Origin of the sequence: Nitratiruptor sp. YY08-10 (genome assembly GCF_016629565.1) — a bacterium.
Taxonomy (GTDB): Bacteria; Campylobacterota; Campylobacteria; order Campylobacterales; family Nitratiruptoraceae; genus Nitratiruptor.
This window is the reverse complement of record NZ_AP023057.1, coordinates 57,068-172,410: the sequence shown is the minus strand read 5'-3', so window position 1 is coordinate 172,410 and position 115,343 is coordinate 57,068. Positions and strand designations below refer to the sequence as shown.

Annotated in this window: 117 protein-coding genes, 6 tRNA genes, 1 other RNA gene and 4 pseudogenes (1 of these 128 cut by a window edge); 42 read left to right on the top strand and 86 right to left on the bottom strand. The window is 38.8% G+C overall.

The genetic code is table 11. From position 1 onward, the window contains the following. A protein-coding gene (locus JG735_RS00935; protein WP_201335003.1) for an HAD-IC family P-type ATPase crosses the window boundary here: on the top strand, positions 1 to 2,098 show its 3' portion. It extends 1,838 nt beyond the left edge of the window; only the last 2,098 of its 3,936 coding nucleotides appear in the window; its start codon lies beyond the left edge, outside the window; its stop codon occupies positions 2,096 to 2,098. A gap of 1 nt (position 2,099) precedes the next feature. Then, positions 2,100 to 3,365 carry an MgtC/SapB family protein gene (locus JG735_RS00930; RefSeq protein WP_201335002.1) on the top strand — a complete coding sequence of 422 codons (1,266 nt, stop codon included), beginning with the start codon at positions 2,100 to 2,102 and terminating at the stop codon, positions 3,363 to 3,365. Here JG735_RS00930 and purN read toward each other — a convergent pair. From purN to JG735_RS00915, 3 genes are read right to left on the bottom strand one after another with little or no spacing between them, the layout of a single operon-like run. Continuing rightward, a complete protein-coding gene (purN, locus tag JG735_RS00925; protein WP_201335001.1) occupies positions 3,322 to 3,894 on the bottom strand; it encodes a phosphoribosylglycinamide formyltransferase in 573 nt (190 codons plus the stop codon). The two genes, JG735_RS00930 and purN, sit on opposite strands and share 44 nt — an antisense overlap. Further along, positions 3,891 to 5,285, bottom strand: a complete 1,395-nt coding sequence (locus JG735_RS00920) for an NAD(P)H-hydrate dehydratase (protein ID WP_201335000.1) — start codon at positions 5,283 to 5,285, stop codon at positions 3,891 to 3,893. The genes purN and JG735_RS00920 overlap by 4 nt, the downstream gene beginning before the upstream one ends. Further along, positions 5,269 to 6,186 (bottom strand): LysR family transcriptional regulator, encoded by a 918-nt coding sequence (locus JG735_RS00915; RefSeq protein ID WP_201334999.1) that lies wholly within the window; start codon positions 6,184 to 6,186, stop codon positions 5,269 to 5,271. The genes JG735_RS00920 and JG735_RS00915 overlap by 17 nt, the downstream gene beginning before the upstream one ends. Before the next feature lie 107 nt (positions 6,187 to 6,293). On the opposite strand from JG735_RS00915, the gene JG735_RS00910 reads away from it, so the two are divergent. Further along, positions 6,294 to 7,349, top strand: coding sequence for a YeiH family protein (locus JG735_RS00910; protein ID WP_201334998.1), 1,056 nt, complete (start codon positions 6,294 to 6,296; stop codon positions 7,347 to 7,349). 16 nt (positions 7,350 to 7,365) lie between these two features. Here the strand turns inward: JG735_RS00910 and JG735_RS00905 are convergent. Next, positions 7,366 to 8,004 (bottom strand): annotated as a pseudogene (locus tag JG735_RS00905) (ATP-binding protein); the annotation flags it as partial. A gap of 282 nt (positions 8,005 to 8,286) precedes the next feature. Between JG735_RS00905 and JG735_RS00900 the strand changes: the two are divergent. Genes JG735_RS00900 through JG735_RS00885 form a run of 4 tightly spaced genes read left to right on the top strand, consistent with a single transcriptional unit; the run spans position 8,287 to position 12,681 of the window. Beyond that, positions 8,287 to 8,751 carry a TnsA endonuclease N-terminal domain-containing protein gene (locus JG735_RS00900; protein WP_201334996.1) on the top strand — a complete coding sequence of 155 codons (465 nt, stop codon included), beginning with the start codon at positions 8,287 to 8,289 and terminating at the stop codon, positions 8,749 to 8,751. Then, entirely contained in the window at positions 8,744 to 10,570 is a 1,827-nt protein-coding gene (locus tag JG735_RS00895) for a Mu transposase C-terminal domain-containing protein (protein ID WP_201334995.1), read from the top strand. The genes JG735_RS00900 and JG735_RS00895 overlap by 8 nt, the downstream gene beginning before the upstream one ends. A 10-nt stretch (positions 10,571 to 10,580) precedes the next feature. Then, a complete protein-coding gene (locus tag JG735_RS00890; protein ID WP_201334994.1) occupies positions 10,581 to 11,489 on the top strand; it encodes a TniB family NTP-binding protein in 909 nt (302 codons plus the stop codon). Continuing rightward, positions 11,473 to 12,681, top strand: coding sequence for a TniQ family protein (locus JG735_RS00885; RefSeq protein WP_201334993.1), 1,209 nt, complete (start codon positions 11,473 to 11,475; stop codon positions 12,679 to 12,681). Before JG735_RS00890 ends, JG735_RS00885 begins: the two co-directional genes overlap by 17 nt. Before the next feature lie 98 nt (positions 12,682 to 12,779). On the opposite strand, the gene JG735_RS00880 is transcribed toward JG735_RS00885, so the two are convergent. After that, complete coding sequence (locus JG735_RS00880; protein WP_201334992.1) at positions 12,780 to 13,007, bottom strand: DUF6471 domain-containing protein; 228 nt, start codon at positions 13,005 to 13,007, stop codon at positions 12,780 to 12,782. A 168-nt stretch (positions 13,008 to 13,175) separates the two neighbouring features. Between JG735_RS00880 and JG735_RS00875 the strand changes: the two genes are divergently transcribed. Next, positions 13,176 to 14,279 carry a DNA cytosine methyltransferase gene (locus JG735_RS00875; protein ID WP_201334991.1) on the top strand — a complete coding sequence of 368 codons (1,104 nt, stop codon included), beginning with the start codon at positions 13,176 to 13,178 and terminating at the stop codon, positions 14,277 to 14,279. Here the strand turns inward: JG735_RS00875 and JG735_RS00870 are convergent. The 9 genes from JG735_RS00870 to tig form a co-directional block, all read right to left on the bottom strand. Continuing rightward, positions 14,271 to 14,684: a very short patch repair endonuclease gene (locus JG735_RS00870; RefSeq protein ID WP_201334990.1), complete on the bottom strand. Its 414-nt coding sequence runs from the start codon at positions 14,682 to 14,684 to the stop codon at positions 14,271 to 14,273. The genes JG735_RS00875 and JG735_RS00870 overlap by 9 nt on opposite strands. Then, complete coding sequence (locus tag JG735_RS00865; RefSeq protein ID WP_201334989.1) at positions 14,677 to 15,399, bottom strand: hypothetical protein; 723 nt, start codon at positions 15,397 to 15,399, stop codon at positions 14,677 to 14,679. Before JG735_RS00865 ends, JG735_RS00870 begins: the two co-directional genes overlap by 8 nt. Then, positions 15,396 to 16,547: a hypothetical protein gene (locus JG735_RS00860; protein WP_201334988.1), complete on the bottom strand. Its 1,152-nt coding sequence runs from the start codon at positions 16,545 to 16,547 to the stop codon at positions 15,396 to 15,398. The genes JG735_RS00865 and JG735_RS00860 overlap by 4 nt, the downstream gene beginning before the upstream one ends. Positions 16,548 to 16,608: 61 nt before the next feature. Further along, entirely contained in the window at positions 16,609 to 18,003 is a 1,395-nt protein-coding gene (locus tag JG735_RS00855; protein ID WP_201334987.1) for a deoxyguanosinetriphosphate triphosphohydrolase, read from the bottom strand. A 38-nt stretch (positions 18,004 to 18,041) separates the two neighbouring features. Next, complete coding sequence (locus tag JG735_RS00850) at positions 18,042 to 19,586, bottom strand: hypothetical protein (RefSeq protein WP_201334986.1); 1,545 nt, start codon at positions 19,584 to 19,586, stop codon at positions 18,042 to 18,044. A 2-nt stretch (positions 19,587 to 19,588) separates the two neighbouring features. Then, positions 19,589 to 20,581 (bottom strand): magnesium chelatase domain-containing protein, encoded by a 993-nt coding sequence (locus tag JG735_RS00845; protein ID WP_201334985.1) that lies wholly within the window; start codon positions 20,579 to 20,581, stop codon positions 19,589 to 19,591. 1 nt (position 20,582) lies between these two features. Then, positions 20,583 to 21,113 carry a peptide deformylase gene (def, locus tag JG735_RS00840; protein WP_201334984.1) on the bottom strand — a complete coding sequence of 177 codons (531 nt, stop codon included), beginning with the start codon at positions 21,111 to 21,113 and terminating at the stop codon, positions 20,583 to 20,585. Then, positions 21,110 to 21,700, bottom strand: coding sequence for an ATP-dependent Clp endopeptidase proteolytic subunit ClpP (gene clpP / locus JG735_RS00835; RefSeq protein ID WP_201334983.1), 591 nt, complete (start codon positions 21,698 to 21,700; stop codon positions 21,110 to 21,112). Before clpP ends, def begins: the two co-directional genes overlap by 4 nt. Further along, the gene (gene tig, locus JG735_RS00830) at positions 21,697 to 23,010 is read right to left on the bottom strand and encodes a trigger factor (protein ID WP_201334982.1); all 1,314 of its coding nucleotides are present in this window, start codon (positions 23,008 to 23,010) and stop codon (positions 21,697 to 21,699) included. The genes clpP and tig overlap by 4 nt, the downstream gene beginning before the upstream one ends. A 98-nt stretch (positions 23,011 to 23,108) precedes the next feature. Between tig and folE the strand changes: the two genes are divergently transcribed. After that, on the top strand, positions 23,109 to 23,687 hold the full coding sequence (folE, locus tag JG735_RS00825; RefSeq protein ID WP_201334981.1) for a GTP cyclohydrolase I FolE: 579 nt from the start codon (positions 23,109 to 23,111) through the stop codon (positions 23,685 to 23,687). Here the strand turns inward: folE and JG735_RS00820 are convergent. After that, on the bottom strand, positions 23,659 to 25,926 hold the full coding sequence (locus tag JG735_RS00820; RefSeq protein ID WP_201334980.1) for a bifunctional diguanylate cyclase/phosphodiesterase: 2,268 nt from the start codon (positions 25,924 to 25,926) through the stop codon (positions 23,659 to 23,661). The genes folE and JG735_RS00820 overlap by 29 nt on opposite strands. Positions 25,927 to 26,123: 197 nt before the next feature. On the opposite strand from JG735_RS00820, the pseudogene JG735_RS00815 reads away from it, so the two are divergent. Together JG735_RS00815 and JG735_RS00810 are read left to right on the top strand one after the other, a co-directional pair. Further along, positions 26,124 to 26,345, top strand: a pseudogene (locus JG735_RS00815) (NifU family protein); the annotation flags it as partial. A gap of 18 nt (positions 26,346 to 26,363) precedes the next feature. Then, on the top strand, positions 26,364 to 27,107 hold the full coding sequence (locus JG735_RS00810) for an arginyltransferase (RefSeq protein WP_201334978.1): 744 nt from the start codon (positions 26,364 to 26,366) through the stop codon (positions 27,105 to 27,107). Here JG735_RS00810 and JG735_RS00805 read toward each other — a convergent pair. The 4 genes from JG735_RS00805 to JG735_RS00790 all read right to left on the bottom strand — a co-directional run bounded on the left by JG735_RS00805 (position 27,104) and on the right by JG735_RS00790 (position 32,119). Beyond that, positions 27,104 to 27,334 (bottom strand): hypothetical protein, encoded by a 231-nt coding sequence (locus tag JG735_RS00805; protein ID WP_201334977.1) that lies wholly within the window; start codon positions 27,332 to 27,334, stop codon positions 27,104 to 27,106. The genes JG735_RS00810 and JG735_RS00805 overlap by 4 nt on opposite strands. Positions 27,335 to 27,350: 16 nt before the next feature. Continuing rightward, positions 27,351 to 28,844, bottom strand: coding sequence for an NAD(P)/FAD-dependent oxidoreductase (locus JG735_RS00800; RefSeq protein WP_201334976.1), 1,494 nt, complete (start codon positions 28,842 to 28,844; stop codon positions 27,351 to 27,353). A gap of 87 nt (positions 28,845 to 28,931) precedes the next feature. Next, positions 28,932 to 30,500, bottom strand: a complete 1,569-nt coding sequence (recJ, locus tag JG735_RS00795) for a single-stranded-DNA-specific exonuclease RecJ (RefSeq protein WP_201334975.1) — start codon at positions 30,498 to 30,500, stop codon at positions 28,932 to 28,934. Further along, a complete protein-coding gene (locus JG735_RS00790; protein ID WP_201334974.1) occupies positions 30,497 to 32,119 on the bottom strand; it encodes a CTP synthase in 1,623 nt (540 codons plus the stop codon). Before JG735_RS00790 ends, recJ begins: the two co-directional genes overlap by 4 nt. Positions 32,120 to 32,205: 86 nt before the next feature. Between JG735_RS00790 and JG735_RS00785 the strand changes: the two genes are divergently transcribed. Continuing rightward, the gene (locus JG735_RS00785; RefSeq protein WP_201334973.1) at positions 32,206 to 32,901 is read left to right on the top strand and encodes a DUF481 domain-containing protein; all 696 of its coding nucleotides are present in this window, start codon (positions 32,206 to 32,208) and stop codon (positions 32,899 to 32,901) included. Here JG735_RS00785 and JG735_RS00780 read toward each other — a convergent pair. The 15 genes from JG735_RS00780 to JG735_RS00710 form a co-directional block, all read right to left on the bottom strand. Further along, positions 32,898 to 33,521: a M48 family metallopeptidase gene (locus JG735_RS00780; protein WP_201334972.1), complete on the bottom strand. Its 624-nt coding sequence runs from the start codon at positions 33,519 to 33,521 to the stop codon at positions 32,898 to 32,900. The genes JG735_RS00785 and JG735_RS00780 overlap by 4 nt on opposite strands. Next, positions 33,506 to 34,219 carry a TOBE domain-containing protein gene (locus JG735_RS00775; RefSeq protein WP_201334971.1) on the bottom strand — a complete coding sequence of 238 codons (714 nt, stop codon included), beginning with the start codon at positions 34,217 to 34,219 and terminating at the stop codon, positions 33,506 to 33,508. Before JG735_RS00775 ends, JG735_RS00780 begins: the two co-directional genes overlap by 16 nt. Before the next feature lie 14 nt (positions 34,220 to 34,233). After that, positions 34,234 to 34,653, bottom strand: a complete 420-nt coding sequence (locus JG735_RS00770) for a hypothetical protein (protein ID WP_201334970.1) — start codon at positions 34,651 to 34,653, stop codon at positions 34,234 to 34,236. After that, positions 34,643 to 35,059, bottom strand: coding sequence for a rhodanese-like domain-containing protein (locus tag JG735_RS00765; RefSeq protein WP_201334969.1), 417 nt, complete (start codon positions 35,057 to 35,059; stop codon positions 34,643 to 34,645). Before JG735_RS00765 ends, JG735_RS00770 begins: the two co-directional genes overlap by 11 nt. A 59-nt stretch (positions 35,060 to 35,118) precedes the next feature. Continuing rightward, positions 35,119 to 36,975: an EAL domain-containing protein gene (locus tag JG735_RS00760; protein WP_201334968.1), complete on the bottom strand. Its 1,857-nt coding sequence runs from the start codon at positions 36,973 to 36,975 to the stop codon at positions 35,119 to 35,121. A gap of 179 nt (positions 36,976 to 37,154) precedes the next feature. Continuing rightward, entirely contained in the window at positions 37,155 to 38,273 is a 1,119-nt protein-coding gene (locus JG735_RS00755) for a cytochrome d ubiquinol oxidase subunit II (RefSeq protein ID WP_201334967.1), read from the bottom strand. After that, a complete protein-coding gene (locus JG735_RS00750; RefSeq protein WP_201334966.1) occupies positions 38,266 to 39,798 on the bottom strand; it encodes a cytochrome ubiquinol oxidase subunit I in 1,533 nt (510 codons plus the stop codon). Before JG735_RS00750 ends, JG735_RS00755 begins: the two co-directional genes overlap by 8 nt. Beyond that, on the bottom strand, positions 39,795 to 40,016 hold the full coding sequence (locus tag JG735_RS00745; RefSeq protein ID WP_201334965.1) for a DUF4492 domain-containing protein: 222 nt from the start codon (positions 40,014 to 40,016) through the stop codon (positions 39,795 to 39,797). The genes JG735_RS00750 and JG735_RS00745 overlap by 4 nt, the downstream gene beginning before the upstream one ends. Positions 40,017 to 40,042: 26 nt before the next feature. Beyond that, positions 40,043 to 41,209 carry an NAD(P)/FAD-dependent oxidoreductase gene (locus JG735_RS00740; RefSeq protein WP_201334964.1) on the bottom strand — a complete coding sequence of 389 codons (1,167 nt, stop codon included), beginning with the start codon at positions 41,207 to 41,209 and terminating at the stop codon, positions 40,043 to 40,045. Positions 41,210 to 41,218: 9 nt separating this feature from the next. Further along, a complete protein-coding gene (locus JG735_RS00735) occupies positions 41,219 to 41,437 on the bottom strand; it encodes a hypothetical protein (protein WP_201334963.1) in 219 nt (72 codons plus the stop codon). A 9-nt stretch (positions 41,438 to 41,446) separates the two neighbouring features. Then, positions 41,447 to 41,800 (bottom strand): NifB/NifX family molybdenum-iron cluster-binding protein, encoded by a 354-nt coding sequence (locus JG735_RS00730; protein WP_201334962.1) that lies wholly within the window; start codon positions 41,798 to 41,800, stop codon positions 41,447 to 41,449. A 39-nt stretch (positions 41,801 to 41,839) separates the two neighbouring features. Then, entirely contained in the window at positions 41,840 to 43,273 is a 1,434-nt protein-coding gene (gene ccoG, locus JG735_RS00725) for a cytochrome c oxidase accessory protein CcoG (protein ID WP_201334961.1), read from the bottom strand. Between the two features lie 2 nt (positions 43,274 to 43,275). After that, on the bottom strand, positions 43,276 to 43,899 hold the full coding sequence (locus JG735_RS00720) for a recombinase family protein (protein WP_201334960.1): 624 nt from the start codon (positions 43,897 to 43,899) through the stop codon (positions 43,276 to 43,278). Positions 43,900 to 44,081: 182 nt separating this feature from the next. Then, complete coding sequence (locus tag JG735_RS00715; RefSeq protein ID WP_201334959.1) at positions 44,082 to 45,101, bottom strand: aldo/keto reductase; 1,020 nt, start codon at positions 45,099 to 45,101, stop codon at positions 44,082 to 44,084. Between the two features lie 55 nt (positions 45,102 to 45,156). Then, positions 45,157 to 46,182 carry a cytochrome-c peroxidase gene (locus tag JG735_RS00710; protein ID WP_201334958.1) on the bottom strand — a complete coding sequence of 342 codons (1,026 nt, stop codon included), beginning with the start codon at positions 46,180 to 46,182 and terminating at the stop codon, positions 45,157 to 45,159. 286 nt (positions 46,183 to 46,468) lie between these two features. On the opposite strand from JG735_RS00710, the gene JG735_RS00705 reads away from it, so the two are divergent. Both JG735_RS00705 and rpsU read left to right on the top strand, forming a co-directional pair. Then, on the top strand, positions 46,469 to 46,675 hold the full coding sequence (locus JG735_RS00705; protein ID WP_201334957.1) for a hypothetical protein: 207 nt from the start codon (positions 46,469 to 46,471) through the stop codon (positions 46,673 to 46,675). Positions 46,676 to 46,726: 51 nt separating this feature from the next. Beyond that, positions 46,727 to 46,939 carry a 30S ribosomal protein S21 gene (gene rpsU / locus JG735_RS00700; protein ID WP_011979679.1) on the top strand — a complete coding sequence of 71 codons (213 nt, stop codon included), beginning with the start codon at positions 46,727 to 46,729 and terminating at the stop codon, positions 46,937 to 46,939. Positions 46,940 to 46,961: 22 nt separating this feature from the next. On the opposite strand, the gene JG735_RS00695 is transcribed toward rpsU, so the two are convergent. The 3 genes from JG735_RS00695 to JG735_RS00685 all read right to left on the bottom strand — a co-directional run bounded on the left by JG735_RS00695 (position 46,962) and on the right by JG735_RS00685 (position 54,663). Continuing rightward, complete coding sequence (locus JG735_RS00695; RefSeq protein WP_201334956.1) at positions 46,962 to 50,126, bottom strand: EAL domain-containing protein; 3,165 nt, start codon at positions 50,124 to 50,126, stop codon at positions 46,962 to 46,964. 94 nt (positions 50,127 to 50,220) lie between these two features. After that, positions 50,221 to 52,089: a sensor domain-containing diguanylate cyclase gene (locus JG735_RS00690; protein WP_201334955.1), complete on the bottom strand. Its 1,869-nt coding sequence runs from the start codon at positions 52,087 to 52,089 to the stop codon at positions 50,221 to 50,223. 228 nt (positions 52,090 to 52,317) lie between these two features. Next, entirely contained in the window at positions 52,318 to 54,663 is a 2,346-nt protein-coding gene (locus JG735_RS00685; protein ID WP_201334954.1) for a cytochrome C, read from the bottom strand. 78 nt (positions 54,664 to 54,741) lie between these two features. Between JG735_RS00685 and JG735_RS00680 the strand changes: the two genes are divergently transcribed. The 6 genes from JG735_RS00680 to JG735_RS00655 are packed head-to-tail and all read left to right on the top strand — an operon-like array spanning position 54,742 to position 58,984. Next, positions 54,742 to 55,374, top strand: a complete 633-nt coding sequence (locus JG735_RS00680; RefSeq protein WP_201334953.1) for a class I SAM-dependent methyltransferase — start codon at positions 54,742 to 54,744, stop codon at positions 55,372 to 55,374. Beyond that, positions 55,374 to 56,027, top strand: a complete 654-nt coding sequence (locus JG735_RS00675; RefSeq protein WP_201334952.1) for a class I SAM-dependent methyltransferase — start codon at positions 55,374 to 55,376, stop codon at positions 56,025 to 56,027. Before JG735_RS00680 ends, JG735_RS00675 begins: the two co-directional genes overlap by 1 nt. Then, on the top strand, positions 56,018 to 56,494 hold the full coding sequence (locus JG735_RS00670; protein ID WP_201334951.1) for a hypothetical protein: 477 nt from the start codon (positions 56,018 to 56,020) through the stop codon (positions 56,492 to 56,494). Before JG735_RS00675 ends, JG735_RS00670 begins: the two co-directional genes overlap by 10 nt. After that, on the top strand, positions 56,472 to 57,638 hold the full coding sequence (purT, locus tag JG735_RS00665; RefSeq protein ID WP_201334950.1) for a formate-dependent phosphoribosylglycinamide formyltransferase: 1,167 nt from the start codon (positions 56,472 to 56,474) through the stop codon (positions 57,636 to 57,638). Before JG735_RS00670 ends, purT begins: the two co-directional genes overlap by 23 nt. A gap of 14 nt (positions 57,639 to 57,652) precedes the next feature. Next, positions 57,653 to 58,054 carry a secondary thiamine-phosphate synthase enzyme YjbQ gene (locus JG735_RS00660; protein WP_370583460.1) on the top strand — a complete coding sequence of 134 codons (402 nt, stop codon included), beginning with the start codon at positions 57,653 to 57,655 and terminating at the stop codon, positions 58,052 to 58,054. Continuing rightward, on the top strand, positions 58,055 to 58,984 hold the full coding sequence (locus JG735_RS00655) for a D-2-hydroxyacid dehydrogenase (RefSeq protein WP_201334948.1): 930 nt from the start codon (positions 58,055 to 58,057) through the stop codon (positions 58,982 to 58,984). It abuts the gene before it with no gap. Here JG735_RS00655 and JG735_RS00650 read toward each other — a convergent pair. From JG735_RS00650 to JG735_RS00620, 7 genes are all read right to left on the bottom strand, one after another. Continuing rightward, positions 58,974 to 59,795, bottom strand: coding sequence for a metallophosphoesterase (locus JG735_RS00650; RefSeq protein ID WP_201334947.1), 822 nt, complete (start codon positions 59,793 to 59,795; stop codon positions 58,974 to 58,976). The genes JG735_RS00655 and JG735_RS00650 overlap by 11 nt on opposite strands. Positions 59,796 to 59,830: 35 nt before the next feature. Continuing rightward, positions 59,831 to 59,928, bottom strand: an RNA gene (ffs, locus tag JG735_RS00645) — signal recognition particle sRNA small type. Positions 59,929 to 59,967: 39 nt separating this feature from the next. Next, positions 59,968 to 60,058, bottom strand: a tRNA-Ser gene (locus JG735_RS00640). 46 nt (positions 60,059 to 60,104) lie between these two features. After that, a tRNA-Ser gene (locus JG735_RS00635) sits at positions 60,105 to 60,196 on the bottom strand. A gap of 14 nt (positions 60,197 to 60,210) precedes the next feature. Further along, a tRNA-Cys gene (locus tag JG735_RS00630) sits at positions 60,211 to 60,285 on the bottom strand. A 12-nt stretch (positions 60,286 to 60,297) separates the two neighbouring features. After that, a tRNA-Leu gene (locus tag JG735_RS00625) sits at positions 60,298 to 60,385 on the bottom strand. 155 nt (positions 60,386 to 60,540) lie between these two features. Next, a tRNA-Gly gene (locus JG735_RS00620) sits at positions 60,541 to 60,616 on the bottom strand. An 84-nt stretch (positions 60,617 to 60,700) separates the two neighbouring features. On the opposite strand from JG735_RS00620, the gene ilvD reads away from it, so the two are divergent. After that, a complete protein-coding gene (gene ilvD / locus JG735_RS00615; protein WP_201334946.1) occupies positions 60,701 to 62,395 on the top strand; it encodes a dihydroxy-acid dehydratase in 1,695 nt (564 codons plus the stop codon). Then, the gene (gene rsgA / locus JG735_RS00610) at positions 62,370 to 63,257 is read left to right on the top strand and encodes a ribosome small subunit-dependent GTPase A (RefSeq protein ID WP_236584095.1); all 888 of its coding nucleotides are present in this window, start codon (positions 62,370 to 62,372) and stop codon (positions 63,255 to 63,257) included. The genes ilvD and rsgA overlap by 26 nt, the downstream gene beginning before the upstream one ends. On the opposite strand, the gene JG735_RS00605 is transcribed toward rsgA, so the two are convergent. From JG735_RS00605 to JG735_RS00585, 5 genes are all read right to left on the bottom strand, one after another. After that, positions 63,254 to 64,441: an NnrS family protein gene (locus tag JG735_RS00605; protein ID WP_201334945.1), complete on the bottom strand. Its 1,188-nt coding sequence runs from the start codon at positions 64,439 to 64,441 to the stop codon at positions 63,254 to 63,256. The genes rsgA and JG735_RS00605 overlap by 4 nt on opposite strands. Positions 64,442 to 64,503: 62 nt before the next feature. Next, positions 64,504 to 65,361: a VIT1/CCC1 transporter family protein gene (locus JG735_RS00600; protein WP_201334944.1), complete on the bottom strand. Its 858-nt coding sequence runs from the start codon at positions 65,359 to 65,361 to the stop codon at positions 64,504 to 64,506. After that, positions 65,361 to 66,047 (bottom strand): Sir2 family NAD-dependent protein deacetylase, encoded by a 687-nt coding sequence (locus JG735_RS00595; RefSeq protein ID WP_201334943.1) that lies wholly within the window; start codon positions 66,045 to 66,047, stop codon positions 65,361 to 65,363. Before JG735_RS00595 ends, JG735_RS00600 begins: the two co-directional genes overlap by 1 nt. A 297-nt stretch (positions 66,048 to 66,344) precedes the next feature. After that, positions 66,345 to 66,566, bottom strand: coding sequence for a hypothetical protein (locus JG735_RS00590; protein WP_201334942.1), 222 nt, complete (start codon positions 66,564 to 66,566; stop codon positions 66,345 to 66,347). A 9-nt stretch (positions 66,567 to 66,575) separates the two neighbouring features. Continuing rightward, on the bottom strand, positions 66,576 to 68,789 hold the full coding sequence (locus tag JG735_RS00585) for a bifunctional diguanylate cyclase/phosphodiesterase (protein ID WP_201334941.1): 2,214 nt from the start codon (positions 68,787 to 68,789) through the stop codon (positions 66,576 to 66,578). A gap of 192 nt (positions 68,790 to 68,981) precedes the next feature. On the opposite strand from JG735_RS00585, the gene JG735_RS00580 reads away from it, so the two are divergent. Beyond that, positions 68,982 to 69,404, top strand: coding sequence for a SufE family protein (locus JG735_RS00580; protein WP_201334940.1), 423 nt, complete (start codon positions 68,982 to 68,984; stop codon positions 69,402 to 69,404). 37 nt (positions 69,405 to 69,441) lie between these two features. Here JG735_RS00580 and rplT read toward each other — a convergent pair whose 3' ends face one another. The 7 genes from rplT to glmM form a co-directional block, all read right to left on the bottom strand. Then, positions 69,442 to 69,792, bottom strand: coding sequence for a 50S ribosomal protein L20 (gene rplT / locus JG735_RS00575; RefSeq protein WP_201334939.1), 351 nt, complete (start codon positions 69,790 to 69,792; stop codon positions 69,442 to 69,444). Between the two features lie 81 nt (positions 69,793 to 69,873). Next, positions 69,874 to 70,068: a 50S ribosomal protein L35 gene (gene rpmI / locus JG735_RS00570; protein ID WP_201334938.1), complete on the bottom strand. Its 195-nt coding sequence runs from the start codon at positions 70,066 to 70,068 to the stop codon at positions 69,874 to 69,876. Between the two features lie 96 nt (positions 70,069 to 70,164). Beyond that, positions 70,165 to 70,701 (bottom strand): translation initiation factor IF-3, encoded by a 537-nt coding sequence (infC, locus tag JG735_RS00565; RefSeq protein ID WP_201334937.1) that lies wholly within the window; start codon positions 70,699 to 70,701, stop codon positions 70,165 to 70,167. After that, positions 70,698 to 72,536, bottom strand: a complete 1,839-nt coding sequence (gene thrS / locus JG735_RS00560) for a threonine--tRNA ligase (RefSeq protein ID WP_201334936.1) — start codon at positions 72,534 to 72,536, stop codon at positions 70,698 to 70,700. The genes infC and thrS overlap by 4 nt, the downstream gene beginning before the upstream one ends. A gap of 59 nt (positions 72,537 to 72,595) precedes the next feature. Then, positions 72,596 to 72,670 (bottom strand) — tRNA-Val (locus tag JG735_RS00555). 19 nt (positions 72,671 to 72,689) lie between these two features. Beyond that, positions 72,690 to 73,121, bottom strand: coding sequence for a signal peptidase II (gene lspA / locus JG735_RS00550; protein ID WP_201334935.1), 432 nt, complete (start codon positions 73,119 to 73,121; stop codon positions 72,690 to 72,692). Continuing rightward, on the bottom strand, positions 73,121 to 74,458 hold the full coding sequence (gene glmM / locus JG735_RS00545) for a phosphoglucosamine mutase (protein ID WP_201334934.1): 1,338 nt from the start codon (positions 74,456 to 74,458) through the stop codon (positions 73,121 to 73,123). Before glmM ends, lspA begins: the two co-directional genes overlap by 1 nt. A gap of 103 nt (positions 74,459 to 74,561) precedes the next feature. Between glmM and rpsT the strand changes: the two genes are divergently transcribed. Then, positions 74,562 to 74,834 carry a 30S ribosomal protein S20 gene (rpsT, locus tag JG735_RS00540; protein ID WP_201334933.1) on the top strand — a complete coding sequence of 91 codons (273 nt, stop codon included), beginning with the start codon at positions 74,562 to 74,564 and terminating at the stop codon, positions 74,832 to 74,834. Between the two features lie 12 nt (positions 74,835 to 74,846). Next, entirely contained in the window at positions 74,847 to 75,911 is a 1,065-nt protein-coding gene (gene prfA / locus JG735_RS00535) for a peptide chain release factor 1 (RefSeq protein WP_201334932.1), read from the top strand. Positions 75,912 to 75,923: 12 nt separating this feature from the next. Here prfA and JG735_RS09880 read toward each other — a convergent pair whose 3' ends face one another. The 4 genes from JG735_RS09880 to speE are packed head-to-tail and all read right to left on the bottom strand — an operon-like array spanning position 75,924 to position 78,820. Further along, positions 75,924 to 76,649: a glucosaminidase domain-containing protein gene (locus JG735_RS09880; RefSeq protein WP_201334931.1), complete on the bottom strand. Its 726-nt coding sequence runs from the start codon at positions 76,647 to 76,649 to the stop codon at positions 75,924 to 75,926. After that, entirely contained in the window at positions 76,643 to 77,395 is a 753-nt protein-coding gene (gene dapF, locus JG735_RS00525; RefSeq protein ID WP_201334930.1) for a diaminopimelate epimerase, read from the bottom strand. Before dapF ends, JG735_RS09880 begins: the two co-directional genes overlap by 7 nt. After that, positions 77,382 to 77,987 carry a dephospho-CoA kinase gene (coaE, locus tag JG735_RS00520; RefSeq protein WP_201334929.1) on the bottom strand — a complete coding sequence of 202 codons (606 nt, stop codon included), beginning with the start codon at positions 77,985 to 77,987 and terminating at the stop codon, positions 77,382 to 77,384. The genes dapF and coaE overlap by 14 nt, the downstream gene beginning before the upstream one ends. Further along, positions 77,981 to 78,820 (bottom strand): polyamine aminopropyltransferase, encoded by an 840-nt coding sequence (gene speE / locus JG735_RS00515; protein WP_201334928.1) that lies wholly within the window; start codon positions 78,818 to 78,820, stop codon positions 77,981 to 77,983. The genes coaE and speE overlap by 7 nt, the downstream gene beginning before the upstream one ends. A gap of 114 nt (positions 78,821 to 78,934) precedes the next feature. On the opposite strand from speE, the gene JG735_RS00510 reads away from it, so the two are divergent. From JG735_RS00510 to JG735_RS00490, 5 genes are read left to right on the top strand one after another with little or no spacing between them, the layout of a single operon-like run. Then, entirely contained in the window at positions 78,935 to 79,159 is a 225-nt protein-coding gene (locus JG735_RS00510; RefSeq protein WP_041353944.1) for a hypothetical protein, read from the top strand. Continuing rightward, positions 79,156 to 80,148 (top strand): phosphoribosylformylglycinamidine cyclo-ligase, encoded by a 993-nt coding sequence (gene purM / locus JG735_RS00505; protein ID WP_201334927.1) that lies wholly within the window; start codon positions 79,156 to 79,158, stop codon positions 80,146 to 80,148. Before JG735_RS00510 ends, purM begins: the two co-directional genes overlap by 4 nt. Continuing rightward, positions 80,145 to 80,846: a YdcF family protein gene (locus JG735_RS00500; RefSeq protein ID WP_201334926.1), complete on the top strand. Its 702-nt coding sequence runs from the start codon at positions 80,145 to 80,147 to the stop codon at positions 80,844 to 80,846. The genes purM and JG735_RS00500 overlap by 4 nt, the downstream gene beginning before the upstream one ends. Then, positions 80,839 to 81,417 carry a DedA family protein gene (locus tag JG735_RS00495; protein WP_201334925.1) on the top strand — a complete coding sequence of 193 codons (579 nt, stop codon included), beginning with the start codon at positions 80,839 to 80,841 and terminating at the stop codon, positions 81,415 to 81,417. The genes JG735_RS00500 and JG735_RS00495 overlap by 8 nt, the downstream gene beginning before the upstream one ends. A gap of 48 nt (positions 81,418 to 81,465) precedes the next feature. Further along, a complete protein-coding gene (locus JG735_RS00490) occupies positions 81,466 to 82,683 on the top strand; it encodes a nitrous oxide reductase family maturation protein NosD (RefSeq protein WP_236584076.1) in 1,218 nt (405 codons plus the stop codon). On the opposite strand, the gene feoB is transcribed toward JG735_RS00490, so the two are convergent. The 24 genes from feoB to JG735_RS00370 all read right to left on the bottom strand — a co-directional run bounded on the left by feoB (position 82,680) and on the right by JG735_RS00370 (position 102,003). Then, a complete protein-coding gene (gene feoB / locus JG735_RS00485) occupies positions 82,680 to 84,800 on the bottom strand; it encodes a ferrous iron transport protein B (protein ID WP_201334924.1) in 2,121 nt (706 codons plus the stop codon). The genes JG735_RS00490 and feoB overlap by 4 nt on opposite strands. Continuing rightward, positions 84,797 to 85,042, bottom strand: a complete 246-nt coding sequence (locus tag JG735_RS00480) for a FeoA family protein (protein WP_236584074.1) — start codon at positions 85,040 to 85,042, stop codon at positions 84,797 to 84,799. The genes feoB and JG735_RS00480 overlap by 4 nt, the downstream gene beginning before the upstream one ends. Further along, the gene (locus tag JG735_RS00475; protein ID WP_201334923.1) at positions 85,035 to 85,352 is read right to left on the bottom strand and encodes a hypothetical protein; all 318 of its coding nucleotides are present in this window, start codon (positions 85,350 to 85,352) and stop codon (positions 85,035 to 85,037) included. Before JG735_RS00475 ends, JG735_RS00480 begins: the two co-directional genes overlap by 8 nt. Position 85,353: 1 nt before the next feature. Continuing rightward, entirely contained in the window at positions 85,354 to 86,448 is a 1,095-nt protein-coding gene (locus JG735_RS00470) for a protoglobin domain-containing protein (protein WP_201334922.1), read from the bottom strand. Further along, on the bottom strand, positions 86,448 to 86,894 hold the full coding sequence (locus tag JG735_RS00465) for a Crp/Fnr family transcriptional regulator (RefSeq protein ID WP_201334921.1): 447 nt from the start codon (positions 86,892 to 86,894) through the stop codon (positions 86,448 to 86,450). The genes JG735_RS00470 and JG735_RS00465 overlap by 1 nt, the downstream gene beginning before the upstream one ends. Continuing rightward, on the bottom strand, positions 86,875 to 87,981 hold the full coding sequence (locus tag JG735_RS00460) for a potassium channel family protein (RefSeq protein WP_236584072.1): 1,107 nt from the start codon (positions 87,979 to 87,981) through the stop codon (positions 86,875 to 86,877). The genes JG735_RS00465 and JG735_RS00460 overlap by 20 nt, the downstream gene beginning before the upstream one ends. A gap of 56 nt (positions 87,982 to 88,037) precedes the next feature. Beyond that, positions 88,038 to 88,934: a cation diffusion facilitator family transporter gene (locus tag JG735_RS00455; RefSeq protein ID WP_201334919.1), complete on the bottom strand. Its 897-nt coding sequence runs from the start codon at positions 88,932 to 88,934 to the stop codon at positions 88,038 to 88,040. Between the two features lie 9 nt (positions 88,935 to 88,943). Continuing rightward, positions 88,944 to 89,186, bottom strand: a complete 243-nt coding sequence (locus JG735_RS00450; protein WP_201334918.1) for a hypothetical protein — start codon at positions 89,184 to 89,186, stop codon at positions 88,944 to 88,946. Positions 89,187 to 89,195: 9 nt separating this feature from the next. Then, entirely contained in the window at positions 89,196 to 89,954 is a 759-nt protein-coding gene (locus JG735_RS00445) for a sulfite exporter TauE/SafE family protein (protein WP_201334917.1), read from the bottom strand. Between the two features lie 3 nt (positions 89,955 to 89,957). Continuing rightward, positions 89,958 to 90,128, bottom strand: a complete 171-nt coding sequence (locus JG735_RS00440) for a hypothetical protein (RefSeq protein ID WP_201334916.1) — start codon at positions 90,126 to 90,128, stop codon at positions 89,958 to 89,960. Between the two features lie 124 nt (positions 90,129 to 90,252). Then, a complete protein-coding gene (locus JG735_RS00435) occupies positions 90,253 to 90,591 on the bottom strand; it encodes a DUF4282 domain-containing protein (RefSeq protein ID WP_201334915.1) in 339 nt (112 codons plus the stop codon). Further along, positions 90,584 to 90,967, bottom strand: a complete 384-nt coding sequence (locus JG735_RS00430; protein WP_201333109.1) for a rhodanese-like domain-containing protein — start codon at positions 90,965 to 90,967, stop codon at positions 90,584 to 90,586. Before JG735_RS00430 ends, JG735_RS00435 begins: the two co-directional genes overlap by 8 nt. 106 nt (positions 90,968 to 91,073) lie before the next feature. After that, complete coding sequence (chrA, locus tag JG735_RS00425; protein ID WP_201334914.1) at positions 91,074 to 92,276, bottom strand: chromate efflux transporter; 1,203 nt, start codon at positions 92,274 to 92,276, stop codon at positions 91,074 to 91,076. Further along, positions 92,269 to 92,748, bottom strand: coding sequence for a permease (locus tag JG735_RS00420; protein ID WP_201333111.1), 480 nt, complete (start codon positions 92,746 to 92,748; stop codon positions 92,269 to 92,271). The genes chrA and JG735_RS00420 overlap by 8 nt, the downstream gene beginning before the upstream one ends. Continuing rightward, positions 92,745 to 93,158 (bottom strand): permease, encoded by a 414-nt coding sequence (locus tag JG735_RS00415; protein ID WP_201334913.1) that lies wholly within the window; start codon positions 93,156 to 93,158, stop codon positions 92,745 to 92,747. Before JG735_RS00415 ends, JG735_RS00420 begins: the two co-directional genes overlap by 4 nt. Continuing rightward, positions 93,159 to 94,205: an FAD-binding oxidoreductase gene (locus JG735_RS00410; RefSeq protein ID WP_201334912.1), complete on the bottom strand. Its 1,047-nt coding sequence runs from the start codon at positions 94,203 to 94,205 to the stop codon at positions 93,159 to 93,161. It lies immediately after the preceding gene. 36 nt (positions 94,206 to 94,241) lie between these two features. Beyond that, entirely contained in the window at positions 94,242 to 94,484 is a 243-nt protein-coding gene (locus tag JG735_RS00405; RefSeq protein WP_201334911.1) for a hypothetical protein, read from the bottom strand. 18 nt (positions 94,485 to 94,502) lie between these two features. Then, positions 94,503 to 94,856, bottom strand: a complete 354-nt coding sequence (locus JG735_RS00400) for a thioredoxin family protein (protein ID WP_201334910.1) — start codon at positions 94,854 to 94,856, stop codon at positions 94,503 to 94,505. Between the two features lie 10 nt (positions 94,857 to 94,866). Beyond that, positions 94,867 to 95,568: a cytochrome c biogenesis CcdA family protein gene (locus tag JG735_RS00395; protein ID WP_201334909.1), complete on the bottom strand. Its 702-nt coding sequence runs from the start codon at positions 95,566 to 95,568 to the stop codon at positions 94,867 to 94,869. Positions 95,569 to 95,570: 2 nt separating this feature from the next. Next, entirely contained in the window at positions 95,571 to 95,933 is a 363-nt protein-coding gene (locus JG735_RS00390) for a carboxymuconolactone decarboxylase family protein (RefSeq protein ID WP_201334908.1), read from the bottom strand. A gap of 9 nt (positions 95,934 to 95,942) precedes the next feature. Continuing rightward, positions 95,943 to 99,035, bottom strand: a complete 3,093-nt coding sequence (locus JG735_RS00385) for an efflux RND transporter permease subunit (protein WP_201334907.1) — start codon at positions 99,033 to 99,035, stop codon at positions 95,943 to 95,945. 3 nt (positions 99,036 to 99,038) lie between these two features. Beyond that, positions 99,039 to 100,133, bottom strand: a complete 1,095-nt coding sequence (locus tag JG735_RS00380; RefSeq protein WP_201334906.1) for an efflux RND transporter periplasmic adaptor subunit — start codon at positions 100,131 to 100,133, stop codon at positions 99,039 to 99,041. Beyond that, a complete protein-coding gene (locus JG735_RS00375; protein WP_201334905.1) occupies positions 100,130 to 101,401 on the bottom strand; it encodes a TolC family protein in 1,272 nt (423 codons plus the stop codon). The genes JG735_RS00380 and JG735_RS00375 overlap by 4 nt, the downstream gene beginning before the upstream one ends. Then, on the bottom strand, positions 101,398 to 102,003 hold the full coding sequence (locus JG735_RS00370) for a TetR/AcrR family transcriptional regulator (RefSeq protein ID WP_201334904.1): 606 nt from the start codon (positions 102,001 to 102,003) through the stop codon (positions 101,398 to 101,400). Before JG735_RS00370 ends, JG735_RS00375 begins: the two co-directional genes overlap by 4 nt. 104 nt (positions 102,004 to 102,107) lie before the next feature. Between JG735_RS00370 and JG735_RS00365 the strand changes: the two genes are divergently transcribed. Next, positions 102,108 to 102,752 (top strand): MarC family protein, encoded by a 645-nt coding sequence (locus JG735_RS00365; protein ID WP_201334903.1) that lies wholly within the window; start codon positions 102,108 to 102,110, stop codon positions 102,750 to 102,752. Here JG735_RS00365 and JG735_RS00360 read toward each other — a convergent pair. Then, positions 102,749 to 103,378: a phosphoribosyltransferase gene (locus tag JG735_RS00360; protein ID WP_201334902.1), complete on the bottom strand. Its 630-nt coding sequence runs from the start codon at positions 103,376 to 103,378 to the stop codon at positions 102,749 to 102,751. The two genes, JG735_RS00365 and JG735_RS00360, sit on opposite strands and share 4 nt — an antisense overlap. Positions 103,379 to 103,455: 77 nt before the next feature. On the opposite strand from JG735_RS00360, the gene JG735_RS00355 reads away from it, so the two are divergent. From JG735_RS00355 to JG735_RS00310, 11 genes and pseudogenes are all read left to right on the top strand, one after another. Continuing rightward, positions 103,456 to 104,490 (top strand): site-specific DNA-methyltransferase, encoded by a 1,035-nt coding sequence (locus JG735_RS00355; protein ID WP_201334901.1) that lies wholly within the window; start codon positions 103,456 to 103,458, stop codon positions 104,488 to 104,490. Then, positions 104,466 to 104,708 (top strand): annotated as a pseudogene (locus JG735_RS09920) (DNA methyltransferase); the annotation flags it as partial. The gene JG735_RS00355 and the pseudogene JG735_RS09920, both read left to right, overlap by 25 nt. 39 nt (positions 104,709 to 104,747) lie before the next feature. After that, positions 104,748 to 105,299 carry a hypothetical protein gene (locus tag JG735_RS00350; RefSeq protein WP_236584061.1) on the top strand — a complete coding sequence of 184 codons (552 nt, stop codon included), beginning with the start codon at positions 104,748 to 104,750 and terminating at the stop codon, positions 105,297 to 105,299. A 12-nt stretch (positions 105,300 to 105,311) separates the two neighbouring features. Next, entirely contained in the window at positions 105,312 to 107,669 is a 2,358-nt protein-coding gene (locus JG735_RS00345) for an AAA family ATPase (RefSeq protein ID WP_201334900.1), read from the top strand. An 11-nt stretch (positions 107,670 to 107,680) separates the two neighbouring features. Continuing rightward, a pseudogene (locus tag JG735_RS00340) lies at positions 107,681 to 108,167 on the top strand (virulence RhuM family protein); the annotation flags it as partial. Beyond that, positions 108,097 to 108,375, top strand: a complete 279-nt coding sequence (locus tag JG735_RS09715) for an ATP-binding protein (protein WP_236584059.1) — start codon at positions 108,097 to 108,099, stop codon at positions 108,373 to 108,375. The pseudogene JG735_RS00340 and the gene JG735_RS09715, both read left to right, overlap by 71 nt. Beyond that, the gene (locus tag JG735_RS00330) at positions 108,375 to 109,454 is read left to right on the top strand and encodes a Fic family protein (protein WP_201334897.1); all 1,080 of its coding nucleotides are present in this window, start codon (positions 108,375 to 108,377) and stop codon (positions 109,452 to 109,454) included. The genes JG735_RS09715 and JG735_RS00330 overlap by 1 nt, the downstream gene beginning before the upstream one ends. A gap of 97 nt (positions 109,455 to 109,551) precedes the next feature. Beyond that, entirely contained in the window at positions 109,552 to 112,524 is a 2,973-nt protein-coding gene (locus JG735_RS00325; RefSeq protein ID WP_201334896.1) for a DEAD/DEAH box helicase family protein, read from the top strand. Between the two features lie 8 nt (positions 112,525 to 112,532). After that, a complete protein-coding gene (dtd, locus tag JG735_RS00320) occupies positions 112,533 to 112,976 on the top strand; it encodes a D-aminoacyl-tRNA deacylase (protein ID WP_201334895.1) in 444 nt (147 codons plus the stop codon). Further along, positions 112,973 to 113,638, top strand: coding sequence for a peptidoglycan editing factor PgeF (gene pgeF, locus JG735_RS00315; protein WP_201334894.1), 666 nt, complete (start codon positions 112,973 to 112,975; stop codon positions 113,636 to 113,638). The genes dtd and pgeF overlap by 4 nt, the downstream gene beginning before the upstream one ends. Next, positions 113,635 to 114,105, top strand: coding sequence for a hypothetical protein (locus JG735_RS00310; RefSeq protein WP_201334893.1), 471 nt, complete (start codon positions 113,635 to 113,637; stop codon positions 114,103 to 114,105). The genes pgeF and JG735_RS00310 overlap by 4 nt, the downstream gene beginning before the upstream one ends. A gap of 31 nt (positions 114,106 to 114,136) precedes the next feature. Here JG735_RS00310 and JG735_RS00305 read toward each other — a convergent pair whose 3' ends face one another. Then, complete coding sequence (locus JG735_RS00305; protein ID WP_201334892.1) at positions 114,137 to 115,243, bottom strand: OmpP1/FadL family transporter; 1,107 nt, start codon at positions 115,241 to 115,243, stop codon at positions 114,137 to 114,139. Positions 115,244 to 115,343: the final 100 nt, after the last annotated feature.

Sequence of the window (115,343 nt, the reverse complement as noted above, 5' to 3'; positions counted from 1 at the left end):
GGGAACAAATGTAACCAATGGATATGGTAAAGGGATCGTTGTAGCAACGGGTATGGCTACAGAATTTGGCAAAATCGCCAAACTCACAAGCGAAGTAGAGCAAGCTCCCACGCCACTGCAACGAAAACTAGCGGTTCTAGGCAAAAAACTTGGCATCATCTCCATCGCAATTTCCGTTCTTGTTGCCATAATTGGATATCTTTTTGGAAAAGATCTTTTTGAAATGTTCATGACAGGCATCTCTTTGGCTGTAGCCGTTGTGCCCGAGGGTTTGCCTGCAGTTGTCACCATTACACTGGCTCTTGGAGTCAAAGCGATGGTCAAACGCCATGCACTGCTAAGAAGACTCCAGGCAGCAGAGAATCTTGGAAGTGCAAATGTGATCTGTACCGATAAAACCGGTACCCTCACCCAAAATCAGATGACAGTCAAAAAAATATGGCTTTTTAGTGAAGAGATTGAAGCTACTGGCAGTGGCTACGATCCGGCTGGACATTTTGAGAAAAATGGTAAAAAAGTAGACTATAAACATGATAAAGCTCTTTTGAAACTGCTACATACTGGACTTGTTTGCAATCACGCATCGCTAAAAAAAGATCAAAACGGATGGCATGCCATAGGAGATCCCACAGAGGTTTCATTGATTGTTGCAGCATATAAAGCTTGGCTTGCACCAAAAGATGAAAAAATCATCAGTGAGTTTTCATTTAATAGTGAGCGAAAACGAATGACGGTGATTGTCGATGAGAACGGCAAAAGAGTTGCCTATATCAAAGGTGCCCCGGAAGTACTATTACAAAGAGCTGCATATTATGATGATGGCTCTGGCATCAAGCCGCTTGATGAAAAGATGAAAAAACAGTTTGAAGAGGCTTATATCCAATATGCAAAAAGTGGGCTCCGGACCCTTGCGCTCGGATATATAATTGTTCCAGATTCTATAAAGCTTGATCCGGATGATGTAGAAAAAGATATCGTACTTCTTGGTATTGTAGGCATTATCGATCCTCCTCGTCCTGAAGTTCCAGACGCTATCAAAACGGCCCAAGAAGCAGGCATCAAAGTGATTATGATCACCGGAGATGCCCCTTTGACAGCTCTGGCTATTGCAAAAGAGATCGGTCTCAAGGCAACAAGAGCCATCACCGGCAATGAATTAGCCACAATGGATGATGATGCTTTACAAAAAGCCATCAAAGAGGATGTGATTTTTGCTCGCGTAGCACCACAGGACAAACTTCGCATCGTCGATATCTTGCAAAAAGAGGGACTCATTGTCGCAATGACAGGAGATGGAGTCAATGACGCTCCAGCACTCAAAAAAGCAGACGTAGGCATAGCCATGGGGCTTAGAGGAACAGATGTGGCAAAAGGAGCAGCAGATATTATTTTGCTCGATGACAATTTTGCATCCATCATCAAAGCAGTCAAAGAGGGAAGACGCCAGTATGACAATATCAAAAAATTTGTCACATATCTGCTCTCTTCCAATACCGGTGAAGTGATTGCCATTTTTGTCAATATTTTACTGGGAGGCCCTCTCATCTTGCTTCCTGTGCAGATACTTTGGATGAATCTTGTGACTGACGGAATGACTGCGGTGGCTTTGGGTGTAGAGCCTGCAGAAGCCGGCATTATGAAAAGACCACCCCAGGCTGTGAATGCTCCATTTTTGCAGCTGCGTGGTATTATAATGATTCTTTTGCTAGGATCCTATATCGGTTTTGGCACACTTTGGCTCTTCCACCACTATCTCTCTTTGGGATTACCACAAAATGAAGCTATTGCGTTAGCGCAAACTGTCGCCTTTACAGGTATTATTATTTTAGAAAAGATGAATGTCTTCAACTACCGAAGCCTTCATGCACCTATGCCGGTTATTGGCTTTTTTTCCAATCCATGGTTACTCCTTGCTTGGACCTTCACGGTTGGAGCACAAGTAGCTGCAGTTTATGTACCGTTTTTACAAAACGCACTCCATACAGTGCCACTGCAACTTAAAGATTGGGCACTGATTTTCGAAATAGCAGTTCCTATTTTTCTTGTTGTAGAATTGTATAAATGGTTTGAGTGGTGGGTGTTAAGGAAAAAGGGATGATATGGATTATGAGATACTAAAACACATATTTATTGCTTTGGCTATCGGTATCATGATAGGCTTGCAGCGATCCCTCACATACATTCTCAAAAACAATCAAGTTTTTATGGGAACCAGAACTTTTGCACTCATAGCACTCGGAGGGTTTTTGAGTGGATGGATAGAGACAAAAGTAGATGGATTTATTCTTCTCTCTTTTTTCCTTTTTGCTCTGTTTGTCGCGCTTACCTACTACTTCAAAGTCCAAATTTTAAAAAAGATTGGCATTACGACTCAAATCGCAGCAATTTTGACCTTTATTTTTGGTCTCATGGTATGGTATAGACTAGAAAACTACGCTATCTTTTTAGCTGTCATTACAGTAGTGCTTCTTGAAATCAAACCAAAACTGCAACAGATTGAACGCCATATCTCGCCAACCGATATCAATGCTGTAGTTCTTTTGCTTGTGATGACATTCATCATCTTGCCAATCTTGCCGGACAAGATGATAGGGCCATATCACCTTTTCAACCCATATAAAACATGGGTTATGGCCATCATCATCTCCGCCCTTAGCTTCATCGGCTATGTTGCCATCAAAACTTTGGGGCAAAGACACGGTGTACTTATTACCGGAGCTGCTGGAGGCCTCATCTCTTCTACGGCTGTTTCTATCACACTATCTGATATTTTCCCAAGGGAGCACAACCTCATCAAAATCTATACTGCAGGTATCGCAATTTCTTGGACTTTTATGTTTATACGGGTTTTTGTAGAAGCTCTTTTGATTGACTGGAATGTGGCAAAACTGGTTGCAGTTCCTTATCTTCTAACTGCTGCTATGGGTGGTATCTATGTCTATTATCTTTATAAAACATCTCCAACAACTAAATTGACATTCCATAATGAAGAGCTGGAAAAAAACCCTTTGCAACTTTCTGAAGCAATCAAATTCGGTCTGCTTTTTGGCATCATCTATGGAGCCATCGCTTTTGTCGAGACAAAGTATGGCAATATCGGCGTCTATATCGTCTCTGTTATTTCAGGCATTACCGATGTTGACGCAATCACTCTTTCATTGAGCGAGATGGCGAAAGAGAGTCGTCTAGGTCTAATTCCAGCCCTTACCGGTATCGTTTTGGCAAGCTATACCAATACCCTTGTAAAGCTTGGCATCGTATACTGGCTTGGGGGGAGATCCCTTGGATGGAGTGTGACAAAATTTACTATATTGATAACAATTACGCTTTTTGGGGGGATTTTTCTCTTAAAAGCTTTTCTATAACTTTTGGATAAAGCTCATACTCCAAAGCGTGGATTTTGGCTTCAAACGCTTCAAAACTCTCATCCTCTCTATGAAAACAGGCTTGGTCGATGATATCTCCGCTATCAAGCTCTTCAGAAACCCAGTGCACCGTTACACCGGCTACTTTCATATCTGAATGATAACTTTGCTCAATCGCTTTTGCCCCTTTAAAAAGAGGCAGTAAGGAGGGATGGATATTGATGGCGTTTTTGATACGGCTCGTAAATATTGGAGTTAAAATTCTCATAAATCCCGCTAAAACCACAAGATCTGGATTGACTTCTTCGATAGACTCAACCAATTTTTGATCAAATGATTCTCTGCTCCCAAAAAGTAGATGATCGATCACTTCTACTTCTATCCCATATTTTTTGGCTCTTTGAATCCCTGCTGCATTGGGATTGTTTGTAATTGCTTTGGCTACAATGAGACTTTTTTTATGCAGCTTTTGGATAATATTTTCTAGATTGGTTCCTCTGCCGCTAAAAAGAATAACAATTTTTTTCATATTAATCCAACCGCTTCGATAAGATCTGTTGGACGTAATGCATAATTTGCCACCTCAACTTTTTGACTTGCAACAGCATGAGCAAGGCTGCCTTGTATCGCGGCATCCAGCGGATCATACCCCTGTGCTAAAAGTGCCCCGATAAGTCCTGTAAGCACATCGCCGCTTCCCCCTTTTGCTAATGCATTGGATCCCAATGGATTGATGAAGAGTTTTTCATCTTTTGCAATGATAGGATTTGCACCTTTTAAAAGCAGTACAACATTTGAATACGCTTTACAAAACTTTTGAACATATCCTATCCGATCCTTTTGAATCTCTTCTACACCCACCTCCTCTAAGCCACAGATTTTTAGCAAAGCAGAAAACTCTTTTGGATGAGGCGTAAGAACAATTTTTGGTTTTTGCAGAAGTTGCAAAATCTTTTGGCTGTAAAAAAGATCGGCATCCACGACGATAGGAACCTCTTGATCCAAAACCAGCCTTTTAAAATCCTCATCACTATACTCAAGTCCCAGTCCCATACCTACAGCCAGAGCGGTTGTCTTTGAAGGAAGAGCGGATGAATGCATCAGCTCATAGGGAACATGGATTTTTTCATAAGTTACAACTGTTACAAGCCCCGCTCCAAAGCGAAGGGCTGAAAGCGCTGCCATAATTGCAGCTCCCTCTTTTTCACCTGCAATAACACTTAGATGACCATAATTCCCTTTATTGGAGTCTTTTTTCGTTCTATACGGAGGCTTTAGATCACTTTTTTCAAGAAGTTTCCAACTGCTTGGACTCTCATACAGCTTTCGGCTGACACCAAGATCGGCAACTTCAATCTCCCCCACATAATCCTTTGCATGATCCATAAAAAGAGCCGCTTTCAATGCTCCCATCGTAATCGTCAAATCTGCTTCAAATGCTATAGGCAAAGGATTGCCCTTTACGTCTATTCCGCTTGGAATATCACAGGCTATTTTGAATGCATCCATCTGATTGAGTCTTCGAATGAGATGCACGGCATCTTCACGCAGCGGTTTGGAAAGTCCACTGCCAAAAAGTGCATCGATAACAATATCAGCTTCATTTATATCATCACGTAACTCCCCGCCACAGGCCAAAAAACGATCAAGTTGTATTTTGCACATCTCGCTTTTGGCCCCGTAGGGCATAAAAAGTTCTACTTTATGTTCACCCAAAAGCTGCCTGGCACATGCTACACCATCACCTCCGTTGTTTCCAGGTCCTGCAACGATCAATATTTTCGCACCCTCATCCACTCTTTTTCTCACCGCCTCACTCAAAGCATGAGCGGCATGCTCCATCAAAATATCTTCTGGTAAATCATAGATCTGATAACATTTCTGGTCCAAAAATCCTACATTTTCATAGAGATTTTTCATAATTCTCTCCTAGTCTCGCTGCAAAACGGCTTCTTGCATAGAGTGAGAATTTTTTAAATAGTTCGCTTTGATACTTGTTTTTATAGACAATTTGGTAAAAATCTCTGCTAAAGTCATATCCTTTTATACTGATCTCATACAGCTCCCCGGACTCCAGTCGATCTTTTACCGCAAGTTTACTCACACAACTGAGACTTTTTGGCACCTCTTTTAAAACATTGATGATCGCTTCGGTATGACGCAACTCAAGGTAGATATTGAGTTCCGATGCAAATTTGCCAATTTTTTTGATAAATTCGCTCTTTGTTCCACTCCCTTCTTCACGAAGTACCCATTTATACTGAAGCAAGGTATCGATGAAATGCTCTTTTTTTTCTGCAAGCTCTTTATCCCCTGTCACCACAACAAGCTCGTCTTTACCAAGAGGCGTAGTCGTACAGTTTGGACAGATGATTTCCCCTTCGATATATCCTATATCGATATCTCCGCCCTCTACCATCTCCACAATTTCAGCAGTATTTCCTATTTTCAAGGAGATTTTAACCTCTGGATACTGCTCCATATATTCACACACGATATTTGGCAAAATATAATCTGCTATAGTCGTACTGGCCCCAACGATTAATTGCCCCTTGTTTTCACTGGTCATGAATTCGCGTTCGATATCTCTCAATTTGTAAATAAGAGGTTCGATTTCAGTAAAAAAGATTCTCCCTTTTTCATTGAGTACTAGTTTTTTCTGGACGCGTTCAAAAAGTTTGCATCCTAAAATGGACTCAAGCTCTTTGAGTGACATGGAAACAGCAGACTGACTCAGACCATATTTTTTGGCCACTTGCGTGAGATGACCCATTTTGGCAACTTCCAAAAAGAGTTCCATTTGCCGTAGTGTTATTCTCATGATACCCTCTGTTTCAATTTTTTTTAATATTATATAGTGTTTTATTTATTTTGCTTATTAAATAAATATGTTTATAATTATAAATAAATTTCATCCAAAGGAAGGGCATGGCATTTAGCAAAGAAAATATCAAATATACCCTCAATGGTATCTTATTTGTTGCTCTGTTTACTATCGCAGCAATCCAAATCTCTCAAGTAAGCTTCATCAAAGCACTCGCTATCAGTCCTTTGATCATCGGTATTGTCATCGGAATGTTTTATGCAAATACTCTACGAACCCATATTCCAAAAGAGTGGGTTCCTGGAATCGTTTTTAGCTCAAAGCAGCTTTTACGATTTGCCATCATTTTATACGGTTTTCGCATCACCTTCCAGCAAATCGCAGAAGTTGGACTTGCTGGACTTACCGTCTCGACTATCATGCTTACAACCACATTTATCCTTGGATGGTGGCTTGGTGTAAAAGTATTTAAACTCGACCGTGATACTGCAGTACTTACCGCATCAGGCTCAAGTGTCTGTGGAGCAGCTGCAGTACTTGCAACAGAGCCTGTTTTAAAAGCAGAACCGTATAAGAGCGCCGTCGCTGTTGGAACGGTAGTTCTTTTTGGAACGATCGCTATGTTTACCTATCCGGCTCTTTTTAGATCGGGCATTTTACATATGGATCCAAGCGTATACGGGATCTATGTAGGCGGTACCGTTCATGAAGTGGCACAAGTTGTTGCAGCAGGCGGAGCGGTGAGTGAACAGGCTATGAACAATGCCGTAATTGTCAAAATGACACGGGTTATGATGATCGCTCCGCTGCTTATCATTCTTGGTATTTTGGTATCAAAAAGTGTTTCTACTGCAACTGCGGGCGAAAGCAAAAAGATCAAAATCTCTATCCCCTGGTTTGCTGTTTGGTTCATTGTCATGGCTGGAATCAACTCATTTTTGGTAGGTATCGAGCCACTTCAACCTGTACTTCATGGCATCAATGAACTGGATACTTTCTTACTGACGATGGCTATGACAGCCCTAGGTATGGAAACGAGCGTAGAGAAATTTAAACAAGCTGGAGCAAAACCGGTCGCTTTGGCACTTGTTCTTGCAATCTGGCTGATGGTCGGTGGCTATTTCGTAACTAAGTGGTCGGTCACTCTTTTTGGAGTATAATCTTTCAAGGCGCTACCTAGCGCCTTCTGTAACTGAGGGCCTCTAAAATATGCTTCTTTTCTATACTCTCTTTTTGATCCAAATCAGCAATTGTACGAGCCACTTTTTTGATATTGGCTATGGAACGGTGCGATAAAGCTAGCTTTTCCCTTGCTTGGTATAGTACCCTCTTCGCCTCATCATCTAAATGACAAAAAGTCTCTATTTCCTCTTCTTCAAGCTTTCCATTCAGTCTCTGTTGCCCTCTTCTTTTTTGCATCAAAAATGCCTGCAAAACCATTTCATGCATCTGCTGCGAAGTATAAGTAGCGCTATCATCAGCTCGCATCGGCGCCATCTGCACATACAGATCGATTCGATCCAAAAGGGGCTCAGAAAGTCTGTTTTTATAGCGTTTTATTTCAAGTTCTGTGCATCTGCACTCTTTTTGGCTATCCAGCAGATTGCCGCACGGACAGGGATTTTGCGCCGCAACAAATAAAAAAGTGGTTTCATATTCCACCTTGCTGTGTACGCGCGAAATCAGTACTTTGTGATCTTGTAAGGGTTCGCGTAATGCCTCAAGAACAGATTTTGCAAAATGTGGAAATTCATCAAAAAAGAGTATTCCTTTATGGGCCATGGCGACTTCTCCAGGCCTTGCTCCACTGCTCCCTCTGTAAGTTTCCAAATATAATTTGACCATTGAAATCCTATAAATAAGTAATTACGGTATTTTATCAAAATAAATTTTCCAAAATTATTTGGACTTTTTTACTAAATTAATTGGACTAAATATAAAATTGCTATAATTAGTTGGACTAACATTATTAAGGGAACATGAATGCCGGTTAGAAAAATTCCTATACAAACCCGTTCAAAATCAGGATATTTCTACAGTTATAAAAACGGACGATCAACAGCTTATGAATCTCTTTTGGAGAAAAAATGCTTTCTGATGCTTGAATTTGAGGAAGAAATAGCCTCCTATGAGGAACAACCGTTAAAAATCAAAAACTATATACCCGATATCCTTGCCAAAACGAAAGACGGTCAATACATTTTGATTGAGGTTAAATACTCTCAAGAAACCGAAAATCCGGATAAAAAGCTCTCAAAAAAATTTGATGTTCTTGAAAAATATTGTAATAACATCGGATGGAAGTTTAGACTATTTACGGAAAAAGACGTTAAAGAACCCTATTTTTCAAACCTCTCTTTTATATATCGCTATATAACTTTGAAACCTGACGAAAAAATTTTGTCATACGTGGACAGGATCGGAGAAACCAATATAGCAAAACTGTTGGAATACGGTTTTAACGCCTCGGATATTTACGCCCTCATAGCTCAAGGCAGGATGCAAACAAATCTGTATAAAAAACTCTCTCCCGAATCCAGAATAAGGATAGGCAATGCGTAAACTAGCAGCCGGCGAAACGGTGTTTTATCAAGGAAAACCGTATATTATCGAAGGTTTTGAGAATCTGGACAAAATTGTATGCAAAGATACGAAAGGAAATTTCAAAATCTTAAATATCACGGAACTTGACGAAGAACACCAAGGAACAGAACAAAGTTATCCGCCTCCCGCAGAGAGTATGAACGACAAGTTTTATCAAACGGCTTTAAAAAGACTTGAAATCATAAAACCTCTGCTGCAAGCCAGAAGCAAACAGGCGGTCAGAGAAAGAGCGAAAGAATACGGATATTGCGTACAGACACTCTATAATTGGATCAACGCCTATATCGAAAGTGGAAACAGCATACTCGCTCTTATGCCAAAATATGAAAAAAGAGGCGGAAAAGGAAAAACGAGAATCGGAAAAGAACAGAAAAAAATAATCGACGAGATAATTATGCATAGATATCTTTCACGGCAAAAAATAACCGTTGCACAAATTACAAGAGAAATCAACGCCATCCTTTACAAAAAAGGACTGGAACCCGTTTCTTACAATACCGTCAACCGAATCATAAAACAGATAGACGAAAGAACCGTATACAAAAGCAGAGAGGGCAGAAACAGGTATCTTAACAATCTAAAACCCTCGGCCAACTCTTTCGAGGTATCCCGTCCTCTCGAAGTCATACAGATTGACCACACCCCTCTGGATTTGCAGATAGTAGACGAGACATACAGAAAACCTATCGGGAGGCCGTATTTGACTCTGGCTCTGGACGTTTACAGCAGAATGATCTACGGCTTTTATCTTACGTTAGACGCACCAAGCCTCTATTCGGTGGGACAGACTCTTTATATGGGTCTGCTTCCGAAAGAAAAGTATCTGCAAAAAGTGGGCATAAAAGGTGAATGGAATATATTCGGTATTCCCGATACCATTCACGTTGACAACGCAAAAGAGTTTAGAAGCAGAGGATTGAAAACTTTCTGTGAAATATTCGGTATCAATCTCGAATTTCGTCCGAAAGGCATGCCTTTTTTCGGGGGGCATGTGGAAAGAATCATCAAAACCATAAATATGCAAGTCCATTCGCTAAGCGGAACCACGTTTTCCAATCCCCACGAAAGAGGAGACTATAAATCGGAGAAAAAAGCGGTATTTACCCTGAAAGAGCTCGAAAGCTATATCGCCGAATGGATAGTTAATGTCTATCACAAGACTCCCCACAACGGATTGAACGGCATGACTCCCGAAGAAAAGTTCTCCGAAGGATTAAGAGGAGAAAACGGTCTTCCCGTACCGATAAGAATTCTCGACAGCACCGAAGAGAAAAAATTCGCAAGAATTTCTCTTCTTCCTTTCGAGGAAAGAAAAATAACGAAACAGGGGGTTTCCCTTTTTAAACTTAGATATTATGATGAAGCTCTGTCGGTGTTTATTAAACCGAAAAGCAACGACAAATATATATTCCGGTACGATCCTAAAGATTTAAACCAAATTTATTTCTATCATCCCGATTTACGGGAGTACATAGAAATACCCGGCGTTAAAAAGCTTTATCCCCCTCCTACGAAATGGGAACTGGATACCGTTGCGAAAGAAACCAAGAGATACAGACAAAGAGAGATACACAACGAAATGGTATACGATGCCATACTAAGATTAAGAAAAAGAGAAGAGGAAGCCTCAAAAAAAACAAAGCAGGCCAGAAGAAAAAAAGAGAACAGAAAGATACGGTCTCCTTTGTCAAATAAGGAGCAACAGAATACGAGAAAACCAGTTTCTGGCACAGCCAAACCGAAAATAAAAAAATTCGATATAGATTTCGAAGACTAAAGGATATAGCATGACTCGAAAAGAATATCTTGGCGAACTTCCGGAAAAGACCAGGAAAATATTGGAATGCGGTAAAAAAGAGAGGATCGAATTTATTAAAAAACCAAAATTCATCAGACACCCCAAAGCACTCAAACTGTTTAAAAAACTTACAGATCTGATGAACGAACCGAAAAAAGACAGGATAAGATCCTTTCTCCTTGTTGGAGATTCAAACAATGGAAAAACCGCAATGGTAAAGAAATTTTACGAGATGAACGTATATAAAAACGACGACGAAATGCTCTTTTTCGAACACGTGATGCTGATTCAGGCACCAAACAGAGCCGATCTGCACGATCTTTACAACAAAATGTTCCAGTTTTTCGTGGTTCCTTACCGAAAAGACGAACCGATAAGCGAAAGAGAGAACAAAATAAAGCATTATTGCGAAGTCAATCAGGTTCGAATGATCATTATAGACGAAATTCAGGGTGCACTAATCGGAAGCATAACCAAACAGATGGAATTTATGAACGGAATAAAAAACCTCTCCAATATTCTGAAAATCCCTATAGTTTTAGTAGGAACTCCCAAAGGGGTAAGCCTCGTAAGCTCCGATCATCAGCTAAAAAGCAGATTCGTACCGACAAAAATCAAAAAATGGACATTTGACGAAGATTATCTCTCTTTACTTTACGCAATCGAGATGACACTTCCTTTAAAAAAACCTTCTCTCATTTACGAAAACGAGAGTCTCGCCAAAGAGATCCTGGAACTCAGCGACGGACTAATCGGAGATATTGTCACTATATGCGAACTCTTGGCTATTGAAGCAATTGAGAGCGGAAAAGAAAAGATAGACAAAAAAATGCTCAAAGAAATAGAGTATGTCCCCGCGTATGACAGAGAAGGCGTTATCTATGCCGACGAAATCTAAGTTTCATCCTGAAAAAGGATATCTTTTTAAAATAGTCTACAGGGATAAAAAATTTAAAGAAAAATTGGCAAAAACCGTAATCAAAAACAGAGTCAAGCCGTATCCAAACGAACTTTTTACCTCCTGGATAGCGAGAAACGCAACAATAAATTTTTTACAAACACCTACTTTCATAAATTGCTATTTTCCGGAATATAAAAACAAATTTTTGAATAGAGATACGGATATTTTTGTCGATAAAGAGATAGCCAACAATTTTGCAAAGCGAATGTTACTGGATGAAAACGATGTTTTTAATACCTCATTGCAAAGCTACAGCGGTTATCTAAATGAAACAATAGATCCTAAAACCAGAAACCACCTTATAACACCGGTAAAAGTAAGAGGAAGCTATCCACGTATAAAAGGACTAAGATATTGTCCGCAATGTCTGCAAGAACAGGAATATTTCAGAAAAGAGTGGAGATTAAGCTTCTATACGGTTTGTCTAAAACATGAAAACTTTCTCATAAACGAATGTCCACAATGCGGGGAGCCGATATTTTTGGTAAAAAGAAAGTTGGATGTAGAATCTTTCAACTGCTGGAATTGCGGATTCATCTATAAAGAAGCCGAAACGGAAAAAATCCATCACAATTCAGAGGGCATACATTATCTTTCAGAGGCGACTAATATACTACGTAGAGGATATTTTACATACAACGGCAAATGGTATTATTCTCCTTTCTACTTCCGTATTTTAAAACATATAGCAAAACTCATATATCTTTTAGACTATAGAAAGTGGGAAATTTTGAAAAAAGAGATTGAACTGCACAATCTTGAACTCAAAAATACAAGTGAACTCAGAGGAAAGTTTTTAGAAGAAATCATTTCTCCCAAAGAAGCATTTGCAGTCTTTACGGCCTCTATTTCCATTCTTTCTTCTCCTAAAAATTTAAAACGGTTTATCACATCAAACAAAATTTCATATTCTATTCTCAAAAGAGATTTGAACTATACTCCCTACTGGTACGAAACAGCAACATGGATTCATAAAAAACAGCCCCATCTAGTAACTATTGAGGAAGCTAAAAATGCTTGTTCTTGGATGAAAAAAAATGGAATAGAGCCTTCTTATTCAACTCTGTCGAGGTTATTAGGGATTGTACTAGAAAAAAGAAAAAGACCGGAACTTGCTACTCTAATGTAATTAAGTCAAAATATTTTTACTTCTTTTGAATATAATATATTAGAAAGTATATTTTTTATACAGTCTCCCAATAAATCATCCACACAAATTTACTGATATTAACCAGGATCTTTTTTATCTTTGTCTTTTACAATAAGCTCCGCATCCATAGCATCAAGAACTTTTAAAAAAAATTCGAACGAAAAAGTACCTCTGTTTATTTTTGTCCTTATTGCATCCGCATTTTCATTATACTGTTTTTGTTTCATAAGAAATGCAAGATCGGAATATTTTAATCCTCTTTTTACAAGCTCGCTTTTTAGCAAATTTTTTGCTTTTTCTTTCATCTTCCCTACTTTAGCATTAAAATTCATTTTTAAAACAATTGTAACAAAAATATGCATAATATATCAAATTTGTTCTGATGATTGATAAATCTGTTTTTAAAAAATTGACAATATGCAGCATATATGTTACAATTAGAACATAAATAATACAATACAAGGTAAGCAATAATGGAAAAGCATATATATAAAATCTTTTCAACATTCACAGGTGCAGGCGGTCTGGATCTCGGTTTCCACGGCGGATTCAGCTATCTGAACAGGGAATATCCCAGATTAAAATTTTATACGGCAAAAGCAATAGAGATAGATAAATTTGCCTGCAAAACGCTAAAAACTAATACAAAATACTTTTCTCAAACGGAAGTAATAAACAAAGATATAAATGAAACGGATCCAAAACAGTATGCAAATGAAGATTACGATGTTCTTCTAGGCGGTTTTCCCTGTGTTACATTTTCTATTGTCGGCAAAAGAGCCGGCATAAAAGACGATAAAAACGGAAAACTTTACGAAAGTTTTGCAAGATATCTTGAAATACTCCGTCCAAAAGTATTTCTAGCTGAAAATGTAAAAGGAATTCTTTCGGCAAACAAAGGGGAAGCCATAAAAATTATAAAAAACAGATTCGAAATTGACGGATATAATCTAAAAATATTTCTCGTCAATTTCGCAGATTTCGGTATACCGCAGATAAGAGAACGGGTGCTGTTTATAGGAATTCGAAAAGATATAACAATACCTTTTATTCCTCCAGTTCCGACTCACACAAAGGACACATATGTGTCTTGTGCCGAAGCTTTCAAAAATATTCCTGAACACTGCCACAATAATAACCGGATGAAAATTTCAAAAGAAGTGGAAGAAAGACTAAAACTAATCCCGGAAGGAGGAAACTACAAAGATGTTGAAAATACAGAATTTGCTGTTAAAGGATTAATGTCCAATATCTACCGCAGGCTTCACAGAAAGAAACCCGCATATACTGTAATTGCATCTGGAGGAGGAGGCACATGGGGCTATCATTATGAAGAGCCGAGGCCTCTTACAAACAGAGAAAGGGCAAGGCTGCAGGGTTTTCCGGATGATTTTATTTTTTGCGGGAATAATACAGAGGCAAGAAGACAGATAGGCAATGCGGTACCTCCGGCAGGCATATATCCGTTTGCCAAAAGAATAGAAAACGTTCTTGACGGAATAGTACCAGAATATAGCCCTGAAGAATGTCTTCCGGAATATGATCCGGAAACAAAAAAATTTAAGTCCCTAATCTGAAAGGACATCTTCAATTATATCTGCTATTTTTTCTGGGTTTTTAGCTATGTCTTTCCCCCAGAACCTTAGCACCTTCCAGCCTTCTTTACGGAGTCTTGCATTAACCTCTTTATCGCGCTCAATATTTCTCTTTATTTTGGGTATCCAGTAATCCTGATTGCTCTTCGGCACTTTGCCTTCCATAAAATATTTGCCGTGCCAAAACTCACTGTCACAGAAAACAGCAACCTTCTTTTTTTTAAAACATATATCCGGTTTCCCGAAAACATCCGGACAATTTTTTCTGTATCTCAAACCTCTGCTCCAGAGAGTCTTTCTGAGGATTTTTTCAATTGTTGTGTCTTTAGATCTGATTCTTCTCATATTTTCAGACCGTGTTACCGGCTGTTTCTTTTTTTTAACCATCGGCAGGCCTTTTCAGTTCATTTGCGCAGAAATAATAGTTATCGACTTTCAATTTTTCTTTCCCGTTTATCAGCCATCCTTTCGCCAGATATTTTCCGCTTTTTATAGCTTTTTTAAATTCTTCATGCGTTATAAAACCCGTAATTTCCGCTTCTATAGCGCTAAGTTTTTTTTTATCGTAAACATTAGGGTTAGAGCCGTCAACACCTTTTATTCTGACAAGGAATATAAGGTCGTATTTTACTCCTTTTGTTTGATCATCGGCTGTTTCTATATATAGTCCCTGTTCGTTATATCTGTCTTTTTCAAGAAGCAGGAGATTGCCGAAATATTTAGTAGATTTAATACTGATTCTGTATTCTTTGTTATTAAATTCGGCAGTAAAATCCGTATCTTCCCATTTTCCCCGGTTCCATTCACTGAAATCTGGTTTATTTAAACTAAAACCTCTTTTTACATAATAATTGTAAAATGCAATTTCTGCAAGCTTGCCCTGAAAAGCGTCCCTGAAAATCTCCTGTTTCTCTCTTATGTAATTTTTTTCAGCAGAGCCGAACGATTTCGGATTATGTTTTTCTCCATATGCCATATTCCGGGCAAACATTAAGCACTTCTCTTTATCTTTGTCAGCGATCTCGATATTAGGCTTAAATTCCTTGCGACACTTATCAGAAATATATACACATATACACTGTTTTACAAATATCAGACTCATTGCTCAAAAGTACTCTTAAACTTTTCATAGGAACCGGTCGATGCAAAGTCAATCTTATATTCATATTCTCCTATCTTCTCCACTCTAACCGAATCTATACCCGAAGCATCAAGTACTTTCCTAGTTACAAGCGTACCTTCTGGCAGCCTGAGCACATCCCTTAAAAGCCATCTGCCCAAAGCTTTATTCGGATTGCTCATAAGTCCTTTTCTGCCCTGCTGACACATAGACGCTTTTAAAACTTTTCCATTGGGAAGATGCAGACTGAAAACTGTTTTGTTGCTTTTCGGAAAAAAATCAGGAAAAACTTTATGAATCCATGCAGGCACAGGTATATAGACTTCATCGGAATGCCTTTCTCTTCCACCGGCATTCCACTGATTGAGTCCGCTTTTCAGCGCAGGATGCATATTCGGATCGGATGGAGCGTAAAGAGGAAGATAAATATACTTTTTTCGGTATACCGGTTGTGTCTTTCCAATCTCGGATTCTTCGATATTTCTGCCTTTCGGGATACAGTCCGCCAACATCTCAAAAGGATTTTCGATAATTTCAACATCTACTGTATCCATGATATTGTTTGCGGTAAATCTTTTAAAAAGCGTATGTTTGGAAAGACTGAAAGAATATTCATTGATACCGTCAGTAAACAAAACTGTATTTCTGCTTCTTCTGATATCGCTGATATGCTCCAAATTTATATAGTCCATATTTTCTTCTACAATATTTAGCCGACCGGCCTCTCTGGTTATACAGTGATAAATAAAATTTTCCAGCCCATGAAGCTCTTTTGCAACATCAAGGCGGTAATTTCGCAGTTCAGCTGCTTTTAATGCTATTTCGCCGGGGGATTTATTTTCGAACTCGCTCCTAAGTCTATTGAATTCGGCAATTTTTTGAAGAGTATTTCCACCGTTATGAAGAAATGTTTTTATTCCTATGCCAAGCATGTCTTTTTTTGCATCTACAGCTATATCGTCTCTTGCTAAATTTTCTGCATCAAACGCAAAACAAAAAATATTCTCAGCTGCTCTGTAGTGCAGAAACGGTATTTCGGAGTCCGAAAACAGTCTCGAAAGCGATGCGGATGCTTTCAGATAAAGCTTATAAATACGTTTGTTTTTTTCGTCCTGCTTATCGTAAAACATAAATCCTCCTCAGACTATCTGTATTATAAAATATTATTAGTTAAATTTTCCGCTTTTACTGCTAAAATATCCCATCGAGTTTCTTTGAAATATCAAGTGCAAAATTATCCGTCATACCGGACACAAAATCGGTTATTTTCATGAGACATTCGTAATAGCTGTCTTTTTCCACCGGCTGCTCTTTTCCTATCAGTTTCAGCAATCTTTCACTTTTAAAAGATATATTCTCACCGTTTTGTTTCATATCCGCTACAGCTTCGGCCAATTCTTTCAGAATTTTTCCTATGATCTCATACGATCCGATTTCTACTTCGACCTTTTTTCTTTCTGCAAATACATTGCTGTTGGTCAAATCATCTATATCTGACATGATATTACTTAAGTTCTTGTTTTTTTCCTTTAGTGTCCGAAAAAGATCTCCTTCGAAATCTCCTTTCATTATGGAATCGTAATTTTCTTTAAAAACATCAAAAATCATATTGACAAGAGCGTTTATAGCTTTCGCCCTGTATTTTCCTATCCTTCTTCTGTATTCGTAATTTTCTCCGATATCGCTTACATTCACATCCGACACTTTTCCTTCCGATATTGTTTCATATTCCGATATAATTTTTTCGAGAAGCTGTTTTACCGTATCGAAATCTACTATCCCCAGCTCTACCGCATCTTCGAGATCAAGAATTTTATAGCATATATCATCCGAAGCCTCCATTAGATAAGAGAGCGGATGCCTAGAAAACTTTTCTCCGTTTTTTAAGCCCATATCCTCGAAAATTCTTACGAAATACTCTTTTTCTGATTGAAAAACATTAAATTTTTCATGCTTGTTCTCGTCCGCAAACGAGGAATCCCATGGATATTTGATTAAAGTTCCGAGAGTCGCGTAAGTAAGTCTCAGTCCCCCTTCATTTAAATAATTTTCCAATCTGGTAACTATACGAAACCCCTGCGCGTTGCCTTCGAACATAAGAAAATCTTTTTTCTGCTCATCGGTCAACGTCTCTTTATTCGGAAATACTTTGTTTAAAACTTCCTGGCCATCTCTTTCAAACCAATGTCTAATTGCGTACTCTCCGGCGTGTCCAAATGGAGGATTCCCGATATCGTGGGATAGACACGCGGCCTGAACTACCGTACCCACATCTTGAGGAACAAGGTTTTCTGGAAGCTCGTTCCTTTCTTGTAGGAAAAATCCGAGTTTCGTTCCGAGGGTTCTACCGACCGAAGCGACTTCGAGCGAATGCGTCAGTCTGGTATGAACGTGATCGTTTGTAGCGAGAGGGTGCACCTGGGTTTTTCTACCCAGTCTTCGAAAAGCAGTAGAAAAAATTATACGGTCAAAATCTTTATCAAACTCGGTTCTGAACTTCTCACTGTCCGATTCCCGATACTCTTTTTCTTCTTCGAGACGTTTCTTTGTAAGCAACTGTTTCCATTTTGCTTTATACTCCTCCATAGCATCTCCTTGCTGTTATTTTTCGCGGTTTTAGGTTTTTATATCTTCCCGATAAGCCTCTCCACCCATTTCTCCAAACTTTCTCCTGTATGCTTTTGTGGCGTATGAAAATGAATACCTAATCCTTGCAACTCCTTTCTATATTCTTTAAGATTTTTGCCTGTTTCCATTTTCCTAATCGACAATATCTCGTTAGCTACTTTTTTAAATTCGATTCCTCTGTTTGAACTAAACAAATATGTTTGAGCATTAAAGTTTTTCAGTTCCAAAACAAAATAGTTTCTTCGATTCCACCAAAACAGAAATCCGTAAAATTCCCGTTCGTCTATCAACTTTCCTGAAATTCCTAAACGGCGTTCCAACAATCTCATCGCCTCTTTGAAATCAAACGAAAGCTTGTAGATACGCCCTTTAGCATATCTGGAATTCGGATCTCTCACTTCGCCGAGACTTATTCCTTCACTCACTTCAAAAGACTGTTTTACGGGAATCCTGTATAGCGCCTCTCCTCTGCATACGGCCTTTCCTTTTTCAACTATCAGCTCGTCTATACTCTCTTTCCCCCTCTCCGCAAAGGCCTTGTCTCCCCGTTCAAACTTGAAGTTATACGGGGCAGTATTGGAAATACTTTTCGTGTCCGCTTTCCCATGAGAAAACCCACTAGTTGTAACGGTTTTCGCTTTTTTCTTTCCCTCGTAGAATCCGATCAGTTTCTCTTTTCCCAGTAAACTTTTGAAATCAACATCTACTATCTCGTAAACCAGAAATGTCTTTTCATCCAAATACGCTCCCCTGAACAAAACATCCGTCACGTTTTCTTTTCGGCTTACAAGAGGAAACGCGAATTTCGGATTTTGTAAAATGTAATCCGACTCCGTGGATCGCAAGCCGTTTTCATAATATTTTTTGACAGGTTCTTTCATAAAATAGGAGAAAGCGTTATAGAAATAGGCTGAAGCTCTGGGATCACAGTGGTAAAAATAAGAGAGTATCACATTGATTTTGGTAAATTTGACTCCATAGGCAAAGCATATCGCTCCCTCTTCGCATTCCGACAGTCCTTCATTTACCAGAGTCTCCGCCATACTTTGAGCGAAAAAAGCCCTTTTGATATAAGAATTGGGATAATAAAAGAAGTTTCCTATCGAATAGGCGGGGATGATTATTTTTATATTTTCACTCTCGATGATACGGAAATAATCCCATTTGCTAGCAGCCAGCGTCTTTAAAATCTTCATTTGAAGATCTTTATCCAGAGAATCAAACCGATAGGCTTCTTTATTTGCCATTTCAAGATCAATGGCAAAATTTTTCATCTCTCCGTAATATGTCAAGTTTCCTTTATAAAGAACAGAGTTTGGCTGAAAAATATTAAGAGTTTCCAGCTGAATGTTTCTCGCATAGCGTTTCGTATCGTACTTTTCGTCATAAAAAACTATATTCGTCAATACCTGGCTTTTATATTTACCTTTAATATAGATTTTGAATGGAGAATTGCCCATAACGATTAGAGGACGGTTGTTTTGCATATCGGCAACGGCTTCGTTCTCTTTCTTTAATAGCTTGACAACATCATTGATCATGACTAAATCCTCAAAAAGGAATAACGGGTTTTATGGAAGAATGAAGAAGTAAAACCAAATTTTAAGGAGTCTAAATATTTTTGGAAAAAGTCAAAATAACTTTGAAAAAGTCCAATTATATTTGGAAATTCACACCCTCCACCAAAGATGCTGGCTTTCGTGGAGGAGTGATGGGGCGACCGGTACGATCGTAGCGGCGTAAAACTTGGCTCTTTTCCATCCAAAGCCTCCATTTTGGCCATATCCAAAATCTCTTGCATACTCATTGGTGGCAAAATATACCGAAGCCTTTTTGCTATCATGCTCTTGCCACAACCAGGACTTCCTTCCATAAGCAGATTATGACATCCAGCAGCAGCGATTAAAGCGGCTCTTTTAGCCACTTCCTGCCCTTTGACCTCTGAAAAATCAAGAGGGTATGAAGGGTTATAATAGTACTTTTCACCATCCATTTCAAAATGGGGAAAAGAGAATGGAATCGGCTGATGCGAAGGGGCTTCTTTTGTTTTAAAAAATGCAATCGCTTCCGAAAGTGTTTGTACCGCGACAATGTCGATATTTGGAATCTTTTGCACTTTTGGCAAGCTCTCCAGAGGTATGACAACTTTTACAGGTTTTTTAGCTAGTGATAAAACGAGAGGAAAGATCATCATTGTATCTTTCACTGCTCCATCGAGCCCAAGCTCCCCAAAGACAAAATAGTCTTCAAAATCAACATCTTCTTTTTGCAGCGCAATCCCAAGAGCAATTGCCAAATCGAAATGACTTCCATTCTTTTTGAGATCACTGGGAGCTAGGTTGATCGTTATCTTTTGAGGAGGAAAAGAGAAGTTGTTTGCCAAAAGTGCCGATTTGACACGATCTTTTGCTTCCTGTATAGCACTCGATGCAAGACCGACGATCGATAATGCAGGAAGAGCCCGAATAAAGGAACTCTCCACTTCCACTACTTTTGCGTCTACTCCATCGAGGGTAGCGCAAAAGATCTTTTTCACCTTATACCTTCACACCGCTTTTGGCAGATTTACGCTTCTTCTTCCACTCTTTTTCAAACTTTTTTCGTTTCATGTAAGGAAGTTTTTCGATGAAAAGGTGTCCATCGAGATGATCCATTTCATGCTGTACAGCAACGGCCAGCAAGCCATCCGTCTCTAAAGTTTTTTTATTTCCGTAGCGGTCTTGGTACTCTACCTTGACCCATTCGGCCCGTTCTACATCATCGTAGTAGTCCGGTACACTCAGACACCCTTCTGTATACACCTGGGTTCCTCTTTTTTCAATAATAACCGGATTGATGAGTTCGAGAAGATCCTCTTTATGCTGGTTTCCCTCCTCATCTGGCAAATTGATAATAAGGGCACGAAGAGGTACTGCTACCTGAATAGCCGCAAGTCCAATGCCGTTTTTGGCAATCATCGTCTCATACATGTCATCAAGCAGCGTTTGAAGCTTTTCATCAAAATCTTCTACCTCTTTGCTTCTCATAAAAAGGCGTTTGTCAGGATATGTGATGATTTGGCGAATCATCGAGCACTCTTCTCCAATACCTGATCAATGAGTCCATACTCTTTCGCTTCTTCAGCGCTCATAAAAAAGTCTCTTTCAGTATCTTTGGCTATCTTTTTCACCGATTGCCCTGTATTTTGGGCCAAAATTTCATTGAGTATCTTTTTGAGCCTCAAAATCTCTTTCGCCTGTATCTCGATATCGGTTGCCTGCCCTTGTGCTCCTCCCAACGGCTGATGGATCATGATACGAGCATGCGGCAGAGCATAACGTTTGCCTTTTGCTCCAGAACTGAGCAAAAAGGCTCCCATACTTGCAGCCTGTCCGATACAGATAGTAGAGACATCGGGCTTGATGTAATTCATCGTATCGTAGATACTCATCCCACTGGTAATCACACCCCCAGGAGAGTTGATATACAGATAGATATCCTTATCCGGATCCTCCGCTTCCAAAAAAAGCAGCTGAGCCACGATGGAAGAGGCAACCGCATCGTTGATCTCGCCGCTAAGCATAATAATGCGATCTTTCAAGAGTCTGGAGTAGATATCGTAACTTCTCTCACCCCTTCCTGTACGTTCAATCACGTATGGAATGTAATAACTCATGCATTTTCCTCTTGCTTCTCATTTTTTTTGCTCAAAAGATGTGTAAGCAGTCTATCTTCGATCATCGCCATTTTGATCGCCGGAAGCAACCCTTGTTCCTCATACGCTTTTAAAATCTCTTGAGGGTTTCTTCCCATCTGAAGTGCTTCATAATAAATCGTTTGTACGACTTCTTGATCTGCTACATTGATACCTTCCGCTTTCGCCAATGCATCAACAATAAATGTGGCTTTGACACTTTTTTGAGCCTCAGGTTCGAGCTCTTTACGAAGTTCTTCAAGCTTTTCTTTGTTTTCTCTTAGCTCTTTGATCTCCTCTTCACTCATCTGTGCCGCTTTATTGTTGAGCTGCACATCGATCTCTTGATCTACGATGTTTTTGGGCAAATCAAACTCAAACTTCTCAACGAGTGCTTCGATCAGTTTCGGTTTGAGTTCTTCATTGTAGAGTTTGGAAAGCTTTTCACTTTTGAGCTGCTTTCTCACCTCTTCTTTGAGCTCATCCAATGTCGCATCCTCTTTTTGGAGCATCTTTTTGGCAAGTTCATCATCGATATTAATTTTTTCTTTCTCTTTGATTGTATGCAGTGTCACTTCAAAATTTGCTTTCTTGCCAGCAAGCTCTTTATTTGGGTAATCTTCAGGGAATGTCACTTCGATCGTCTTCGTTTCACCCTTTTTCATACCCTCAACCTGCTCTTCAAATCCTGGGATAAACTGGCCGCTTCCAAGGCGAAGCTCAAAGTTTTGTGCACTTCCCCCTTCGATCTCACTACCATCTTCGAGAGTCCCTTTAAAATCGATCACTACAAGATCGCCCTCTTTGGCAGGTCTGTCCTCTTCGACCTCTTTGAATTGGGCCATCGCATCGGCAAGCTCTTCGATTCTCTTTTCAACCTCTTCATCACTCACTTGTGGCTCTTCATACTCCGGAATCACCTCTTCGTATCCGGTAATGTCGATATTTGGCCGAACACCGATTTCAAGAACCATCTCAATAACTTCTTCGCCTTTTTCATATTTGGTAAACCTAGGCTCACCCAGCATCGCATCTTTTTCGATACCAAGTTCCTCAAGGGCTTGGTCTAGGGCTTCTCTGACAAGTTCTGCTTCTGCGTCTTGTGCCAGTTTGTCACCGTATCGTTTTTTGATGACCGCTGGTGGTACTTTTCCTTTTCGAAATCCAGGAATATTCATCGTTTTTGCAAGCTCTTTCGCTATCTTTTCCTCTTTTTTCTCTACATCTTGCTTTGCAATTTTCGCTTCTACAGTAGCGTTCGCTTCATTGAGCTTTTGCGCATTGATCTCCATCGATATCCTTTGAAAAAATTTTTGGCTCTAATTTTATCAAAATAATGCTTCAAACCAAATTTTTTGCTACAATTGACAAAATTTTCTGGGAGCTACAGATGAATCGCCAAAAAGAGTTCGAAAACCATGTCAAAGCGATATTGCAACTACTTGGAGAAGATCCACAAAGAGAGGGTCTGATCAAAACTCCCCAGCGGGTTTACAAAGCTTTTTTACATCTTACAGAAGGATATCATAAAGACCCAAAAGAGGTATTGGGAGAAGCGCTTTTCGAATCGAGCAATGACGAGATGGTTCTGGTACGGGATATCGAATTTTACTCTTTGTGTGAACACCATCTGTTACCAATTATCGGCCGCGCCCATGTAGCTTACATCCCCAATGGAAAAGTGGTAGGTCTGTCCAAAATTCCACGAATGGTCAACGTTTTCGCAAGACGCCTCCAGATCCAAGAACAGATGACGGAACAGATCGCCGATGCTTTGATGCAAACGATTGAACCAAAAGGGGTTGGAGTTGTTGTGCAGGCACGCCATATGTGCATGGAGATGCGAGGGGTGGAGAAGATCTGTTCAACAACGGTCAGTTCGGCTCTTCGAGGTATCTTTAAAACCAATCAAAAAACACGAGAGGAGTTTTTCAGCCTCATTAACGCCCCTCAAACGACGAGGTTTTGAGAAGTTTTACAAACTCCTCGTACGGCATCGGCTTGGCAAAATAGTACCCTTGAAAAAAATCGACTCCCATATCTTTCAACTCTTCAAACTGCTTTTTCGTCTCCACGCCTTCGGCAATCGTTTTGAGTCCTAGGTTTTTCGCCATATTGATAATCGTAGATACGATAATATAGTCGTTACCGTCTACGAACATATCATCCACAAAACTTTTATCAATCTTTAAATAATCGATCGGAAGCTGTTTGAGATACTGTAAAGAGGAGTAACCCGTCCCGAAATCGTCGATACTGAACTGAATATTCAGCTCTTTTTTGATTCGCGATATGTTTTCCATGGCTTTTGAAGCATCTTTGATCAAAACCTGTTCTGTAATTTCAAGATTAAGATATCTCGCAAACGAATGAGGCAAAAGCGATTTCAAATGATTGTAAAAATGTTCGCTATAAATATCACTACCAGATACATTGACTGCAACTTTTATCTTTTGAGGAATTTTTTCTAAAATATCTTTCGCCAGCCGAAGGACTTCGTCACTGATACGCTGCATCATACCAAACTCCTCTGCAACCGGTAGAAACTCTCCTGGATATACAAGTCCTTTTTTAGGATGCTTCCATCTAAGCAGTGCTTCCGCACCCACTATTTTTCGCTTTTGATCAAATTGTGGCTGAAGATAAAGAATGAACTCTCTGTTTTGCAATGCCCTTTCAAGATCATGTTTCACTTTATAGAGATGCTCTATCTCTTTTTTCAGCTCTTGATCAAAAAGTTGAATCGAATTTTTGTTTTTTCGTTTTATTTTGTACATTGCACTATCGGCAAATTTGATCACTTCATATGCATTCTTGCTCTTCTCATCAATTAAAGCAACACCGATACTGACAGTTGTCTGCATTGTATGATCTTCAATGGCAACCGGTTGGCTTATCGCTTTTGCCAACCGTTTTGCAACCTCCAATCCTTCGATTAAAGCTCTGTTTTTATCCTCTGAAATCTCCAGGAGCAGTATGGCAAACTCATCTCCACCCATTCGTGCAGCAATATCGACCTCTCTTGTATATTCTTGTATTCTCTTTGCAATTGTTTTTAAAAAAAGATCGCCAATATTGTGTCCCAACGTGTCATTAATCTCTTTGAAATTGTCCAAATCCATATAGATCAGAATGCTGTATTTTTTATCACGCTTCACTTTTTTTATGGCCAGGTCGATACTTTCGAAGAGAACGGTTCGTTTAGCAAGTCCTGTCAGTTCGTCATAGTAAGCCATCTGTTCAATTTTGTTTTGATACTCTTTGAGACGGGTAAGATCGATCACTACACCAAGGCCTTCTATAATCTGGTGATCGACTTGGATATATGTGGTATATAGCTCTATAAAAAACTCTTTTTGCGAAAGAGTAGAGTGATAAAACCCTCGATACCAACCGTTTTTTTTCGAAAAAGGTTCTTTCAATACAGGCAAAATCCTTTTATCCTGCAATCTATTCATATCAAACCCCAGTAACTCATCTTTCGAAACACCAAGCACATGGGCAAAAAAATCGTTACAATCGGTAATCCGCAAATCTTTGTTATAGAAAAATATTCCTAAAGGAATATTGTGAAAAAGATAATAAAACCGCTGAGATTGGATACTGAGATCTTTTTGTTTTTGCGAATAGGCCAGTTTGAGTTTCAATGTGTTTATATAGGTACGGTATGTCCGCAACGACAGATTGATCATCATCACAAGATAAAAAAGAAGCACAAAACCCATAACAGGATAAATGGATCCCTGAACAAAAAAAAGGCGTAAGGCGATAGGCAATATAAGCGAAATTTGATAGAGGATTACGGCAGTTTTGGAATAATGCAGCGATGAGATTGCCCCGGCACTTAGTCCCGCCATAACGAAAATGAACAGCATTTGATCAAATATACTGTTTGGGAACAGCACATAGATCAAAGAGGCAAACCCAGCTCCGCTTGTGACAAGAAGCAATAAAAAAAGAGTGAAATAATATGGGATATCAGGGAACTTGGCTCTTTCATATCGCCATTTAACGATCAGTCGAACAAGAGATACAAAAAGCATAAAAAGAAGCCAAAGAAGTGCTTTTGGACTCTTTTCATGATTAAAGAACATCAAACCTATAAGTGTTGACAACAATACAGTAGAGATTAATGAATATTTGAGGTTATTATATAGTTGATCCAGCTGCTCTTTTGTTATCTTCTCTTTCAAACAATATTTCCTCATTCCTATCTTTTCGTACGCAAAAGTATAGCAAAACGGCACATTTATTTAAATTTTCACTTTTCGCTACATTTAAGTGTGGCGTAGTATAATTAGGATAAAATTTATCTTAATTAGGAGATCTGGCAATGGAAAATCAGACAGAGAACAAAACGACAAGTTTTAAAGAGTTGCCCTTTGAAGAGAAATGGAACGCCATCGAAAAAGCTATAGATGAAGGCATCAGACAGTTTTTGGTCATGGATGGCGGAAACCTTGAGATCATCGATATCAAGGAAAATGGCGACTTCATCGATGTCTATATCCGATATATGGGAGCATGTGTAGGCTGTGCAAGTGCCACGACAGGAACTCTTTTTGGCATAGAGCACACATTGCGAGAAAAGCTCGGAGAACAAAATATCAGAGTTCTTCCTATCTAACTTGGCTATAATTTCGGTATGAATAAACTACAAGAGTGTCATTCTATCGATTTTTGCACACTCGATTATGAGTGTGCCTATCTGCCCGATAAAAAAACAAGAATGCTGTATCGCTACATCCCCAAAGCCACCAAAGAGTTGGCGAGCGCTTTGATCAAAAGGGGCTGGAGACGCTTTGGGCACTCCTATTTTCATCCTATATGCCAGGGATGTAACGAGTGTAAAAATCTAAGAATTGACGTAAAAAGCTTCAAACCATCAAAAAGCCAGCGACGAGCCATCAAAAAAAACGCAAACACAAAAATCTATATCAATGAGCCCTCTTTGACATACGAACACCTTGATCTATACAACAAATACCACAAATTCAAAGAGAAAAAAAGCGGATGGAAATATAATGAGATGGATCTACAAACCTATTATGAAGAGTTTGTAGTAGGCGCTCACGTTTTTGGCAAAGAAGTCCTGTATTTTCATGACAACAGACTGGTAGGGGTGGACCTGATAGATATTTTAGACGATGGTATCAGCGCAATCTATTTTTATTATGATCCAGATTACGAAAAGCTCTCTCTGGGCATCTACTCACTTATCGTACAGATCAACCTTGCCAGAAATCTCGGACTTGATTGGATCTATCTGGGATACTGGGTGGATGGATGCGCTTCATTTGCTTACAAAACAAAATTCCAGCCCTATGAAATACTTGAGGGTTTTCCTGCAATCGATGAAGAACCTCTTTGGCAGTCTGTAGTGAACTAACCTCTTTTGAGCTTTCGTATGAAGTGAACAAAAATACGTACGATTACAATCACACAATAGACAACAAAAGTAAAAATAAGAGGGTGCAACAGGCCAAAAGGGGCCTCGGGAAGATGCTTGAAATGCTCTATTGGATGCGATAAAAGCTCTTTGTAATGCATCCAGATGCATAAAAATATAAGTAAAAAGAGATAGATCCCTAGCTCCCTTTTGATCACTTTACCCATTGCGTCTACACTCTTCTTACATTAAACCTCGAAGCATTAATGTCCAATACATCGGTTTGAGCATATACAAGTCAAATGCCCACCAGATCCATCGAGGTTTGGAAGGATCCAAAAATGAGAACGTCGGTGCCGGTCCATCATAGTTGAATTCCGCAAGCATAATTTTGCCATATTGGGTTTTTAATGGACATACGGTATATCCGTCAAATTTCGCTTTTGGCTCTTTTCCTTCCATCACAGCAATCAAGTTCTCTTGGAGTACTGGTCCATGGTGTCTTGCACTTCCTCCTGTTTTTCCAAGCGGAATACCTAAAATGTCTCCGATACCAAAAACATTTTTGTATCGTCGATGCTGCAATGTGTATCTATCAACTTCAAGCCACCCTTTTGCCGTTCCTTTTTGCCATCCAAGTGGAGAATTCGCCACAGCATCAACCGGTTTCATCGGAGGAACGATATGGATGAAATCATATGGCATCTCAACCATCTCTTTTTTTGTAATGTAGTCATACTCTTCTAAATCTGGATCCCACTCCCCTTTGACTTTATAGGTATGCTCGAATGTAGCAACTTTTTTAACAGGATCGATTTTTCGTAAAACGTGATTCCACTTATCTTCGATGTTGCCATACATTGGCGTTACTTCTTCTACAAGGGTTTTATTGTAAGAAGGGATTCCAAAAAGTTTTGTTCCTTTTTTACAAAAATAGGATCTCACATTTTTATGCACATCTGCTCCGCCTCCAGGCCCGTTACCTCGCAAGAAATCATCACTGAGGTATAAAATCTTTTGCGGAGCCCCACCACATTTGATAGGCGTGTCGGGTTGGGTGTAGATTGCTTGGATAGGATTGTCCGGGGATGCTTTTTCTGCTGCCACTCTTAGCTGCTTGAACCACTCCCATGTTTTTGATCCGCCGCTCACATCCCCTTTCACGGGATCATTGAGATACACACTTGAAATGCCATGTTTTCCGACAAGATCTTTGCTCATTCCCTCAATTCGCTCATAATCATACGCTAGCCCGGTTGCTACAACCAAAAAGTCATATTTGATTTTTTTGTTGGAGTCAGTAATAACTTGGTTGTTGTCCGGATCAAACTCTTTGACACTCTCTTTCACCCACTCTACATCACTTGGAATGAAATTTTTGTTTGGTTTTTTAATCTCATCTGCCGTATAGAGCCCTGCAGCCATAAATACTTGGCCCGGTTGATAGAGGTGAATATCGTTTGGAGCGATAAGAATGATTTTTGCATTCGGCGCACTTCTATGAAGTCTGGCAAGTGCCATAATCCCACCTGCCCCACCGCCAACGATGACGATAGTCGCTTTTTTGCCGCTGCTTCTTCCACCTTCAGCCGCAGATGCAGTCGAACCACCGAGTCCAAAAGCCCCCACAGAGCCAAGACCCATTATCTTGAGAGCATCCCGTCTCGATAGCCCCTCTTTTTTTAACAGCTCTTCCATCACTTCTTGTGCCTGCTTGAGTTTCTGCTTCTCTGTCATATCTACTCCTGAATGAAATATTTATATTAAATGAAATTATTACATAAATAACTTTTAATTATCATTAAATTATGGTGATAATTGTCATCAAACTATTTTCTTGATATGTAACTGTATGTAGATAGAATTATTGTAAATATTTTTTACAGGCTGATACACGATATCAATCCTATCATTTTGCAGTTCTGTTGCATTATGGAAATGAATAGCCTTGAATATATTACCGTTTTGTCTGAGCGTCATCAAAAGATGTCTTCCATCTTCTCCAACCCCCCTCTTTTCCAAAACCTCCACATTGGAAGCAAAAAATTTGGGCACAGGGTTGCTTTCTCCATAGGGCGCAAAGCTCTCTAGGATATCGATCAACTCCCAGTCTATCTCACTCAATGGGAGTTCCCCCAATACTGTCGATGTTTCGATGAAATCTTCTTGAGGAATCTCTTGAGCGAGTGCATTGATGGATTCTTTAAAAGGTTGCAGATGTTCTTTTTTCAAGCCAAGCCCCGCAGCCTTTTTGTGCCCTCCGAAACGGGTAAGATAGTGGCTTGTTCCTTCCAGTAATCGATACAGGTCCACTGCACCTACACTTCTTCCGCTTCCTTTGTACGAACCGTTTTTATCCCTTGTGAGTACAATAGCGGGTCTGGAAAATCGATCCACCAATCTAGAAGCAACAATCCCCACAACTCCTTCATTCCAGTCCTCTCCGGCTACCACGATGACTCTTTCATCTCCGACTTGTTCCAAAGATTCTTGTAACACCCTTCTCTCTTCCTCTTTTCTTTGCACATTGAGCGAAAGAAGTCTCGCGTAATAGACACTTGCTTCAAAAAAGTCTTTGGCATTTAAAAACTTTAACGCCAAATCGGCATCTTCCATGCGCCCGGCACTATTGATAATCGGAGCAATAGTAAATCCTATATCTTCAGAGTGAAAAGTATGTTTTTTCAAAACTGAGCGAAGATAGGCAACAGCAGGTCTTTCGCTTCGCTCAAACATCTTTAATCCGGCTTGCACTAATGAGCGGTTGATATGTCGCAGGGGCATCACATCCGCTATAATTGCCACAGCCAAAATATCCAAAAACTGTTTCATATCCACATCCAGCCCCAAATCCTGTTTGAGCTGTCCTATCAAAAACCAGGCAACCTGAGCCCCACAAATCTCCGTATAAGCAAATGAACATTGCTCCTGTTTTGGATTGACGATAGCATATGCTGGTGGAAGAGTCTTAGGAGGTGTATGGTGGTCAGTGATGATGAGATCGATTCCTTTTTCTTTACAGAGCATTGCTGCTTCATGGGCACTGATACCGTTATCTACAGTAATAATAAGATCAACATCGCCAAGCTCTTCAATGATTTTTGGACTCAAACCATACCCATGTTTGAATCGATTGGGAATTTTAGCAACAACTGGATACTCCAGTAAATGGAAAAACTCCTTCATCAAAGCAGTCGAAACCACTCCATCCACATCATAATCACCGACAACGGCAATTTTTTCACCTTTTTTTATTGCATCGACAATTCGCAAAGAGGCTTTTTGCATATCTTTCAGGGTTGATGGATGAGGAAGGGAGGAGAGTTTCACAAAACCCTCTTGGAAACGCTCCTGTAAAAGCCTTAAAACATCCTGTTTTGTAAGGACTCTCATCGATGCTCTAAAGAGTTTTTAATAAAAGCAGTGATCAATGGATTTGGTTTTTGAAGATGGGAGGTAAATTCGGGATGAAACTGAACGCCTACAAACCAAGGATGTTTCTCAATTTCTACAGCTTCTATCAGCCCCTCTTCGCTCTCTCCGCTTACAATCATACCCTGTGATTCGAGCATATCCCGATACTGGGGGTTTGCTTCATATCTATGACGATGGCGCTCATAAATCACATCTTGATGATGATACGCCTGCCATAGTTTTGTGCCCTCTTTTACTTTACATGCATATTCACCAAGTCTCATCGTTCCACCCATCGGGGAGGTGTGTGTTCGGATCTGCTTTTGACCTGATGTATCGATAAACTCATCTATTAAGTATATAAATGGATGTTTCGTGTCTGGATCAAACTCCATCGAATTTGCATCTTCGATGTCTAAAACATTTCTTGCAAACTCTATGATACTAAGCTGCATACCAAGGCATATGCCAAGATATGGAATTTGATGCTCTCTTGCATATCGGATAGCCTCAATTTTGCCTTGGACCCCTCGCTCGCCAAAACCGCCAGCAACCAGGATACCATGAACATCTTTCATAAACTCTTCAACACCTTCTGCTTCTATGAGCTCACTGTCTACCCATTTGATATTGACTTTTGTATCCAGCGCCGCTCCGGCATGTACAAGTGCTTCAGTCAAAGACTTGTAGGACTCTTTGAGCCCCAGGTATTTACCCACAAAAGCGATCGTTACCTCATCTTTTGGTGCTATGATCTTCTTGACGATCATATCCCACTCATCCATCTGCGGTTTGAGATGGCCAAGCTTCAATTGATGTGAGATTGGTTCAAGGATATTTTGCCTAAGGAAATTGAGGGGCACTTTATAGATAGTTTCTGCATCTTTCGCTTCTATAACGCTATTTTCCGGAATGCCACAACTTCTAGCGATCTTCGTTCTCACATCGTTTGGAAGCGGTCGTTCACACCGCGCTATGATCATATCTGGACTGATCCCGATACGTCTAAGCTCTTGAACGCTATGTTGGGTCGGTTTGGTTTTAAGTTCACCAGCTGCAGCAATGTATGGCACAAGGGTAACATGGATATTGTACGCTTTATGAATGCCTAGATCGTGGGTAAGTTCTCGAATCGCTTCCAAAAAAGGGAGGCCTTCGATATCCCCAACCGTTCCACCAAGCTCTACGATCAAAACATCTTTGCCTTTTCCGGCTTTTCTGATGCGACTCTTGATCTCCTCAACAATATGTGGGACCACCTGGATCGTTTTTCCTAGATAGTCCCCTTTTCGTTCTCTTTGAATCACCGAAAGATAAACCTGTCCTGTGGTGAAATTATTGAGTTTGGAGAGTTTCACATCCAAAAAACGCTCATAATGGCCAAGATCCAAATCCGTCTCAGCTCCATCAGCCGTCACAAAAACCTCACCATGCTCTAAAGGAGACATCGTTCCTGGGTCTACATTGATATACGGATCGATTTTGAGTATTGAAACATTCAGACCGCTATTTTTTAAAAGCGCACCGATGCTGGCACTAGAAATTCCTTTTCCCAGTGAACTGAGAACACCACCTGTAACAAATATATATCTGGTCATCTCCAACCCTCGTTTTTTAAGAAAAATTTTATCTAAATATTGCTTAATATTCGTTTGGTACAATCTTGTTTCAAAAAGGAAAAGAGATGAAAAAGTTTTTGATACTGGCATCTATTGTTTTTTCGCTTTTTGCCAAAACAGAGCAAAAAATAGAGTTTGGCTATTTTGCTACAACGGGAAACTCCAACTCCAGTTCCGTAAGTGCCGGATATTCTCTTCAAACGTACTGGACCAAATCGACCAAATTTGACCTGAAAGCGGATATGCTCTATTCAAAGAAGGATGGAGAAACGGATAATGAGCGATACCGACTCGGTAGCGATCTTTTCTTCAATTACAACAAACGTCTTTTTACGTTTGTAAAGTTTGGCTTCTTGCGCAATAGATTCGAGGGATATGATGCCCAGTACAGCGTCAACCCGGGAATCGGTTATAAACTCTCACTCAACCAAAAACATGAAGTCAATCTGCTTGGCGGATACGAGTACCGTTACAATGACCTTACAACGAACCAAAAACAGGATTTTCATTATATAAAAGCAGAAATCGACTATACTTATCACATAACCTCAAAAAATAGTTTAACAGCAAATTTTTATACCATTGAAAATATGGAAGAAAACCGAGACTATGAGAGCAAACTCGATACGTCCCTCGACCTACACATAGTTGATCAGCTCGGTCTCAAACTCTCCTATGAGATCAAATACGACAACCTCCCACCAGAAGGGAAAAAAAAGAGTGATACTCTTACAAAACTCTCTTTAACCTACACTTTTTAAATATCATCGACTAAAAATGCGGCAATCCTTCTGTGCCGCTCTTTGTAATCAGGCATTCTGCTATGAACAAGACTCCAAAACGCTTTGGAATGGTTCATATATGTCAGATGAGAAAGCTCATGCACAATAATGTAATCAATGAGATCGGGAGGCAGCATTACTACTCTGTAGCTGAAATTGATATTTCTTTTCGATGTACAGCTTCCCCATCGCTTCTTGGCACCTGTAATCTTGATATCGTTATATAGACAGTTATATTTTGCTGCAATAACTTTTGTTCTCAAGCGCAAATATCCCATGGCGAAATTTTTGTAAAATGTTTGAAAGGCTTCTTGACTCGGTTCTTCAACCCAAAAAGAACCGTTTTGAAAGCATAGTTCTTTGTTCCCTTTTCGAAGGGGATAACGCCCTCCAAGAAGTAAGAATTTCTCCTCAAAACAGAATCTCTTTTTTCTTAGTGAGGCCTTTTGCAGCTCCTTTTCTATCCAGGACCGATGGGCCTTTATAAACAGATCAACCCCTCTTTTGGATATCCAGTATGGGGCTTTGACAATAACTTCCTCGTCTTGGATTTCTATCTTTAAACTTTTTCGTCTCTCCCTTTTTAATCGAAATTGCATGGAATTACCTGAATACTTTTTGGCCTGATTGATACATAGGCTAAACCATTTTTCAGCTCGACCTTTCCTTCTACCAAAATTTCAAGATCATCGACAATCAGCTTCGTTTTTCCACTCTCTTTACCGGCATAAATTCCTTTTAAGAAATTCTCACCTTTATGATTTGCTGCCGATGGATCAAATACAAAATAGACCTTTTGTCCTACAAAAAATTGTTCTTTTGGTTTGGATACTCTCGCCTTTAGGCGATTTTGATTGTAACTTCCGGCAACCACAACCTCTTTGCCTTTCGTTTTCACCTCTTCTATCACAACAGGTATTATATTTTTATATAGCGAATTTTGCAGAAGTTTTTTAAACTGCTTGAGTCCGTTTATAGTTTCATAACTTTTGATCAATCTATTGAGTTGGTGTTCAATTTCCAAAAGCTCTTGCATCTTTTGCAATAACCTTTTGCCAAACGGTGTCAGATCACTTCCTCCACCTCGTAGTCCACCAATTTTCGATGAAGTGAGCTGCTCCTTTTCGCTATTGAGCAAAGCCAAAAGATCCCATACCCCTTTATAACTCATTGCACACTTTTTTGAAGCCCGAAGAAGGGAACCCTCTTCTTGCAAAGCTTCTAAGAGTGTACACACTTTATGAATATCCACTCTTTTCCCACCAATATCCAGATAGGGACTCAAACCAAGTTGCATGTGGGACCTTTATGTTATTTTTTGGGATTATAACGTATATCTATTGAGAGTTTCATATCCTTTTGCAGCGACTGTAACAGTGTATCAACTATTTTTTGTGTGATACACCCTTTAAAATCAACTTGGTCTCTATACAAAAGCTTGTTGTTTTCGAAAAGTTCCAAACGCAAAAATCCGTCAAAGTCGCTTCCTAATGCTTTCGCTTTTGCAGAAGAACAGGTAGCAACAAAGTGTGAAGTAGTTTTTAAAATAAATGGACAGCTGTTTTGAAAATCGATTCTTTTTTGCAAAGCATAAGCAACGATAGGATTTGAAGCTTTGAGTTTGAGACATGTTATGGGAATTGAGGGATATGCATAAATTTTTTTGTAAACTCTGGATTCACACCCTAAAAACAGAAGGGGCAAAAGCCCCAGTAACAGTTTATATCTCACCTGTATGCGCTTTATGCGCCGCTATCCAGTCTTCTATATTGCCACCGAATGCATAGACATTTTCATATCCAAGCATTTCAAGATATCCCTTGACTCTGTTGGCAAAGTAACCTTTTAAACACGCCGTGATAATAGGCGTTGTCTTGTCAGCAGGCAAGATGTCAAGATATTCAGTAAATTCAGTATACGGAGTATAGTAGCTATCCGGAATATCAGCCTCTTCTGCATTTTCTCCATTTACTTTGGCAGGTGGTCGCACATCAAGCAAAATCGCTCCTGCTTCTTTTAATAGCTCCATCGCTTTTTCCAGGTCTACATTGCCAAGTTCCGGTTTTTCTTTATTGAGCTCAATCTGCTCTTTGATTCTTTGTGCTACCGTTTGTTCAAATTCTGTTAGTTTAGCCATCTTGGCCTCCTTTATAGGGTTTTAAAAATTATAACTCTTTTAAAGGAAACTTTTTGCTACTAAAGTTGCGATTCTTGTAGGATAGGCTGAGGTTTACCGATATAATATCCTTGTATCATATCAACACGATTTTTCAATAAATCAAAAAGCTCTTTCTTATCCACATATTCTGCAATTGTATTGAGTTGTAATGTATCGGCAAATGCGATAATAGAATCCAACAGCTTTTGCATTTTCTCATCTGTTAGAAGATTTTGGACAATTGAACCATCAATTTTGATATAATCGATATCAAGTTTTGCAAATTGCGCAAAATTGGAATATCCGCTTCCGAAATCATCTAATGCAAATGAAATGCCACATTTTTTAAAATATTGGATAAAGTCATTGAGCAGTTCAAACTCTTTTAAAGCTTCACTCTCAACAATCTCTATCGTAAGTCGCTTAGCAACTTTAGGTTGTTGTCTGCATAAAGTGTCAAGCAGTATCTTTATATTTTTATCTTTTATATCTTTGAGCGTAAAATTGACACTAAAGGTAAAATCGTTATTTGCAAAGGTTTGAAAACTTTTAATAAGTATCGATTTAGTAAATTCCGTATAGAAAGGCGCCTCTAGTAAAATTGATAAAAACTCTCCTGGCTGTAAAAGTTTTCCATCATATTCCAATCGCATCAACACTTCATATTTAATGATTTTTTCATTATCCTCGTGTGTACTATATATTGGTTGATAGTATGGAATGATGCTGTCTTTGACCATTATCTCTTTGAGTTTTTGTGTCATTGTAAGTTCATGTTTTACTTCATGAATCATCTCTTTGACTACTCTTGAATCCAATAACTCTTTTTTATCACTTCGAAAAAGTGCAAATTCACATGATTCCAAAGCTTGAGGAACAAACTCATCAAACGCACCATAAAAATAGAGGGTAAACGGCTCATCCTTCGTTTTAATTTCTATTGTGCCATTGAGTCTATCATACAACCGATACACATCCTCTTCATTTTCAACCAAAACAGCAAATTCATCCCCATAAATTCGATAACTTTTTATGGCACACGTTTGCATCAAAATATTTGCCAGTTTTTTCAAAATCCCATCACCAAAATCGTACCCATACAATACATTCAGTCTTGAAAAAGAGCGGATATTAAGAATCAAAAGATACACATTGGAAAATTTATCAAGATCTTTTAGAAGCTGGAAACGATTTGGTAATTTCGTAATCGGATCGATATAAATAGATAGAAGTTCCTCTTCCAAAAACATTCCACTCATCAGTGTAGTCATTTTTAAAAAAAGAGCTATAAGCTCAATATAGGTAAGATTAAAATAAAAATAGCGTCTTTGCTCATAAAAATCAACAGCCTCTTTGGCGCATTGATATAGTTCGTTGTTTGTTTTTAAAAAATCTTTTTTTACCGTTGCGTTATCAAAAAATATCCCGCTTCTTTCATTCACAAATGCTATAAATTCAGCTATTCTCCCATTGATTTCAGGAGGCTTGGTTTCATGTAAAACAGAATCTATCAATTTTTCCAGCCAGTGCAAAAGTTCTGTAATAATCGCTAAATCATCTTTTGACACAATATTTGGATTGTTGTTGATACCAAGTTTCAAGCTCTCGATCTCTTGTGGAAGTCTTCTTCGAAGATAACCTTTGGCTACTTTATCCCGAACTATAAGATAGTTTTCATACTCTTTCGTATTCAATTTTTGAGAAAAAAGATCTAAAAAAATAGCAAGCTTTGAAAAACTGATCCCCTTTTCAAAAATTTCGGCACCAAAATCCTCTGCTTTTTCATTCGTAATATTGTCTTGGATCAATAAAGTCAGCAGTTCTTCTAAAAATTTTTCATGTTCCATAGTAATCCATCGAAAGAGTTGTTTGTTTTCTTGTAAAAAGTTTTTCATTACTTCCTTTCACAAGTCCTCTTTCAATTGTACACCAAAAAATTTAAATTTAGCTAAGCCTTAAAGGCTCAGCATTCTCCTGAAATATATTTGAAATTTAATCGCACAAATTTATATGCCAGCCAAATCACAACAGGCCAGCTTGCATACCAAAATAGAGCTTCACCCATTTTTTCTCCTTAATAACTCATAACATCGTGTTCTATTTCATCTTCGCTTAACGGCTTACTATCCATAAGTCTCCATACATAGGCGATATATCCCACAACAAATGGCACCATCAAAGAGACATAACTCATCGTAATGAGCGTCACTCTACTACCCGAACTGTTTTCAATGGTAAGTGAACTTCCAATATCGGCAATACTTGGATAGTAGGCTGTATGGTTGTATCCTAAAATAAGCAGAAGAGAAAGCCCTACCATTGTAATACCGGTCGAACTGAACCAAAAAGCTTTTTTCACTCCTTTTAAAGCCATCACGACTGCTCCTAGGAGCAACCCGACACCAACCACAAATACACCTAAAACAAGCGGCATTTCAAGAAAGTTGTTGAGATATTTGTGCACTACAACAAAAAATTTGTTTTGTTCATATCCTACACCACTCATACTTAATATCCATCCGGCTACCGCTAAAAAAAGAACCAAAAATATCGCAAAATCTGTTTTTATTGCCTTTTTTGCTTTTTCTACAAGCTCCGGATCATCTAAAATAAACATGAAATAGAGATTGGCATTGAGACGGGCAAGAAAAACCATCATGACGCCAAAAAGGATATTGAAAGGATTTCCCAAAGCCTCCAATCCTCTCATACTTCCAAGCCATATCATATGTTTCATATCATCCAGTTTGAAAGCGGCTCCAGTAAACAAAGATGCCAATGCCACACCGATTAAGAATATACCGACTGTTCCATTGAGAAATAAAAAGAACTCGTACACTTTTTGTCCGAAAAAGTTGTTTGGCTTTTTTCTATACTCGTATGCTATCGCCTGAATGATAAAACTGAACAAAATCGCCATCCAAAGCCCATAGGCTCCACCAAAACTTACTGCATAAAAGAGGGGGAATGCAGCAAACAAGGCTCCACCAAAAAGAACCAATGTTGTAAAAGTAAGCTCCCACTTCCGCCCCAAAGCATTGACGATTAGATCTTTTTGTTCCTCATTACCAGCAAGACCAAGCTTTGTCTGGCCACCTTGAACAAAAGTGAGAAAGAGAAAAAGACCTCCAAGGAGCGAAACGATAAACCACCAGTATTCCTGCAGTGCATACGTACTCAGTTTCTCAAACATTTTCGCCCCCTTTGAGTCTGATCTGCGTAGCCATAATTTTCACTTCAGCAATAAGCAAAAAGGTAAACAAAATTGCAAAAAGCCAAAATGTTATCATCACCGAAGTCGTAGAGATATGGGTCGTTGCCATCTTCACTGGTAAGAGATCCTGTACGGCCCAAGGCTGCCTCCCGACTTCTGCCACTATCCATCCAAGCTCATTTGCCAAAAATCCAAGAGGCAAGGAGTAAAAAGCCAACTTGAGCCATGTTCTGGTTTTTGTTAAAGTACCTGTCATCGCTTTATAGAGCATTACGATCATAAGTACAAAAAACCAGATCCCAAGCCCGACCATCAAATGGAAACTATAAAACGTAATCTGTACTGGTGGCACAATCTCCTCAGGCTTGTCCAAAAAGCCATACCCCATATACTTTTCATATTGTCTAAACTGAGCCAATGCACTACTAGCTTTTTGGATATCACCTTGCTTTTTCGCCTCTTTAAAAGCTTTCAAAGCAGCGACCGCTTTTTTTCCCTTTCCTATCTTACTTGCAGCCGATTCGATCCCGTGTTCTTTATTTCCATACACAAGATCATTCATCCCTGCGACATAGGCATCCAGTTTGTGGTATCCAAGAATTGAAAGAGCTTTTGGAATGGAGATTTGAAATAAGAAATCCTCTTGCTTGTCCCCCAGTTTTTTATCGGGATTCAAAATACCGAAAGCAACAATCTCAGCACCTTTTTTTCCTTGATAAAGCCCTTCCATCGCAGCAAGCTTGACCGGTTGGTTTTGAGCAACCGTATAGGCTGAGTTGTCACCTGTTAAAATGTTATAAGCTGAAGTAATCAGACCAAAACTAGTAGCAACCAAAATAGATCGTTTTGCAAAATCTTTCATCTTTTCATTTTTCAACAAAAACCAAGCACTTATAGCAACTACAAAGATTGCGGAAGTGATATAGCCCGCACTAATAGTATGCAAAAATTTATTATATGCATTGGGATTAAAAATGACTTCCCAAAAGTTGACCATTTCACTTCTGGCAGTTTCAGGGTTAAACTGCATACCGACAGGATGCTGCATCCATCCGTTGGCCACCAAAATCCAAAGGGCTGAGAGATTTGATCCGATGGCTACAAGCCAGGTGGAGAGCAGATGAAATTTTTTACTTACTCTGTTCCAACCAAAAAACATAACGGCAAAAAAGGTAGATTCCAAGAAGAAAGCCATTATCCCTTCAATTGCCAAAGGTGCTCCAAAGATATCACCAACAAACCAGCTATAATTTGCCCAGTTGGTTCCAAATTCAAACTCCATAATAATTCCAGTAGCAAGTCCAATGGCAAAGTTTATCCCAAAGAGCTTCATCCAAAAGAGTGTCACCTCTTTCCATTTTGTATCTCCTGTGGTGACGTAGAGTGTCTCCATTATCGCTACGATAAATGAGAGGCCCAACGTCAGCGGAACAAACAAAAAGTGATAGATTGCAGTCAGAGCAAATTGGGCTCTACTCCAATCAACGAGTGTTGGATCGATCATTTTTCCCCTCCCAAGAGATTTTTCATAACATAGTCTCCTCTTTCCTTATCCGAATGAAACTTCTCATGCAAGATATCGGGAAAAAAGAGCATCTTGATTACCACAAAAAAAATAAATAACTTTATTGCGATAATGAGCCAAAGCTTTCTACCAAGCTTGCTCATATTTCGAAAACCGTTAATGTAAAATTTGATAATATTTGTAATACTTGTTTTCATATTATGCATTTTTAAAAAACCCAAGACTACAGTCCCGGTAGTCTTGGAATTTTATTGAGTTTGGAGTTTCTGCAGTACCATCCCCAGCCTTTTTTGAGCCAATGCCCCACAAATGGCATAGGAAGCATAAAACCTCGCTTCTCATCACGATAGACGAAAGCCGCTCCGTCACCGCTATCCATAACGCAGATAATATTAAGATGCTCGATATAACTCTCTTTTTTTCCAACTTTCACACCAGCATCGATGGCGATATTGTTTGCCGTGTTTCTTGCCATGACTTCTGCGATATGTCCCTGTTTTGCCCTCCATTGAGGTCCTTCGATATAGGCACTGTCTCCTATGGCGTAAACACCTGGCTTCTCTTTAACTTCACAATACTCATCTACTAAAATGAAACCGGCTTCGCTAAGAGGCAGATCCGATTCCTGAAAGACGGGGTGACCGGCATTTGCAGGTATGAACATCGTATAGTCACTCTCTAAAAAGTCGTCTTCAAAAACGATACCGTTTTTTTCAAACCGTTTTATTTTCTTGCCAAAATGCTTTTTAATGCCCAGCTTATTGAAAAAAACATCCATCATTTTTAAAGCTTGCGGACCAAGTCTTTTCCCGGGTTCTGCCATTGTTGCAAAAAAGGTCAGTTCAAATTTGTCACGAAGCCCTTTTTTCTTGAGATAGTTATGGACATTGAATATCATCTCAAATGCAGGTCCTCCACGCACAGCAGAACTGTCTTTTGGATTGCCACCAAACCCCATGGCAATCTTTCCATGACCCTTTGCGGTGATCAAAAGATCAAGCCTGTCCCTCATACGAATGGCATCTTCAGGCTCACCACATATACTCATATAATGTTCGCTTCCTTCATGCTTGACTTTCCCAGCACCCATGGCGATAACCAAAAAATTGCCACTATATTCACCCTTTTTGCCAACTGCTTTTTTGTTTTTCGCATCAATTTTTTCGATACTGTCTTGAATATAGGTAAAACCGTGAACTTCGGAGAGTTCACTCATAGGAATGCATACATCCGCAAACTCAGCCTCATATACCGGCACCCAGATAGAGGTTGGATAGATATACATGTAAGGTCTTGGCGAGATGAGATCAACTGCAAACCCCTCTTTTCTCAAAAATATTGCCGCTTCGACTCCAGCAAACCCACCTCCAAGTACAACTGCTTTTTTCATTTTTCACTCCTAATAGTGCATGATTTTCTGCTCTTGAGGAACATTGATCTCTTTTTCACCGACATCTTTAAAGTAGTACTTCGCCATCGCATAGAAAACGCCAAGAACAAGCCCTGTAATAATCACCCAAAATATCGCTTTTCTCTTCTCTTCTGGCGCTTTTTTGCCGTAATCATCCAGTTTTTGTAGTGTTGGCTCACCAAATTCATTAAATCCCTCTTTGCCCATTCCCTCTCCTCAATGCTTATGGCGTGCAAATTTATCTATTGTATCAAATGTGATTTTTTCACACCCTTTTTGATCAAAACATCGCATAGCCTCTTCAATGGTTATTCGACCATCTCCTGGATAGTACACATCAACGTCCATTTTCTGCAGCAGTGTAAAAGGCTTAAGTCCTATATGTTGCGTGATCACCACATCTACTCCCTCATCCAACAGCCATTGGACAACCTGTATCCCCCCATCATAAGGGTTTTGTGTAATGGTGACATTTCCATTTTCAATAAATGCGAACCATTTTGCATGGCCAAATAACGGCGAAATCGCTGAATCTTTTTTGTTCATTTTTACCGGTATTGCTACTTTCATCCACCCCTCCTATGTAGCAGCAACAGGGGAGAATATCCCCTATTTTTTCAGATGATTTTGATAGATATCCCAACGCGGGAAGACAAAGATGGTGTTTCTGTACACTACAATCTTTTTCGGATCATCCACCGCATAGGCTTTGATCTTGATTGGTATTGGTGTATCTTTTTTGCTGTTTTTGACCAGCACTTTGTCTGTATACAGTACTACCACTTTTTTCACTTTTTTACCTGGAATGACGGTAAATGGTTTTTTTGGCCGTTCTATCTTGATATCTTTATTGTTTACGATTTCGAAATAGTATTTATGTTTTTGTCGCTCTGTATTTTGGAACAAGAAGACGTAGGTGTTTTTCACTCTTCCGTCTGGTTCTATTTTATAGAGCTGGCTTGTTCTGTTGATGTTTAAGAGCATATGCTCTTTTTTGCTTCCCATCCAAAAGAGCGCCACGAATGCGATGGTGAGCATCACGATGTATGCGATAATTCGAAATCGAAAGACGCGTGTAGGTTTACCGCTTTCCAGTGCGTAGTAGCTTGTCCAGCGGACCAGGCTCTCTTTTCCTAGGGCCCCCATCACTTTTGTACAGGCGTCTGCGCACTCAAGGCAGTTGATGCATTCTAGCTGCATCCCTTTTCGTATATCGATATGGGTCGGGCACACTTTGACGCAGGATTCACACAAGGTACACTCTGCGTTTTCGCTTTGGGCTTTGAGCTCTTTTTTGTTATGGACGATCAGGTTGCCATGTTCATCGTAGATGCGTCCGCCCCGTTTATAGTCATACACTGTCTGGAAGGTATCTTCATCGTATAAAACGGACTGTACTCTTGCGTATGGACAGATGTAGATACAGAAGTTCTCTTTGATAAAGACCACATCTGCAATCAAGAACAGAGCGATCCCTACCCAAAATCCCATCAAGATCGTATGGTTGGCCGGATCTTGGATATATTTTATGAAATCTTCTGGTGGAACGAAGTACCACAGAAAATCTGCCGCTGCGATGAAAGCAAGAACGGACCAGATGAGAATCGCTATTGCTTTTTTCACTTTATTTTCCGGTTTACTCATATCCGGTTCGATCTGTTTATTGCTGATCCGTTTTCTCAAGTGCAGCAGTTTTGTCTCAATCAAATCTCTATAGATCACTCGAAAAATAGTCTGTGGACAGCTCCATCCGCACCATACTCGACCGCCAAGGGTCGTGATGAAAAATATCCCGAAAAACAAAATCCAGAGCAAAAACGGCATCAGGTACAGCTCTTGCATATCGAACCGTACGAAAAACAGATGCAGTTGCATATGATCGAAGTTTAATAGAAAAAAGTGGTTGCCGTTGATTCGTATCCAGGGCAGCACCAAGCTTACGATTGTCACAATCGCAAACATTATATACCGCTTATATCGATATGGTACCCAGTTCTTGAGGTACTCTTTGGCCTTGTTGGGTTTTGCTGTTGCAGTTGCCATAGTTATCCTTTATTGTTGATTTCACATGAAATATGAGGGAGTTTAAGACTTGAGATTTCTCCCTGAACAATTTTGTCAAGTTCACGACTTGTTATATAGTCTCGAATGGAACTTCTGCTAGCTCCTATCTTTTTAGCGATTTGACTCACACTATATCCCTCCTTAAGCATCATGATGATTGTGTCTCTGAATGCATCGAATTTGGATTTTGAAAGACTTCCTTTCGGCCGTCCTTTATGCATCGGTTCGTTTCTGTTCTCCTGGCGCAGCTGATTTAAAAGAGAAACAACGACGTATGCAGGAGTCTCTTTTTGAATTCTAACAGCATATTTCGTAACAATGAGTTGCAAATTGTGATTAAAAATACAGTTGAGAAACTGAACCACTTCTCCAACTCTTTGGCTAATAACCCGGAGATCATAAATAAAGAGACGATCCCCTGCAGTTAATGAATGAATGAACTCCTTAAGCTCTTTTCTTTCATCGAGTTTTTTGGAAGTAGGTGCACTTTCTGTATATGTAACAGCTTCCTTTATATTATGGCTATGAAGATACTCTTGTATCGATTTTTCCTGTATCGCGATTGAATACTTCTCAATATGAGAACGCATATAGATATAGTCCATTGTGCACCATTTTGTTTTTTTATATTTATTATTACGTGCAATTATAGATTTATTGGCGGAAAAAGTCAAGTGTTTTGACTAATTTTTTCGTCATTTTGTTCATCTGCATATAGATCTTTGGTATAACGTATATTGTCCAAGACTAATTTGTGTTAGATTATTTTAATGTTCTTGGGATGCTGCTACCCCATAGGATAGCAGTACTTTTTTTGCAAAGAAGTCAACTCTTTGAGGATTTCACGGGAAAGTTTTACTTCCATTGCAGCTAGACTCGCATCGAGTTGTTCAAGCTTTCTTGCACCAATGATGGTAGAAGCTACAAAATCGAAATGTTTGCAATAGGCAACGGCTAAAGTCACCGGATGAATATCATGTTTTTTCGCAATTTCGAGATATTCGGCCGTAAAGCCAAGGGTTTTATCATTAAAAAATCTTTTTGCATGCTCTCGCACACGTTTGACAGGATGCTTGCGATAGAGTGAAAATCTGGCATCTTCAGGGATAAACTTTTGGTTGTATTTCCCGCTTAAAATGCCACCACCTATAGGTGAATATGGCAATAGACTCACTTTTTCCCTTCTGCAAACCGTCTCAAGTTCATCGAAGAATCTGGGATTGAGCAGACTAAAATTGTTCTGAATCGATTCAAACCGTGCAAGCCCCTCGTACTTGGCTACCATGTTTGCTTTCGTAAGACCATAAACAGTATCGTTAGAAGTCCCAATGTATCGTACTTTTCCCTCTTGTACCAGCTCATCAAAAGCTCGCATTGTCTCTTCTATTGGCACTACCGTATCTGGCCAATGCATCTGATACAGATCGATATAATCGGTTTGGAGCCTTTGTAATGATCCTTCAATTGCCCTTTTTATATGAAAGCGATCCATTGCAGTGAGACCGTGGCGAATCGGCGGCACAAACCATCCACTGGCAGCTCCCGCTACTTTTGTAGCTAATATGATGGAATCCCTTGGCTTTGTTTTAAGCCACTCTCCTACTATTTTTTCTGTCTGACCAGCCCATTTGCTATCTGGCGGCACGGGATAAAGCTCTGCCGTATCATAAAAGTTGATTCCAAAATCGTAGGCTTTATCTAAAATTTTGAAAGCTTCCTCTTTTGATGTCGTGGAACCAAAGGTCATCGTTCCAAGACAGATAGAGGTAACCCTCAGACCAGATTGTCCAATATAGCGGTATTCCATGTGGTTCCTTTTTGCTTTATTGTAGCAAAAAGGTTACGGGGCAAAAGCCCCAAGATTAGTTCAGATCAGGTTTTGGAGTTGATGGAGTGCTGTTTGGAAGCATTGGAAGGCGCACATATGGTTTTTTACCAGTAAGTGCTTTGAAAAATGTGGCAATTGAGTCAATCTGTTTTTTAGTAAGTTTTTTACCTAGCTGAGTTTCTCCCATAATCGCAATCGCTTCTTTGATATCATAGGTTGTACCATTATGAAAATATGGAGCAGTTTCAAGAATATTTCTTAGTGTTGGCACTTTCACCATTCCATTCTTATCGCCTTTGAAATCACCTATATTCGCATATTTATATTTTCCAACTGCCGGGAATGGTGCCATGCCGCCACCAAGTCCTACACCGTTATGACAACTTGCACATCCTACTTCGATAAATGTTTTAAGACCCTCTTTTTCAGCCTTGCTCAAAGCTTTTTCATCGCCACTCAGATATGCATCGAATCTGCTTGGAGTTATGAGCGTTCGTTCAAATGCTCCGATCGCTTTTCCGATAGTTTTGATTGTAATCTCTTCTCCAGGATAGACTTTTGCAAACGCTTTTTTATATTCTGGAATGCTTTTGACAACTTTCACTGCCAATTCTTTTGGCATATTCATCTCTACGTCTGCTTGAATCGGACCAGTCGCTTGATCTTCTAGATCCGGACTTCTACCATCCCAAAACTGTTTTTGGTTAAAAACAGCATTATAGACTGTCGGAGAGTTGAGATGGTGTGGATTGTGTCGCCATTTGTGTCCAGTTGCCACCGGTACATTGTCATCTCCGCCAGTAGAAAGGTTATGACATGTATTACAGCTGATAAGGCCGCTTCGAGAAAGGCGTGGATCGAAATAGAGCTTTTTACCAAGCTCAACTTTTGCCTTTGTGATAGGGTTTTTCGGATTATCGATCAACTTGAAAAGTTTACTCACCTCTTGAGGAATCGGCTGAAGTCCTGCTTGTTTCGCTTTCTCGATAAGAGCATCTTTTGCAAATGCACTTGCACCAATCAACGCAGTTGCCAAAACGATACTTTTTGCTACTTTCATAGCACCTCCTTAAATGTTTTCAAAATTATATCGCTAATAACATTAAATTTTTATTAATAATTTTTTTCCTGTTAAATAAGGGTTCTATTGGGTTATAATTTTTATCCTTAGTGAGGGTTCCTAATGAAAAAGCTGACTGACCCACAAATCGGCTATCTTAAAACCTATCATTCTAAAAAGATAATACTCTTTGGTTTACGTGCGAAAGGTTATGCTACGAAATATTCTGATGTCACTCTTGATTTATCCCCCGACTTTCAAGCAAAAAGAAAACTCAAAGAGTCAATTGACAAATCGAGTTTTTTCACCAAGAAACTGTATAAAAGCAGCCTTCAAAGCACATTTCATTGATAATGAGATTATACTCGATATGTTAGAAGTAGCAATCTTAATTTACACATCTATGATCAACAAAAAAGCAAAGATCTTTGAAAGAATCAAAAAAGTATATATATTCTATCTCCAAAAGATTGATTTGAAAAAGCAGTTATAGTTTTATGCTATAATAACGGCCAATTTCAAACCGAAAGGGGGTGATGTCAGTATGCCTGGCATCCTCGTAAGACCTGATCAGTCGTTTGAGGAAGCGTACCGCCTTTTCAAAAAGCAAGTTGATAGAAACTTGATCGTCACGGAAGCTCGTGCTCGTAGATTTTACGAAAAGCCAACCGAAAGACGAAAAAAAGAGAAGATTGCGGCACGCAAAAAAATGCTCAAACGACTCTATATGCTCAGACGATACGAATCTCGTCTGTGATATTTCGGCCTCTGGGCCGAAACTATGTAAAATATTTTTCAACTACTTCATCTTCCGGCATTGGTTTTGCAAAATAGAACCCTTGAATATAATCTACACCAAAATCTCGTAAAAGCTCATACTGCTCTTTCGTTTCAACCCCTTCTGCAATCGTTTTCATATGAAGTGCCTTGGCGATAGAAATAATCCCTTGTACAACCGCTTTTGCCCGAAAACTGTGAACCATTTTTCGTACAAAGCTTATATCAATCTTCAAAACATCAACTTCCAGCTCTTCGAGGTAAGATAAAGATGAATAGCCGGTTCCAAAATCATCCACGCAAATCTCTACTGTCTCGGACATTTTCAATGATTCAATCAACTTTTTGGTAAATCGAATATCTTTCATAAAAAGCCGCTCTGTTATCTCTACTTTCAACGGCTTTTTCAGCATTTTTGTATACTGTTTTACTTTGATAGGAAAATCAGGATTTTGAAACGTTCTTGCCGAGATATTGATGCTGATGGGGAGATTCCATTGATTGATTTTTTCCGCCACTTCCTGCAATGCCCAGGACTCAAACTCTTTGAGATAAGAGGACTCTTCAAGATAGTCTACAAAATCGTTTGGATAATGGATATTGCCTTGTGCATCCTTAATCCGAATAAGTGCCTCAAATCCTGCCAATTTTTGTGTCTTCGCTTCAAAATAGGGCTGATAATGGAAAAGAAACTCTTTGTTTTCTATGGCTTGAGCCAAAAGCTGTTGCACTTGAAGGGAGTAACGAACTCCTTTTTCAATATCTGGATTGAAAAAGAGAATATTTTGATGCTCCAGTTTTGCTTTTTTTAATGCCAAAAAAGCATTTTCATACAGTTCGGAAAAACTTTTTGCATCACTCGGATATAGAGCTATCCCTCCGTGAACAGCAAGTTTGATTACATTCTCTTCTATCCGAAACGACTGTCTAAATATAGTTTCCAATTCAAATTTAATGACGAAAAGCTGTTTTTCTTGATGAATATTTGAGAAAAAAAGGCTAAACTCGTCTCCTCCGGTTTTTGCAATGATTGTATCTTTGCCGAAATGGACAAGCAACATGGTTGCTATTCGTCTTAGAATCTCATCAACTCTACTAACACCATAAATCTTATTGAAATAGGAAAACCTATCGATATCGATAACCGCTAAAGCACCATATTCATCTTGCTCAGTCTGTTCTAGAAGCTCTTCTACTTTGAATTTGAATCCATTAAAATTATAGAGGTCTGTAATGACATCATGGTACCGTATATGCTCAAGCTCCCTCGAAAGCTCTTTCTCTTTTGTTACATCCCGCCCAAGAGCAATAAAACGCTTCAATGCACCAGGAAGTAGGATAGGTACTATTTTTTGATCAAGATAAAAAAGTTTTCCTCCTTTTGCCCGATTGACAAAAATGGCTTTAAACTCTTTCCCAGCAGCAATACAAGACCATAGTTGCTTATAAAAATTTGCCGACTGGTACCCAGAGTTGAATATACTGGGTTTTTTACCCAAAATCTCCTCTTTTGTGTATCCAGACACTTTCACAACAAACTCGTTGACATAGATGATCTTTCCTTTTTCATCTGTTACAAGAACCCACTCATCCGATTTTTCAAGAGCGTTTCTTAGCATATAGCTTTGTTGGATATGTTCTATTTTTTCTAAAGCAAATCCAAGATCATGTTCAAGTTCTTCCAGTAATGTTTTATTCTCTTCACTGAAAAAATATGGCTGTGTCGCATAAAGATTCAGTACAGCCACCACTTCACCCGATTTTTTGATAGGAATGGCAGCTGAAGAGTAAAAATCGTATCGCAACATGGATTCACGCCACGGCTTCATTGCCTGATTTTGCAATGTGTTCTCATTGATATGTATCGTTCCATCTTTAAAAGCAGTCCCTGTTGGTCCTTTACTTAATGGAACTTTTTCATCAAAAGTGATCTGGATCTCCTCAAGATAGGAGATATTCCCGCATGCATATTTTCTTTTAAAAATCTTGCTCTTTTTATCAGGAACAGCAATCCATGCCAATGCAATATCCAATTCATGAGTGACCGTTTGACAAATGGTTTCAAACAGTTCCCCCTCACTCATTAAACTTGTAATTGCCCTATTAATGTTTCTCAAAGCTTTGTACAATCGCTGATAACGAACTTCTCTTGTAACGTCGATTAAAAAAACGATTCCTGAAAATTCGTCTTGATAAGTTATTGTGTTCGAAAAAGAGATGGCATATCGAAAAGAACCTGATTTGGTCCGAATTTTCAGATCAAAATAGTTCTGTACAAATTGTTCCCCTCTCAGGCGCTTTTGAATAGCATTTTCTATGGCATCTTTATACTTATCTGCTACAAAATCGGATACACTGCTATTTTGAAGTTCTTCAAGGGTGTATCCCAAAAGATTTTGGATATAGCGGTTTGCATAGATAATATATTCTTGGTAGACAATAACGCCGATAAATGGGATGTTGTAAATCGCTTTGGAAAGATCGAACAGCTCTCTAATGCGCAATAGAGGTTTTATCGGAAATGTGGAACGATAGCTTTCAAGAAACTCTTGATCGGATACCTTCTGAAAACCCAACTCTTCAATCTGCTCCAATGCATCACCTGCTATATCAGCAACTTCCTCCAAAGCCATAAAAAAGTGTGAAAATGTCGTAGGAAAATAGCGATAAACCGGAATCTTCTCTTTATCTTCAATGGAATCGTATATATCTTGATAAATAATCCCAAAATCGGCCTCACCTCGTCTCACTTTTTCGTAAATCTCCCGCTGTGAATGAACATACACAACTTTTGCTCTAAGGAGATCCACCTCTTCAAAATGGAGAATCGGCAAAATATGAGTCTCTAAATAGACCAAAACCAAAAGAACTTCATCATCTGTTTTGCCACCTTTATCGCCTATGATGACAAAACAATCTTGCTCCTCATTTCGTTTTCCTATAGGTCGATATCCTTGCTTATAGAGTTTATAGGCTATGATTGGATTGGCATAATAGATATCAAATCGCTCTTTTTTGATACGCTGCCGCTCTTCAATGTAGTTTTCAAAAGTTACCAATTCTACTGTTTGATGAAGTATAGATGCCAATTTTTTGCTTATTTTTTTCCAACACTCTTTTGCTGATTGTAACTCGGTATCGTGAGGACAGACAGCGAATCTCAGCATTACTTACCTTTTTTCTGTACTTGTGTGATTGTAACAGCTTTTGTAGCGCAAGATAAAAAAAGATAAAAACAGATAACTATATTTGCACAAAATATTACAGATCTTCACTGGATACTACCATGTTTCGGCCATTTTCCTTGGCACGATACAGACACTTGTCACACCGTATAAATATAGAATCATATGTATCTTTGGACTCTACCTGGGTCACACCTATACTGACTGTTACATTGTATTGAGCAAGTTTCATCTGATCTTCAATCATTGTTCGCAGTTTGTGGGCCACCTGCTTCGCTGCAGCAAGATCAGTTTCAGGGAGCAACGCCACAAACTCCTCGCCGCCGATTCGAAAAACTATATCAGAAACTCTGAGCGTGTTTCGCATAATTTTTGCAACTTCTTGTAAAACTTTGTCCCCTTCTTTATGTCCATAGGTATCGTTGATTTTTTTAAAATGATCTATATCGATACAAAGTATCGAAAACACGGTTTGATATCGCTCAAAAAGACTCATGAGCTCTTCCAGTTTCATCTGATATGCATTCCGGTTCGGCAAACCCGTCAATGCATCTGTCTGTGCAGCTTTAATTAAATTTTGCTCCCGCAAATATACAGCAGTATAATCCTCAGAGGTAATCAAAAACTTTTCTTGATTCGGTAAAAAGATAATGGAACTTTTGAGAATTTTAACCCGCCCATTTTTAGCGATAAACTCGGCAATGAAATTTTCTATCTTTTCTTGTTCAATTACTTTTCTTAATATCGCTTTCATACGCTCTTGGAATCTGGAAGCCACAAAATCGGTATATTTTTTCCCAAGCATCTCTTTTTTTGCATAACCCAATATCTCCGTCATTTTTTTATTGACCTGCAGAATATCTTTCGTATACATATCGATAATAGCAAACCCGGCTTGCGCAAATTCAAAAAGTGCCTGAAATTCCTTTTTCTGCATTGCAAGTTGTTTATTGATCTTCGTTTGTTTTTTATGCAAGGCTTCAATCTGTTCCAAGGAAGCAAAATGTGTATGAAAAATTCTGGCCAGAAGCCAAGCAATCACAATAGTCAGAACAAAAACGAAAATCAAGACAATCAAAATCTGTTTGGCAAACAGTTTTTCCTGCTTCGTTAAATAACTTCTTTTGAGTTTGAACAACATGTACAAGGAGTCGTTCAGGTCGGTATCAAGCCGAGCGGTCACAAAACTGTCGGTTGTATATATCTTATGATGTATGATATTCTCATAATCATCAGGATATTGGGTAAAAAGCGTGTAGGCTATGTTGTTGTATCGTGCCCAGTTATATTTAGAGTTATAATGAAAAAGTGGATAGCCTTCTTTATCAAATAGCACAATGTCATACAGCGGCATATCAAGCAGTCGTTTCAAAAAAGACTGTATTGAGATATCCGCACTCAATAATCCTTTAAGCACTCCTTTCCTATACAGTGGTAGCGAAGCTGTAATAAAAGGTACCGTTGTATTTGTTTCATCTTTTTTTACAAAAATTGAGGAAAAAATAACCTTTTTATGTAATTGGTTTGATGGATTTGCAATTTTTTTACCTTTTTGTTTAAAACAGACATAGCGATTTGTGTTTTTTTTAACTCCAATGACAACACCAGACGTTGGAATCGTCAGCTTTATAAGAAATATTTGAGGATTAGCCCGCATTATTGTTACAAAAAGATCCTCAAGTTTTGGATCGATCCTTTTTTTGCTGAGCGTGTTCATGAGAATATGAGATTGACTAAGCGCCTTTAACAGATCTGCTTGTTGATCCAAAAAAGCATGAAATACCTTTTCTCGTTCATTTGCTTTTTGAATCGCATTCTCCAAAGCAGCCGTCTGTACATTTTTTATAAGGGATCTATTTTCGATAAAAACAAAAAGCAGCATGATAACGACTGCAAAAATGAGAAGAAGGGAGAAAATTTTCCATTGTATAGTATTTCGGCTCATAATATATCTTTTCAAGCTATCTATAACCAGTATAAAGAAAAAATCTACAAAAGTTTCTTAAAGATAAATCACTCACCTGCTTTTTTCTTCTATTTTTGCAATTCAACAAGCCGAAAATATAATTGAATTGCATTATCCAGCAAAAAACACATTATCGTTTATCAAACCAAGACTCTATATACTGCAGCCAAGGTACACTGTTCGTGGGTTGTAATTTGAATTGTCAGCTCATACCCTTCTTTTCCTTCGGATAATCCAATACAATACTCCTATTACAACAAAAACTCCTCCCAAAATCTGTACCCATGCACTAAGCAGCAGACTTTTATGCAAGATAGTTTTATGCATCGAGTTATTAATCTTGACATTTGCCATCTGCGCCACATGCACCATCAAACTCACTGCCAAATCCTTATTCGGTATCATTGTATGACAGCTCATACACACACCTCTTCGATCAAGTTTTTCGAGCTCTTCATGATTGAGTGCGCGCGAAAGCGTCCAATGGTGTCCAACCGTTACAAGCTGCGTTGCATTTTCATCGATGATACGACTCCAATCGAAGCTCAGTCCTTCGACTTTTGGTTTTTGGATGGTCACCTTTTTTGGTATCACTTTCCCATCGGCTGTCATCAGATCGATAATAAGTGTATCACCCGGACTTGCTACAAGTTTGCCACCTCCAATACCATACCCCATCGATTTGGGATTGTTATGACAGCTTTCACAACTTCTTGCCTCTTTTTGCACCGTATGTGAATGCACCGGTGCCATGTCGATAGCCAATACATCCTTGCTGTTATCGGTTCCGGTAAAGATATGGTTTTGCACTACCGCTTTGCCATCTTTCCCTATAACTGTCACTGTGGTCTGGCATCCCGGAATCGCAGGGGCGATGCGTCCCTCACCATTTTGTACCAAAATCGGATTTTCCCATCGAAGATAGCTTCTCGTCTCCGTTACCTGCCCATCGATCAAATGCTCTTTGAGCATTTTTCGTTTGGCTGCATCGCTCCCGTGGATATCATGGTCATGTGCTACAGCCAACCAATCTACATGCTTTTTACCTTTGCTATAGTCAACTTTCACATGACATCCATAACACTGCGGTGCCCAGGTATCGTGACAGGCATAGCACTCCATCTTCTCAAGGTGTTTGCCGATCTGTCCCATGGCGACTTCACCCGCTTGAGAGAGTTTATGCTCTTTTGCTAACTTTTTAAGAGGCATTAATTTCAAATCTTTTCCGCTTGCAAGATGGACAATCACCTCATCACCACTTTTAACAACATTTGGCAAAGGATTGCCCCTGGCACTGAGTAGATATCCATCTTTTGGAGCGTATAGTGTCCCTTTTTTCAGATATTCAGCCAAAGTTTTTGTCACCCCTCTTGGTTTACTGGAAAGTTTTCGTCCAAACTCATCCGAATACCCCAAAGGCAATTCCCACGGATAGCGCTTGACTGTGCCGTGACAATCTTGACACTCGATCTCTACAGGCCCCAGTGTGGATCCCGCAATCGCTCCGTCTCCATGTAAATCGATACTGGTATGACAATCTTGGCACAACATCCCCTTTTTATAATGCACATCCTCACTCATATGCAAATAGTGCTTTGTATGGAGTTTTGGCTGAGGATTGCCATGTTCATCAAAGGTTGGATTGTAGGCTGTCTCCATGAGCCCTTGATAGCTCACCCCTATTCGCTTACCTCTATTGTGACAGGTCGTACATGTCTCAACTGGAATACCGCTATAGGTAATGCCATGGATATGTACTTTCGCTTCTCGGCTTGCTTGAATCTGATGCGTCAATAGATGCCCAGGCTCATTTTTTGGTATCGCCCGATCACCTCCTTCGTAAAATCCATCGTTTGAATATGGAATATGGCAGCTGCTGCACCCCATTCCTCTAAAATCACCTCTTCTGCTTCTACCTTTGCTTGCCGTATGGCATCGCAAACACTCTTGCCTCAGGTACGTTATGGCCGCCAGTTTCGGATCTTTTGCAACTTCATCGGCAGTAGGTGCCGGAGGCAACTCAATCGTCTTTTTTACAAAAACTTGCGGCTCTTTTTGAGAAATTTGCTTCATATAGTTTTGATACGTTTTTGTGCCTATTCTTTTATGTAGATTTGTAAGATTGTAGTTTGCGTATTTATGCTCTCGTATATTCCATCCAAATCCCCACAATGCTCCTTGAATCTTTCCCTGTTCTGTATTCATTAAATTATTCATCTGTGCACTGACCTGCTCTTTGTGACACATTCCACAAGTGTTTTTATTGATCCATGCGCTTCCGGGATCTGGATAGAACTCTTTTGGACCCTCATGCTTCAAAAAGTACGCAATTGTACCACTGTGAGCTTTCTCTTTGGTCGTAGCTTTTGGATTGCCTCCATGGCAGACGATACAGCTGTTGTCGGCAAAACCCGCTTCTTTTGCCTTTTTGGCAATCGCCTTTGCCATGCCACTGTGAGGATCACGGATATTTTCTATTCCTGTATGACATTCCAGACAGTTGTTTGCCCATATAACCAAGCTAAAAAGAGAGATGATCAAGAGTTTTTTCATAAAAATTCCTTATATGTTTTTTCTATTATCCCTACTTTGAACTTAAAATCGTATAATATTCATAGAAAAGGAGCCAAAATGCCAAAAGAGCAGCTTTTTGATCAAAATTTCAACTATTACGACAGATGGTTTGATGAACACGATACGATTTATCAAACAGAGTTGAAAGCCATCAAAAAGATTCTGCCCTCTTTTCAAAAAGGAATCGAAATCGGTGTTGGCACCGGTCGCTTCGCAGCTCCTCTTGGCATCAAAAAAGGAGTTGAGCCCTCAAAAAAGATGGCCCAAATCGCAAAACAAAGAGGAGTTGAAGTTATCGAAGCATACGCAGAGCATCTTCCATTTGAAGATAAATCTTTCGATTTTGTTTTGATGGTGACAACAATCTGCTTTGTGGATGATATCGACAAGACCCTGCAAGAAGCCAAACGCATCCTCACCGACAATGGCTATCTCCTCATTGCTTTCGTCGATCGCGATTCAGAACTTGGTACAATGTATGAAAAGAACAAAGATAAAAGCCGTTTTTACAAAGAAGCAACATTTTTTAGCAAAAAAGAGATTTTCAGACTCCTCAAAAAACATGGATTTGTTTTGGAAAAATGTGCAGAAGCGCTTTTTGGATCCGATTTGGATCATTTGAGCTACGAGATATATGATGGATGCAAAAAGGGCGGAGCGTTTTTAGCTCTTTTAGCAAGGAAAAAGTGATGAATCTTACCCAAGAGATGAGCAAAGTCGAGGTCAAAGGGTTTGAGGCAAAATATTATGACAGACTTATGGATCTGATCACTTTGGGATACTATCCCTTTTTCATACGAAACGTGATCAAAGATCTTGGGCTGAAACCTGGACAAAAGATTCTCGATATGGGGTCAGGCACTGGCAGAAATGCTCTTTTGATGAGCGAGTATATATGCAAAAATGGAAAAATTGTCGGATTAGAGATTGGCAAAGAGATGCAAGAGCAGTTTCAAAAGAGAACCGCCTCCTATCCCAATATTCAACTTGAAAATTTGCGTATCGACGAACCGCTTCCCTATCGCAACCGGTTCGATATGGTTTTTATCTCTTTCGTACTCCACGGATTTATCCAGGAAAAAAGAGATATTATTATTCAAAATGCCTATAATGCATTAAAGCCGCAAGGAACCTTCGCAATCTTGGACTATGCAAATTTTAATGTGGACAAAGCTCCTTGGTATGTTCGATTTGCTATACGAAAAGTGGAGTGCCCTTTAGCCGAAGATTTTATCAAAAGAGATACAAAAAAGATGCTTGAAAATTTTGGATTTTGTGATTTTCAAGAGCATTTTTATTTTCAAGGATATGTGCGGCTTTTGAAGGCAAAAAGATGCAGATAAAAAACTACCTTCGGATATATCGCCGTTTTGACGAGATTGATAAAAAGATCATACAATCGATGAAAAAAATCAACCAAAACAGTTTTGTACGCCTCTGGGTCAGCCAGAAAGATTTTTTAAAACACCTCAAAAAAAGACTCAAAAGAGGTGATATTGCCAACCGCCGAGACTACTTCCAAAAAACGATTCAAACCCTTTGCAGACCCAATGTCATCTACTACCTCAAAGGGCGAAACCCCAATATGAGAGATAAAATCTTTTTTGTAAAAGATACATGGGTAGTGATATTTTTGGATGATGCAAAAATGATCACATCCTTTCCTTTGAAGATTTCATTGGATGATCTTTTGCAGGATAAAAAAAACAGGAACTATCTACAAATTCCTATACCTTCTTCAGAACATAATCCAAAAAAAGTTATAATTTGTCAAAAAAAGGGGTCCTATGCAGTTTCCAGCTCCACTTAAATCCAATTCCATAAAATTTCTGCTCCTTGGCAGTGGTGAACTTGGGAAAGAGGTTGCGATCGAAGCGCAGCGACTGGGAATAGAAGTTGTAGCGGTAGATAGATACCCGAACGCACCGGCTCATTTGGTAGCACACAGAAGCTATGTGATCGATATGAAAAGCAAAGAGCAGGTTTTGGAAGTAATTTTGAGAGAAAAACCTGACTATATCTTGCCAGAGATTGAAGCGATCAATATAGAAGCCCTTTTTGAAGCAGAAAAGAAAGGATTTCGTGTTATTCCCAATGCGGAAGCGGTCAACAAAACGATGAATCGGAAAAATATCCGAAAATTTGCCGCGGAAGAACTAGGCCTCAAAACAAGCCGATACCGGTTTGTCAAAAATTACGAAGAATTAAAGGAAGCGGCAAAAGAGCTTGGTTTTCCATGTGTTATTAAGCCAGTTATGAGTTCATCCGGGCACGGGCAAAGTATTGCTCGAAGTGAAACGGATCTACAAAATTCGTGGGAGATTGCAAAAGAGGCTCGAGGTGATGCAAGTGAACTGATTGTCGAAGAGTTTATCGATTTTGATTATGAGATTACCCTTTTGACAGCACGCAATGAAACGGGGACAGTTTTTTGTCCGCCTATCGGGCATATTCAAAAAGACGGGGACTACATCTTTAGCTGGCAACCGATGCAAATGAGTGAGACGGCACTGCAAAAAGCAAAAGAGATCGCCAAAACAATCACAGACGGACTTGGTGGACGCGGGATTTTTGGAGTAGAGCTTTTTATCAAAGGGGATGAGGTCTATTTTAGTGAAGTCTCGCCGCGTCCTCATGATACGGGAATGGTTACAATGATCACCCAAAGCCAGAGCGAATTTGCTTTGCATGTTCGAGCCGTTTTGGGTCTTGGGCTTGGATTTACCTTTTACACACCTGGAGCGAGTGCTGCTTATAAAGCAAAACATGAAAGTTTCACTCCTATTATCGAAGCGGATGAGTCTGTATTTGATCAAGAGAGCTTCTTGCGCGTTTTTGGAAAACCTGAGTCCCATGAAGGAAGACGTATGGCTGTTGTTTTGACATTGGCCGAAACTGCCGAAGAGGCTCTACAAAAAGCGAATGAACTGATTGCGAAAGTGAGTGACCAGTGAAAATTGTCCAAAAGATGATTACCTTGAAAGCAAGGCCGAGAGGTTTTCATCTTATTACCAATGAAATTACCGAAGCTTTGGAATTCGAAGATATACAAGCCGGTCTTTTACACCTTTTTTTGATGCACACCAGTGCAAGCCTCACCATCAACGAAAATGCCGATCCAAGTGTGCGAAGGGATTTTTTACAGTTCACCGATCGACTTGTCCCGGAAAACGAGCCCTACTACACCCACATTTTAGAAGGCAGTGAAGATATGCCAGCCCACATCAAAAGCAGCCTGTATGGCAATGCCTTGACAATTCCTATAACGAACGGGAAAATGATTTTAGGAACCTGGCAAGGAATCTACCTCTGCGAACACAGGGACTTTGCCGGAAACAGAAAAATTTACGCAACAATCATAGGAGAGTAGATGAGGATTGTCGTTTTGGACGCAGCGACCCTGGGTGAAGTGGATTTTTCTTTGCTGAAACGTTTCGGTGATGTTGATGTCTATCCTACCACAAACGAGGATGAGAAACTGCAAAGAATCAAAGATGCCGATATCATCGTAACCAATAAAGTGGTAATCGACAAAGAGGCGATGGATCATGCAGACAATCTCAAGCTTATCTGCATCGCTGCTACCGGGATGAACAATGTGGACCTTGAGTATGCTAAAAAAAAGAATATAGCAGTCAAAAATGTTGTAGGATATTCCACTGAAAGCGTTGTGCAGCACACTTTTGCCATGGCATTTTATTTGATTGAACATATGCGATATTATGATGAGTATGTCAAAAGCGGGCAATGGAGCAACTCTGGACTTTTTACCTGTATCGACAGGCCGTTTTTTGAGATTTTTGGCAAAAGATGGGGCATTATTGGATTAGGAGCTATTGGCAAACGTGTTGCTGAAGTAGCAAAAAGCTTTGGCTGCGATGTGGTCTATCACTCCACTAGCGGGAAAAATCTAGATCAACCCTATAAGCATCTTGATTTAAACACCCTTCTTTGCACAAGTGACATCATCTCTATCCATGCTCCACTCAATGAACACACAAAAGGCCTTATCAAAAAAGAGCAGCTTCAAAAACTGCAGGACAAGGCAGTGCTATTAAATCTTGGAAGAGGCGGCATCATCGATGAAGCAGATTTGGCTTACATCATTGATCAAAAAGAGATTTACGTAGGTCTTGATGTAACCCAAAAAGAGCCGTTACCGAAAGATTCGCCACTTTTGAAAGTCAAAAACAAAGACAGGCTTCTCATTACTCCCCATATCGCATGGACCAGTATCGAAGCAAGAGAGAGACTCTTTGCCTCGATTATAGAAAATATAGAAAATTTTCTCAGGTCGTAATCAGTTTTTGCGTGACGGTGCTGCCATCGATTTCGATATAGCGCATCGGATTTCTATACAGGGTCTGAGCCGCTTTGAAGGCTCTGGTAGCAATAACCTGGACATGGCCTATATGACTGACATTGTCAATATGTTTGTGCCCCGATAGGGTCAATATAAGATTTGGATATCTAAAAAGCTTTTCTTGTACTTCCTTTGTATTTTGCAGAACATATTTGTGAATATCTTTTGGATCTGTTCCACCCCAGTAGTTGAGATAGGGATGGTGATTGAGAATAATGGTGGGTTTTCCCAAATCGAGTGCTTTCTTGGCAAAAGCGATCGTCTCTTTCGTATAGATTCCAGCTCCACTATGTTCTATCGTACTATCCAATCCCAAGATGACATAGCCATTGTGCTGAACCATCCAGTCTCTACCAGAGACTTTCATCCCTTTTTGATCAAAAAAGAGTCGTGCAAATTCTTTCGCATCGATTTGATTATCCCCTTTTGGAGTCGACTCTTTATTGCCCCGTACGCAATAGTATGGAACCTTCAATCCATCCAAAATAGATTTGAAAACTTTCGCATCTTTGTCGCCTGAAGCGGTATTGTTAAAATTGTCTCCTCCAAACAGAACACAATCGATATGGGAAAACCTACTATTGACAACATCGACAAGATGCTCCATCGCTTTGACAGTATGGGGCATAGAAAGATCCATGTGGGAATCTGTAATATGTAAAAAGCGAAATGTTCTATTTTCTTGTGCTAAAAGGGGGATTGCAAATGGAAGTGTACATGTTGCCTTGAGGAAATCTCGTCTTTTCATGCAGTGCTCCGTTTTTGGAGCATTATACCAAAAGACTCCGCCCAGATACCCGCGGCACCCGGGCAATCGCGGTGCTCTGCTGCGTTCCCGCCCTGAAGCTTTGCCGCGAAAGCCCGTTGCACGGGTCTGAACGGAGCATTCAAAAGAGGATCCTCTTCTGAGTGCTCCATTCTGGCGGAGAGAGAGGGATTCGAACCCTCGAGGGGCTGTTAACCCCTACACGCGTTCCAGGCGTGCGCCTTCGACCGCTCGGCCATCTCCCCATACTCTTAGCACTCTAAAAGAACTTTTGGAGTACAAAAAGTATCGTGGCGGGGAGGGTGGGATTCGAACCCACGGTAGGCTCATCACCTACGCCGGTTTTCAAGACCGGTGCATTCAACCAGCTCTGCCACCTCCCCAGAGGTAGCGTATGTGGAGGCGCCACCCGGATTCGAACCGGGGATCAGAGCTTTGCAGGCTCCTGCCTTAGCCACTTGGCTATGGCGCCATATCCGGGCTGTGGTGCCCGAGGCCGGACTTGAACCGGCACGGAGAAAACCTCCGAGGGATTTTAAGTCCCTTGCGTCTACCAATTCCGCCACCCGGGCGAGAAAAAGCAAAATCTTTAGATTTTAGAAAGCAAACTGCTTTGCTTTCGGCTTTTTCGAGGCTGTTTTGATGTGCATATCTGCACCAAAACAGCAGGGTACCTTGCAATAAATTCATTTAGTATCGCTAAATGAATTTATGGTTATGGTTTCACTGGAGCGGGAGACGGGATTCGAACCCGCGACCCCCTCCTTGGCAAGGAGGTGCTCTAGCCTCTGAGCTACTCCCGCATAAATTTTGGATTGCAATTATAGCATATTTTTTTTCTTTGTAAACTTTTTTGGGATATAATTTGACAAAAACTAGGAGAAACAATGCGAAGTGATGAGATAAAAAAGGGGTTTCAACGTGCACCCCATAGAAGTCTTCTTCGAGCGACTGGATTGAAGGACGAAGATTTTGAAAAACCGTTTATTGGCGTAGCAAACTCGTTTATCGAGATTATTCCAGGTCACTTCTTCTTAAACAAATATGCTGCCATCATCAAAGATGAAATACGAAAATGTGGATGTGTGCCATTTGAATTCAATACTATCGGTGTTGATGATGGGATCGCAATGGGGCATGACGGGATGCTCTATTCGCTTCCGAGCCGTGAAATCATCGCCAACTCCATAGAAACCGTTATGAATGCCCATAAGCTCGATGCGCTTATCTGTATTCCAAACTGTGACAAGATCACTCCTGGCATGATCATGGGAGCACTGAGGGTTAATGTACCTACCATTTTTGTGAGCGGCGGTCCAATGAAAGCCGGAAAATTATCGGATGGAACTCCGATCGATTTGGCTACAGCCTTTGAAGCGGTAGGTAAAGTTGCAAAAGGAGAGATGAGCGAAGAAGAGCTTTACCAGATTGAGTGTGAAGCGTGTCCAAGTGGTGGAAGCTGTTCAGGAATGTTTACTGCAAACTCAATGAATACCTTGATGGAGGCGATGGGAATAGCCCTAAAGGGCAATGGAACCATTTTGGCTTTGACTCCTGAGCGAGAAGAGCTTTTGCGAAAAGCGGCACGAAGAATTTGTGAAATTGCAAAAGACGAAAAACTCACCCAAGAGTACAAAATTAGGAATATTCTCAACGAAAAAGCGATCCATAATGCATTTGTCGTGGATATGGCAATGGGCGGAAGCACCAATACTGTGCTTCATATGATGGCAATTTCCAAAGAGGCAGGAGTCGATTTTCCTCTATCAAGACTCAATGAAATCAGCAAACATGTAGCGCATATTGCAAAAATCTCCCCAAGCCTGCAAACGGTGCATATGGAAGATATCAACAAAGCCGGTGGCGTGAGTGCCGTAATGAAAGAAGCAAGCAAACGAAGCGATACGGTTCTTTATCTTGATAATCCAGTGATTGAGGGTGGAACGATAGGGGATCGCATCAAAGATGCAAAAGTGATCGATACCTCTATCATTCATCCTATCGATAAACCATATAGCGAAGTTGGAGGATTGGCGATCCTTTTTGGAAACTTGGCCCAAGAAGGAGCTGTTGTCAAAACGGCTGGAATTGATCCAAATATGAGAGAGTTTACAGGAAAGGCCATCTGCTTTGACAGCCAGCAAGAAGCAATCAACGGAATACTGGGTGGAAAAGTAAAACCAGGGCATGTGGTCGTAATCCGCTATGAGGGGCCAAAAGGTGGGCCCGGCATGCAAGAGATGCTTGCACCTACGAGTTTGATCGCAGGAATGAATCTTGGTGACAAAGTTGCGCTCATTACTGATGGACGATTTAGCGGAGCAACAAGAGGGGCTAGTATCGGCCATGTGAGTCCAGAAGCTGCTGAAGGCGGTGTGATAGGACTTTTGCAAGATGGAGATGAGATATACATCAATGTGGACACCTATACGTTGGAGGTGAAATTAAGCGATGAAGAGCTTGAAGAGCGCCGTAAAAACTTTAAACCAAAAGTAAAAGATATCAAAGGCAGATGGCTCAGACAATATCGAAGCCTTGTAACAAATGCGGCTAACGGTGCGGTACTCAAAGATGAGTGTTAAAGGACTCGTAACCTACCGCAGCGCCGCTGCGAGTCGAGTTACAAGACTCGATACGTTTGAAACATTTCCTACTATCCTACGCAAAAAGGTAAAAAAAGAGAAAATCTATGCAGGAGACTATGTAGAAGGCGAAATAGTTGATAATCAATTTGTTATTGAAAGCATCGAGCCAAGACGCAATCTCCTCACACGCCCGCCTGTTGCCAATGTTGATAATGTTTTGGTTGTGATGGCTATGAAAACGCCAGATTTCGATAGTTATCTTTTGGATAATTTTTTGGCGGTATATGAATTTAAAGGGATTGAACCGGTTATCGTTTTTAATAAAATTGATCTTCTTATAGAAGATAAAAGTGAGCTTGAAAAGTGGATGAGGCTTTATAGCGCGGTAGGATATGAAACGATTGCCATCAGTGCACAAACCAGTGATGGAATTGACAAAATCAAATCCTATATTCAAGGAGACATTACAATCGTTGCAGGTCCAAGTGGGGCTGGAAAATCGACACTGCTTTCAAGACTTCTTGGTATTGAGATTAAAACAGGACAAGTAAATGAAAAGATAGGGCGGGGACGCCATACCACAACTGCAGTGACGCTGTATCGTTTCGATGATTCCTCATTCATTGCCGATACACCCGGCTTTAGCAAAGTGGAGGCGAGCTATTTTATGGAAAAAAAAGAGGTACATCGCTATTTTAAAGAGTTTTTACGCTATACCTGTAAATATCCGGACTGCACCCATACCAACGAGCCAGGATGCGCTGTCAAAGAGGCGGTTTTACGTGGTGAAATTAGTTGTGATCGGTTTAAAAACTATCTCAAAATCATGCAATATTACTGGAAAGAGCTGCCCTGCTAGGGAAGTCTCTTTCCAAAGGCCAACACTTCAAAATATTTCCACAGCCATGCAATTATCAACAGTATCCATAATGTTGCACTGATGTCGAACATCGGGGCCACATGTCCAAATGAGGCGGCCAAGCTAAACATGATACGGCCAAGAACGACGATCTGCGTAAAGTAAAAGATCAATATTCCAGCTCTATCTACTCTCAAAGCATTTCCGGAGTGTCCAAGAGTTACTCTTGTGCCAAAACCTATAAGCACAGTCATCAAAAAGCCAAGAGCCAATAGATGCAAAGGAAGCTTGAAGCTATACCAACCAAAAAAACTTTCAAAAAACTCTGTTATACTGCCAAGAAACAGTGCAGTTGGAAGCCAAAAAAGGGCCAGATGCAGTATCCAAAGCAACGGCTCCTTGTTTGGAAAAGGAAGATTGATCTTTTTTATCTCATACGCAACAACCAAAGCTGCAATGAGATCGATTAAAAACAAAGCTTTGGGATAGATTCCACTCACAAAGGAGTGGAGTAAGAAAAGAGCAAACATTGAGGCATACAAAAATCTGCTTTTTTTATATTCCATGACGTGTGAAAAAAATGGAACCATACGAAAAGCCACTACCAATGCGACAAAAATCAAGTAGAGATAGATACCAAAATTGACTGCCGTATCGTAAAAAACAGTCGATTTACAGCTGCAAGGAATGAGCGAGAGCAAAAAAAGCAGATTGCTTATCGCGCCTGAGCCTATGCCAACAATGAGCCAGTATTGATCCTGTTTTGGCATCATACATTTTTGATAGATACCATAGAACTCTTTTAGCGTAAGCGTCAAGGACAACACCATAAAAATTGGCGCAACAAACCATAAAAAAGGCACCCAGATGCCAATCAAAAAAACAAGTGAAGCCAGAAAATTGAGAAGAAAAACCATAAGATATCGTCTCGGCTCAATTGGGGGTGTTCCGGAAAACCTTGGAAAAGTGGTAAATAAAAAGCCCAAAAAGAAGTTGGTAAAGATTAAAAAGATCATCGAATAGGCATGCAAAAACTTTGCATTGGTATCAAAGAGTCCTCGAAACGCCGGTATAAAAAGAGCCATAAAAATAAGGGCATTGATCATTCCAAGCGCAAAAAAGGGCTGATGCGGCTGGGCAAAGAAATACTCCCTTTTCGATAGTTTTACCTGCGTAAACTGCATATATCCCTCCCCTTTTTTCACAAAACTATAACAAACATTGATCTATTTATACTTGAGCATGGTCAAATTTCTATACCAAAATAGCGATTGACAAGAAATCCAATAACAAAACTGATAGCAGCCACACCAAAGGTAATGAGAAACATCTCTTTGACCCGTTTGGCAAAATCCTCTTCTCTAGCCACTGCAATGTAATAGTTGTACACAAGAATGGAAAGCGCAGCACCCATAAACATAAAAATCAGCGCCACTTTGGCTCTATTAAAGATAAAGAAAGGCAGCACCACTATAATGGTTGTCAAAATGTAAGAAAGTCCTGTATAGAGGGAATACTTTTTAGGTTCTATCCCTTTGTCCGCATTTTCTCTTGCTTCCAAATAGGCACTTCCAGCCATAGAAAGCGAAGCGGCAATGCCCATGATGACTCCTGTAATTCCTACATATTTGGCATTTGAAAAGGCTAAAGCTACCCCTGTGAGTGTTCCGGTCAGCTCTACCAGCGCATCGTTCATACCAAGAACCACCGCTCCGGCATACATGAGCTTTTCATCTTGAAGCATATTGATGAGCATCGTTTCATGTCTTGCTTCATCTTCATAGATTTTTTTCGCCTCGGGATACTCTTTTGCTACTTCTAGATAAAACTGTTCCGCTCCCTCTTCTCCCATCTCCATTTTTTTTAGAGCAAAACTAAGACCAAACAGTTTGGCCAAAGTGACATAAAAGCGAACTCTCCACATTCTTGGCTTGAGTTCTTGCTTTGTCACTCTCAGCCAAAACTGATAGTGTCTCAACTCATCTTTGGCAATTTGGGCAAGAATCTCGCTGTTTTTGCCTTTTTCCAGTCTCGATAACGCCATATAGATATGATACTCGTCTATTTCGTTTTGCTGCTGTTTTAGCGCTTTTTGCATATCCATTATATTTCCTTGAGTAGTTTTTTCAATTCTTCTATCGCCTTATCGGCGCTTTTTTGGATAAAAAAGGTAAAGTACTCATCGATATACTCTTCGAACTCTCCAAACATTGTAACTCTTTTTTCTCTTTTTGGATTGATCAAAATAGAAACCGGATAGTTTTTGGCAATATCGGCTATATCGATCACTTTACCACTTGTTCCTACTGCTATGAAAATATCGGCTTTCGTTGTATATAAATAGCGATAATTTGGCGCAACTTCTCCAAAAAGTATAACATTTGGACGGACATCGGAACTGCCACAAAAGTGGCATATCTTTGGTTGGACACTATACCCTATATCCCAGATTTTCTTACACATTTCACACCGAACTTCTCTCAAGTTTCCATGCAGATGGATAGGTTTGTCTCCGGCTTTTTCACACAGATCATCCACATTTTGTGTCAGATGGATGGCGTTTGGCAGGGAAGCAAAAAAATAGTGGGCTGGGTTTGGCTGATAATGCGCGAGCTCTATTCGCCTTTGATCAAAAAATGCGATCACTTTTTGAGGCCTTTTCAGCCAGGCTTCATGGGTTGCAACTTCATCAATACCCACTTCATCCCAAAGACCGCCATCTCGAAAGGTAGGAATACTGCTTGGAGCAGATAGTCCCGCACCACTGAGGATATAGATATTTTTTATCATTTTTTTTTATCATTTTAAGGCAAAATTCCATACAAAAATACTATGATAAAAACCTTTTTTTGTAACATAAACAATCAATACAGACTATTTTAAAACTTTAATAGACTAAGTATTCATTAAAGAAATTGAATCTCTTTTAGCAAAATAACTGAAAATTTTCATGCAATTTCTTTTGATTCTATTCCTTTGATAGCCAACTATAAAGAAAGCATCCCAATTTCAAACTACTCTTTCAGTTTTTATAGCCTTTGGTCCACATATATGTGAACCACATGCTTTATTGAGTGTAATCCAATCCTACAAAAATCCCAGTTCAGCCAATATCGGCTCAATTTTGGCACTGATATCAAGCAGTTTTTGTTTGAGCATATCCCATACGACTTTGTCCGCCTGATCTTCGGTATACCACTCTTCGATATGGGCTAATGCGTTGCTTTTTTCCTCTTCGCTCAAATGGGAAGAGTTTTTGATAGCCTCTTTGAGTTTTTCGAGTTTTTCATGATGTTTGTGATGCGGCATCGAGCCTCCTTAAACGATATAGTTTTTCATATCAAATCTATCCAAAAATTGCTTTAACTCTTCTTTTGGCATCGGTTTGGCAAAGTAGTATCCTTGAATATAGTCCACACCAAGATCTGTTAAGATATCCAACTGCTCTTTTTGTTCAACCCCTTCGGCGATCGTTCCTTTCTTCAGTGCCTTTGCCATCGAGATAATCGCTTCCGCAATGGCCCGATCCTCTTCATCGGAAGGTATGGACCGGATAAACTCCATATCGATTTTGAGGTTTGTAATAGGCAAATGTTTCAGATAGCTTAAAGAACTGTATCCGGTTCCAAAATCGTCTATTTCGATTTGAATACCGTTTCGATCCAGATCTTCAAGCTGGGATTTGAGTCTATCGACATTTTCCATCAAAACCGATTCCGTTATTTCGACAATGAGCTGTCGAGATTTCACCTTATAACGCTTTACCGATTCGATGATCTCGCGTGCCATATTGCGGTTGAGAAGTTGTGTCACAGAGAGGTTCATGGAAAAAGCGATACGAAGTTCTTGATCTTCGAACTCTTTTGCCGTTGTGCATATATCATCCAAAATAAGCTCACCTACTTCATTGATAAGGCCACTCTCTTCAAGTATGGAGATGAAGACATTTGGAGGGACCAAACCTCTTTTTTTGCTATTCCATCGAAGCAGGGCTTCTGCACCCCATACTGTACCATTATGGATATCAATGATCGGCTGATAATAAAGCAGATACTCTTTTTTGGAAACCGCCTCTTTGAGTTCACGTTCAAGATCGAGATAATCTTTTGGCAAAAAGGTGATATTTTTATTGGCAAACTCGATCTGCTTGCCCCCTTTACGTTTCGCCTCTTTTAAAGCTTTCTCGGCCAATAGAAAAAGAGACTCTTTTTTTCTTCTATCTTCAGGATAAAAAGCGACACCCATACTAATAGAGACATAAAGCTTTTTCCCATGGACCTTGACATACTGTTCATTGAACTTTTCTAACATATCTAAAGCGTGATAGATCTCCTTCTTCTCTCCTTTTATAACAATTCCAAACTCATCCGTACCGATACGGGCAATGATAGCATCGGGCAGCTTCTTCGTCAAAAAATGCGCAAGATGCTTCAGTACTTCATCTCCAGCCCAGAATCCCATCACATCGTTTACTTTTCTGAGCTTATCCACATCAATGAGTACAATCGCAAAATGTTGCTCATATTCAATATTGGAATCGATCTCTTTAAAAAAGAAATCCCTCGTCGGCAGAGCTGTAAGAGGATCTGTTGATAGCAGTAAATCCGCCTTTTGCTGCAACATAATCTCACTGATCGCCATATTGATTTTGTACATCACCTCGCGAAGCCTGTTTCGTTTCTCTTCATCCAAAAATATTTTTTGCTTCGAGGCAATTAGAACGAGATACGCTACCTGTTCACTCTTATCAAACTCCCACTTTCGTTTCAAAGGGAAGATGATCTGACTTTTGAAATCTTTTGAAAGCAGATCTTCGGATGTGATCACATCCTCTTTATGGATCACAACATCTAAAATAGATTTGAATGCAGTAAAATCGTAGATCTGTTTCATCAGTTCTTGGCCTATATGCGAATCTCCCTCCACTACCAAAGGAATGATCTTTTTTCTTTTAAGATCTACTTGTGCTGCCCAGCCAAAATCGAAAAGCCCCGAATGAATGAAGATTTTTAGAAGTTCTTTTATCAATGGCTCAAATATTTTGACACGCAAAATAAGATTTGCAGTTGCTCGTTCTATTTCATTCAATTTGAAATTGACTGTATCAAACTCTTTGTTTTTCAAAAACAGAAGATAATATTTTTTACCATCGATCTCTATCACTTCACCCTTTAAATCGGCAAAGAGTCTATGGTTATGGAGATTTAGATAAATCCCCTTGAGACTTGCATACCCTTTGTGATACAGCGCATCCAAAAAATCCTCAATCACACTTTTATACACAAGATCGAAAAGTTCTACAAAAGAGCCTCCTTCGACTTCTGCTTTCGATATGTCAAACCATTGCGAAAATATCCCATCTATTTCGATGACATCTCTTTTCTCGTCCAAAATTACCAAAGCTTCGCGCTCGGTATAGAAACTCACACATTTGTTGATCATATCATCCGCTATCAGCTGCAGCTGCTTTTGAGTCTCTTTTGGAACCAGTCCCTCGATCTTTTTTGCAAACTCTTTCTTTATTATTTCCATACTCAAAATCCTCATTCGCTATTTTGGTAATTTGTCCTAACTTTTTTTATACCCACTTATATATTAAGTAATCATAATAATCCTTTGAAATAAATAAAAGATAACTTTTTATGCATATTTTTCCAAAAAAGCAAATTAAGAGTAAATTTATCTTATTTAAGTTATAGTGAAGAAAAAAAATAAGGAGCCGTTATGACGATGGACGAAGCGTTGCAGCAAATCAAGGAGGATTTTGAGCTTTTGCAAGATCCAAATGCCATTATAGAGTACATTTTGGAATTGGGCCAGACAAACGAGATGAGATTGCCTGATGAACTGAAAAACGAAAAGACAAAAATCCATGGATGCGCAAGTGATGCATGGATGGTGGAGGAGTGCAAAGATGGCAAATGCCACTTTATAGTTGAAGGCAGCTCAGAAATGGCAAAAGGGATGATTCCTTTAATGCTCAAAATTTTTAACGATAGAACGCCCGATGAAATTTTATCCTTTGACCCGCAAAAGCTCTACTCTTTAGGATTTGATAAGATCTTGAGCCCGACGAGACTGCAGGGAATGGAGGCTTTTTTGAAAAGAATCTATGGCTTTGCTCAAAAATGTAAGGAAAATCAATAGATTTGAAGCAACAAAGCGCCAAAAGGCGCTTTGAAGATTAGAGTGCGGCTTTTGCTTTTTCTACAACCGCTTTAAAAGCTTCCGGTTCGTTCATAGCCATATCTGCCAAGATTTTTCTATCCAGCTCGATGCCAGCTTTATTTAATCCATGGATAAATCGTGAATAGCTGATGTCGTTGAGTCGGCATGCAGCATTGATTCTTGTTATCCAAAGTTTTCTGAATTCTCGTTTTTTCTGTTTTCTGTCACGGTATGCATAAACTAAACTTCTCTCTAGCTGCTCTTTTGCTTTTCGAAAATGCTTTCTTCTACCGCTATAAAAACCTTTTGCCTGCTTGAGGATCTTTTTGTGTCTTCTTCTTCGAACTGTTCCTGTTTTTACTCTCATTCTTTACTCCCTTTACCTTTTTTGGATTTTTGAGGTGCCGCTTTATGCGGACTTGACCCTTCTTGGGGTGGAGTCTCTATCTTAATATGTAGATATCAACTCAATTACACGTGGTTCATCCACTTTGCTCACATAATGAGGAGCTCTCAAGTGTCTTTTTGTCTTTTGGCTTTTCTTCGTCAATATGTGGCTTCGAAAAGCGCTTCCTCTTTTGATTTTGTTTTTGGTCTTTTTGAACCGTTTTGCTGCACCGCGATGGGTTTTCATCTTTGGCATGGCTTCTCCCTTTATAGAATTCAAGACAGAAATTATAGCCGAAGTTCTTGAATTTGAGATTAAAAAATATGGGTAGATAAAAAAGAGGAGAAGGGACTACTTCTTCTTTTCCTCTTTTTTAGGTATAACGAGCATGTTGACATATCGGCCTTCTAGGTGGGGTTTCTTCTCGACAACACCGATATCTTCGATCAATGGGATGATCTTTTCAAGTACCTCTACGCCCGCTTCAGGATGGCTCATCTCCCGACCTCGTAAAAAGACACGAAATTTGACGTGTTTCCCTTTTTCGAGAAACTCTCTTGCATGTTTGACTTTATAGTCAATATCGTTTTGGGCGATTTTAACAGAGAGTTTGATCTCTTTCACCTCTATTTTGGTCTGTTTTTTCTTGGCCTCTTTGAGCTTTTTCTCTTGCTGATACTTAAACTTGCCATAATCCATAATTTTGCAAACAGGCGGATTGGCATTCGGAGCTATGAGGACAAGATCCAGTCCCTTTTGCTCTGCTATCTGTAGAGCTTCGTCTCGACTGATAATTCCATACTGCGTCCCGTCATCACCTACACATCGAACCTCTGGTGCATCTATCTGATCGTTGAGGAGCACCTGATCTTTTTTCTTCTTACTCAAAAGCGTACCTCACTTAATTTCTCCTTGATTTTAGTGAAAAATTCACTTTCACTTATATTATACTGCGTTTTTTCTCTTCTATCCCTTATAGCGACACTTTTACTCTCAACTTCTTTATCACCAATGATTGCTACCATTGGAACTTTTTGCTTTTCAGCATTTCGTATTCGTTTGTTCAAACTGTCTTTGGAATCGTAAATCTCACTATCTACGCCCATCTCCAATAGTTTCGCCTGAAGTTCTTTCGCATAGGCTACATGCGAATCGGCAATCGGAACGAAGATGATCTGCGTCGGAGCGATAAAAAATGGAAACTCCCCGGCATAATGCTCGATCAAGATTCCAATAAAACGCTCGAAAGAGCCCAAAATAGCTCTGTGGATCATTACAGGACGTTTTGCGCTATTGTCGCTGTCAACGAATTCCAATTCAAATCGCTCAGGCAGATTGAAATCTACCTGAATTGTTCCGCACTGCCATTTTCGCCCAATCGCATCGGTTATTTTGATATCGATTTTCGGTCCATAAAAAGCACCGCCGCCTTCATCGATACCATACTCATGGCCATTCTCATCCAAAGCTTCTTTGAGCGCTTTTGTGGCTACTTCCCAGATGGCATCGTCACCTATCGCTTTTTTCGGCTTTGTAGAGATCTCCATCTCATATTGGAAATTGAAACTTCGCATAATCTCATCGACAAAACCGAGTACCTCTATAACGATATCTTTGATCTGTTCAGGTTTACAGAAGATATGGGCATCATCTTGGGTAAACTCTCGCACTCGGAAAAGTCCATGCAGCACCCCGCTCTTTTCATGGCGGTGCACGACTCCATATTCGAAAAATTTAAGCGGAAGTTCTCTGTAACTTCTCTTTTTTGATTTGTAGATCATGATGTGGCCGACGCAGTTCATCGGCTTGATGCCATACTCTACGCAGCTCTCTTTCCTCTCGTCATCACAAATTTCTGTGAAGTACATATTCTCTTTGTAGTTTTGATAGTGGCCACTTTTTTTCCATAGATCACTTTTTAAAATTTCCGGTCCCCGTACCGGTTCATACCCTCTTTTTCTATGGGCATTGAATAGAAGAGATTCTAGTTTGCTTCGAAGTCTTGCACCTTTGGCAAGCCAGATAGGAAGTCCGGCACCCACCTCTTCACTGAACATAAAAAGTTCCATCTCGGCGCCAAGTTTTCTATGATCGCGTTTCTTGGCTTCTTCGATCATTGTCAGATAATCTTTGAGTGACTTCTTGTCTGCAAACGCCACTCCATAGATCCGAGTAAGCATCTCTTTGGTCTCATCGCCCCCAAGATAGGCTCCGGCTACTCGGGTAAGCTTAAAATGCTTGAGATATTTGGTATTTGGCACATGAGGTCCACGGCACAGATCTTCAAAATCACCCTGTTTATAAATAGAAACCATATCGCTTGGAATAGATTTTAAAACCTCTTGTTTGAGATCATCTTCTTTGAATTTCTCTATCGCTTGGGATTTTGGCACTTCATATCGGGTGATATCGAGTTTTCTTCTTGCAATCTCTTGCATCTTCTTTTCGATTTTCGGCAAGTCCTCTTCGCTGATTTTCTCATTTGTTCGAAAATCGTAGTAAAACCCCTCATCAACCACAGGACCTACAAAAAACTTCGCATCCGGATAGAGCTCTTTGATCGCCTGTGCCATGAGATGGGCTGTGGAGTGTCGGATAACTTCTAGTGCTTCGGGGCTGTTTTCAGGATAGATTTTTTTTGCAGATTCTATATCGATATTTTTTACTTTTGCAGTCTGGAGGTCCAGTATCGCTCCATCTTTTTCTATTGCAATCGGATCCAAAAATCTCCTTTACTAGTCATTTGTCACTATCCACATCTATGGACAGTAACCAACGACTATGGTGGTCGCGAGAGGATTCGAACCTCTGACCACTACGATGTCAACGTAGTGCTCTACCCCTGAGCTACGCGACCAAACTCAAGTGAAATTATATCAAGTTTTTTTAAAATGTAAATAGATGAGAAGTACAACAGAAAGATCGATCATAACATCTGCAAAATTGAAGACTGCAAAATCAAACCCGCAATGCCAGTACACATAATCGATCACACCCCCGTAAATAAAGCGATCATACAGATTACCAAAAGCCGCTCCAAAGAGTGTTCCAAAAAGAATGGGATGCTCAAAAAGCCACCTTTTTTTGATCAAATACCCGAAAAAAAATCCAATAAGCGTGAGGATGACCCATTTAAGATAGGATCCCATAAAAGAGAGCAGACTAAAAGCGACACCTTTATTGAGCACGTATCCCAATGTGATGCATCGGGTCTCAAGAAAAGCCCCCTGTAAAAAAAGCTCTTTAATGGCTCTATCGATGAAAAAAATGCCAACGGCCATCAGTACAAATACAAAAAGCCGCTTCATCAACTGAGCCGCTCTTGAAAAAATTGGATCAACTCCTCCATCAGCTTTTCAAGCATTTTTTGATCTTTGCCTTCAAGGAGTATGCGCAGTTTGTTTTCCGTACCAGAATATCGGATCAACGAGCGGATACCGCTCTTTTCAATCCTCTTTTGAAGTTCCGGAAACTCCTCTATCGTTTCAAGGGGCTTTTTCTCTTTCACCGTCACATTTTCCATTTTGCTTGGATATAGAGAAAATGGATAGAGAATTTCGCTTGCCCTCTTTTGACTTCGAAGCATATAGGCTGTGATCTGCAGAGCCGTCACGATACCATCGCCTGTTTTGGAATAGTCGCCAAAAATGATGTGACCGCTCGACTCTCCTCCAAAATTGATTCCCCTTTTTTTCATCTCATCCAGGACATATTTATCCCCTACACTACTTCGAACAAGCCCAATTCCCAGAGTCGCAAGATAGTCTTCGAGAGCTTTATTGCTCATGACAGTGGCAACAATCGCATCGCCTTGAAGCATCCCCTCTTGCTTCAAATAGGTTGCCAGTGCGCCGATGACAAGATCACCTGGCACGATCCTTCCTTTTTCATCCACAACCACTAATCGATCTGCATCCCCATCCAGTGCAAACCCGATGTCAGCTCTGTATTCTCGTACCTTTTTGGCAAGTTCCCCAGGATACATAGCCCCACACTTTTCGTTGATATTGAAACCGTTTGGTTCATCGTTAATTACAAATACTTCGGCACCCAGTTCACTGAAAACTGTCGGAGCCACTTTATAGGCTGCGCCATTGGCCGTATCGATGACTATACGAAGTCCATGAAGCGTCAGATCTTTTGGAAAAGAGTTTTTCAAATGGACTATGTATCGCCCTATCACATCATCGATTCGTTTGGACGATCCGATATCCTGATCAGTTTTTTGATTTTCTTCTATTGTTTGTTCATCAAAAAAAATAGCTTCGATTGCTTTTTCATCTTCTGGCTGAAGTTTATCTCCCTGATGGTCGAAAAACTTGATACCATTATCATAATATGGATTATGCGATGCACTGATCATAATTCCCGCATCGCAACGCATATCTTGGGTTAAAAATGCTATCGCAGGCGTCGGCATCGGTCCTACTTGAATTACATTGTATCCAACGGCAGTCAGACCGCTGACCAAGGCGTTTTCAATCATATACCCGCTTCGTCTCGTATCTTTGCCTACAACGATTTTGTTGGTTACACTGTTTTTTCGAAAATAGATCCCTGCTGCCATGGCCAATCTCATGCTAAGCTCGGCACTCAGAAATTTTCCTGCTTTTCCTCGAACACCATCCGTTCCAAAAAGTTTCATACTTGCACTCCAAAAAGCTTAAAAATATCTAAATTTAAAGAAAATTTAATATTAATTGGGGTAATATTCTAACCTAAAATACTTAAAAAAGGATTGAAGAGCGATGGCAAATCATAAATCCGCACTCAAAAGAGTTCGCCAGACAAAAAAGAGAACAGAACGAAATAGATTCTACCGCACACGAATGAAAAACATCATCAAAGATGTAAAAGAAGCGGTAGCAAGTGGCAACAAAGAAGCAGCAATCGAAGCATTGAAAGTAGCGAACAAACGAATTCATGAATATGTAAGCAAAGGTATCATCAAGAAAAACAACGCTGCAAGAAAAGTTTCAAAGCTTCATAAACTTGTAAATTCCATGAACGAGGCGGCGTAACGCCTCCTTGCCATGCTGAAAGAAAAACTCCAGCCATTTATTCAGCGCTACGATGAGATCAACGAACTTCTAAGCTCTCCTGAAATTACACAAGACATCAAAAAAATGACAGCTCTATCGAAAGAGCAGTCCGAGATAGAACCAATTGTCGATAAAGCAAAAGAGTACTTTCATGTTCTTGAAGCAATAGAAGAAAACAGATCATTGATAGAAGATGAAGAGCTTGGAGAGCTTGCCAAAGAGGAGCTCAAAGAACTTGAACCAAAAAAAGAGCAGCTTGAAGAGGAGATCAAAGTTCTTTTGATTCCAAAAGACCCCAACGATGAAAAAGATATCTATCTTGAAATCAGAGCCGGAACCGGAGGGGAAGAGGCAGCACTCTTTGCATCCGATCTTTTTAAAGCCTATGCACGCTATGCTGAAAAAAAGGGCTGGAAAGTAGAAATTGTAAGCTCTAGCGAGAGTGATTCGGGTGGATACAAAGAGATCATCGCAAAAATAAAGGGACAAGGGGTCTACAGTAGGCTCAAATATGAAGCGGGAACCCACAGAGTCCAAAGAGTTCCTGAAACGGAATCTCAAGGACGTATTCACACCTCTGCTGTAACGGTTGCTATCATGCCAGAAGTAGATGATGTGGATGTAGAAATCAACCCAAACGATCTCAAAATCGATGTCTACCGCTCCAGTGGTCATGGCGGACAATCTGTAAACACAACCGACAGCGCCGTTCGTATCACCCATATTCCTACAGGTATTGTTGTCGCGATGCAGGACGAAAAGAGTCAGCACAAAAACAAAGAGAAGGCTCTCAAAATCTTAAAAGCCAGGATTTTTGAAAAAAGAATGCGAGAGCAGCAAGAAGCTTTGGCAAAAGACAGAAAAGAGCAGGTTGGAAGCGGTGACAGAAGCGAACGGATACGAACCTACAATTTTCCTCAAAACAGGGTTACAGACCACCGAATCGGGCTAACACTCTATAAGCTCGAAGAGATTATGCAAGGAGAACTCGATCAAATCATCGAACCTCTCATTACACACTATCAAGCGCAAAAAATCCAAGAAGCAGGGTTATAAGAAAGAGGAAGATCAAAGAGCCGTGATATGCGTGGCTCTCTCTTCCATTCTGTGCAAAGCATGTTTTTTGATGATGGATCGGACAAGATAGTTGTATCTCTCCCCGATCCCAGAGTAGTGTTCCATTGTCATAGCTGCCTGTAGTCCTGAAAACTGTTTCCCAGCCTTCCTTGCCAAATACCTTGCCATTCGGAACTCTTTATAGGCTGCATGTCTGTTGAGATTAAGCATATACGAGGCAATAGAGTCTTGAATGGAGTTGAAAATTCGTATCTTGTGTTTCTGACCGGGCTTTCTGTTTTTAGGTACAAGCCCCCTTTTCCCATAAGTCCACTCTCCAAATAGGTTGTTGGCCTCTTTGGCAAACCGACTTTTTCCCCAACCACTTTCCAATGCGGCTTGAGCCAACACTAATGAAACCGGTATCGCATCTATTTTTTGCAAGAACTCTTCCATGTTTTCTCTGTTTTTGATGCGATATTTTTTCACGATTGCCTCAAATTTTTCCTGTAACGGCACAGAGATCTCTTTATGACTCTTTTTATATCGGAAATAGGCTATGATAAAGGCTCGCTCCATAAGAACTTTTTGGTTCTCTTTTTCCACAAGAGGTTTTAAAATACGGAAAAACTCCTCTTTTTGTATCTTTGTATTTTTGATCGAGTAGTACCACTGTGGCAGACCCGCTATTGCGAATGTTGCCAAAAATGCAAGTACTACAAATACTCTTCTTACCAAATACCCTCCTTAAAGGTTTCAAACACTTTTTTCACTCTTCCCTTGAAGAAGAGCTTTTCATTTTCGTATCGAAGCTGCAACTCTTCTCCACTTTTTGGAATTACCGTAACCGTAGGGTTTACAACCCCTTCTTGAAAGGCTCGCAAAAAGGTTGCTGCCATTCCGGTTCCACACGCAAGGGTCTCATCTTCCACACCTCTTTCATAGGTGCGAACCCCTATATTTTCCAAATCCCGAATTATACCATAATTTACATTAGCATTATATTTTTTTCTAAGTCTTCTTGACTCATTTTTATCGAACTGTTCCAAATCTTCTACAAACGTAACGAGATGCGGCACACCCGTATCGATAAGCCACCAACGTTTTCCGTTTTCTTCAATCTCACGATCCAAAATTTTTGGCTTGGTAAGCTGAGACTCTACCACATCCCCTTCAACACTTGCCTCAATCACACCGGCCAATGTCAAAAAGCGCATTTTATCTGAAGCCAATCCAAAGCTGTAGGCATAATGAGCCGCTGCTCTGCTCCCATTGCCGCACATTTCAGCCTCACTGCCATCCGCATTGTAAAACTGCCACTCAAAATCATACTTGCTGTGGGGCAAAAGGACGATTAGCCCATCCGCTCCTATGCCTTCGTGTCTGTGACAAAGCATTTTTGCAACTTCGCTTCTATCTTTTTTTACAAATGCATGATAAAGAATAAAATCGTTTCCGCTTGCACTATATTTAACTAACTGCATACTTATCCTTTATAAGCTCTACAAACTTCTCTACCTCTTTTTGCAGATGTTTCAGGTCCTTGGAGTTGTCGATAATAAAATCGGCTAGTTTCTTTTTCTCTTCAATATCCATCTGCAAAGAGACTCTTCTACTCGCCTCTTCCAAAGGAAGTCTTTCTCGTTTCATCAACCGTTGAATCTGCTGCTCTTTTGGTGCATAAACCACTACAACCGGGGATATATCGTAGTTTTTTGTCTCGAAAAAAAGAGGAATATCTATTATATAAGGAACTTTAAAACGCTCCTCTTTTTTGGCAAGCTCTGTAATTTTTTGTTTGATTTTTGGGTGCAGCAGATGCTCCAAAGCTTTTCGTTTGGCACTGTCATGAAATATCACTTTTCCTAGAGCTTTTCGATCCACTTTTCCATCATGCACAAACTTCTCGCCAAACATTTTTGCTATCTCATCTGAAGAGGCATCCAAAACCTGGTGTGCCACCTCATCGGCATCAATGATATGAAACCCATGCAGTTTCAAAAGATTGCAAACTGTACTCTTACCCGTGGCGATACCGCCAGTAAGAGCGATTGCGTGTTGAAAAGGATCTACCACTTATACAGATCTCCAAGCTCTTGTTTTACATAATTTGGAAGCACAAAAGAGGCTTTATGGATATCGGAATTGTAATATCGTAATCCCTCAATCAAATCGGCTCGCTGCAAAATGATATCTGCTGTTGGATGATACAGTTTGCTTCCAAGGATAAAGTTCCAGTTGCATCCAGGATACATATACATCTCAAACCGATAGGGCATGACGATTTTGAAAAACTCTCCAATCACACCCATGATCTGTTTGTGCAGTGGCATATCGATCCACCAGCTCTCTCCTTGCGCTACAACGATACCATCCTCTTTGAGAGCTTTAAAAACGTGCGCGTAAAAGGTTCTATTGAAAAGTCCCTCTGCTGGTCCTTCTGGATCGGTGGAATCCACCAAAATCAAATCATACGTATCTGCAGGAACATTTTTGATAAACTCAATACCATCATCAATCATGAGATTGAGTCTTGGATTGTCCCAATCGCCTATATTTGGAAAATACTCCTTGCAGACATTGACTACTTCTTCATCGATCTCCACAATATCTACTTCCATCTGTGGGTGCCTGAGCAGCTCTTTTGCCACCCCTCCATCACCACCACCAATCACTAACGCTCTTCTTGGCTCTTTGTGGGTGCAAACTGGCACATGCGCCATCATCTCATGATAGATAAACTCATCTTTGTCACAGAGCATCCCATGCCCATCTATCACTAAAATCCGACCAAACTCTTTGCTCTCATACACTTCGATTGTCTGATATTTGCTCTTTGCTTCATATATTTTTGATTCTACTTTTACGCCCTGTTTAAAAAAATCGTTATGAACCTCTTCGAACCACATAGATGCTCCATTTCAGATAAAATTTGTCTGATTCTAACAAAAATTGCTAAATTATACAAAAACTTCATCTGTTAAATGTTATAATTTATATTAAAAATTTTGAAGGGGGAGAATATGTGCGGCGATAAAATGCAGCGAATTTTGATGGCCATCGTCCTTGGATTTACCATGTATCTCTTTGCTATGGGAGTACAGGGAAACGCTTTGATGTTTAAAATAGCAGTCATTATCCAGACCTTTGTAATCATTATGCTCCTTATCTTTGCCTTTACCAACTTTTGTCCAAGCCTTTGGTTTTTCAATAAAATCTTTGGCAAATGCAACTGGGATGAAAAATGAGCATCAGCTATAAAGAGAGTGGCGTCGATATCGATGCGGGAGCGAAACTGGTTGAAGAGATAAAACCATATGTCCAAGCGACATTCAATGAAAATGTTTTAGGAAACATTGGAGGGTTTGCAGGAGGATTTGCCCTGCCTAAAGGCTATAAAGAGCCTGTACTGTTTGGTGCCACAGATGGCGTAGGGACCAAACTCAAGCTCGCCATTGAAGCCAAAAAATTTGATACGGTTGGAATTGATTTAGTAGCAATGTGTGTTAATGATTTGATTTGCAGCTTTGCTGAGCCTCTTTTTTTCCTCGATTACTACGCAACGGCTAAACTGGATGTGGATGAAGCAAAAGAGGTGATCAAAGGCATTGCAAAGGGCTGCGAGGAAGCGCAGTGCGCTTTGATTGGCGGCGAGACAGCAGAAATGCCGGGAATGTACAGGGAGGGGGATTTTGACCTGGCTGGATTTTCAGTGGGAATAGCAGAGAGAAATGAACTAGAAAACAGGCCCGAACTGAAAGCTGGAGACATTTTGGTTGCACTTCCTTCATCCGGAATCCACTCCAACGGCTACTCACTGGTACGAAAACTCTTTTTTGAAAAGCTTGGAAAAAGTTTGGATGATGAATTTAATGGCAAGCCACTCAAAGAGGTTTTGCTGGAGCCTACAAGAATCTATGTACAAACCTATAAAAAACTCAAAAACCATATTAAAGCCTTGGCGCACATCACAGGTGGGGGCATTGTGGAAAATCTGCCAAGAGTGTTACCGAACAATCTCAAAGCAGTGATCGAAAAAAACAAAATTCAAACATTACCTATTTTTGATTTTATCGCCCAGTATGTGGATGAAGAGGAGATGTACAAAACTTTCAATATGGGCGTTGGCATGATTTTGGTCATTGATCCAAAAGATGTAGACGCTGTTTTAGAACAGAGTGATGGATACATCATTGGATCTCTTCAAGAAGGTACAAAGGGAGTAGAGCTTCTTTGATCTACATTGTATCCAAACTTTTTACCTATACTCTTTTGCCCCCAGCCCTTTTTGTCTGGGGCTTTTTGCTTCTTGGCTTCAAACACTTCAAAAAAATTGCATTTTCTTTTGCTTTGCTACTGTATCTTTTATCTACAAATATCGTAGGCAGTTGGCTTCTTACCCCTTTGGAAAACTGGAAGTTTGCAACTTCAAAGGAAGAGCCAAAATATGTTGTCGTTCTTGGAGGAGGCTATGATCGAGGAACACTTTTTCCTACGTCCGCTTCTTCAACAGAGAGAATCTTGACAGGATTATATGTAGCCAGAACGAAAAATCTACCTCTTGTTTTTACCGGAATAGAGGCCAAAGATGCCCAAAAAACTATTCAAACTTTGCAAAAAACCTTTTCTGTGAAATTACCGGTTTTGTATGAAGACAAAAGTTTAGATACCTATCAAAATGCCGCCTTTACAGCCAAAAAAATTTCACAAACATCAATCTATCTCGTCACTTCAGCCTACCACTTGCCAAGAGCATACAAACTTTTTAAACATTTCGGATTTTCCGTAACACCCATTTCATGTGATTATCAAACAAAAGATGATATAACAGTATGGGATCTTTTTCCATCTATGGGAGGTCTAAAAAAAAGCTATATTGCCATTCATGAATATGTGGGACTGTTGAGCCTGATTTTGAGGAATATCGATGATTGATCAAATCGCTTCTTTGCTTGTGCATTTCGCTGAGCAAGCAGGATATTTTGGTGTATACCTATATATGTTTTTGGTGGGTACCTTTATTCCCGTACCAAGTGAAATTTTGCTTATTCCTTCCGGGTATCTTGCCTCCACAGGAATAAAGAGCTACTGGCTGCTTCTTTTCAGTGGGGCTTTGGGAAGTTTGAGTGGAGCACTGCTGAACTATCATCTTGCAAAATGGCTTGTTCAAAAATATCGCCATAAAAAGATGATTCAAAAAACGATTCTTTTTTTCAAGCATCATGGAAAGATCTCTGTCTTTTTGGCTCCCCTTACCCCTGGACTTGGACAGTATATCTCCATTCCTGCCGGAATTTCTCATATGCCGCTTACAAGCTTTATACCTCTCACCTTTTTAGCAAATCTCATCTGGGTAGGATTTATGCTGCTGATTGGATACCTGTTTGGAAAAGGCAAAGAAGCGCACAGCATGGAAATCTGGTTTAGTTTGATTTTACTTGGATTTGTCATCTTCTCAGCAACCCTCTATGTTTTTAAAGAGCTCAAAAAAGAGAAAATTGAATAATCATGAAACTTTTTGATCAAATTTCGTTATGATATGCTTATGAATCCTATGGTTATCAGATATCTTTTTCTTCTATCAACCATTTTGTCCTGGTGCTATAGCGCTGTTTTGCAAAACGCCATCAACAACGCAAAACCCAGCTCCATTATCAACATCTCTAATGGCACCTTCCATGAAACTATCATCATCGATAAACCGCTTACTATCAAAGCCAAAAATTGTACGATTGAAGGAACAAAAAAAGGGAGTGTCATCACGATCAAATCTTCCAATGTACACATCAGCGGAATGCATATCAAAGGAAGCGGCGATCGCAGGGATACGATGGATGCCGCAGTTGTAATGGAAGGTGTCGGCAATGTAACAATAAAAAATTGTACAATCGATAATTCGCTTTTTGGTATTGTGGCGCACTATAGCAGCAATCTTGTTTTTAAAAACAACTCTATCGCATCTTTTCCAGAAAAAGTTGTGGATAACCGAGGCGATTTTATCCGCCTTTGGGGATGCAACAATGTCCTCATTCAAAACAATCATCTTTTTCAAGGACGGGATCTTTCCATCAATCGCTCAAACAACATTTTGATACAAAACAACCAAATTGAACATGCAAGGTACGGGATTTTAGCGATGATGGACCATAACCTCACAGCCTCTTTGAATAAAATTTTTGATATGTATGCAGGGATCTACCTCAAAGGGGGCGCTCAAATCAGCCTTATCCACAACACAATTTTTGATACGCGTCTTGCAACGGGAACTGGTATTTTACTCTCTCACGGCAAAAAGATTTTTGTGCGGCACAACCGCATCTTTGCCTGTGCCCAAGGAGTCTATATCGATTCATCTCCAGCTGAAATTGGCATGCGCCGCTATATCGAACACAATATATTTTCCAACAACTTCACAGCTTTGCATTTTCATTCTGCCATTTGCAACAACACCATTACAAACAACGACTTTCTCGGTAACTTAAACGATGTGGTCAGGGATCTATCAAAAATCAAAAAAGCAAACAATATCATCGAAAAAAACTACTGGGATCGCTACCAGGGATTTGATCAAAACAAAGACGGCTTTGGTGATATCCCCTACCAAATCCTTCTCTATGCCGATAGACTTTGGCAAAACGATCACCACCTGCAGTTTTTCTATGCTACTCCAATCTTTTCACTTTTAGACTTTATCGAGCGTCTCGCACCTTTTAGCGAACCAGAAAAGCTTTTGAAAGATAGGCTCCCCCGAATGGAGCCAGTGAATCACTAAAGAAAATATTTAGCTACCAAGTAGAGAAAAAAGGTAATAAAATAGGCTAAAACCGGCAAAAACAGCACTTCAAACACCATAAGTTTCCAGCCAAACTCCTCTTTGATGGCCGCCATTGTTGAGACACATGGAATATAGAGTAAAACAAAGATCATGTACGACAAAGCAGCAGCCGGAGTTGCGATTTGGCTGCGCAATTTTTGCATCAACAGGCTTGAGGTTTGCTCGCCTTGCAGTGATGCAATCTGCAGGGTTGTTATATTGAGTAGTGATTCTTTCAATGCTTTTTGCAAAGCTTTTGCCTGATCCAAAAGATCATCGAACCATGAAGTCTTTGCTACCTCTTTTTTTTCATTTTCCACACCATAAATGGTTCCAAGGGAGCCTATCACAACCTCTTTGGCCAGCGTTCCTGGAATGAGTGCCGCCACAGGCTCCCAGTGCTCACCAAAGCCAAGAGGTTTAAAAAGAGGAGCAATTTTTTGAGCGGTTTTTGCTAGGTAAGATGTTTGAGGAGTGGATGAAGGGGGAAGACTCATAATGGCCCATACAATGATAGAGGCTGCAACAATCACGGTGCCGGCTCGTGTGACAAAATCGGCAAGTCTAGGTTTCATCGATCGCCATATCGCTTGCAATGTTGGCATATGATAGGTAGGAAGCTCCAAGAAAAAGGGTTTTGTCTCCTGTTTTGGCAAAAGTCTGTTTGCCAAAAATCCCACAAAGAGTGCAACAACTATGCCTAGCAGATACATCGACAAAATGATGAGTGCTTGATAGTGCGTAAAAAAGAGTGCCGTAAAAAGGGCATAGATAGGCAATCTCGCACTGCAACTCATAAAAGGAATCATCAGTGTTACAATGATTCGTTCTCGAAGGGAATTTAATGTTCTTGTAGAATAGACCGCTGGTACATTACATCCAAATCCGACAATCAAAGAGATAAAGGCGTTTCCCTTCACCCCAAGCCCGGCAGCCAATCGATCAAGCAAAAAGCTCACTCTTGCCATATAGCCGCTCTCTTCCAAAAGAGCCATAAAAAAGTATAAGAAGGCTAAAAGTGGTAAAAACGAAAGAACCAGACCCACACCACTCAATACACCATCTACAAAAAGCGATACCATCCAAGGGGGAAAAGCATGCATGGAAGCTCTTAGATGAGATGCTAAAAAATTTTCAAAAAATCCATTCATCCAATCCACTATCGGAGCACTGCCATCAAAGGTTATTTTAAACATCAAAAACATTATCACCACAAAAAAAGGAATACCAAGCCATTTATGAAGTACGAAATTGTCGATTCTATCACTCAAAAGAACTCTGTCAACCAATGGCTTTTTCAGTACCTCATCCAAAATCTTGTCTATCTTTTGGTATCTGTCTTGTACGATAAACTCTTTGACACTCATGCCAAAATGGCGCTGCAACCGCTCTCTTGCCTCCTTGGCTGCCTGAACGATAGCAGGGTCCATCTGCACAACTTTCCTGATGGCAAATTCATCACCTTCTAAAAGCTTGATGGCAAAAAATCTTTTTAACCCGCAATCTTCACTCTCCATCTTTTTGATCAAAAAGGCGATCTCCTTTTCGATATGCTCTTGATAAAAAATTATATTTGGCTTCTTTTTGGATTGGACTGCTTTAAAAATCTCTTGTATAAGTCTTTTTGTTCCAACGCCCTTTGAGCCTATTGTGGGCACACAGGCAACCCCCAAAATCTCTTGAAGCCTATCGATATCAAGTTCATACCCTCTTTTACTAAACTCATCAAACATATTAAGGGCAATTACAAGTGGCTTTTGCAAATCAATGAGCTCAAGGGTCAAATACATATTACGCCTGATGTCCGTGACATCCACTACATTGATAATGCCATCAATTTGTTCAGAGCAGATAACATTTCTTGTCACTTTTTCTTCGATGGAGTATGGTGTTAATGTATATGTCCCAGGTAAATCTATAAGATGAATCTTTTCATCGTGATAGGTAAATGTCACCTCTTTTTTCTCTACCGTCACTCCAGGCCAGTTGCCGACCTGAAGATCGCTTCCGGCAATATCGTTGATCAGTGCCGTTTTACCTACATTGGGATTACCTACAAATGCTATGGTGATCATCTTTTATCCTTGAAAAGTTCCACCTCAATTTTGTTTGCCTCACTCTTTCGAAGCGCCAAATAGGTATTGCCTATCTTTATCTCGATAGGATCGCCAAAAGGAGCGATTCGCACTACTTCTACGGGAACTTTTGTAAGAGCACCAAGCTCTAAAAGACGTCGCTTCAGCTCACCTATATCACCGATTTTTTTGATGATCCCCCGCTCTTTTGGCTCCATTTGGGAAAGCAGCTTTTTACTCATTGTTTTTTACAAGCTCCTCAAAAATCTGTGTCAGCTCCTCGGCACTCACAAGCCCTTCAGCCAAGATTTTGCCTTGCCACTCTAAAGTTGGATCTTTTGCCACACCCTTTTCGATCGATTTCATCGCATCCTTTTCATAGTGAATCTTTAATCGAAGCGGCAGATGTTTGACAGAGCAGACAAGCCTTTTGGCAAGCTTTACCCGCTCCGCATCACTTCCATGGATTGTCACATCAAACAAAGGCCACTCTTTGTGCTCTGCATGAAGCATTTCCCCTTCTTTAAGGGGATAGCAATATTCTAAACTCATTTCATTCCTTGCTTTTGATATAGATTGTCAACTTCATAGCTTCTGCCAACAGATCGATTGCTTCAACGACATAGAGTTTATTTACAACATCTCTTACTTTGATACAAAGAAAAAAGACACTCTCTTCAAAACTCATATATTTAACAATATCATAGCCCTCTTCCGGTTCATTCTCTAAAAACTCCAATGCTTCTATCGCCCATCCATAATTTTCACTCAATAGCTTATACATATTGTGCTGGACTGTCTCTATCGTCAACTTTGTATCGTTTATAATACTTCTTGTATACACAATATCGGTCATTGCCCGCATTGTAGCAAGAGAACTTGTTAAAGAAAGATATGCTGTGACATTGATGTTATTGAGTGGCTTGATGATAGCATTTTTCAGTGCCCCTAAATTCTTCTCATTTGGCTCATTGGAAAACTGCGTACAAAATCTTTTAATAGTTGCTAGATGAAAACCCGCCTCTTCCAAAACATCTTTATACTCTTTGAGCTCCTCCAAACTCTTTTTAAAAAGCTCTTTTGCTTCTTTGTCTACTTTCAACGCTTCAAAAGAGCTTTTGCATCGAATATATGCCATATGAAGGCTATTGACTGCAATAAAAAGATCATTTGCCCTGTAAGGAGACTCTGCCAGCGTTTTTTGCGAAAAATACTCCTCTTTCATGATCTCTTCTGATACTTTTAAATACTTGATAATGAGCTTGAGATAGGGCAAGATAGCAGGTTCTTTTTGAGAAAGCTCCAAGATGAGTTCACTGAGCAGATGATAGCCGTATGAAAGCAGAATCGGATCGAGTCTGATGTGATAGTGCGCAATGGCCACTTTTGCGATTTTGTTATACAGCTCCTCATCAAAAGGTTTAGAGAGTAACTGGGCAACAAACTTGATCTGTTTTCTTTTGAGTTCTGGGATTCTTTCAACCGGAATGAATTTCGTAAATTCCTCTTTTTGCAAGAGCTTTTCGTAAAACTTGTCCATTATCTCATTCACATAAGGCTCTATCTTTTGTAATGCCTCTTTTCGCTTCTTTAGATCGTCATCTTGCAGTTGGTATATCTCTTTAATAAGTTCAATTTTTGCATTCATCATAGCACCTCTTCTAATGTTTTATACATCTGAACAATTTTCTCATCGCTATTTCTTAAAAATTTAGCAAGAAGCAACGTAGCATTTTTCAAAACCTTTACACCAATTTCTGGATTTTTTTGACAAAAGGCAAAAAAATCCTTTTGAGAAACTTCCAAAATCACTGAATCTTTTTTAGCCTCTACAGTCGTCAAACTGTTACCTCCATCAACAAGGCAGGTCAGCGAAAAAAAGACACTGCTGTCACTGATTGTTGCAACCTCCATCTCTCCATCACTAGAGTGTTTTTTTACCAAAAGCAGACCACTTTCTAACAAAAACCCTTTTTTTAAATGGTCTCCTTCTTTTTTGATCGCCTGTCCTTTTTTAATCTCTTTTTTTGCAAAAATGGACAAAAAGCTTTGTTCCTCTTCTTCATTCAAACCTTCAAACAGCGGATTTTTCATGTTTTCTCTCCATTACGATTAGTGCTGCGAACTCAGGAATAACAAGATTATCGTCAGGATTGATAACCACTTCCATCTCGACCTGATTTTTTTTGATTTTTGTGAGAAGCTTTTTATATTTTTCCACATCCCCTCCAAACTGCAGCTTTTTTAAGACAATTTTTTTCAGTTCACTCTCTGTTATATAGTTTTTTACGATGCCTATGAGTATCTCCCCTTTTTGCAAGCTATCCTCAAAAGCCTCTTTATAAGAGACTCCCTCATAGGAGTGTTTCGTTTGGATATGGATATTTTGTGTTCTAAGCAGCTTTCTGATAACCTTGGACATTCCAGGTTCAGTCACTGATTTTGAGAGTAAAAAGCGGTTATACTCTTCGCTCATAATAATTTCGTTGCATTTGCTTTTTATGAGATAGTTTTCATACTTTGGATCGATGATTTCTGCTGTGATATAGACATGTGGATTTAAGGAACGAATCAAAATGACCGTTTCCAGCACCCTTGCATCGGCAAACTCATCATGCATATTGAGTATCATCACTTTATCGGCTCTTTCGATATGCGCCTCTTTCAAAACCGCTTCATCGTTGTATTCCCCTTGCGCCCATTTGAGATGATGCTCTTCAAGAAGATTTTTCAGTTCTGGTACAAGTTCAGGATAAACGATTACGATATTCTCCCCATAATGGGCTTTAAAACTTTGTAAAACCTCTATACGAGGCGTTTTAAAACCGCAGATCACAAGGTGCTTGTTCAGTGAATCTAACATCTCATATTCCTTTTTTGAAGAGATTGTCAGGGCTACAAGTTTGCTCGTCATTGTCGCTGTAAATGCAGCAACTGCAATGACACCACCTACAATAATGATAATCGCTACTATTTTTCCAGCTGCACTATGGGGCACCACATCACCATATCCCACGGTAGTAGCCGTAACAATAGACCACCATAAACCATCAAAAAAATTTTTATAGGTTTTAGGCTCAAGCAACTCCATCAAAAAAGATGCAATAAATAAAAAGATGGTATAAAGAAGGATATAGAGTGTTGATAAATTAAGTTCTATTTTTAATCTTCTCAAAACCATCCTTTCCATAACTTCTAATACACTATAACAAAGAAGATCTTTTGAATAAATAATTTTTAAGGTGATACTACAAGCTCCTTTGTATCATTTCTACGGTATTCTGGCTGCAGTGTCACATGAGAAATATGATATTTTTCTTTTAAAACTTTTTCTATTTTTTCCATCTTTTTCATCACCTCTTTTAGTTTAAGATCACTGCTAAAATCCACATGTGCCTCAAAAAAGAGATCATGGTCATTGAGTCTCCAGATGTGAATATGATGGATATTTTCGATTCCAGCTATTTGTGAAACGTCTTCGGCAATCTTTTGCAAATCTATCTCTTTGGGGGCAAACTGCATTAAGATAAAGACAGACTCTTTGATAATATCAAAAGAGGCCCAAATGAGATAAAAAGCTATGAAAATAGAGATAACTGGATCGATCCAGTAGATGTGCCACCACTGCATGAGTAACCCGCCCACAACAACAGCCACTGAAGTAGCCACATCTGTTAAAAGATGCAAATAGGCTGCTTTTATGTTCATATTTTCATGGGCATCTTCTTTGACAAGAAAAACACTTAGACTATTTAAAACGATACTCAAAACTCCAAGCCATATAACCCACATGGAATCGACAGCCTCTGGGTGCAAAAATTTTCGCACCGCTTCAATAATCAAAAAAATAGCTATTGCCATCAATAAAGAGGCATTAAAAAGCGCTGCTATAATTTCAGCTCGTTTATAACCAAACGTTTTTGAGCTATCACCCGGTCTTGCTGCTAAACGATTAGCTATCCAGGCAACTACAAGGGAGAGCACATCGCTAAAGTTGTGCATCGCATCGCTTAAAAGCGCCAAAGAGCCAGAAAGAAATCCGCCAATGATTTGCGCCAAAGTGATGATGATATTTAAAATAATAGTAATAAAAAGGTTTTTACCACTTACTTCGTGATGGTGATGATGCCCCATTTGTTTCCTTTATGATTTTATATGACACTTTTTTGCTCGTATCGCTTGAATCTCTTTGACCTTTTTCTCAAGGTCACTTAACATCTCATATTGAGCTGAATCGGTATGCCCATGCTCCTCTATCTGCTTTTTTCTCTCCTCAATCGTTTCAAGCCACTCATCGATCACCTCATCAGGAACGGTGCAATCCGTTGCTTCATCTTTTTCATGCTCGACGATCCAGTCAGCAATTTTTTTCAATATATGTAACATACTCTATCCTTAAAAAGTGATATGCAGCAGTTTTGCTATCATCTTGGCTGCTACAATCAACAGCAAAACACCAATAAGCTTTTTGACCTCTCCTGCTGTTAAATTATAGTGCAAGATTCTATCACCTAAATACCCTCCCATAATCGCTGCAACGGTTACATCGGCTAAAAGGAGCCAATCCATCTTGATAAAACTAAGATATGTGGCAAAAGCCCCAAGAGTGGAAAACGGAATCACAAAACTGATGGCATAGGCTGCTTTTTTTGCATCAAATCCCAGCAAGATAAGTAGTGGCATGATAAGCGATCCGCCACCAACGCCTATCATCCCTGAAATAATCCCTACACTTCCTCCAATCACATAGAGTATCCACGCTTTGTCGTAAACTACTTTTGTCTCCCGATAGCTAAAAAGGAGCAAAAAAGCGCTGACAATCAAAAAGGCTACCAGTATCCATTCGACCATCTCTTTTGGAACATATTGAGACATCCATGCTCCGATGGGAGTGGCGATCATGATGGAAATCACCAAAGGAAGGGCGAATTTGATATCCAAAACACCTCGAAAAAAGTTCATAATTGAAGCTGTAATGGTAGAAGCTGAATTAATAAAGAGCCCTATCGCTTTGGCAAGATTGAAAGGAAGTCCCATCATCGTAAAAGTTGGCACCAGCGCAATGGCAGAGCCCACGCCACCCATGGCAAAGAGAGTGGAAAGAGCAAAAGTAAGTAAAAAATAAAGAGTGTAATGGATAAACTCTGGGCTCATGATTTATCCATTTCCCAAAACAGTTGTTTTATAAAAAGGCTCTATCGGACCTTCTACGATATATGGCAATATTGAAAGCACATGATGGCAAAATCTTAGAGAGTTTTCATGGTCATACACACTCTCCCCTGTCCCAGGGAAAAGTTTGAGATTGCCTAGGTAGTTGTGCCCCATCGTAGAATCCCCTACAATGTTTTGAGTGAAAGTGACAAAAGGCCTCTTTTAGCTTCTGCCATTGTAGAAACCAAAGTCCGTCCACCCATCGTCAAAGCCGCATTTTTCATAAAATCTCGTCGTTTCATTGTTTTCCTTCTGACATTTGGTGTTTATGGATCTCATACAAGAGATCATGCATATCAAAATAGCCTATCATTGCTTCAAAAATCATCCGCCAGGAAAGCTCGGCACATAAAAAGAACCCCACAAACATCAAAATTGTCACAAACTTGCCTCTTTTGGAAAGCGAAGCATAGAGTGTGTGAAGTGTATCATTTAATGTTTTAGCAATTGAGATATTTTGGACAATCCAATCCCTTGCTATCCAAAGTACAAATGGCATAACAATTGCACCTATGTAGTAAAAAATGATCAATACATATTGAGTAATAAAATGATTAAAAGATAAAACATCATACATCTTGTATACTTTCTATTATCTCTTTTGCTTTGTCACCTCTTAAAAATTCGACCACTTTGAGTAGTCCGTCCGTAAGATATCGTGCGTTAAAACCTTTGAGTGTAAGATAGAGTCTTGCAATTTCGGCTCTGTCATAGTGTGGACACATAGTCACAATTGTTTTGCTACTATCTAGCTCATTGAGTCTGTCTGGCAGCTCATTGAGTGGAATATGCAATCCAAATCCTACATGCCATGCCTCATACTCCTCCCTAAATCTGATATCAACAACTTGTGCTTCGTCTTTTTGCAAAAGCTCAAACATCTCTTCAAGTCCAATTTTCATAGCCTTTCGTTCCTCATAATCAAAACTTTTCAAATATTCATCAAAATCCACTGCTTTCTCCTACTGATAAATTTTGTAACGAAGTCAAACAGACATATCTTGAGACACTGTTTGTTGGTATGATGCATTGCGTCCATAAACTCTTGCCACTCTCTCATCACTTAAAATACAGTATAAGCTTAGCCACAACACCGATTAAAAAGATCCATAGTATATTTATCCGCCAGTATCGTACTGCCAAAAAAGCTCCAACCGCCCATATATAGGTTGCAGGATTTATGAGAGCAACTTTGCCCAGGCTTAACAGAACAAAAACAAGCATACCTGTAAACGCAGCCAATATCCCTTTTAAAGCATTGCGAATCAGAGCCAAGTTTTTGATCTTCCCATACACTTCACTCATAACAAGAGTATAAAAAAAGGAGGGATAAAACATTCCAACGGTAGCCAAAGCACTTCCCAAAACTCCACTGACTTTATAACCGATGAAAGTAGCGGTAATGAGGAAGGGTCCTGGTGTAATCTGACCAAAAGCTATTGCATCTGCAAACTCTTTCAATGTCAGCCAGTGATGCGAAACTACCGCTTCTTGCTGCAGCAGCGGCATTATGGTCATTCCGTTGCCAAAAGCTACTGCTCCCACTTTGAACATAGAAAAAAGCAGCTCCCCAGACTCGGTATGCCATATATATCCTGCTACAAAAAGCAGTACAAAAATGGAACCTGCAAGAAAAATAGCTACCATACGCCACTGCCATTTGCCAGGAAACACTACTTCATACTCTTTTATGTTTCCATTATTCTTTTGAGAAGTTTTTAAAGAAAAAAAGAATAGTCCAAGTACTGCGGCAACTATGATAATCCAAAAGGCATTCATACCATACAGCATCAATATAAGCGCGATACCGGCTATCAGTGCAGTTTTGCCTCCATCAATATATCGGCTGGAAAAATCGATCGTTACTTGTAAAACAATCCCTACTACCATCGCCTCTATGGCAATAAAGATGGGATGAACCCATCCGATATGACCATATCGAAAATAGAGCCACGATAAGAGCAGCATCAATAGATAAGATGGCAAAATAAAAAGAAAAGTAGCCAAAACAGCGCCAAAAAATCCTTTAATTCGATAGGCTGAATAGGTAGCCAGATTGACAAAAATGGGTCCAGGATAGAGCTGCACCATAGCCAGCCCCTCATCTATCTCTTCTTGACTCAGCCATCCTTTTCTTGCGATAAGGTCTTTTAACTGCTGCAGCATCGCCATACTGTATGCAGTCAAACCTAAAAGAAAATATGTCCAACAAAGCTGCCAAAGGGTCGGAGTCTCTTTTTGGTTTACTGTTTTATCACTCATTTTCTATTCTTTCAACAATCATCCCTTGCAATAGGGCTCCTATGATTATGTATATATTCAACACTATTGTAAAAGTTAATCCAAAATAGTGCACCATCAATGGAAGCAGCGGCAGTTTCACAGCTCTTGCATAAAAAAAGAGGGCTATTAAAGAATCCCTTAGCCCCTTTTTCTTTAAATCTTCTATCAGCGGATACCATGCATACATGGGACCGTGGCTTAAAATCCCGGCAAACAGTGCTATGATCCATGCTTTTATCCCGCCCTCACGGCTTAGATGTTTTGCCAATGTTTTCGGGTCGATAAAAAAGTTGATAAGGGCATTGATTAAAACGACAACGGCTAAAATAGGAGTGATTTTCATCAAAAGATAAAAAGACTCCTGCAAAGCCAAAGAAGCTTTTTGAGGGAAAAAGAGAAAAAGCAACATATAGCTTGCAGTGACGATGAGCAAAAACCATTTTCCCTTCATCCCAAAAGCTCCAGCGTCCAAACGGTAGCGATGGTAACCAAAAAAGTAAAAACAAAAGCCAAAATATTTCTAAGAATGGTAAATCGAATACCAAGCACACTTGCTTCCAGCGGCAGCTGCACGATTCCAAGAGTAACCCAAGCCAAAATAAACGCCGTCACTCCATATATCGACACACCGCTTTCTAAAAGTTCCCCACCTAATATATAACTTATAATTGCCTGCCCAACGGCAATGGCTCCGGCAAAAAGGCCTATGAAGGTATCATAAAACGGTTTTTCGGTAAACAAAGATGCAAGCAGATCGGGAGTGATGAAAACTTTGAAAATGCCGACAACTCCGATAACACCTATTAACATCGGTAATATCTTGAAAAAACTTTTCAAAGATTGAGAGAGTGCTCTTTTCATCTATATCTCTGTATGTATTTTACTCTCGTCCACTCCGTTTTTCATAAGCACTTTTTTAAACGTATTCAATGCTCCAAAAGGTCCTGCTATATAGTAGTCCCTATCGGTATCAAAAATCTCTTCTAAAAAAGCCTCCAGTGCTCTTTTTTTGAAAAACTGTCCATGTTTTGGCAGTTTAAATGCAACATCATACTCTTTCGCCACCAAAATGGGTTTGAAATTTTTATATGTTTGGGCAAGCTCGTTAATCTCATCCAAATAGTAGAAATCTTTTGATCGGCTTACTCCCCAAAACAGTTTGATATCTCTATCTTGATCTTTTAAAAGTACCTCCCGTATCATTCCGATAAGCGGTGCAAGCCCTACACCAAGAGCCACGAAATAGAGTCTGTTTTGCGAATCACACACAAACTTTCCGTACGGCCCTTTTGCAATGAGGGATTCCTCTCTTTTCAAGTCATTATAGGCATATTCGCTAAATCTTCCTCCTGGAACCTTTTTGATATGAAACTCGACATATCCGTCAGAGAAAGGAACATTTGCAACAGAATAGCTCCTTCCAAGCCAATTCTTACCCGGAATTTCAAGCTCTATATAACGCCCGGCTCGTATATTTTGCACATTTCCAAGATCACATCTTAAAATTGTCACATCACCTCTGATCTCTTTATCAACAATTTTTGCTTGCTCTTTTGGCGCAGGTTTAGCATCTTTGTATTCCAAAATATCTCTTCGAGTAAATAGATCATCTTCAACTGCATGATGCTCATCGACTCTTTTTTCAAGATCTAAAACGACATCAAATGGCGGAAAAGATATGGCATCTACCGGGCAAGTATTATGGCAGGTGGTACATCCTACAAGACAGTTCAACGGATCATAGACAATCGATTTTTCGTTTTCAAAATCATATCTATACACAAGCCTGTTGCATCCTGTCACACATGTTGCACACCCTATACATCTGTCATGATCGACAGTGGGATGCCAATCTATCTCTTCTCTTGGTATTCCATGCCACGGTTTTAAAAATCTTGGATCTGGCATCTTTGACTCCTTTGTTTGTTTTCATATCTTCTCTTTTCAAAAAAGATCCTCAAATTCGTAACTTAAAAACAAAATGATTCCAATACCGCCTACAATACTTACAAGAGCACTCAACAGATCGTTATTTGGAAAAAGATACTTATCCATAAGCATCCAGCTTCCTCTCCAAAATGCCACTACACCAAAAGCTGCAGCTAATGCTGCTATACCTCTGGAGTGGAGATTAGTGTTTTTTCCTTTTTCATCATTTTGTTGACATATTCTTTTTTTCGATCGCATGCATAATCTTCTAAGCTATTATTTCAAAAGTTCTATAACCTCTTTTTTGGAAAGCACTCCGATATGGCGATAGACCTCTTTTTTCTTTTCGTACAAAATCTGTGTTGGAATAAGCATAATTTGCAACTTTTTTGCTGCATCTCGATTTTGTTCGATATTTAAAAAAAATATTTGAAAATTTGGATGCTCTTGCTTAATGGTATAAAGCAGCTTTCCCATTTTTTGACAACTCAAGCAGTGGTCTGATCCAACTTCAACCAAAACCCGTTTTCCAGAAGCAATCGCTTTTTGAATTTCATTAAAAGGCGTAGATGGAAGCATTTTTGCATCTGCAAAAAGTGATAGTATAAGCACAAACAGTAGCTGTTTCATTATTACCCTTTCATAATTGCTGAAAACCTCTATAGAAAAAATAGCATCCAAACCCAATCAAAACAAGAGCAAAACTTTTATTCAAAAGAGTAGAGAGCTTTGCTACTGTTTTGTTTGAGACAACTCTTTGTGCAAATCCCACTGAAACTCCTGCAATTAGAAGCAGCAGTGAATGCCCAAGAGCAAAACTAAAAACAAGCATATATGCATACACATAGTGGCTGTTTGCCGCCAAAGTGATAATTGCTACCAAAGGAGCCGATGCGCAAGGGGTGCTTATGAGTCCAAAAACAATACCTATCAAAAAACCTCCAAAAAGGCGGAATCCAACAAGCTTTTCGATTATTTTGTTTTTTTCAATCTCACCAAAAAGACCCCATGCATACAGCCCAATCAATATGCTCACTCCTCCTGCAATACAATATGCCCACATAGGAGCAATTGAGAAAAAATAGCCAAATTTGGCAACCAAAAAGGCTAAAATGGAAAAACTAACAACAACTCCCAAAGCAAAAAAGAGAGAAAAAAGATAGGTAAAGAGGATCTTTTTACGACCTGATAAATCTTTATTAAGCGCTAAAACGGTTCCAACCAGCAAAGGGACGGAAATGAGTGAGCATGGAGCCGCTGCACTCAGGCTTCCCGCAGCAAACGCTCCGAAAAATGCCAAAAAAGAGTGCGATGCCAAAAGGCTATCCAGCCAATGAGGCATCTTTACTCTTGTAGATTTTTTAGTGCCGCTTCAGCCACTCCTACCACACTGCTTGCGGCTGCATGGCGCACTATACGAATGACTGAAAGAATCTCTTCATTGCTTGCTCCCATTTTTTTGGCAGCTTTTGTATTGAGTTCCACACACTCTTCATTGCCCAAAGCCAAAGCAGCGGCTAAAAACACTAATGTGCTTGTTTTTGGATCAAGAGCATTTTTTTCGCTTTGCATGCTAAGCTTTGAGCTGATGGCTTGCTCTACAATCAAACTTGGATCAACTTTACTTGCCTCTTCAATCGATTTTGGCAAAGATCCGAATCGATCTTTCATCATATTCATCACTTGCTCTGGTGTTGGTGTTTGCATCTTTTCTCCTTATTCAGTAATTTTTTCTATCGGATTTGTCTTTTTATTTCTAGGATCTGTGATATATGCATACATTGGTACATAAATAAGTGTCAAAAGCGTTCCTACCAAAAGCCCGCCGATTGCCACATCTGCAAGTGGACTGAGTCGCTCTAACCCTACCGCTTGCTCTAAAGCGATTGGAATCATCCCGGCAATCGTTCCAAATGCTGTCATCATAACAGGGCGAAATCGCACCTTAACACTCTCAATCGCCGCTTCAAATGGGCTTTTGCCTTCTTTTTCATACTCTTTGTAAAAGTCAATGAGCAGTACCGCATTTTTGATGATGATACCAAACAGAAGCAGCAACCCTACCATACTTGGCATACAGCTCGGTTTGTGGAAAACAAGCATTCCCCATGCAGCCCCTATCATAGAGAGTGGCAACACCAAAATCATAATGATTGCCAGTCTTACAGACTCATAGATAGCTGTAAGCGTCATAATAAGAATGATAACACCGATAGCAATCGCCTTGATCATTCGCTTAAAGCTGTCATGCAGCTGAGCGATATCTCCTTCTTGCGTTACGACAAAGCCGGTTGTATCCACTTTTTGCAACGCTTTATTCGCATCATCTGTGATGTGTGTAACCGGTCTTTTTGCTCGATAGCCATTCACATCAATGCTATAGAGTAGTTTATCTCTTTCAATTTTTGCAGGAGTTAATTGATAAGAGATTTTTGCAAATTCGCTTAAAGGAATTTCGCCAAATTTTGTTTTGATTGGCAAAAGCCTGAGGTTTTGGATATTTTCATTGAACTTGCCTTTGAGATACATTCTCACAAACTGCGTATTCATCGTAGCCATATCGGCAGCCAATGAGACGACTTGCCCTTTGAGTGGAATCTGCATAGCGATTTGATACGGCGTCATCCCATAAGAGAGCGCTCTATTTTTATCGATGTTGATAACCACCTCTTGAAAATCTTTATCCCAGCTTTGGCTAATAGAAGTGAGCCCTTTTACATTTCGTATCGCATCGATAATCTCTTTCGCCTTATCTGGCAGCTTCTCGTAATCGGCAGCTTTTATACGAATATCAAGAGGCGCTTTAATGGTTGAAAGGGCAGTTGCACCAAAATCAAAAACATCGTTTTTCTTCACACCCGGAAGTTGGGCGATTTTGTCTCGGATCTCATCTTCGAGCTGCCAAATAGTTTTGTTTCTGTGGAATCTATCTACTGCATTGATAGTGATTGTCGCTTCACTGGGAAGATTTCCGCTTCCAAGACTCAATACCCCAGACTCGCTACCAAAGGCAACGGAGCTAGATTTCACCCATGGCTGTTTATGAAGCCAAACCAAAAATTTGTGCAGTTTTTTCTCGGCGCTATCTACCGTCTCATTGGCACTGAACGCTACTTGCGCTTTGATAATCCCCGTATCCATAGGAGGCATCACATCCTTACCGATGAGCGGCATAACATTTTTGAGGCTCAATACAAAAGTGAGCACCACAGCAGCAGTTAAAAGCATCCGTCTAAGCGCCCACCATTTGCCGTTGGAAAATTTCAATACACTGATATATGGGTCTATGAGCTGCCCGATAGTATATTTATAGACATTTTCAAACCACTGCTCTATTTTTGTTTTGCCTGTTCCATTTTTGTAAAGCACCGCTGAAAAGCGTGGGATAAAGGTAATGGATAAAAAGTAGCTAACAAGCAGTGCAATAATAAGCGTTGAAATAAGGGGCCTAAATATATGCTCTGGAAAATCACCTACAAACATGAGTGGGAAAATGATGGCGATAGTTCCTACAGTTCCGGCAAAGACCGGTCCTAAAACCTCTTTTGTCCCGTTGACAATTGCCGTTTGCATATCTTCGTTGAGTTCTAGATGCCTTTCGATGTTTTCTAGCACAACGACAGCATCGTCAACCAGCATCCCAAGAGCCAAAATGATAGCAGTATAGATAACGATATTGAGCTCTCCACCTCCTAGCCAGATAATGGCTATGGTACCAAAGAAAACGAGTGGGATGGAGATCCCAGCGGCAATAATCGCTCGAAAGTTTCCAAGGAAGAAAAGCAGCACCAAAAGAGTGTAGATAATCGCATCTCTTAAGGCTTCAAGCATATTCTCATTGGCTGTTTCAATGAGTGTTCGTTGCGTATCGGCAATCTCAAAATCGATATTCGGATAGAGTTTTTTGAGTTTTTCAATCTCTGCTCTTGCAGCATCACTTACATCCAACACACTTCCGCCTGGCGCTCTCTGAATTGACAAAGCAATCGCATTTTTACCGTTTCCAAGATAGCCGCTTGTTCGCTTTTTATAGCTCCAAGATACCTTTGCAATATCACTCAATTTTACATTTGGCAAGATATGAAGATTTTTGAGCTTTTCAATATTGTCTTTTTCACCATAATAGGTAATGGTATAAAAGCTCTCTTTGCTTTTAGTAAAGCCTATTGGAATATCTTTATTGAGAGCAAACAGTGCTTTGGCCAATGCGTCAAAATCAATGCCATACTTTTTGGCTTTGAATGGATCCACTTCGATATTGATGGCACTTTGATATCCTCCAAAAACCTCAACATTTCCAATATGAGGATTGGCTAAAAGGTATGGCTTGATATGCGACTCGGCGATTTTTCGAATCTCAGCCAAGCTGATATTGCCATTTTTAGGACTCAGTGCCACAACTTCGACAGGAAGCGTAAAGTCCCCTACTGTATAGATAGAAGGATTGGCGTTTTTGGGAAGTTTCCCTCTAGCAATGGATAAAGCGTTTGCCACATCCACAGCTGCAGCTTCAAGTCCCTTTTCATACTCAAACTCAGCCTTCACAATGGAAAAGTTTGCCACATTCACACTGCTGACATCCCGAACGAGACTGATTCGGCTAATCTCTTCTTCTATCGGCTTGCTTACTGTGTTTGCTGCAACCTCGGCCGTTGCTCCCGGAACTGATGTAATGACCACGACTTGAGGTCTGTTGGCATCAGGGAAAAGATTTTTTGGAAGTGCTTTCAATCCAATAATCCCCATCACAAAAAAGCCAACAATTAAACTAAAGAGCAGATAGGGCCGTTTATAAAAATATTCAAACATACGCTATCCTTTTATCTCTTTAAGCTTTATTCCACTTAAGAGTTTAAGCATGATATCTGGTTTTGCAACAATGATTTTTTTGCCATTGAAACTCTCTTTTACAACGACACCTTGATTGGCATTTTCTATGATATGTACCTCTTTTGCCTCGGCGCTATTGCCCTTTACAACCAGAATATAGCTTTTACCATTGCGATTCAAAATTGCATCATGCGGTAAAAGCACCCCTTTGCCTTGAAAAGTCACTACTGCTACATTAACCCGCTCTCCCGCAATTAAAGAGCTATCATTGACATTGGCTTTATATTCTGCCAAAGAGTTAAATGTTGATTGAAGAGGAGTTACTGGATAGGTTTTACCTTTATAAACAACTCCATATATTTTTATATCTTTTGGCACTCGAACAACCAAGTAGTTCTCTTTTTGACTATTGATTGCAATAATTGGCTTCCCTGGCATCGCCATATCCCCTTCATTGACAAATCGTTTTGCAACGACACCGTCAACGCTTGAGCGTAAAGTTGTATAGGTACGCTCATTTTGAATCTCTTTTATACTCTCTTTTAAAGAAGCCAATTTCGCTCTTAGGCTTGCAAGTTGTGCTTTTGTAGCGCTAATTTGATTTTGCTCTTTTTCATACTGCTCAATAGAAGCACCCTTAACAGCTAAAAGCTTTTTGGTTCTTGCATGAATCTTTTTGAGATTGCTTAAAACCACTTTTGTAGAAGCAATGCTTTGCGTTACAGCCTCTTTTTGCGCTTTGAGACTTGTCAGTTTTGATTGCAAAGGAGTATCATCAAGCCTGGCAACAATATCCCCCTTTTTAACCTTTGCTCCAACTTTTGCTAACGCAATAATTCGGCCTGAATATTTTGAAGCTATCTTTATGTTTGCATCATTTTGTACTACCGCTATCGCATCAGCTGTTAGAGTCACATGCTTCGTTTTTGGCTGCAGTGTGTGTACCAATACCGCATACTCTTTTGCAATAGGAATCGCGGCTTCCTGGGCTTTTCTCTTTTTCACAAGCCTTACAGCACCTATAATGAGTAACACTACAATCAGTAAGAAGATAAGGAGTTTAATCCACTTTTTCATTTGACAATCCTTTCTAAATCATTTCCGTAAAGTACGGCGAGTTTTCCAACAATCTGCCATTTTTTTGCTTTGAACGAAGCTAGATTTGCTTCAGCATCTAATAGAGCTTCTTCATATCTTAAGTACTCCTCTTGGGTAAGTCTTCCCACATCATATGCCGTTTTTGCATAGCGCAAAAGCTCTTCTTGATGGTGGACTTTTTTTTGTGCAAGTTTTTGTGCTCTTTCATTGAAAGCAAGCTGTTTTTGGAGTGAATTTGCCTGGGCCTGAAGCTCAAGTTTTGTTTGAGCTTTTTGTTTTTGCTCCTTTAAAAGAGCAGATTTTGCAATTTCGATTTGCGTGAGATTTGCTTTTGAAAGCGGTATAATAAGCTTGAGCGCCAAACTTCCATAATCGGTATCGATACTTTTATCGAACATCACATCATCCTGAGCATAGTCTTTCGTATAACTTCCTTGCAAAATCAGCTTTGGAACAAACTCATCTTTGCTAGCTTCTACATCTTTTCTTTGTGCTTTGATCTTTTGATCAAAAAGCTTCAATACAAAAAGTTCATTTTTTTCAATTGTATTTTTTTGCACTATAGGCTCAACCTGTGATACCGCAACTCCGGTAAGGCTTTCAATTGCTTCTTTTGCTTTGGCTTCATTTGCTTTGACATTTTCCAAAGCAATGTCTAAACTATCAAGTACAGACTCGATCTTGTCCAAAGCAATCGGCGCGGCTCTGCCACTTTCAACCTTTATTTTCACATCTTCATAGGTTTTAAGAAGCGAAGCTTTTCTGGCTTTGAGCGCTCTTTTGAGATCTTTCAAATAGTTTAGATTTGCATAACTTGCAAGCAGAATCGCTTCGTTTTTATAAATATCTAAATCTTTTTTGAGTTTTGCAGCCTCTATCAAAAAATCGAGCTTTTTTTGGAGTGTAAAAAGTTTTTTAACAAACAGGGGCATTGAAAACGTCCCACCAATTCGCTGGATATTTTTGGCAAAGGGGAGAGGCTCTTTTTTGGCTATGCGCCTGTTGGCTTCCGAAGGCGGAACTGGCCGTAAGTTTGTATCACGGTTGTAGTATTCATAACTGGCAAAGAGGTTGAATTCCGGATAGAGACTATCCTGTACCTTTTGCTTTTGCAGTCTCGCAATATCTATGGCGATCCTGTCCACTTCAGTAACAGGCTTCGTTTTTAAAGCTTTAAAAAGCTCTTGCAGCTGGGATGCCTGCAGAGTGACAAATGCAGCTACCGACAAGATAAACATTTTTTTCATGGAACTTTCCTTACTAGTTTAATCATTTTTCTAGCTAACAGTTTTGCAAAATCCTCTATATTTGGTTCAGGCATTACCTCATACCCTTCTACAAAACTTGCCACACGCTTACGAAGCTCTTTGGTCGTTTGATGCATAATGAGCGAGCTCACGATCATCATCTGCACCACCATGGGATTTTCTATCGCAAACTCCTCTTTTTCGATTCCTTCATTGAGAATCGATGTCAGCAAATTGAGAGTTTTCGAAAGATATTGTGCAGCAACATCACTCATATGCTTCCCATTATCGGCAAATTCGTGAGCCAATACAGCGGCAAAACATGGGTATTGCTGTAAGAATTCCCCAAACCCTTCGATATATTGAACTAATTTCTCATTAGGCTTCATACCTTCTATTTTTGTCATTAAATGAGCAAGAAGCCCTTCAAAACGGTATATCAATACCGCTTCATACAATTCATTTTTATTTTTAAAATGGTAGTAGATTGCAGGTTTCGTAATTCCTGCCTCTCTTGCGATCTTGTCCAACGAAACACCCGAATATCCAAATTTGGAAAAGTGTTTTGCCGCAATCTGCAAAAGTTCAACCTTTTTACTCATCTCTCATCCTTACCTATCAGTAAGTAAATATACCAAACAACTCTTTAAATTATTCTTAATTCTTATAAATATTGTGCTACAATTTTCAATAAAAAAGGATATTAATGAATACCGCTGCTCTCTCGATTTTATTTCATGACATCATTGCACTCATCACTATCATCAATCCAATAGCGGCAGCCTCTATTATGATATCCATGATAGCTCCACCTACTTCATCAGCCATTATGGAGATTGCAAAAAAGGCTTCATTAACTATTTTTATAGCATCCCTTATAACACTTTTCGGTGGTGAGATTGTATTTAAGTTTTTTGGAATCAATATCTACTCCATCAAAATTATCGGTGGCGTGATTCTTATGATCATTGCCATCAATATGGCTTATGGACAAGGCTCGAAACATAGACACTCTCCAGAAGAAGAACAAGAAGCGCAAGACAAAGAGGATATCGCGATTGTTCCAATTGGAATCCCTATCCTTTTTGGACCAGGGGTTATTGCAACGATTATCGTCCTAAGCCATAATAATGCAAGCAGCTTAGGCACTACCCTTTCATACAGCATATTAATACTCTCTATTTTCATAGCATCCATCGTAACTTATGTGACTCTTCGATATGCCGGTACTATCAATAAAGTATTGGGCATCACTGGCATCAAAATCTTGACCCGTATCATGGGTCTTATCGTGGGAGCGATCGCAGCCCAATTCCTTATCAGCGGTATCAAAGGATTGTGGGGAAGCTAATCTGCTTTTAAAAGCAACTCCATCACCTCTTCATCACTAAGTTGATGGAAATCCCTGTAAAACTGCCCTACTGCCATAAAATCAGGTGGCGTATCAAGGACAACCACCCTATCAGCTGCCTCTTTGAGCAGTGCAATGCTGTCTGGCGGTGCAACAGGAACGGCGATAATCACCTCCTTTGCCCCCTCCTCTTTTAACGCTTTTGCAGCTAGATACATACTCGCACCCGTTGCCACACCATCATCCACCAAAATAACTCTTTTCCCCTTAACATCAATTCTTGGCTTTCGATAGAGTGCTCTTTTTTCCCTAATCTTCTCCATAATTTTTTGGATCTGCTCATCAATATAAGGTCTTGAAACATTGAGCATCATCACGGCCCGTTCATTAAGATATTCAAGTCCATTTTCACTAATTGCCCCGATAGCAGCTTCCGGATTGTAGGGTGATGGAATCTTTTTTACAAAGAAGATATCCATAGGAAGCTCAAGCTGCTTTGCGATTACATAGGCTACTGGTACACCTCCCCTTGGCAAAGCTATAACAATAGTATCTGGATCTTTTGCATAAGATGCTAACTTTTGCGCTAAAAGTTCACCTGCTTCAAACCGATCATGAAATACCATACTCTTTCCTTTATAGCTTTCTAAGGATTTAGCCTTTATGATAAGTTAATTTAATTTAAACTCAACTAAGGATAAAAATGAAAAAACTTCATTTATCTACTCCAAGTTTAGCACAAAAAAATATACAAAAATTAGCGCAAATTTTTCCAAATGTGGTTAAAGAAGGCAAAGTCGATTTTGAACTTTTAAAGCAGATGTTAAGTGATCATGTAATTGATGGATGCAAAGAGCGATATGGCTTAAACTGGGTGGGTAAAAAAGAATCGATTTTAAAAGTCAACACTCCTATAAATAAAACTTTACGCCCGGTTATAGAAAAATCGGTTGAATTTGAGAAAACAAAAAATCTCTATATCGAAGGGGATAATTTTGAGGCTTTAAAAATTATACAAGAAAGCTACCTGGGTAAAGTTAAAATGATCTATATCGATCCTCCCTATAACACCGGAAAAGATTTTATCTACAAAGATAATTTTAAACAAAGCAAAGATGAATATGAAGAAGAGATTGAAGCAGTAGATGAAGATGGAGTAAAGCTATTTAAAAATACTGACTCAAACGGGCGATTTCATAGTGATTGGCTCAGTATGATGTATGAAAGGCTTTTGATTGCTAAAGATCTACTTAGAGTTGATGGAGTAATTTTTATCTCAATTGATGATCATGAGGTGCATAATCTAAGGCACTTGTGTGATGAGGTGTTTGGGGAGAAAAACTATATTCAAGAAATCATTTGGGAAAAAAAATATTCTCCACAAAATGATGCAAAATATTTTTCCTTAAATCATGAACAAATTATTTGCTATGCAAAAAACAAAGAAAAATTTAATAGAAATTTATTGCCAATGACAGAAGAACAAAAATCACGATATAAAAACCCTGATAATGATCCAAGAGGACCTTGGAAAAGCAGTGACTTGAGTGTAGCAAGAAAAACTGAAAAAGATATATATGAAATTATCACTCCAAGTGGTAGAACAGTATTACCTCCTCCAGGAAGAAGTTGGTCTGTAAGCAAACAGAAATTTGAAGAGTTATTAAAGGATAATAGAATATGGTTCGGTGAAAATGGTAATAACGTACAAGTATCAAAAGATTTTTATCAGAAATAAAACAGGGTCTTGTTCCAAAATCAATTTGGTACAACTCCGAAGTAGGACATACACAGGAGGCGCGACAAGAAACTAAAAAGTTATTTGATAATAAAGCATTTTTCGACTATCCTAAACCGGTTAAACTCATTAAAAGAATTTTACATATTTCTACTTCCAAAAACGACATCATCCTCGACTTCTTCAGCGGTTCAGCTACTACAGCTCATGCAGTAATTGAGCTAAACGCAGAAGATGGCGGAAACAGACAATTTATTATGATACAAATCCCAGAAAAGGTTGATGAAAAAAGCGAAGCCTATAAAGCCGGATTTAGAACAATCGCAGAAATTGGAAGAGAACGTATTATCCGAGCCGCTCAAAAAATAAAATCCCAATTCCAAATTCCTAATTCCCAATTCCTAGATACAGGCTTTCGCTACTTCAAAGTCGATACCTCAAACTTCAAAGAAAACAAAGATATAAGCGAAATTACTCAAGAAAATCTCTTTGAAACAATCGATAACATCAAACCAGATAGAACTGATCTTGATCTACTTTTTGAAGTAATCTTAAATCTTGGATTTGAGCTTACTTTAGAGATTGAAGCAAAAGAGATTTTGGGCAAAAAAGTCTATTTTGTGCAAAACAATACTCTTATATCCTCTTTTGATGAAAATATCGATGAAAACTTGGCAAAAGAGTTAGTCAAATACCAGCCACTTAAAGTCGTGCTAAAAGATAGCAGTTTCAAAAGCGATAGTGATAAAATAAATTTTGAGCAAATTTTCAAAGAGCAAAGCCCAGAAACAGATATATGGGTGGTGTAAAAGGATAACAAAATGATTGAAAAACTTGATATTGAAAGCTTTGGTATTTATCAAGATTTTAGATGGAGACAAAATCCCGAGTTAAATAATACAACTTTTAAAAAATTAAATATTATATATGGAAGAAATTATTCTGGTAAAACAACTCTATCAAGAATTTTCAGAAGTATTGAAGAAAAAAAATATCCATCTTTTATTAAAAATCCAAAATTTAACATATATTTGACGAATAATATAGTAAAAAATCAAGATGAAATTTTTGAAGCTAATTTAAATATATTGGTATATAATGACGATTTTATAAAAGATAATTTAGGTTTTTTTTATGATGATACTAAAAATATAAAATCTTTTAAAGTTAAAATTGGTAAAGAAAATCAAGAAATATTAAAAGAAATTGAGAATTGTAAAAATGTATTTGAAAAAATAGAAAAACTTATTAGTAAAATAGAAAAAGAATATAACAGTAGTTTTAAACTCTATGAAAATGAAAAAAGCAATTTGACGAAATCTCTTCAGGATAAAGCAAATAAATATATAAAACATCAACTATATGGGATAGCGACTTATAATATAACTTCCATCAAAAATGATATTGAGTATATAATTGAAAGAGAAGGAACGAAGTTTACTTTTTTAGACGAGTCAATACAAAAAAAATATGAGAAAATAATCAAAGAGGACAAAAAAAACAAGATATACTTTCATATACCGAATGAATATAAAAAACTTGGAACTTTAATAGAAAAAGTAAAAAATGTTCTATCAAAAGAAATTAAACCATCAAAAATAATTCAAGAATTATTAAATAACTATGAATTAGAACAATGGGTTAAACAAGGAATAAATTTACATAAAAATAAAAGTAAAATTTGTGCATTTTGCGGTAATACAATAGAAGATTTAAGATATGACGAATTAGATAGACATTTTGATAAAGCACATGAAGAGTTTGAAAATCAAATAGAAGAGCTAAAAAAAGAAATTGAAAGCATTAATATTCATTTAAATTTAAAAGAAGAACAATTTTATGAATTATATAAAGAAAATTTGAAAGAATTTTTTAAACAATTTAGTAAATTAAATAATGAATTTGAAATTGTTAAAAATAACTTAATAAAATTATTAGACAAAAAGTTAAAAAACAAAACAAAATCTCTAAGTGTTGATTATAAAATAATTGAAAACTATAGCTCTTTGGTAAAAAAATTTGATAATTTTTTTGAAAAATTAGAAAACTTAATAGAAAAAAACAATTCCTATACCAATAATTTATTAGAAGAACAACATAAGTCAAAACTAGAATTAAGATTAAACGAAATAAAAAAATTTTTATCTGATATAAATTATTTTGATACAAAAGAAAAAATTAGAAAATATGAGCATAAAAAACAATTTTGGCAATTAAGATTATCAAAAATAACAGAATGTAAAAACAGAATTTTAGATAAAATAAATGAACTAGAAGATTCATTAAATGATGAAAAAGCAAGTATTGAATTAATAAATAAATTTTTAAATCTCACCACTTCTCATTTAAAATTAAGCATTAATGAAAAAAATGAAAAACAAGTTTTTTATGAAATATTAAGAGAAAATAAAAAATCAAAAAAATTAAGTAATGGAGAACAAAGTTTAATTGCATTTTGTTACTTCTTAGCAAAAGCAAAAAATAAATTAGATAATGAAAATAATGTAATAATTTATATTGATGATCCTGTATCTAGCCTAGATAATAATCATATTTTTTCTATTTATGCATTAATTGAAAAACATATTACAAAAGAAAAAAAATACTTACAATGTTATATTTCTACTCATAATTTAGACTTTTTAAGATATTTGAAAAGCATTACTATCCCAAAAACAAGTGATAATAAAGATGATATAGAATATTTTTTAATTGAAAGAATTAAAAAACAAAATATTTCAAACAGTACAATTAAATTACTACCAAAATATATAAAAAACTACACTACTGAATTACATTTTACTTTTGAGAAGATTTATAAACTATATAATGAAAATAAAAGAAGAAGCATTGAAACAGTAAAAGGTAGAATCAATAATACTTATAATGAATTTTATGATATACCTAATGCATTAAGAAAGTTTTTAGAATATTATATGTTTTATAAATTTCCCGATAACGATGGACTTACAATAGAAAAACTTAATTTTTTTGGTACTAATGGAGAAGCAGAAAAGATAAATAGAGTTGTAAATGAATTTTCACATTTAACATACATTGAAAGGGCTTGGAAACCTTTAGATATAGAAGAAATAATTGAAATAATAAACATAATTATTGAAACTATACAAAACGAAGATAAAGAGTATTTCGAATGTTTATTAAAAGTTGTTGATTAAAAGGCAACTCAATGACACAAAACTTCATCATCTACACAGATCAAAACGAAAATGTAAAACTAAAAGTTTTTATAAAAGATGAAACAATTTGGGCCACGAAAAAGCAGATGGCGGAGCTGTTTGGAGTTCAAAGGCCAGCTATTACAAAACAATTAAAAAATATTTTTGAAAGTGGAGAATTAGAAAAGAGTTCAGTTAGTTCCATTTTGAAACATACTGCTATAGATGGTAAAAAATATCAAACAAAATACTATAACCTTGATGCAATAATAGCGGTCGGTTATAAAGTAAACTCCAAAAGAGCAATACAATTTAGAATATGGGCTACAAAAGTTTTAAAAGAGTTTATTGCAAAAGGATTTGTACTTGATGATGAAAGACTTAAACAAGGTAAATATTTTGAAAAAGATTATTTTTGATGAACTTCTTGAAAGAGTTCGTTCAATCTATGCAAGCAAGAGTAGAATTTATCAAAAAATTACCAGTATTTTTGCACAATACTGAAACAGTAGCAAAAACTGTAGTAGCTTTTGGCAATAGCGCCGACAAAAAACTAATAATTAGAGTTAGCAATAATAAAAAAATAATAAAAATTGAGAGAGCAAGAGAAATTTTAAGCAATATGGTTAAAAAAGGAATTTTAGAAAAAATTGGGAAAACAAAAGGGAATTATTATATTTTAAAAAATAGACTAAAGGATTTATAATGAAACCATATATTCCACAAAAACTTCCTTTAAAAAATATAAATTGGGAATTTTTAATAGAAGATATTGCAAAAGCAAATAGAGCTTTAGCAAAATATGATGGATTATTACAAATTATTCCTAATCCCAAATTACTTTTAGCGCCTTTGACTATAAAAGAGGCTGTTTTATCTTCTAAAATCGAAGGGACTCAGGCTACCTTTGAAGATGTATTAAATTATGAGGCAAATCCTACAAAAGAAGTAAAAAATTTTGCAGATATTCAAGAAGTTATAAATTATAGAAAAGCTATAGAATATGCCATAACAAGATTAAATGAGTTGCCACTTTCAGTAAGACTTATCAAAGAGATTCATAAAATTTTGCTTAGTGGTGTTAGAGGTTCAAATAAAAATCCAGGAAATTTTAGAAATGGACAAGTATTTATAGGGAAAAAAGGAGTTGATATCCAAAATGCTACATATATTCCTCCTGATCCTCAATTAATAGATGAATACATGACAAACTTAGAAAAATATATGCATTATGAAGAAAAAGATACATTAGTTCAGCTTTCAATCATACATGCACAATTTGAAATTATTCATCCATTTTGGGATGGAAATGGACGGACTGGAAGAATTTTAATACCTATATTTTTGTATAGCAAAGATATTATTGGTATGCCTATGTTTTATCTAAGTGAATATTTGGAAACTCATAGAGAAGATTATTATAACTATCTAAATAATGTATCAAAAGAGCAAGATTGGGAGAGTTGGATACAGTTTTTTCTTAAAGCAATCACACAACAATCTATAAATAACATAAATAAAATCAACAAAATTGTTACACTCTATAATGAATTAAAAAATGAAATAGTTGATATGCCAACTCCTAAAAATAGTATAAAGGTATTAGATTTTCTTTTTTCAACTCCTATTTTTTCATCTAAAAAAATGGAAAATCAAACAGGTATAGAAAAGAGATCTATATATAGAGTCATTAGCTTTTTAATAGATAAAAAAATCATTTCTAGCGATGAAAAAGAGAGAAATAAAACTTTCTATTTCGATGAATTATTAAAAATCATTGCTTAGTGACAAATGTGTCACTAAAAATTTTATTAGCGACAAAAAATATGGAATTTGTCACTAAAATAAAAATAAGTGACAAAATTGCCAATAAAGGAACCTTATGAAACTCCACTTCAAAGAGCAACAATATCAAATCGATGCAGTAAATAGCGTATGTGATCTATTTGATGGACAACCTAAAAAAGAGCTAATAAAAAATATTTTTGATAAAGAACTAAAAAAAGATGGGCTTATTGAAGAAGAGATTATATACAACACTTTTGCAAATCCAAATCTTTTAATAAGTAATGAAGAGATTTTAACTAATCTTAAAACCATTCAAAAAAGAAACGCCATTAAACCTTCTAAAAGACTTCAAGGACTCAACTTCACTGTTGAAATGGAGACAGGAACAGGGAAAACTTATGTCTATACCAGAACTATATTTGAACTCAATAAGCGTTATGGATTTTCAAAATTTATCATTATGGTGCCAAGTGTTGCGATTCGTGAAGGAGTGCATAAAAGTTTAGAAATAACACAAGATCATTTTAAAGAGCTTTACAATAAAAAGCTTCGATTTTTTATCTATGATACCAAAAGACCAACTAATCTTAGCAATATTAAGAGTTTTGCCAAAAGTAATGATATTTGGGTGATGATAATGAACTATCAAGCATTTGCTACAAGAGCTAAAGAAGCAAGAAAAATCTATGAAGAGCTTGATTTGATGAATTCAAACAGACCCATCGATGTGATTCGATCAACACGTCCTATACTCATTATAGATGAGCCGCAAAAGTTTGGAAAAATATCTGAAGAAAAAATCAAAGAGTTTGATCCGCTTTTTGTTTTGCGCTACTCTGCTACGCACAAAAATGTTCTTAATCAAGTCTATAAACTTGATGCAATTGATGCATTTGAAAAAAAACTAGTCAAAAAGATAAGTGTCAAAGGGATTGAGGTTAAAAACACAACAGCAACTACAGGATATCTCTATCTTGATGAGATAATTTTGAGTGACAAGTACTATCCAAAAGCAAGAATAGAATTTGAAGTAAAGCAACAAAATGGAGTTAAGAGAGTATTGAAAACACTTAAAGAGGGAGACAATTTCTATGAACTCTCAAATAACCTCACTGAATATAAAAACGGATTTGTTATCAAAGAGATAAATGGTCTAACTAATGAAGTAAAACTTATAAACGGCATTGTTTTAAAACCTGGTGTCGCCCAAGGTGAAGTAAATGAAGAGTTGCTAAAACGCATCCAAATACGTGAAACTATCAAAAGCCATTTTGAAAAAGAGCAAATCCTTTTTAAAAGAGGTATAAAAGTATTAAGTCTCTTTTTTATCGATGAAGTAAAAAAGTACCGTGATTATGATGCACCCCAAGCAAAAGGAGAGTATGCGAAGATTTTTGAAGAGGAATATGAAAAGTTAAAGAAAGAGATGCAAAGTCTCTTTAATCAAGACTATTTTGCATATTTGGATAGCTTCACTACAGATGAAATCCATGAAGGATATTTTAGTATCGATAAAAAAGGAAGGCTCAAGGACGCTAAAGAAAATGACGAAGATGCATATGAATTGATTATGAAAAACAAAGAAAAGCTTCTTTCATTTGATACGCCTGTGAGATTTATCTTTTCACATTCAGCACTTAAAGAGGGGTGGGACAATCCAAATATTTTCCAAATCTGCACTCTACGCTACTCAAGATCGACAATCTCCAAAAGACAAGAGATTGGAAGGGGACTTAGAATTTGTGTAGATAGAAACGGCTATAGAATGGATAAGCAAGTTCTAGGAGATGAGTTTTTTGATATCAATAACTTAACTGTTATAGCAAACGAGAATTATGAAAGCTTTGCTAAAGCATTACAAAATGAATTTTTTGAAGATATTGATAGACCACTTACGTTTACTGTTGAAAATATTAAAGGCTTGAGGCTTAAAGATAGAGAGATAGATGAAGAGATGGCGAGAAAACTAGTTTATAATTTTATTAAACACGACTATATTGATGAGAATTTCTATTTGACTGATAAATTAAGAGAAGATATTAAAAAAGGTGATCTTGAAATTCCCTCAAATTTACAAGAATATAAAAATGAGATCATAAAACTTATCCAAAAAATCGATGCTTCAAGTGTTCTAAAAAATGTAATAGAAGATGAAAAAGCAAAAAATATAAAAGTTGAAAGTCTCAAACCTAATCAAAACTTTACAAAATTTGAAGAGTTTTGGAACAAAATCAAATTCAAAACAACCTATAGAATCGATTTTGATAGCAATGAGTTGATAGAAAATGTGATTGGGCGAATCAACAAAGAATTAGAAGTTAAAAAAGTAAAAATTGAGATAGTTGAAAATGAGCAAAAAGAAAAAATACGGCTTGATGAAGATATGTTTGAAGCTAAAAAAAGAGTAGTTTTGCAAAGTGATATTGCTCTAAACGATATCAGATATGACCTTTTAGGAGAACTTAGCCGTGCTACATATCTAAAAAGAGAAACAATTGCGAAAATTTTGCAAGGTATCAATCCCAGTAAATTTGATCTATTTAAAATCAATCCAGAAGATTTCATCATCAAAGTGCGCGACATTATCGAAGAAGAAAAAGCCACCATCTTCATCAGTGCTATCAATTACGATGTAAGTGGTAAATTTGAGAGTGAGATTTTTACAATAAATAATTTCAAAGGCAAAATTGATGAAGATATTATAAAAGTTAAAAAGCATATTTATGATTATTTGAAATTTGACTCACAAATAGAAAAAGCTTTTGCCAAAGATTTGGAAGCAAGCGATATTATTGTTTATGCAAAACTGCCAAGTAAATTTAAAATTCCAACTCCAGCAGGATACTACAATCCAGATTTTGCCATTCTTTTTAAAAAGCAAAAGACTATCTTTTTTATTGCCGAAACCAAAGGAAGTTTAAAATCGATGGAGCTCAGAGGCAAAGAAAAAGCAAAAATAGAGTATGCGAGAAAACATTTTTCTTATCTTTCCGATCGTCAAACAGATAATAATAGTAAGCTAATATATAAAGTTGTTAATAGTATAGAAGATTTGGATTTTATATAAGGAAGATTATGGTCGCTCTTATTCAGCGTGTCAAAAGTTCTTGGATCAAGATAGAAAATAAAGAGATATCTCATATAGGTATCGGTTATAACATTTTACTGGGCGTAATGAAAGAAGACACTGAAGATGATATTCAAAAACTGGTCAAAAAAATTGTCAAGCTTCGACTCTTTCCCAATAGTGAAGGCAAAATGGATAAAAATATTTTAGAAGTAAATGGAGAGGTTTTAGTTGTATCTCAGTTTACACTGGCAGGCAATGCAAAAAAAGGAAATCGCCCAGATTTTACCGCTGCAATGCCTCCAAAAGAGGCAAAAGAGCTGTATGAGACTTTTTGCAAGGAGCTGGCAAAACATATCCCTACAAAAACAGGAATATTTGGAGCGATGATGGAGGTGGGAATTATCAATGATGGACCGGTCACGTTGATTCTTGATAGTAAGAAACTATGAAGATTAAAACGCTTATTACAACCAGGTGGGGCGGGGTAAGCAAAGCGCCATACGATACCTTCAATCTTGCCTTGCACGTAGGAGACAATACGGAGGATGTACAAAAAAATAGAGAAATTTTGAAACAAAAAACCAAACTCTCACAGATTCAGTTTGCCAACCAGATCCATTCAGACAAAATAGTTTTCATCGATGCTCTGCAAGATCCGCCATCCTGTGATGGATTGATAACGATAACACCAAATTTGGGACTGGCTGTTATGAGTGCAGACTGTTTTGGTGTGCTTCTGTATGATGAAAAGGGAATTATTGCCGCACTCCATGCGGGCAGGGCAGGGACAACGAAAAAAATAGTAACCAAAGCCATCCAGCAGATGAAAAATCTTGGTGCGCGCAATATCAAAGCAATCCTATCTCCCGGTATTCACAGCTGCTGTTATGAGGTATCTGAACAAATGGCACAAACCTATCCAAAACGGTTTATAAAACGAAATAGATATTTAGATATAGCTGCTATGATTTATGAACAGTTAAAAGATGGTGGGGTAGAATCGATTCAAGATTACAATATTTGCACCAGTTGCAATCACAACTATTTTTCCTATCGGCGCGATGGCCAAACAGGAAGATTTGTTTCACTCATATGGATGGAGGAATCATGAAAGAACTCTTTTCAATCATTCCAAGGCTACCAGGAGTTCGTGTCTATCTTTTTGCCGAAGACAAAGAAAGCACCTTGGAATTAGCCAATTTTTGTCAAGAAAAAGGACACTATTTGGAAATTGCCGCTTTAGAAGATGAGATATTCGAAACCTTACAAGATGTGGAAGGAGGCAAACTTCGAAGAATCGATGAAAACAAAGAGCGTTACAATCAGCGCTCCATGATGTTTGATACCATTTTTGTCCCATACGATATTGGGAAACTACAAGATAAAGAGCTTTTTTTTCGGAAAATATACCGCATGATGAAAAATGCAGCCGATCTCATTATATTGGTTCAAAACGAAGAGGCTGAAGCATTGGAATCGCTTTTGCAAGAACTCAACTACATAGCGATCAATCCGATCGAATATCAAGACAAAACAGCATTAACGGCAAAAAAGATGCATGGTTGGGCAAGGGTGTGATGAATTCCAATCGCTGCAAAAAATAGGGTAACTAAAAAGTATACTCTATCCCTATAGTGAGTGAACTTTGCCTATTGGAAGCTTCCAGAGATCCGTTTGCAAGATGTTCTTTTGGTGCATAAAGCCATGAGAGATGCAGTTTATAAGATTTTATATCCGTTGTCATTCCAAAACTTATGTGCCGCTTTGTGATCGCTGGAAACCCTACGAGATTGAAAAACGCAATATCTTGAGCACGAAAAGGGACCCCCTCCACATTGCTATTTGTAAAGCCGTGCATGGCTTTTGTAGCATAACTGTATCCTGTACGTAGAGTAATTTTCCCAAAACTCTTTTGAAAACCTACTGCATAGACATTTTGACTTTTCCAATTAAAATCTTTATATCCTTTCGCATGAGACCAAAATACCCTTTTATAGTCTACCATAACATACCATCCATCCTTGTGATAGGCAATACCTACACCCGCTTCTGCTGGTTGAGTAAGATGGAAATTCTCTTTTCCCCCGTCATGATTGAAATCAAAAACACGACTGTATTTCATAGATACAGGAGAGGTGAAGGTAGCTGCCAAAGTAATATCTCTCCAACTATAATGCAATCCCATATTGAGTCCAAATCCGATATCTTTGCTCAACCTATCGCCAAGTTGATTTGGCATATTTGCCGCCATACGCAGTGCACCATATGAAATATTACATCCTATCCCTATACCTAAATTCCTCCACTGTTTTGCATAGGCTCCGATCAATTTCGCATAACCAAATTGCGTTTTCATATACGCAAGGGAAGGGACCTGATACTCCACACCCATGCCGCTTACACTAAACACACCTAAACCAATAACACTTTCTCTATTCAAAGGCTTGATATATCCAAAATAGGGTATCAACTCGAAATCGGCCCTGCTTTTATATCCATTGGCATGGACTTGCGGCATGAAAAAAGTAGTTCCTATTTCCACACTGCTTCTTTGCGCAAAGGAAAGTAAAGATGGGTTGATAAAGATGGATTCAGCTCCCTGGTATGAAGCGATACCGGCACCAGCGACACCTCTCGACTTCGCACCTGCTCCCACTAAATTGTCTCCGACCGTAGCAAAAAGAGCCAATGGGGCAAAGAGGAGCAGTTTTTTCATAGTAAACCTTTTTTGCAAAGTGTACACAAAAAAAGATACTATTGTCAATAAATTCAATCAATTTTGTCAAGTTTAATATCCTGCTTGCAAAGTCTCTTTG

Excerpts from the sequence above, each read along its gene's own strand:
- folE (WP_201334981.1), top strand. The coding sequence starts at position 23,109 with ATGAATCGCCAAAAAGAGTTCGAAAACCATGTCAAAGCGATATTGCAA.
- JG735_RS00495 (WP_201334925.1), top strand. The coding sequence starts at position 80,839 with ATGATTGATCAAATCGCTTCTTTGCTTGTGCATTTCGCTGAGCAAGCA.
- JG735_RS00355 (WP_201334901.1), top strand. The coding sequence starts at position 103,456 with ATGAAAAAACTTCATTTATCTACTCCAAGTTTAGCACAAAAAAATATA.
- JG735_RS00895 (WP_201334995.1), top strand. The coding sequence starts at position 8,744 with ATGCGTAAACTAGCAGCCGGCGAAACGGTGTTTTATCAAGGAAAACCG.
- JG735_RS00465 (WP_201334921.1), bottom strand. The coding sequence starts at position 86,894 with ATGAAAAATCCGCTGTTTGAAGGTTTGAATGAAGAAGAGGAACAAAGC.
- JG735_RS00600 (WP_201334944.1), bottom strand. The coding sequence starts at position 65,361 with ATGGATATGCAAAAAGCGCTAAAACAGCAGCAAAACGAAATAGACGAG.
- JG735_RS00810 (WP_201334978.1), top strand. The coding sequence starts at position 26,364 with ATGAATAAACTACAAGAGTGTCATTCTATCGATTTTTGCACACTCGAT.
- JG735_RS00400 (WP_201334910.1), bottom strand. The coding sequence starts at position 94,856 with ATGAAACAGCTACTGTTTGTGCTTATACTATCACTTTTTGCAGATGCA.
- JG735_RS00455 (WP_201334919.1), bottom strand. The coding sequence starts at position 88,934 with ATGGGGCATCATCACCATCACGAAGTAAGTGGTAAAAACCTTTTTATT.
- JG735_RS00660 (WP_370583460.1), top strand. The coding sequence starts at position 57,653 with ATGATTACCTTGAAAGCAAGGCCGAGAGGTTTTCATCTTATTACCAAT.
- JG735_RS00585 (WP_201334941.1), bottom strand. The coding sequence starts at position 68,789 with ATGGAAATAATAAAGAAAGAGTTTGCAAAAAAGATCGAGGGACTGGTT.
- JG735_RS00365 (WP_201334903.1), top strand. The coding sequence starts at position 102,108 with ATGAATACCGCTGCTCTCTCGATTTTATTTCATGACATCATTGCACTC.
- JG735_RS00695 (WP_201334956.1), bottom strand. The coding sequence starts at position 50,126 with ATGCTGAGATTCGCTGTCTGTCCTCACGATACCGAGTTACAATCAGCA.
- JG735_RS00310 (WP_201334893.1), top strand. The coding sequence starts at position 113,635 with ATGAAAGAACTCTTTTCAATCATTCCAAGGCTACCAGGAGTTCGTGTC.
- JG735_RS00375 (WP_201334905.1), bottom strand. The coding sequence starts at position 101,401 with ATGAAAAAAATGTTTATCTTGTCGGTAGCTGCATTTGTCACTCTGCAG.
- JG735_RS00785 (WP_201334973.1), top strand. The coding sequence starts at position 32,206 with ATGAAAAAGTTTTTGATACTGGCATCTATTGTTTTTTCGCTTTTTGCC.
- dtd (WP_201334895.1), top strand. The coding sequence starts at position 112,533 with ATGGTCGCTCTTATTCAGCGTGTCAAAAGTTCTTGGATCAAGATAGAA.
- recJ (WP_201334975.1), bottom strand. The coding sequence starts at position 30,500 with ATGAGAGTCCTTACAAAACAGGATGTTTTAAGGCTTTTACAGGAGCGT.
- JG735_RS00850 (WP_201334986.1), bottom strand. The coding sequence starts at position 19,586 with ATGATCAATGATGTTGTCAAGCTATTAAAGAAAGAGAACGAAGCCGTT.
- JG735_RS00760 (WP_201334968.1), bottom strand. The coding sequence starts at position 36,975 with ATGAAAAACTTTTTACAAGAAAACAAACAACTCTTTCGATGGATTACT.
- JG735_RS00380 (WP_201334906.1), bottom strand. The coding sequence starts at position 100,133 with ATGAAAAAGTGGATTAAACTCCTTATCTTCTTACTGATTGTAGTGTTA.
- JG735_RS00305 (WP_201334892.1), bottom strand. The coding sequence starts at position 115,243 with ATGAAAAAACTGCTCCTCTTTGCCCCATTGGCTCTTTTTGCTACGGTC.
- JG735_RS00475 (WP_201334923.1), bottom strand. The coding sequence starts at position 85,352 with ATGAGTTTAGAATATTGCTATCCCCTTAAAGAAGGGGAAATGCTTCAT.
- glmM (WP_201334934.1), bottom strand. The coding sequence starts at position 74,458 with ATGAAACTTTTTGGAACGGATGGTGTTCGAGGAAAAGCAGGAAAATTT.
- JG735_RS00870 (WP_201334990.1), bottom strand. The coding sequence starts at position 14,684 with ATGGTTAAAAAAAAGAAACAGCCGGTAACACGGTCTGAAAATATGAGA.
- speE (WP_201334928.1), bottom strand. The coding sequence starts at position 78,820 with ATGTGGTTCGAAGAGGTTCATAACGATTTTTTTAAACAGGGCGTAAAA.
- JG735_RS00445 (WP_201334917.1), bottom strand. The coding sequence starts at position 89,954 with ATGAGCCCAGAGTTTATCCATTACACTCTTTATTTTTTACTTACTTTT.
- ccoG (WP_201334961.1), bottom strand. The coding sequence starts at position 43,273 with ATGGCAACTGCAACAGCAAAACCCAACAAGGCCAAAGAGTACCTCAAG.
- JG735_RS00670 (WP_201334951.1), top strand. The coding sequence starts at position 56,018 with ATGCAGATAAAAAACTACCTTCGGATATATCGCCGTTTTGACGAGATT.
- JG735_RS00780 (WP_201334972.1), bottom strand. The coding sequence starts at position 33,521 with ATGCAATTTCGATTAAAAAGGGAGAGACGAAAAAGTTTAAAGATAGAA.
- JG735_RS00735 (WP_201334963.1), bottom strand. The coding sequence starts at position 41,437 with ATGGGCAAAGAGGGATTTAATGAATTTGGTGAGCCAACACTACAAAAA.
- JG735_RS00805 (WP_201334977.1), bottom strand. The coding sequence starts at position 27,334 with ATGGGTAAAGTGATCAAAAGGGAGCTAGGGATCTATCTCTTTTTACTT.
- JG735_RS00605 (WP_201334945.1), bottom strand. The coding sequence starts at position 64,441 with ATGCAGTTTACGCAGGTAAAACTATCGAAAAGGGAGTATTTCTTTGCC.
- def (WP_201334984.1), bottom strand. The coding sequence starts at position 21,113 with ATGATTCGCCAAATCATCACATATCCTGACAAACGCCTTTTTATGAGA.
- JG735_RS00715 (WP_201334959.1), bottom strand. The coding sequence starts at position 45,101 with ATGGAATACCGCTATATTGGACAATCTGGTCTGAGGGTTACCTCTATC.
- JG735_RS00920 (WP_201335000.1), bottom strand. The coding sequence starts at position 5,285 with ATGAAAAATCTCTATGAAAATGTAGGATTTTTGGACCAGAAATGTTAT.
- JG735_RS00775 (WP_201334971.1), bottom strand. The coding sequence starts at position 34,219 with ATGCAACTTGGTTTGAGTCCCTATCTGGATATTGGTGGGAAAAGAGTG.
- JG735_RS00655 (WP_201334948.1), top strand. The coding sequence starts at position 58,055 with ATGAGGATTGTCGTTTTGGACGCAGCGACCCTGGGTGAAGTGGATTTT.
- purM (WP_201334927.1), top strand. The coding sequence starts at position 79,156 with ATGAGCATCAGCTATAAAGAGAGTGGCGTCGATATCGATGCGGGAGCG.
- JG735_RS00410 (WP_201334912.1), bottom strand. The coding sequence starts at position 94,205 with ATGCCAGATCCAAGATTTTTAAAACCGTGGCATGGAATACCAAGAGAA.
- JG735_RS00865 (WP_201334989.1), bottom strand. The coding sequence starts at position 15,399 with ATGAGTCTGATATTTGTAAAACAGTGTATATGTGTATATATTTCTGAT.
- JG735_RS00435 (WP_201334915.1), bottom strand. The coding sequence starts at position 90,591 with ATGTATGATGTTTTATCTTTTAATCATTTTATTACTCAATATGTATTG.
- JG735_RS00345 (WP_201334900.1), top strand. The coding sequence starts at position 105,312 with ATGATTGAAAAACTTGATATTGAAAGCTTTGGTATTTATCAAGATTTT.
- JG735_RS00900 (WP_201334996.1), top strand. The coding sequence starts at position 8,287 with ATGCTTGAATTTGAGGAAGAAATAGCCTCCTATGAGGAACAACCGTTA.
- JG735_RS00875 (WP_201334991.1), top strand. The coding sequence starts at position 13,176 with ATGGAAAAGCATATATATAAAATCTTTTCAACATTCACAGGTGCAGGC.
- purN (WP_201335001.1), bottom strand. The coding sequence starts at position 3,894 with ATGAAAAAAATTGTTATTCTTTTTAGCGGCAGAGGAACCAATCTAGAA.
- JG735_RS00755 (WP_201334967.1), bottom strand. The coding sequence starts at position 38,273 with ATGTTTGAGAAACTGAGTACGTATGCACTGCAGGAATACTGGTGGTTT.
- purT (WP_201334950.1), top strand. The coding sequence starts at position 56,472 with ATGCAGTTTCCAGCTCCACTTAAATCCAATTCCATAAAATTTCTGCTC.
- JG735_RS00740 (WP_201334964.1), bottom strand. The coding sequence starts at position 41,209 with ATGAAAAAAGCAGTTGTACTTGGAGGTGGGTTTGCTGGAGTCGAAGCG.
- JG735_RS00330 (WP_201334897.1), top strand. The coding sequence starts at position 108,375 with ATGAAACCATATATTCCACAAAAACTTCCTTTAAAAAATATAAATTGG.
- feoB (WP_201334924.1), bottom strand. The coding sequence starts at position 84,800 with ATGATCACCATAGCATTTGTAGGTAATCCCAATGTAGGTAAAACGGCA.
- JG735_RS00470 (WP_201334922.1), bottom strand. The coding sequence starts at position 86,448 with ATGAATGCAAAAATTGAACTTATTAAAGAGATATACCAACTGCAAGAT.
- JG735_RS00765 (WP_201334969.1), bottom strand. The coding sequence starts at position 35,059 with ATGGCTAAACTAACAGAATTTGAACAAACGGTAGCACAAAGAATCAAA.
- clpP (WP_201334983.1), bottom strand. The coding sequence starts at position 21,700 with ATGAGTTATTACATTCCATACGTGATTGAACGTACAGGAAGGGGTGAG.
- JG735_RS00360 (WP_201334902.1), bottom strand. The coding sequence starts at position 103,378 with ATGGTATTTCATGATCGGTTTGAAGCAGGTGAACTTTTAGCGCAAAAG.
- JG735_RS00910 (WP_201334998.1), top strand. The coding sequence starts at position 6,294 with ATGGCATTTAGCAAAGAAAATATCAAATATACCCTCAATGGTATCTTA.
- JG735_RS00745 (WP_201334965.1), bottom strand. The coding sequence starts at position 40,016 with ATGAAAACAAGTATTACAAATATTATCAAATTTTACATTAACGGTTTT.
- JG735_RS00490 (WP_236584076.1), top strand. The coding sequence starts at position 81,466 with ATGGTTATCAGATATCTTTTTCTTCTATCAACCATTTTGTCCTGGTGC.
- rpsU (WP_011979679.1), top strand. The coding sequence starts at position 46,727 with ATGCCTGGCATCCTCGTAAGACCTGATCAGTCGTTTGAGGAAGCGTAC.
- JG735_RS00720 (WP_201334960.1), bottom strand. The coding sequence starts at position 43,899 with ATGGACTATATCTATATGCGTTCTCATATTGAGAAGTATTCAATCGCG.
- JG735_RS00800 (WP_201334976.1), bottom strand. The coding sequence starts at position 28,844 with ATGACAGAGAAGCAGAAACTCAAGCAGGCACAAGAAGTGATGGAAGAG.
- JG735_RS00685 (WP_201334954.1), bottom strand. The coding sequence starts at position 54,663 with ATGAAAAAACTCTTGATCATCTCTCTTTTTAGCTTGGTTATATGGGCA.
- rpmI (WP_201334938.1), bottom strand. The coding sequence starts at position 70,068 with ATGCCAAAGATGAAAACCCATCGCGGTGCAGCAAAACGGTTCAAAAAG.
- JG735_RS00855 (WP_201334987.1), bottom strand. The coding sequence starts at position 18,003 with ATGGAGGAGTATAAAGCAAAATGGAAACAGTTGCTTACAAAGAAACGT.
- JG735_RS00650 (WP_201334947.1), bottom strand. The coding sequence starts at position 59,795 with ATGAAAAGACGAGATTTCCTCAAGGCAACATGTACACTTCCATTTGCA.
- lspA (WP_201334935.1), bottom strand. The coding sequence starts at position 73,121 with ATGAAGCGGCTTTTTGTATTTGTACTGATGGCCGTTGGCATTTTTTTC.
- chrA (WP_201334914.1), bottom strand. The coding sequence starts at position 92,276 with ATGAGTGATAAAACAGTAAACCAAAAAGAGACTCCGACCCTTTGGCAG.
- JG735_RS00595 (WP_201334943.1), bottom strand. The coding sequence starts at position 66,047 with ATGATAAAAAATATCTATATCCTCAGTGGTGCGGGACTATCTGCTCCA.
- JG735_RS00325 (WP_201334896.1), top strand. The coding sequence starts at position 109,552 with ATGAAACTCCACTTCAAAGAGCAACAATATCAAATCGATGCAGTAAAT.
- JG735_RS00440 (WP_201334916.1), bottom strand. The coding sequence starts at position 90,128 with ATGGGGCACAACTACCTAGGCAATCTCAAACTTTTCCCTGGGACAGGG.
- JG735_RS00590 (WP_201334942.1), bottom strand. The coding sequence starts at position 66,566 with ATGCCGCATCACAAACATCATGAAAAACTCGAAAAACTCAAAGAGGCT.
- rplT (WP_201334939.1), bottom strand. The coding sequence starts at position 69,792 with ATGAGAGTAAAAACAGGAACAGTTCGAAGAAGAAGACACAAAAAGATC.
- JG735_RS00460 (WP_236584072.1), bottom strand. The coding sequence starts at position 87,981 with ATGGTTTTGAGAAGATTAAAAATAGAACTTAATTTATCAACACTCTAT.
- JG735_RS00350 (WP_236584061.1), top strand. The coding sequence starts at position 104,748 with ATGATACAAATCCCAGAAAAGGTTGATGAAAAAAGCGAAGCCTATAAA.
- JG735_RS00880 (WP_201334992.1), bottom strand. The coding sequence starts at position 13,007 with ATGAAAGAAAAAGCAAAAAATTTGCTAAAAAGCGAGCTTGTAAAAAGA.
- JG735_RS00930 (WP_201335002.1), top strand. The coding sequence starts at position 2,100 with ATGGATTATGAGATACTAAAACACATATTTATTGCTTTGGCTATCGGT.
- JG735_RS00750 (WP_201334966.1), bottom strand. The coding sequence starts at position 39,798 with ATGATCGATCCAACACTCGTTGATTGGAGTAGAGCCCAATTTGCTCTG.
- JG735_RS00405 (WP_201334911.1), bottom strand. The coding sequence starts at position 94,484 with ATGCGATCGAAAAAAAGAATATGTCAACAAAATGATGAAAAAGGAAAA.
- JG735_RS00710 (WP_201334958.1), bottom strand. The coding sequence starts at position 46,182 with ATGAAAGTAGCAAAAAGTATCGTTTTGGCAACTGCGTTGATTGGTGCA.
- JG735_RS00450 (WP_201334918.1), bottom strand. The coding sequence starts at position 89,186 with ATGTTACATATATTGAAAAAAATTGCTGACTGGATCGTCGAGCATGAA.
- rpsT (WP_201334933.1), top strand. The coding sequence starts at position 74,562 with ATGGCAAATCATAAATCCGCACTCAAAAGAGTTCGCCAGACAAAAAAG.
- JG735_RS00860 (WP_201334988.1), bottom strand. The coding sequence starts at position 16,547 with ATGTTTTACGATAAGCAGGACGAAAAAAACAAACGTATTTATAAGCTT.
- JG735_RS00820 (WP_201334980.1), bottom strand. The coding sequence starts at position 25,926 with ATGAGGAAATATTGTTTGAAAGAGAAGATAACAAAAGAGCAGCTGGAT.
- JG735_RS00510 (WP_041353944.1), top strand. The coding sequence starts at position 78,935 with ATGTGCGGCGATAAAATGCAGCGAATTTTGATGGCCATCGTCCTTGGA.
- JG735_RS00675 (WP_201334952.1), top strand. The coding sequence starts at position 55,374 with ATGAATCTTACCCAAGAGATGAGCAAAGTCGAGGTCAAAGGGTTTGAG.
- JG735_RS00680 (WP_201334953.1), top strand. The coding sequence starts at position 54,742 with ATGCCAAAAGAGCAGCTTTTTGATCAAAATTTCAACTATTACGACAGA.
- JG735_RS00385 (WP_201334907.1), bottom strand. The coding sequence starts at position 99,035 with ATGTTTGAATATTTTTATAAACGGCCCTATCTGCTCTTTAGTTTAATT.
- JG735_RS00730 (WP_201334962.1), bottom strand. The coding sequence starts at position 41,800 with ATGAAAGTAGCAATACCGGTAAAAATGAACAAAAAAGATTCAGCGATT.
- prfA (WP_201334932.1), top strand. The coding sequence starts at position 74,847 with ATGCTGAAAGAAAAACTCCAGCCATTTATTCAGCGCTACGATGAGATC.
- JG735_RS00395 (WP_201334909.1), bottom strand. The coding sequence starts at position 95,568 with ATGCCTCATTGGCTGGATAGCCTTTTGGCATCGCACTCTTTTTTGGCA.
- dapF (WP_201334930.1), bottom strand. The coding sequence starts at position 77,395 with ATGCAGTTAGTTAAATATAGTGCAAGCGGAAACGATTTTATTCTTTAT.
- JG735_RS00790 (WP_201334974.1), bottom strand. The coding sequence starts at position 32,119 with ATGACCAGATATATATTTGTTACAGGTGGTGTTCTCAGTTCACTGGGA.
- JG735_RS00690 (WP_201334955.1), bottom strand. The coding sequence starts at position 52,089 with ATGAGCCGAAATACTATACAATGGAAAATTTTCTCCCTTCTTCTCATT.
- JG735_RS00580 (WP_201334940.1), top strand. The coding sequence starts at position 68,982 with ATGACGATGGACGAAGCGTTGCAGCAAATCAAGGAGGATTTTGAGCTT.
- JG735_RS00480 (WP_236584074.1), bottom strand. The coding sequence starts at position 85,042 with ATGAGTAAAAAGCTGCTTTCCCAAATGGAGCCAAAAGAGCGGGGGATC.
- ilvD (WP_201334946.1), top strand. The coding sequence starts at position 60,701 with ATGCGAAGTGATGAGATAAAAAAGGGGTTTCAACGTGCACCCCATAGA.
- tig (WP_201334982.1), bottom strand. The coding sequence starts at position 23,010 with ATGGAGATCAATGCGCAAAAGCTCAATGAAGCGAACGCTACTGTAGAA.
- JG735_RS00370 (WP_201334904.1), bottom strand. The coding sequence starts at position 102,003 with ATGAGTAAAAAGGTTGAACTTTTGCAGATTGCGGCAAAACACTTTTCC.
- JG735_RS00390 (WP_201334908.1), bottom strand. The coding sequence starts at position 95,933 with ATGCAAACACCAACACCAGAGCAAGTGATGAATATGATGAAAGATCGA.
- JG735_RS00885 (WP_201334993.1), top strand. The coding sequence starts at position 11,473 with ATGCCGACGAAATCTAAGTTTCATCCTGAAAAAGGATATCTTTTTAAA.
- JG735_RS00890 (WP_201334994.1), top strand. The coding sequence starts at position 10,581 with ATGACTCGAAAAGAATATCTTGGCGAACTTCCGGAAAAGACCAGGAAA.
- JG735_RS00415 (WP_201334913.1), bottom strand. The coding sequence starts at position 93,158 with ATGAAAAGAGCACTCTCTCAATCTTTGAAAAGTTTTTTCAAGATATTA.
- JG735_RS00420 (WP_201333111.1), bottom strand. The coding sequence starts at position 92,748 with ATGAAGGGAAAATGGTTTTTGCTCATCGTCACTGCAAGCTATATGTTG.
- pgeF (WP_201334894.1), top strand. The coding sequence starts at position 112,973 with ATGAAGATTAAAACGCTTATTACAACCAGGTGGGGCGGGGTAAGCAAA.
- JG735_RS00915 (WP_201334999.1), bottom strand. The coding sequence starts at position 6,186 with ATGAGAATAACACTACGGCAAATGGAACTCTTTTTGGAAGTTGCCAAA.